At 64.3% G+C, this 113,370-nt stretch carries 115 protein-coding genes, 2 tRNA genes, 1 other RNA gene and 1 pseudogene (2 of these 119 only partly in view); 49 read left to right on the top strand and 70 right to left on the bottom strand.

Annotation, left to right across the window (positions count from 1 at the left end; all coding sequences use genetic code 11):
• The 4 genes from IEW81_RS02435 to IEW81_RS02450 all read right to left on the bottom strand — a co-directional run.
• On the bottom strand, window positions 1–2,253 hold the beginning of the coding sequence (locus IEW81_RS02435; protein WP_097060943.1) for an Ig-like domain-containing protein. It extends 3,651 nt beyond the left edge of the window; only the first 2,253 of its 5,904 coding nucleotides appear in the window; its start codon is at window positions 2,251–2,253; the stop codon falls past the left edge of the window.
• A 10-nt stretch (window positions 2,254–2,263) separates the two neighbouring features.
• Window positions 2,264–3,691, bottom strand: a complete 1,428-nt coding sequence (locus IEW81_RS02440) for a serine/threonine-protein kinase (protein ID WP_218840008.1) — start codon at window positions 3,689–3,691, stop codon at window positions 2,264–2,266.
• A gap of 123 nt (window positions 3,692–3,814) precedes the next feature.
• The gene (locus IEW81_RS02445) at window positions 3,815–4,531 is read right to left on the bottom strand and encodes a PP2C family protein-serine/threonine phosphatase (protein ID WP_229671203.1); all 717 of its coding nucleotides are present in this window, start codon (window positions 4,529–4,531) and stop codon (window positions 3,815–3,817) included.
• A 133-nt stretch (window positions 4,532–4,664) separates the two neighbouring features.
• Window positions 4,665–5,237, bottom strand: coding sequence for an FHA domain-containing protein (locus IEW81_RS02450; protein WP_097060659.1), 573 nt, complete (start codon window positions 5,235–5,237; stop codon window positions 4,665–4,667).
• Between the two features lie 148 nt (window positions 5,238–5,385).
• Here IEW81_RS02450 and IEW81_RS02455 point away from each other — a divergent pair, with 148 nt between their 5' ends.
• From IEW81_RS02455 to IEW81_RS02475, 5 genes are all read left to right on the top strand, one after another.
• A complete protein-coding gene (locus IEW81_RS02455; protein ID WP_097060658.1) occupies window positions 5,386–5,868 on the top strand; it encodes an Lrp/AsnC family transcriptional regulator in 483 nt (160 codons plus the stop codon).
• Window positions 5,869–5,873: 5 nt separating this feature from the next.
• On the top strand, window positions 5,874–7,310 hold the full coding sequence (locus IEW81_RS02460) for an aspartate aminotransferase family protein (RefSeq protein ID WP_097060657.1): 1,437 nt from the start codon (window positions 5,874–5,876) through the stop codon (window positions 7,308–7,310).
• Between the two features lie 13 nt (window positions 7,311–7,323).
• Entirely contained in the window at window positions 7,324–8,682 is a 1,359-nt protein-coding gene (locus IEW81_RS02465) for an NAD(P)/FAD-dependent oxidoreductase (RefSeq protein WP_097060656.1), read from the top strand.
• An 85-nt stretch (window positions 8,683–8,767) separates the two neighbouring features.
• On the top strand, window positions 8,768–9,325 hold the full coding sequence (locus tag IEW81_RS02470; protein ID WP_097060655.1) for a YceI family protein: 558 nt from the start codon (window positions 8,768–8,770) through the stop codon (window positions 9,323–9,325).
• 35 nt (window positions 9,326–9,360) lie between these two features.
• A complete protein-coding gene (locus tag IEW81_RS02475) occupies window positions 9,361–10,410 on the top strand; it encodes a hypothetical protein (RefSeq protein WP_229671204.1) in 1,050 nt (349 codons plus the stop codon).
• 7 nt (window positions 10,411–10,417) lie between these two features.
• Here the strand turns inward: IEW81_RS02475 and IEW81_RS02480 are convergent, their stop codons facing one another.
• Window positions 10,418–11,362, bottom strand: coding sequence for an aldo/keto reductase (locus IEW81_RS02480; protein ID WP_097060654.1), 945 nt, complete (start codon window positions 11,360–11,362; stop codon window positions 10,418–10,420).
• Window positions 11,363–11,456: 94 nt separating this feature from the next.
• On the opposite strand from IEW81_RS02480, the gene IEW81_RS02485 reads away from it, so the two are divergent.
• Window positions 11,457–11,993, top strand: coding sequence for a methylated-DNA--[protein]-cysteine S-methyltransferase (locus tag IEW81_RS02485; RefSeq protein WP_097060941.1), 537 nt, complete (start codon window positions 11,457–11,459; stop codon window positions 11,991–11,993).
• A complete protein-coding gene (locus IEW81_RS02490; RefSeq protein WP_282432088.1) occupies window positions 11,990–12,607 on the top strand; it encodes a DNA-3-methyladenine glycosylase I in 618 nt (205 codons plus the stop codon). The genes IEW81_RS02485 and IEW81_RS02490 overlap by 4 nt, the downstream gene beginning before the upstream one ends.
• A gap of 31 nt (window positions 12,608–12,638) precedes the next feature.
• On the opposite strand, the gene IEW81_RS02495 is transcribed toward IEW81_RS02490, so the two are convergent.
• The 13 genes from IEW81_RS02495 to IEW81_RS02555 all read right to left on the bottom strand — a co-directional run bounded on the left by IEW81_RS02495 (window position 12,639) and on the right by IEW81_RS02555 (window position 23,289).
• The gene (locus IEW81_RS02495; RefSeq protein WP_097060653.1) at window positions 12,639–13,376 is read right to left on the bottom strand and encodes a YaaA family protein; all 738 of its coding nucleotides are present in this window, start codon (window positions 13,374–13,376) and stop codon (window positions 12,639–12,641) included.
• Window positions 13,377–13,946, bottom strand: a complete 570-nt coding sequence (locus tag IEW81_RS02500) for a P-loop nucleotide/nucleoside kinase family protein (RefSeq protein WP_229671205.1) — start codon at window positions 13,944–13,946, stop codon at window positions 13,377–13,379.
• A complete protein-coding gene (locus tag IEW81_RS02505; RefSeq protein WP_097060651.1) occupies window positions 13,918–14,178 on the bottom strand; it encodes a F0F1 ATP synthase subunit epsilon in 261 nt (86 codons plus the stop codon). Before IEW81_RS02505 ends, IEW81_RS02500 begins: the two co-directional genes overlap by 29 nt.
• A gap of 2 nt (window positions 14,179–14,180) precedes the next feature.
• Window positions 14,181–15,659 (bottom strand): F0F1 ATP synthase subunit beta, encoded by a 1,479-nt coding sequence (atpD, locus tag IEW81_RS02510; protein WP_097060650.1) that lies wholly within the window; start codon window positions 15,657–15,659, stop codon window positions 14,181–14,183.
• 18 nt (window positions 15,660–15,677) lie between these two features.
• On the bottom strand, window positions 15,678–16,577 hold the full coding sequence (locus IEW81_RS02515) for a F0F1 ATP synthase subunit gamma (protein ID WP_097060649.1): 900 nt from the start codon (window positions 16,575–16,577) through the stop codon (window positions 15,678–15,680).
• A gap of 55 nt (window positions 16,578–16,632) precedes the next feature.
• Window positions 16,633–18,270, bottom strand: coding sequence for a F0F1 ATP synthase subunit alpha (gene atpA / locus IEW81_RS02520; RefSeq protein ID WP_097060648.1), 1,638 nt, complete (start codon window positions 18,268–18,270; stop codon window positions 16,633–16,635).
• A gap of 99 nt (window positions 18,271–18,369) precedes the next feature.
• Window positions 18,370–19,164 carry a F0F1 ATP synthase subunit delta gene (locus IEW81_RS02525; RefSeq protein ID WP_097060647.1) on the bottom strand — a complete coding sequence of 265 codons (795 nt, stop codon included), beginning with the start codon at window positions 19,162–19,164 and terminating at the stop codon, window positions 18,370–18,372.
• Window positions 19,164–19,724, bottom strand: a complete 561-nt coding sequence (locus IEW81_RS02530; RefSeq protein ID WP_097060646.1) for a F0F1 ATP synthase subunit B — start codon at window positions 19,722–19,724, stop codon at window positions 19,164–19,166. The genes IEW81_RS02525 and IEW81_RS02530 overlap by 1 nt, the downstream gene beginning before the upstream one ends.
• Window positions 19,725–19,751: 27 nt before the next feature.
• Window positions 19,752–19,979: an ATP synthase F0 subunit C gene (gene atpE / locus IEW81_RS02535; protein ID WP_505952474.1), complete on the bottom strand. Its 228-nt coding sequence runs from the start codon at window positions 19,977–19,979 to the stop codon at window positions 19,752–19,754.
• A gap of 54 nt (window positions 19,980–20,033) precedes the next feature.
• Window positions 20,034–20,855: a F0F1 ATP synthase subunit A gene (gene atpB / locus IEW81_RS02540; RefSeq protein WP_097060644.1), complete on the bottom strand. Its 822-nt coding sequence runs from the start codon at window positions 20,853–20,855 to the stop codon at window positions 20,034–20,036.
• A 99-nt stretch (window positions 20,856–20,954) separates the two neighbouring features.
• Window positions 20,955–21,407, bottom strand: a complete 453-nt coding sequence (locus tag IEW81_RS02545) for a Cg1360 family ATP-synthase-associated protein (protein ID WP_097060643.1) — start codon at window positions 21,405–21,407, stop codon at window positions 20,955–20,957.
• Window positions 21,404–22,636 (bottom strand): MraY family glycosyltransferase, encoded by a 1,233-nt coding sequence (locus IEW81_RS02550; protein WP_373285379.1) that lies wholly within the window; start codon window positions 22,634–22,636, stop codon window positions 21,404–21,406. The genes IEW81_RS02545 and IEW81_RS02550 overlap by 4 nt, the downstream gene beginning before the upstream one ends.
• Window positions 22,633–23,289, bottom strand: coding sequence for an L-threonylcarbamoyladenylate synthase (locus IEW81_RS02555; protein ID WP_097060641.1), 657 nt, complete (start codon window positions 23,287–23,289; stop codon window positions 22,633–22,635). Before IEW81_RS02555 ends, IEW81_RS02550 begins: the two co-directional genes overlap by 4 nt.
• Before the next feature lie 159 nt (window positions 23,290–23,448).
• On the opposite strand from IEW81_RS02555, the gene IEW81_RS02560 reads away from it, so the two are divergent.
• Entirely contained in the window at window positions 23,449–24,081 is a 633-nt protein-coding gene (locus tag IEW81_RS02560; RefSeq protein WP_097060640.1) for an HAD family hydrolase, read from the top strand.
• Window positions 24,082–24,084: 3 nt separating this feature from the next.
• Here the strand turns inward: IEW81_RS02560 and prmC are convergent, their stop codons facing one another.
• From prmC to argS, 9 genes are all read right to left on the bottom strand, one after another.
• Window positions 24,085–24,942 (bottom strand): peptide chain release factor N(5)-glutamine methyltransferase, encoded by an 858-nt coding sequence (gene prmC / locus IEW81_RS02565; protein WP_097060939.1) that lies wholly within the window; start codon window positions 24,940–24,942, stop codon window positions 24,085–24,087.
• Window positions 24,943–24,973: 31 nt separating this feature from the next.
• Entirely contained in the window at window positions 24,974–26,053 is a 1,080-nt protein-coding gene (gene prfA, locus IEW81_RS02570; RefSeq protein WP_097060639.1) for a peptide chain release factor 1, read from the bottom strand.
• 2 nt (window positions 26,054–26,055) lie between these two features.
• Window positions 26,056–28,203 carry a transcription termination factor Rho gene (rho, locus tag IEW81_RS02575; RefSeq protein ID WP_097060638.1) on the bottom strand — a complete coding sequence of 716 codons (2,148 nt, stop codon included), beginning with the start codon at window positions 28,201–28,203 and terminating at the stop codon, window positions 26,056–26,058.
• 123 nt (window positions 28,204–28,326) lie between these two features.
• A complete protein-coding gene (gene thrB / locus IEW81_RS02580; protein ID WP_097060637.1) occupies window positions 28,327–29,280 on the bottom strand; it encodes a homoserine kinase in 954 nt (317 codons plus the stop codon).
• Entirely contained in the window at window positions 29,277–30,359 is a 1,083-nt protein-coding gene (gene thrC / locus IEW81_RS02585) for a threonine synthase (protein ID WP_097060636.1), read from the bottom strand. Before thrC ends, thrB begins: the two co-directional genes overlap by 4 nt.
• A 3-nt stretch (window positions 30,360–30,362) precedes the next feature.
• Window positions 30,363–31,682, bottom strand: coding sequence for a homoserine dehydrogenase (locus tag IEW81_RS02590; protein ID WP_097060635.1), 1,320 nt, complete (start codon window positions 31,680–31,682; stop codon window positions 30,363–30,365).
• The gene (lysA, locus tag IEW81_RS02595; RefSeq protein ID WP_097060634.1) at window positions 31,679–33,091 is read right to left on the bottom strand and encodes a diaminopimelate decarboxylase; all 1,413 of its coding nucleotides are present in this window, start codon (window positions 33,089–33,091) and stop codon (window positions 31,679–31,681) included. The genes IEW81_RS02590 and lysA overlap by 4 nt, the downstream gene beginning before the upstream one ends.
• Before the next feature lie 93 nt (window positions 33,092–33,184).
• Complete coding sequence (locus IEW81_RS02600) at window positions 33,185–33,985, bottom strand: LmeA family phospholipid-binding protein (protein ID WP_179691834.1); 801 nt, start codon at window positions 33,983–33,985, stop codon at window positions 33,185–33,187.
• A 72-nt stretch (window positions 33,986–34,057) separates the two neighbouring features.
• The gene (gene argS, locus IEW81_RS02605; protein WP_097060938.1) at window positions 34,058–35,716 is read right to left on the bottom strand and encodes an arginine--tRNA ligase; all 1,659 of its coding nucleotides are present in this window, start codon (window positions 35,714–35,716) and stop codon (window positions 34,058–34,060) included.
• Window positions 35,717–35,749: 33 nt separating this feature from the next.
• Between argS and IEW81_RS02610 the strand changes: the two genes are divergently transcribed.
• The gene (locus IEW81_RS02610; protein ID WP_097060632.1) at window positions 35,750–36,355 is read left to right on the top strand and encodes an arginyl-tRNA synthetase; all 606 of its coding nucleotides are present in this window, start codon (window positions 35,750–35,752) and stop codon (window positions 36,353–36,355) included.
• A gap of 12 nt (window positions 36,356–36,367) precedes the next feature.
• Here IEW81_RS02610 and IEW81_RS02615 read toward each other — a convergent pair whose 3' ends face one another.
• Window positions 36,368–37,162, bottom strand: coding sequence for a transglutaminase-like domain-containing protein (locus tag IEW81_RS02615; protein WP_097060631.1), 795 nt, complete (start codon window positions 37,160–37,162; stop codon window positions 36,368–36,370).
• Window positions 37,163–37,252: 90 nt separating this feature from the next.
• Between IEW81_RS02615 and IEW81_RS02620 the strand changes: the two genes are divergently transcribed.
• Window positions 37,253–37,324, top strand: a tRNA-Arg gene (locus tag IEW81_RS02620).
• Between the two features lie 198 nt (window positions 37,325–37,522).
• Here the strand turns inward: IEW81_RS02620 and IEW81_RS02625 are convergent.
• The 4 genes from IEW81_RS02625 to IEW81_RS02640 all read right to left on the bottom strand — a co-directional run bounded on the left by IEW81_RS02625 (window position 37,523) and on the right by IEW81_RS02640 (window position 41,931).
• A complete protein-coding gene (locus tag IEW81_RS02625) occupies window positions 37,523–38,758 on the bottom strand; it encodes a GmrSD restriction endonuclease domain-containing protein (RefSeq protein ID WP_097060630.1) in 1,236 nt (411 codons plus the stop codon).
• Window positions 38,759–39,347: 589 nt separating this feature from the next.
• Entirely contained in the window at window positions 39,348–39,836 is a 489-nt protein-coding gene (locus IEW81_RS02630; protein WP_179691833.1) for a GNAT family N-acetyltransferase, read from the bottom strand.
• Window positions 39,837–39,916: 80 nt separating this feature from the next.
• On the bottom strand, window positions 39,917–41,587 hold the full coding sequence (locus IEW81_RS02635; RefSeq protein WP_097060628.1) for a SulP family inorganic anion transporter: 1,671 nt from the start codon (window positions 41,585–41,587) through the stop codon (window positions 39,917–39,919).
• Entirely contained in the window at window positions 41,584–41,931 is a 348-nt protein-coding gene (locus IEW81_RS02640; RefSeq protein ID WP_097060627.1) for an ArsR/SmtB family transcription factor, read from the bottom strand. The genes IEW81_RS02635 and IEW81_RS02640 overlap by 4 nt, the downstream gene beginning before the upstream one ends.
• A gap of 281 nt (window positions 41,932–42,212) precedes the next feature.
• Between IEW81_RS02640 and IEW81_RS02645 the strand changes: the two genes are divergently transcribed.
• From IEW81_RS02645 to IEW81_RS02675, 7 genes are all read left to right on the top strand, one after another.
• Window positions 42,213–42,941, top strand: a complete 729-nt coding sequence (locus tag IEW81_RS02645; protein ID WP_097060937.1) for a VIT1/CCC1 transporter family protein — start codon at window positions 42,213–42,215, stop codon at window positions 42,939–42,941.
• Between the two features lie 5 nt (window positions 42,942–42,946).
• Window positions 42,947–43,624, top strand: a complete 678-nt coding sequence (locus IEW81_RS02650) for a response regulator transcription factor (protein ID WP_097060626.1) — start codon at window positions 42,947–42,949, stop codon at window positions 43,622–43,624.
• Window positions 43,624–44,979, top strand: coding sequence for a sensor histidine kinase (locus IEW81_RS02655; RefSeq protein WP_097060625.1), 1,356 nt, complete (start codon window positions 43,624–43,626; stop codon window positions 44,977–44,979). Before IEW81_RS02650 ends, IEW81_RS02655 begins: the two co-directional genes overlap by 1 nt.
• A 64-nt stretch (window positions 44,980–45,043) precedes the next feature.
• Window positions 45,044–46,465, top strand: a complete 1,422-nt coding sequence (locus IEW81_RS02660; protein WP_097060624.1) for a ferredoxin reductase family protein — start codon at window positions 45,044–45,046, stop codon at window positions 46,463–46,465.
• A complete protein-coding gene (locus IEW81_RS02665) occupies window positions 46,462–46,956 on the top strand; it encodes an FMN-binding protein (protein ID WP_229671206.1) in 495 nt (164 codons plus the stop codon). Before IEW81_RS02660 ends, IEW81_RS02665 begins: the two co-directional genes overlap by 4 nt.
• A complete protein-coding gene (locus tag IEW81_RS02670; RefSeq protein ID WP_229671207.1) occupies window positions 46,956–47,687 on the top strand; it encodes an FAD:protein FMN transferase in 732 nt (243 codons plus the stop codon). The genes IEW81_RS02665 and IEW81_RS02670 overlap by 1 nt, the downstream gene beginning before the upstream one ends.
• 40 nt (window positions 47,688–47,727) lie before the next feature.
• Window positions 47,728–48,069 carry a cupin domain-containing protein gene (locus IEW81_RS02675; protein ID WP_097060623.1) on the top strand — a complete coding sequence of 114 codons (342 nt, stop codon included), beginning with the start codon at window positions 47,728–47,730 and terminating at the stop codon, window positions 48,067–48,069.
• Here IEW81_RS02675 and IEW81_RS02680 read toward each other — a convergent pair.
• Together IEW81_RS02680 and IEW81_RS02685 are read right to left on the bottom strand one after the other, a co-directional pair.
• Window positions 48,062–48,748, bottom strand: a complete 687-nt coding sequence (locus IEW81_RS02680; RefSeq protein WP_229671208.1) for an aquaporin — start codon at window positions 48,746–48,748, stop codon at window positions 48,062–48,064. The genes IEW81_RS02675 and IEW81_RS02680 overlap by 8 nt on opposite strands.
• A complete protein-coding gene (locus IEW81_RS02685; RefSeq protein ID WP_097060622.1) occupies window positions 48,745–49,095 on the bottom strand; it encodes an ArsR/SmtB family transcription factor in 351 nt (116 codons plus the stop codon). Before IEW81_RS02685 ends, IEW81_RS02680 begins: the two co-directional genes overlap by 4 nt.
• 232 nt (window positions 49,096–49,327) lie before the next feature.
• Between IEW81_RS02685 and IEW81_RS02690 the strand changes: the two genes are divergently transcribed.
• Window positions 49,328–49,519 carry a hypothetical protein gene (locus IEW81_RS02690; RefSeq protein ID WP_097060620.1) on the top strand — a complete coding sequence of 64 codons (192 nt, stop codon included), beginning with the start codon at window positions 49,328–49,330 and terminating at the stop codon, window positions 49,517–49,519.
• Window positions 49,520–49,536: 17 nt separating this feature from the next.
• Window positions 49,537–50,667 (top strand): glycerate kinase, encoded by a 1,131-nt coding sequence (locus IEW81_RS02695; RefSeq protein WP_097060619.1) that lies wholly within the window; start codon window positions 49,537–49,539, stop codon window positions 50,665–50,667.
• Here IEW81_RS02695 and IEW81_RS02700 read toward each other — a convergent pair.
• Window positions 50,653–52,080, bottom strand: coding sequence for an XRE family transcriptional regulator (locus IEW81_RS02700; protein ID WP_097060618.1), 1,428 nt, complete (start codon window positions 52,078–52,080; stop codon window positions 50,653–50,655). The two genes, IEW81_RS02695 and IEW81_RS02700, sit on opposite strands and share 15 nt — an antisense overlap.
• Before the next feature lie 112 nt (window positions 52,081–52,192).
• Here IEW81_RS02700 and IEW81_RS02705 point away from each other — a divergent pair, with 112 nt between their 5' ends.
• The 8 genes from IEW81_RS02705 (at window position 52,193) to IEW81_RS02740 (ending at window position 60,528) form a co-directional block, all read left to right on the top strand.
• Entirely contained in the window at window positions 52,193–54,019 is a 1,827-nt protein-coding gene (locus IEW81_RS02705) for a phosphoenolpyruvate carboxykinase (GTP) (protein ID WP_097060617.1), read from the top strand.
• Window positions 54,020–54,119: 100 nt separating this feature from the next.
• Window positions 54,120–54,689: an RNA polymerase sigma factor gene (locus tag IEW81_RS02710; RefSeq protein WP_097060933.1), complete on the top strand. Its 570-nt coding sequence runs from the start codon at window positions 54,120–54,122 to the stop codon at window positions 54,687–54,689.
• Entirely contained in the window at window positions 54,679–55,455 is a 777-nt protein-coding gene (locus IEW81_RS02715) for a hypothetical protein (RefSeq protein WP_097060616.1), read from the top strand. Before IEW81_RS02710 ends, IEW81_RS02715 begins: the two co-directional genes overlap by 11 nt.
• Before the next feature lie 361 nt (window positions 55,456–55,816).
• Window positions 55,817–56,554, top strand: a complete 738-nt coding sequence (locus IEW81_RS02720; RefSeq protein ID WP_097060615.1) for a PspA/IM30 family protein — start codon at window positions 55,817–55,819, stop codon at window positions 56,552–56,554.
• Between the two features lie 58 nt (window positions 56,555–56,612).
• The gene (locus IEW81_RS02725) at window positions 56,613–57,296 is read left to right on the top strand and encodes an NADPH-dependent F420 reductase (RefSeq protein WP_373285364.1); all 684 of its coding nucleotides are present in this window, start codon (window positions 56,613–56,615) and stop codon (window positions 57,294–57,296) included.
• 9 nt (window positions 57,297–57,305) lie between these two features.
• Entirely contained in the window at window positions 57,306–58,136 is an 831-nt protein-coding gene (locus IEW81_RS02730; protein WP_097060613.1) for an arginase family protein, read from the top strand.
• A gap of 49 nt (window positions 58,137–58,185) precedes the next feature.
• A complete protein-coding gene (locus IEW81_RS02735) occupies window positions 58,186–59,010 on the top strand; it encodes a crotonase/enoyl-CoA hydratase family protein (RefSeq protein ID WP_097060612.1) in 825 nt (274 codons plus the stop codon).
• 63 nt (window positions 59,011–59,073) lie between these two features.
• A complete protein-coding gene (locus IEW81_RS02740; protein WP_097060611.1) occupies window positions 59,074–60,528 on the top strand; it encodes a dihydrolipoyl dehydrogenase family protein in 1,455 nt (484 codons plus the stop codon).
• On the opposite strand, the gene IEW81_RS02745 is transcribed toward IEW81_RS02740, so the two are convergent.
• Window positions 60,501–61,739 (bottom strand): glycosyltransferase, encoded by a 1,239-nt coding sequence (locus IEW81_RS02745; protein ID WP_097060610.1) that lies wholly within the window; start codon window positions 61,737–61,739, stop codon window positions 60,501–60,503. The genes IEW81_RS02740 and IEW81_RS02745 overlap by 28 nt on opposite strands.
• 23 nt (window positions 61,740–61,762) lie before the next feature.
• Here IEW81_RS02745 and IEW81_RS02750 point away from each other — a divergent pair, with 23 nt between their 5' ends.
• Both IEW81_RS02750 and IEW81_RS02755 read left to right on the top strand, forming a co-directional pair.
• Window positions 61,763–62,206, top strand: a complete 444-nt coding sequence (locus IEW81_RS02750) for a hypothetical protein (protein WP_229671209.1) — start codon at window positions 61,763–61,765, stop codon at window positions 62,204–62,206.
• Window positions 62,203–63,015 (top strand): SDR family NAD(P)-dependent oxidoreductase, encoded by an 813-nt coding sequence (locus tag IEW81_RS02755; RefSeq protein ID WP_097060609.1) that lies wholly within the window; start codon window positions 62,203–62,205, stop codon window positions 63,013–63,015. Before IEW81_RS02750 ends, IEW81_RS02755 begins: the two co-directional genes overlap by 4 nt.
• Window positions 63,016–63,027: 12 nt before the next feature.
• On the opposite strand, the gene IEW81_RS02760 is transcribed toward IEW81_RS02755, so the two are convergent.
• Both IEW81_RS02760 and IEW81_RS02765 read right to left on the bottom strand, forming a co-directional pair.
• Entirely contained in the window at window positions 63,028–63,384 is a 357-nt protein-coding gene (locus tag IEW81_RS02760; RefSeq protein WP_097060608.1) for a siderophore-interacting protein, read from the bottom strand.
• Between the two features lie 68 nt (window positions 63,385–63,452).
• Complete coding sequence (locus IEW81_RS02765) at window positions 63,453–64,862, bottom strand: amidase (protein ID WP_097060607.1); 1,410 nt, start codon at window positions 64,860–64,862, stop codon at window positions 63,453–63,455.
• 112 nt (window positions 64,863–64,974) lie between these two features.
• On the opposite strand from IEW81_RS02765, the gene IEW81_RS02770 reads away from it, so the two are divergent.
• Window positions 64,975–65,301 (top strand): DMT family transporter, encoded by a 327-nt coding sequence (locus tag IEW81_RS02770; RefSeq protein ID WP_097060606.1) that lies wholly within the window; start codon window positions 64,975–64,977, stop codon window positions 65,299–65,301.
• A 149-nt stretch (window positions 65,302–65,450) separates the two neighbouring features.
• Here IEW81_RS02770 and IEW81_RS02775 read toward each other — a convergent pair whose 3' ends face one another.
• The 4 genes from IEW81_RS02775 to IEW81_RS02790 all read right to left on the bottom strand — a co-directional run bounded on the left by IEW81_RS02775 (window position 65,451) and on the right by IEW81_RS02790 (window position 68,151).
• Window positions 65,451–66,032 carry a GNAT family N-acetyltransferase gene (locus tag IEW81_RS02775; protein ID WP_097060605.1) on the bottom strand — a complete coding sequence of 194 codons (582 nt, stop codon included), beginning with the start codon at window positions 66,030–66,032 and terminating at the stop codon, window positions 65,451–65,453.
• A gap of 13 nt (window positions 66,033–66,045) precedes the next feature.
• On the bottom strand, window positions 66,046–66,720 hold the full coding sequence (locus IEW81_RS02780) for a uracil-DNA glycosylase (protein ID WP_097060931.1): 675 nt from the start codon (window positions 66,718–66,720) through the stop codon (window positions 66,046–66,048).
• Entirely contained in the window at window positions 66,720–67,211 is a 492-nt protein-coding gene (locus tag IEW81_RS02785; protein ID WP_097060604.1) for a phosphoribosyltransferase, read from the bottom strand. The genes IEW81_RS02780 and IEW81_RS02785 overlap by 1 nt, the downstream gene beginning before the upstream one ends.
• Before the next feature lie 130 nt (window positions 67,212–67,341).
• On the bottom strand, window positions 67,342–68,151 hold the full coding sequence (locus IEW81_RS02790; protein WP_097060603.1) for an SDR family NAD(P)-dependent oxidoreductase: 810 nt from the start codon (window positions 68,149–68,151) through the stop codon (window positions 67,342–67,344).
• 32 nt (window positions 68,152–68,183) lie between these two features.
• Between IEW81_RS02790 and IEW81_RS02795 the strand changes: the two genes are divergently transcribed.
• On the top strand, window positions 68,184–69,269 hold the full coding sequence (locus IEW81_RS02795) for an acyltransferase family protein (RefSeq protein ID WP_097060602.1): 1,086 nt from the start codon (window positions 68,184–68,186) through the stop codon (window positions 69,267–69,269).
• Here IEW81_RS02795 and IEW81_RS02800 read toward each other — a convergent pair whose 3' ends face one another.
• Together IEW81_RS02800 and IEW81_RS02805 are read right to left on the bottom strand one after the other, a co-directional pair.
• Entirely contained in the window at window positions 69,270–70,835 is a 1,566-nt protein-coding gene (locus IEW81_RS02800; RefSeq protein WP_097060601.1) for an MFS transporter, read from the bottom strand.
• Window positions 70,832–71,401, bottom strand: coding sequence for a PadR family transcriptional regulator (locus tag IEW81_RS02805; RefSeq protein ID WP_097060600.1), 570 nt, complete (start codon window positions 71,399–71,401; stop codon window positions 70,832–70,834). The genes IEW81_RS02800 and IEW81_RS02805 overlap by 4 nt, the downstream gene beginning before the upstream one ends.
• Before the next feature lie 52 nt (window positions 71,402–71,453).
• Between IEW81_RS02805 and IEW81_RS02810 the strand changes: the two genes are divergently transcribed.
• The 5 genes from IEW81_RS02810 (at window position 71,454) to IEW81_RS02830 (ending at window position 77,414) form a co-directional block, all read left to right on the top strand.
• Window positions 71,454–72,875 carry a bifunctional o-acetylhomoserine/o-acetylserine sulfhydrylase gene (locus IEW81_RS02810; protein WP_268236620.1) on the top strand — a complete coding sequence of 474 codons (1,422 nt, stop codon included), beginning with the start codon at window positions 71,454–71,456 and terminating at the stop codon, window positions 72,873–72,875.
• 130 nt (window positions 72,876–73,005) lie between these two features.
• Window positions 73,006–74,211 (top strand): homoserine O-acetyltransferase MetX, encoded by a 1,206-nt coding sequence (metX, locus tag IEW81_RS02815; RefSeq protein WP_097060598.1) that lies wholly within the window; start codon window positions 73,006–73,008, stop codon window positions 74,209–74,211.
• 103 nt (window positions 74,212–74,314) lie between these two features.
• Window positions 74,315–75,478 (top strand): sensor histidine kinase, encoded by a 1,164-nt coding sequence (locus tag IEW81_RS02820; RefSeq protein ID WP_097060597.1) that lies wholly within the window; start codon window positions 74,315–74,317, stop codon window positions 75,476–75,478.
• On the top strand, window positions 75,475–76,722 hold the full coding sequence (locus IEW81_RS02825) for a hypothetical protein (protein WP_097060596.1): 1,248 nt from the start codon (window positions 75,475–75,477) through the stop codon (window positions 76,720–76,722). Before IEW81_RS02820 ends, IEW81_RS02825 begins: the two co-directional genes overlap by 4 nt.
• Before the next feature lie 20 nt (window positions 76,723–76,742).
• Window positions 76,743–77,414: a response regulator transcription factor gene (locus tag IEW81_RS02830; RefSeq protein ID WP_097060595.1), complete on the top strand. Its 672-nt coding sequence runs from the start codon at window positions 76,743–76,745 to the stop codon at window positions 77,412–77,414.
• Between the two features lie 102 nt (window positions 77,415–77,516).
• On the opposite strand, the gene IEW81_RS02835 is transcribed toward IEW81_RS02830, so the two are convergent.
• The 3 genes from IEW81_RS02835 to IEW81_RS02845 form a co-directional block, all read right to left on the bottom strand.
• Window positions 77,517–78,785 carry an MFS transporter gene (locus IEW81_RS02835; RefSeq protein WP_097060594.1) on the bottom strand — a complete coding sequence of 423 codons (1,269 nt, stop codon included), beginning with the start codon at window positions 78,783–78,785 and terminating at the stop codon, window positions 77,517–77,519.
• A gap of 117 nt (window positions 78,786–78,902) precedes the next feature.
• Complete coding sequence (locus IEW81_RS02840; protein WP_097060593.1) at window positions 78,903–79,217, bottom strand: thiamine-binding protein; 315 nt, start codon at window positions 79,215–79,217, stop codon at window positions 78,903–78,905.
• Window positions 79,218–79,227: 10 nt separating this feature from the next.
• The gene (locus tag IEW81_RS02845) at window positions 79,228–80,517 is read right to left on the bottom strand and encodes a glycosyltransferase 87 family protein (protein ID WP_097060592.1); all 1,290 of its coding nucleotides are present in this window, start codon (window positions 80,515–80,517) and stop codon (window positions 79,228–79,230) included.
• 78 nt (window positions 80,518–80,595) lie between these two features.
• Here IEW81_RS02845 and IEW81_RS02850 point away from each other — a divergent pair, with 78 nt between their 5' ends.
• Window positions 80,596–81,333 carry an amino acid ABC transporter ATP-binding protein gene (locus tag IEW81_RS02850; protein ID WP_097060591.1) on the top strand — a complete coding sequence of 246 codons (738 nt, stop codon included), beginning with the start codon at window positions 80,596–80,598 and terminating at the stop codon, window positions 81,331–81,333.
• 4 nt (window positions 81,334–81,337) lie between these two features.
• On the opposite strand, the gene IEW81_RS02855 is transcribed toward IEW81_RS02850, so the two are convergent.
• On the bottom strand, window positions 81,338–82,150 hold the full coding sequence (locus IEW81_RS02855) for an ADP-dependent NAD(P)H-hydrate dehydratase (protein ID WP_097060590.1): 813 nt from the start codon (window positions 82,148–82,150) through the stop codon (window positions 81,338–81,340).
• 41 nt (window positions 82,151–82,191) lie between these two features.
• On the opposite strand from IEW81_RS02855, the gene IEW81_RS02860 reads away from it, so the two are divergent.
• A complete protein-coding gene (locus IEW81_RS02860; RefSeq protein WP_097060589.1) occupies window positions 82,192–82,809 on the top strand; it encodes an HAD-IA family hydrolase in 618 nt (205 codons plus the stop codon).
• Window positions 82,806–83,885, top strand: a complete 1,080-nt coding sequence (locus IEW81_RS02865) for an NADH:flavin oxidoreductase/NADH oxidase (protein ID WP_097060588.1) — start codon at window positions 82,806–82,808, stop codon at window positions 83,883–83,885. Before IEW81_RS02860 ends, IEW81_RS02865 begins: the two co-directional genes overlap by 4 nt.
• Here IEW81_RS02865 and IEW81_RS02870 read toward each other — a convergent pair.
• The 3 genes from IEW81_RS02870 to guaB1 all read right to left on the bottom strand — a co-directional run bounded on the left by IEW81_RS02870 (window position 83,882) and on the right by guaB1 (window position 87,850).
• On the bottom strand, window positions 83,882–84,916 hold the full coding sequence (locus IEW81_RS02870) for a hemolysin family protein (protein ID WP_097060587.1): 1,035 nt from the start codon (window positions 84,914–84,916) through the stop codon (window positions 83,882–83,884). The two genes, IEW81_RS02865 and IEW81_RS02870, sit on opposite strands and share 4 nt — an antisense overlap.
• The gene (locus tag IEW81_RS02875) at window positions 84,916–86,241 is read right to left on the bottom strand and encodes a hemolysin family protein (protein ID WP_097060586.1); all 1,326 of its coding nucleotides are present in this window, start codon (window positions 86,239–86,241) and stop codon (window positions 84,916–84,918) included. Before IEW81_RS02875 ends, IEW81_RS02870 begins: the two co-directional genes overlap by 1 nt.
• A 169-nt stretch (window positions 86,242–86,410) precedes the next feature.
• Window positions 86,411–87,850 (bottom strand): GMP reductase, encoded by a 1,440-nt coding sequence (guaB1, locus tag IEW81_RS02880; protein ID WP_097060585.1) that lies wholly within the window; start codon window positions 87,848–87,850, stop codon window positions 86,411–86,413.
• 132 nt (window positions 87,851–87,982) lie between these two features.
• On the opposite strand from guaB1, the gene IEW81_RS02885 reads away from it, so the two are divergent.
• The gene (locus tag IEW81_RS02885) at window positions 87,983–91,795 is read left to right on the top strand and encodes a multifunctional oxoglutarate decarboxylase/oxoglutarate dehydrogenase thiamine pyrophosphate-binding subunit/dihydrolipoyllysine-residue succinyltransferase subunit (RefSeq protein WP_097060584.1); all 3,813 of its coding nucleotides are present in this window, start codon (window positions 87,983–87,985) and stop codon (window positions 91,793–91,795) included.
• A gap of 123 nt (window positions 91,796–91,918) precedes the next feature.
• On the opposite strand, the gene IEW81_RS02890 is transcribed toward IEW81_RS02885, so the two are convergent.
• Both IEW81_RS02890 and IEW81_RS02895 read right to left on the bottom strand, forming a co-directional pair.
• Window positions 91,919–92,149 (bottom strand): anti-sigma factor, encoded by a 231-nt coding sequence (locus IEW81_RS02890; protein WP_097060583.1) that lies wholly within the window; start codon window positions 92,147–92,149, stop codon window positions 91,919–91,921.
• Entirely contained in the window at window positions 92,146–92,820 is a 675-nt protein-coding gene (locus IEW81_RS02895) for a sigma-70 family RNA polymerase sigma factor (protein WP_179691832.1), read from the bottom strand. Before IEW81_RS02895 ends, IEW81_RS02890 begins: the two co-directional genes overlap by 4 nt.
• 172 nt (window positions 92,821–92,992) lie before the next feature.
• Here IEW81_RS02895 and aroA point away from each other — a divergent pair, with 172 nt between their 5' ends.
• The 4 genes from aroA (at window position 92,993) to IEW81_RS02915 (ending at window position 96,853) form a co-directional block, all read left to right on the top strand.
• Entirely contained in the window at window positions 92,993–94,387 is a 1,395-nt protein-coding gene (gene aroA, locus IEW81_RS02900) for a 3-phosphoshikimate 1-carboxyvinyltransferase (protein ID WP_097060930.1), read from the top strand.
• A gap of 10 nt (window positions 94,388–94,397) precedes the next feature.
• Window positions 94,398–95,453 (top strand): ribosome small subunit-dependent GTPase A, encoded by a 1,056-nt coding sequence (rsgA, locus tag IEW81_RS02905; protein WP_097060581.1) that lies wholly within the window; start codon window positions 94,398–94,400, stop codon window positions 95,451–95,453.
• A 37-nt stretch (window positions 95,454–95,490) separates the two neighbouring features.
• Window positions 95,491–96,294 carry an inositol monophosphatase family protein gene (locus IEW81_RS02910; RefSeq protein WP_097060580.1) on the top strand — a complete coding sequence of 268 codons (804 nt, stop codon included), beginning with the start codon at window positions 95,491–95,493 and terminating at the stop codon, window positions 96,292–96,294.
• Between the two features lie 70 nt (window positions 96,295–96,364).
• Window positions 96,365–96,853: a septum formation family protein gene (locus IEW81_RS02915; protein ID WP_179691831.1), complete on the top strand. Its 489-nt coding sequence runs from the start codon at window positions 96,365–96,367 to the stop codon at window positions 96,851–96,853.
• Window positions 96,854–96,927: 74 nt separating this feature from the next.
• Here IEW81_RS02915 and ssrA read toward each other — a convergent pair.
• Window positions 96,928–97,318: a transfer-messenger RNA gene (ssrA, locus tag IEW81_RS02920) on the bottom strand.
• A 302-nt stretch (window positions 97,319–97,620) separates the two neighbouring features.
• Between ssrA and IEW81_RS02925 the strand changes: the two genes are divergently transcribed.
• Window positions 97,621–98,304, top strand: a complete 684-nt coding sequence (locus IEW81_RS02925) for an SIMPL domain-containing protein (protein ID WP_097060578.1) — start codon at window positions 97,621–97,623, stop codon at window positions 98,302–98,304.
• Between the two features lie 12 nt (window positions 98,305–98,316).
• Here IEW81_RS02925 and smpB read toward each other — a convergent pair whose 3' ends face one another.
• The 4 genes from smpB to prfB all read right to left on the bottom strand — a co-directional run bounded on the left by smpB (window position 98,317) and on the right by prfB (window position 101,738).
• Window positions 98,317–98,793 (bottom strand): SsrA-binding protein SmpB, encoded by a 477-nt coding sequence (smpB, locus tag IEW81_RS02930; protein ID WP_097060577.1) that lies wholly within the window; start codon window positions 98,791–98,793, stop codon window positions 98,317–98,319.
• 71 nt (window positions 98,794–98,864) lie between these two features.
• Entirely contained in the window at window positions 98,865–99,782 is a 918-nt protein-coding gene (ftsX, locus tag IEW81_RS02935; protein ID WP_097060576.1) for a permease-like cell division protein FtsX, read from the bottom strand.
• Window positions 99,779–100,528, bottom strand: a complete 750-nt coding sequence (gene ftsE / locus IEW81_RS02940) for a cell division ATP-binding protein FtsE (RefSeq protein WP_097060575.1) — start codon at window positions 100,526–100,528, stop codon at window positions 99,779–99,781. Before ftsE ends, ftsX begins: the two co-directional genes overlap by 4 nt.
• Before the next feature lie 100 nt (window positions 100,529–100,628).
• Window positions 100,629–101,738 (bottom strand): peptide chain release factor 2, encoded by a 1,110-nt coding sequence (gene prfB / locus IEW81_RS02945; protein WP_097060574.1) that lies wholly within the window; start codon window positions 101,736–101,738, stop codon window positions 100,629–100,631.
• Window positions 101,739–101,796: 58 nt separating this feature from the next.
• Here prfB and IEW81_RS02950 point away from each other — a divergent pair, with 58 nt between their 5' ends.
• The gene (locus IEW81_RS02950; RefSeq protein WP_097060573.1) at window positions 101,797–103,092 is read left to right on the top strand and encodes an MFS transporter; all 1,296 of its coding nucleotides are present in this window, start codon (window positions 101,797–101,799) and stop codon (window positions 103,090–103,092) included.
• On the opposite strand, the gene IEW81_RS02955 is transcribed toward IEW81_RS02950, so the two are convergent.
• The 4 genes and pseudogenes from IEW81_RS02955 to IEW81_RS14745 form a co-directional block, all read right to left on the bottom strand.
• Window positions 103,089–103,535 carry a pilus assembly protein TadG-related protein gene (locus IEW81_RS02955; protein ID WP_097060572.1) on the bottom strand — a complete coding sequence of 149 codons (447 nt, stop codon included), beginning with the start codon at window positions 103,533–103,535 and terminating at the stop codon, window positions 103,089–103,091. The genes IEW81_RS02950 and IEW81_RS02955 overlap by 4 nt on opposite strands.
• Window positions 103,532–104,017, bottom strand: a complete 486-nt coding sequence (locus IEW81_RS02960; protein WP_097060571.1) for a hypothetical protein — start codon at window positions 104,015–104,017, stop codon at window positions 103,532–103,534. Before IEW81_RS02960 ends, IEW81_RS02955 begins: the two co-directional genes overlap by 4 nt.
• Window positions 103,992–104,387 carry a TadE family protein gene (locus tag IEW81_RS02965; protein WP_097060570.1) on the bottom strand — a complete coding sequence of 132 codons (396 nt, stop codon included), beginning with the start codon at window positions 104,385–104,387 and terminating at the stop codon, window positions 103,992–103,994. The genes IEW81_RS02960 and IEW81_RS02965 overlap by 26 nt, the downstream gene beginning before the upstream one ends.
• Before the next feature lie 261 nt (window positions 104,388–104,648).
• A pseudogene (locus tag IEW81_RS14745) lies at window positions 104,649–104,789 on the bottom strand (type II secretion system F family protein); the annotation flags it as partial.
• Between the two features lie 465 nt (window positions 104,790–105,254).
• Between IEW81_RS14745 and IEW81_RS02975 the strand changes: the two are divergent.
• Window positions 105,255–105,605, top strand: coding sequence for a hypothetical protein (locus IEW81_RS02975; RefSeq protein ID WP_097060569.1), 351 nt, complete (start codon window positions 105,255–105,257; stop codon window positions 105,603–105,605).
• Between the two features lie 16 nt (window positions 105,606–105,621).
• Here IEW81_RS02975 and IEW81_RS02980 read toward each other — a convergent pair whose 3' ends face one another.
• The 5 genes from IEW81_RS02980 to IEW81_RS03000 form a co-directional block, all read right to left on the bottom strand.
• The gene (locus IEW81_RS02980; protein WP_179691829.1) at window positions 105,622–106,560 is read right to left on the bottom strand and encodes a type II secretion system F family protein; all 939 of its coding nucleotides are present in this window, start codon (window positions 106,558–106,560) and stop codon (window positions 105,622–105,624) included.
• The gene (locus IEW81_RS02985; protein WP_097060568.1) at window positions 106,557–107,417 is read right to left on the bottom strand and encodes a type II secretion system F family protein; all 861 of its coding nucleotides are present in this window, start codon (window positions 107,415–107,417) and stop codon (window positions 106,557–106,559) included. Before IEW81_RS02985 ends, IEW81_RS02980 begins: the two co-directional genes overlap by 4 nt.
• Complete coding sequence (locus IEW81_RS02990) at window positions 107,414–108,643, bottom strand: TadA family conjugal transfer-associated ATPase (RefSeq protein WP_097060567.1); 1,230 nt, start codon at window positions 108,641–108,643, stop codon at window positions 107,414–107,416. Before IEW81_RS02990 ends, IEW81_RS02985 begins: the two co-directional genes overlap by 4 nt.
• Before the next feature lie 66 nt (window positions 108,644–108,709).
• Window positions 108,710–109,297 carry a J domain-containing protein gene (locus IEW81_RS02995; protein ID WP_097060566.1) on the bottom strand — a complete coding sequence of 196 codons (588 nt, stop codon included), beginning with the start codon at window positions 109,295–109,297 and terminating at the stop codon, window positions 108,710–108,712.
• 42 nt (window positions 109,298–109,339) lie between these two features.
• Window positions 109,340–110,374 (bottom strand): TauD/TfdA family dioxygenase, encoded by a 1,035-nt coding sequence (locus tag IEW81_RS03000; RefSeq protein WP_097060565.1) that lies wholly within the window; start codon window positions 110,372–110,374, stop codon window positions 109,340–109,342.
• Window positions 110,375–110,458: 84 nt separating this feature from the next.
• Here IEW81_RS03000 and IEW81_RS03005 point away from each other — a divergent pair.
• Window positions 110,459–110,540: transfer RNA gene (locus IEW81_RS03005), tRNA-Leu, on the top strand.
• A gap of 45 nt (window positions 110,541–110,585) precedes the next feature.
• Here the strand turns inward: IEW81_RS03005 and IEW81_RS03010 are convergent.
• Window positions 110,586–111,599 carry an NADPH:quinone reductase gene (locus IEW81_RS03010; RefSeq protein ID WP_097060564.1) on the bottom strand — a complete coding sequence of 338 codons (1,014 nt, stop codon included), beginning with the start codon at window positions 111,597–111,599 and terminating at the stop codon, window positions 110,586–110,588.
• Between the two features lie 425 nt (window positions 111,600–112,024).
• On the opposite strand from IEW81_RS03010, the gene IEW81_RS03015 reads away from it, so the two are divergent.
• Entirely contained in the window at window positions 112,025–112,771 is a 747-nt protein-coding gene (locus IEW81_RS03015) for a DedA family protein (protein ID WP_097060563.1), read from the top strand.
• On the opposite strand, the gene IEW81_RS03020 is transcribed toward IEW81_RS03015, so the two are convergent.
• Window positions 112,768–113,310, bottom strand: coding sequence for a HEAT repeat domain-containing protein (locus tag IEW81_RS03020; RefSeq protein WP_229671210.1), 543 nt, complete (start codon window positions 113,308–113,310; stop codon window positions 112,768–112,770). The genes IEW81_RS03015 and IEW81_RS03020 overlap by 4 nt on opposite strands.
• 9 nt (window positions 113,311–113,319) lie before the next feature.
• On the bottom strand, window positions 113,320–113,370 hold the end of the coding sequence (locus IEW81_RS03025; RefSeq protein WP_097060561.1) for a metal-dependent transcriptional regulator. The gene runs 561 nt beyond the window's last position; 51 of the gene's 612 nt are visible here — the last part of the coding sequence; the start codon falls outside the window, past its right edge; its stop codon occupies window positions 113,320–113,322.

Below are 113,370 nucleotides of genomic sequence, written 5' to 3' on the forward strand. Positions count from 1 at the left end.
ATTGAATGACACCGGACCATTGTCGAGAGGTCGATCGAGGCTCACCCTGACCACTCGCTGGTCGAGGATCTCCGCACGCACACCCGAATTGCCCGGCAGGTTCATCAGGCCGGTCACCAGCAGCACGCCACCCGCGGGATCCACGTCGGTAGAGGCAACATCGATCCGTTCGCTCTGCAGGGTTCTCACAAACACGGTCTTCGGCACGGTGATGGGTCGGGTGTTTGCCTCCGGCGGCGATACGACGTCGACCCGCACGAGTCCCGTCACGGTCAGATTGCCGTCGGTGACGACGTACTCCAGGTAGTGGCTGCGCACCTGGCTGCTGGTAAAGCGGAAGGTTCCGGTCTCATAGCTGGGGGTGATGGTGACATCTGGTTTCGCCGGCACACTGCTGAGCCTCAGGATGCCTGAACCGCCGCGCACGTGATCGAGCGGGGAGATCGTCCTCTCCTCACCTGCCGATACCAATACGACAAACGGATCGGGGATGATGTCGACCTTGCCCGACGCCCTGATCGACACGGACAGTGTGCCGCTGCCTTCCGCAGAACCGTCGGAGACGAGCAGGGCGACGATTGCAAGGTCACCGCCCGAGCCAGCGTCAGAGTATGTCACTGTGCCGTTGGGCTTATAGGTCACAGCCGCTGGAGGCGCAACGCTGGCGTTGGTGAGGTAGAACGCGTCACCATCAGGATCGATCCAGTCGGCAAGCACCTGGGTCGTCACTCGGCCACCCTCGACGACGACCGTCTTCGTCGACCGCACCTGGGCAGGCGCAGAATTCTCCCCGGGAGTGCGCATCGTCACCACCACGGTTGCCGAGGCCGTGCCGCCTCTCCCATCCGTGATCGAGTACGGGAATGAGATCTGCCCGGTTGCCCCGGCGTTGAGGGTCAGCTGAATCTGCTGGCGTTCGTTGATCAGGTCTATCCGGCCGATCGATTCGTCGATGGGCGCAACGTCACCGACGACGAGCACATCACCGTTCGGATCGTAATCGTTGAGCAGGACCGGCAGCACGGTCGCCCTGCCCGGCCGCGCGCCGAAGGAATCGTCGATTGCTACCGGCGGTTCCTGGATCACCTCGACCTCCGGCTGAAGGGAGTCGTCGTTTTGCTGCTCCTGGGGTTGCTGGTCGTCGGTGGCGATGAGGTCGTCCCAGTTGTTGATCAGCTGGCCCGCGCGCTGCACGGCCCACGTACGCCCAGTTCGCCGATCATTGAGCACTGCGCTGTCTCCGTTGGTGACGAATGCGAGTTGGGCGTTCGCTGTCACAGCGTCGAGAGCGACCGTCGTGCCGTCGCCGCCGGCGTCGAGGCACCGTCGCCAGCTCGTGCCGTTGGTCCATGATGCGAACTCGCAGCCGTCGAGCACGAGCGGTCTCGCGGCGATACCCGACTGGCCGTCGGTAAGGTTCATCGCGGTCGCGCCACTGAGCGGGACACTGATGAGCCCGCCCGAGTATCCGACAAGCACCCTGTCACCGGCCGAGCTGGCCCACTGCACGGTCACCGAACTGGAATCTCCGACGAGAGCCGTGAGATCCACCGTCCTGCCATCCAGGTACAGCATGTTCGCGTCGAGGTCGAGAATGGCCCAACGACCGGCGACAGACGTCAGGACCACCGAGGCATCGGCTGCGGCCAGTCGGACCCGCTGGCTTGACTGCACCGCACCTGACTTGGCAGCATCCACCGAGTAGACCAGAGACGTTACCGGCGAGTAAGCGAACAGCAGTCCGTCGGGATCGACGCTGACCGCAGCCCCCTTGCCCAGGCTGAGGGTGGATTCCGACTCAGCGTCGAAGTTCCTGAAACTCTCGGTGGAGACGATCCACAACTCGCCGGTTCCCTCGGCGAAGACGATCACGTTGTCGCCAGCGAGATACACCTCGGGCTGATCCGGGGGCAGGGGGACGCTGTCGGTGACCAGGGAGGTCGCGGGGTCGACGATGTCGATCTTGATCTCGGAGCGGTCGAACAGCAGCACCGTGGTGCCGCGCTGCAGTACGTCGACATCATTCCCGGTGGTGGCCACGACGGTGTTCAGTTCGAGCACCTCGGGATTGGCCCGGCCGATGGCCTGCTGCTGGCTGTTCGCAACCCATACCGAACCGTCACCGAGATCGAGCCGTTGCGCCGAATAGCCTGTCGAGACGATCGCGATCGTCGCCACGAGCGCAGCGATCGCGACGCCACTGGTCACACTGATAGCGGTGGATGCGTGGGTGGCAAGCCATTTTCTCAGCATGACGGACTCATCATCCCGCGGTGTCTGCGCATTTTTCACCACTCGCCGGGCCGTCTTTGCCCTTGCGATTCACGGTGACCGTGATGCAGACCCGCTGCCCCGGCTCAGCGTCATACGTGAATTCGGGGCTGCGCTGGATGCTCGACTGCCCATCGTCCGTCACGATGCGGAAGGAGTCGGTGTCGTTGATCCCCGGGTCCTGCCAGCTGAAAGTGACCGTACCGTCGGCCACATTCGCCTGGATGTTGGCGACCACCGGCACATCATTCTGTCCGGTCGTCGTAAAGACCACGATAAGGGTGACGATGAGCGCCACGATCAGGGCAGCCCCCGCAACGCCGGCGCCGATCCAGCCTCTCCTGTTCCCGGTCTCCCCGGAACCGGAAGCGCCGGTGCTCTTCGCAACCGAAGACGAACCGCGACCGAAGGTATCGATGCCCGTGTACGGCGCGCTGGCGACTGCTCCCCGACGGCGACGGCGACGTTCCCCGACAGAGACAGTGGGCGTGACGCCCCCCCGGACCCGCGTGCGATCCTCGAGATCCGAGACGGTAGCGAGCGCCCAATCGTCGATGATGGTCTCGATCGCGGTCTGTGGCAGTCCCAGTTCGGACTCGATGGCCTGCAACTCATGGACGAGCTCGATCACCGAACCCTGTCGAGCTTCGGGCTTGCGGGACATGCCGCGGATGAGCGCTCGTTCGAGAGCCACTGGCACGTCATTGCGCCCGATCGATCGGGGCTTCGCACGGTTGATCCGGGAGATGAGATCGGTCGATTTGTTCGACTCCCCCGGCACTTCGAACGGTGACCTCCCCGCCAGGAGCGAGTAGATGGTGGCAGCGTATGCCCAGACTTCCGAGGGAATATTGCCAGCCGTCTCGTCCATCAGGACTTCGGGAGCCGACCACGGAATCGACATCCCCACGGCGTCGAAGTTTCCCGCCTCCCCGATCGTCGCAGCGATGCCGAAGTCTGAGAGAACCGGATTGCCGTACGCCGTGGTGAGGATGTTCGACGGCTTCACGTCGCGATGTAGCACACCGGCACGATGCGCCGTGTCGAGGGCGCTGCCGATCTTGACGGCGATCTTCAGCACCTCGGCCACGGGCAGTCGCTCTGTGCGGTAGCGCTGACTCAGTGACGACGAACAGAGCTCCATGACGAGATACGGCCTGCCGTCGGATGACACGCCCGCCTGGTAGACCGTGAGAATCGAGGGATGCGAGCTCAACTGCGCCATCAGGTTGGCTTCGGCCTGGAACATCTGCCTGATCTGGTCGTTGACCACCTCGCTGAGCATCACTTTGACCGCGACCTGGCGTCGCGGCATGTTCTGTTCGTAGAGGAATACGTCGGCAAAACCACCTGAACCCAACACGTGGATGTGTGAGAATCCGGGCAGGATCGGAGGCGAAGACGGCAGTCGGCGCGCCACGGTCACCTCCTGGATTCGGGTTGGATTCCCAATTGTAGGCAGGTCAATACGGCCATAGACCGCTATCGCCCCCGAACGGGGGGGCGTTGAAGCGCCCCCCATTCGGAGTGGCGCCCGAACGCGCTACCGACGGCGCAGTCGAGGTGCGGTGTCGTCCAAATCGACCAGGTCCGGAGCTTCGAGAACGTCGACGACCACAGCCGTGACGTTGTCCCGGCCGCCAGCCGCAAGGGCCGCGTCGACCAGGGCCCCCGCCGTCTCGCGAGGGCTCATCCCCGCAGCCAGATGCATCCGCAACCGGTCATCGCTGACCTCTTTTGTCAGGCCGTCAGAACAGATCAACAGCCTCAGGCCCGTGCGCAGGGGCAGCATCCAGAAATCGGGAAACGGTCGCGAAGTGAATCCGACAGCACGCGTGATGATGTTGCTGTCAGGGTGGTTCTCCGCCTCCTCCCGCGAGAGGGCGCCGGATTCGACCAGTTCCTGCACCACGGAATGATCGGTGGTGACCTGTGTCAGGTCGTTCGATTCAAACTTGTAGACGCGACTGTCTCCGATGTTGAAAACCGCGAAGTACGGGTCATCATCCTGGAGTGTCAGGACCGCCCCGGTGACAGTGGTGCCCGCCCCCAGCTCACTGTCGGTTGCGATCACCGTGATGTCTTCCGTTGCCAGCATGAGTGCCTGCTCGACGAGCTCGGGGTCGACGAACTCGCCACCGTCGATCTCGGCGAGGCGTGTAACGACCGCTTGACTCGCGAGATCTCCGGCGGAGTGTCCGCCCATCCCGTCGGCGACCGCGAAAAGCGGTACGCCGGCGACATAACTGTCTTCGTTCACCTGCCTACGGTGTCCGACATCGGTTGCAGAGGCCCACGCAAGTCGCACGACAGCCTCCGGCCGATCGGGTATGGACACAGCCATCCCAGCGTTGTTCGAGCCGATTTCGGTCACGGCTGCCTTTCTGAATCGATTAGCCGAGGCGCTGCATCGGAAGAATCTGGAGAATGTTCTCGTCCCCAATATCCACCAGCGCGCCCGGTGAGACGACCACCGACTCACCCTGGCGCAGTTTTCGGGGGATGCTTCCGGGCTGCATCACCACGGACCCGTTGGTCGAACGGAGATCGGTAACGATGACGGATGACCCCACCTGGCGCACTTCGACATGGGTTCCGGATACCTCGTGGCCCGGTGAAGAGACTCGCACGAGCCGAGGCAGCGCTCCAGTGGAGATTCGAGAAGTCTGGGGATCACGGCCCACCCTGGCCGGCTTGTCGAGCATCACGGGTTCCGCAAACTCGCCCACCCGGAAGCTGTAGATCCCCTGTGGCGGGCCTGCACTGTTCGAGGACAGGCCGAGCACGGCGTCTAAAGCGCCTCGTGACACCCGCTCGCGCTGGGGTTCGACGAGGTCGACGACGGGCCGTCGTGAGGTCATCACCGTGTCAGCCATCAGCTCGTCGGTAGCCTCAGGGGATGGCGCGGTCACACCAGAATCCGGCCGCGACGGCGCTGGTCGTGTGTCGTCGAATTCCTCGCCCATGCGCCTAACTTTATGGGCTGATTGGTGACGGCGCCCGCCGCTGCGTTCCTGGCCGTAGCCTCCATCCAGCTACCGATTTCGTTGAAAAATACCCGAAAGTGATTCGGAATCGCTTGTTTATGGGCCACCCCACTGACAGAATCGTCTCATGACATCATCGCCGCGCCATCCGGGATCGCGTCCGGTCCAACTCGACGAGGTGTCAAAAGGGATCATCGAACAGTTGCAGGCAGACGGGAGGCGCTCGTATGCCGAAATCGGCAAAGCCGTCGGGCTCAGCGAAGCTGCCGTGCGCCAGCGGGTCCAGAAGCTCACGGATTCGGGAGTGATGCAGGTAGTCGCCGTCACCGATCCCATGCAACTCGGCTTCTACAGGCAGGCCATGATCGGCGTCAGGGTCACCGGCGACACGACCGTGGTCGCCGAAAAGCTGAGCGCCCTCACCGCCGTCGACTATGTGGTGCTGACGGCGGGAAGCTTCGACATCCTCGCCGAGGTCGTCTGCGAGAACGATGACGACCTGATCAGCCTCCTCAACAAGCAGATCCGCTCCATCGATGGCGTGGCCTCCACCGAGACTTTCGTGTACCTGAAACTACAAAAACAGTTCTACAACTGGGGAACAAGGTAAAGCCGATGACTATCACGGAACCGATTCGGGCCACAGAATGGTCACGATCCTGGAACGATGCCGAGCTGCAGCAGAAGGCGAAAGATCACCTCTGGATGCATTTCACGCGCCAGTCGCTCATGGAGGACGGCCACGGCGTTCCGATCATCACCAAGGGTGAGGGTCACCATATCTGGGACTCGAACGGCCGGAAGTACATCGACGGGCTCAGCGGCCTGTTCGTCGTCAATGCCGGCCACGGTCGTAAGAGGCTGGCACAGGTCGCCGCACGGCAGGCCGAGGAGCTGGCCTTCTTCCCGCTCTGGTCATACGCACACCCGAGCGCCATCGAGCTGGCCGACCGGCTCGCCCACTACGCGCCGGGCGACCTGAATCGTGTCTTCTTCTCCACCGGTGGTGGTGAGGCGGTCGAGACCGCGTTCAAGCTCGCCAAGTATTACTGGAAGCTGCAGGGCCGCCCCACCAAGCACAAGGTCATCTCGCGAGCCGTTGCCTACCACGGCACGTCGCAGGGCGCCCTCGCGATCACCGGCATCCCCGCCATGAAAGAGATGTTCGAACCGGTCGTACCCGGGGGTTTCCGTGTACCGAATACGAACTTCTACCGCGCTGAGGAGATGGGCTTCGTCGCGTCAGCCGGCGCTACCGATGTCGAGGCCGAATTCGGTGTGTGGGCAGCGAACCGTATCGAAGAGATGATCCTGTTCGAAGGCCCCGAGACAGTGGCAGCGGTGTTCCTCGAACCCGTCCAGAATTCGGGCGGATGCTTCCCTCCGCCGCCCGGCTATTTCCAGCGTGTTCGCGAGATCTGTGACAAGTACGACGTGCTGCTGGTCAGCGACGAGGTCATCTGCGCGTTCGGGCGCATCGGACACATGTTCGCCTGCGACGAGTACGGATACGTCCCGGACATGATCACCTGCGCGAAGGGGATGACCAGCGGATATTCCCCCATCGGCGCCACGATCGTGTCCGACCGAATCTACGAGCCGTTCAAGCACGGTTCGACGGCGTTCTATCACGGTTATACCTTCGGTGGTCATCCGGTGTCATCGGCGGTTGCGATGGAGAACCTCGACATCTTCGAGGAGGAGAACCTCAACGCGCATGTGCGGGAGAACTCACCCATCTTCCGCAGGACGCTCGAGAAGCTGCTCGACCTGCCGATCGTGGGCAACGTGCGCGGAGCCGGATACTTCTTCGGCATCGAGCTCGTCAAAGACAAGGTCACCAAAGAGACCTTCGACGATGATGAGTCGGAACGGCTGCTCCGAGGATTCCTTTCCAGGGCCCTGTACGACGCGGGGCTGTACTGTCGCGCCGACGACAGGGGTGACCCCGTCATTCAGCTCGCTCCACCGCTCACGATCGGGCCCGCGGAATTCGATGAGATCGAGGCCATCCTGCGTTCCGTCCTGACCGAGGCATGGTCAAGACTCTGAACTCGACCGTCTCGTGACAGACTTCCGGCAGCTGAGCTTCTGGCACGATACGGTGCCGGATGATCTCACTCCCCGCACGGCGCTCGACGCGGATCTGGATGTCGACGTCGCGATCGTCGGCGGGGGCCTGACCGGGCTTTGGACGGCTTGGTACCTCCTCGAACGCGACCCGTCCCTCTCGATAGCGGTGCTCGAGAAGGAGATCGTCGGGTTCGGGGCCTCCGGGCGCAACGGCGGATGGTGCAGCGCACTGTTTCCCCGGTCGACGGTTTCCCTCGAACGGGCCCACGGCCGCGAGGCGGCCCTCGCGATGCGGCGGGCCATGATCGATACCGTCGACGAGGTCGGGCGGGTCGCGGCATCCATCGGGCTCGATATCGACTACCTGAAGGGTGGCACTGTCTCGTTCGCTCGCTCAGGAGTGCAGCTCGCTGCTGCCAAAGCCGAGGTGGCCGAAGCTGCGGTTTTCGGCGTCGACCAGGTCGAATTGTGGGCACAGGATCGGGTGAAGGCGGCCGGCGCCCTTGGAGCGAGCTTCGACCCCGCCTGCGCGCGACTGCACCCGGCGAAACTGGTGAGGGGTCTGGCGCGCGCCCTCGAATCCAGGGGTGTCGTCATCTACGAAAACACCGAGGTCACCGACTACGCATCCCGCTCGGTGCGAACGAGGCTCAGGACCGTGCAGTGCAAAGACGTGGTCGTGGCAACCGAAGGCTATGGAGCGACACTGCCCGCCACCCGGCGCCGCATGCTGCCCCTTTATTCGATGATGATCGCCACCGAGCCGCTGCCCGATTCCATCTGGGATGAGATCGGCCTCGACCACGGGCAGACCTTCACCGACTTCAGGCACCTTCTCGTCTACGGGCAGCGCACGGCTGACAACCGTTTCGCCTTCGGTGGGCGCGGCGCGAGATACCACTGGGGCAGCTCAATCCGATCAGAGTACGACCGCGTTCCTGCGGTGTTCGACCACCTGCGTCGCACGCTGGGTGATATGTTCCCCGCGATAGGGCAGGTTGCCGTCACCCATCGCTGGGGCGGTCCACTTGGCGTGTCTCGAGACTGGCATGCCACCGCGAGCTACGACGCAGCCCGGGGGCTGGCCTCGGCCGGCGGATATGTCGGTGACGGCCTGAGCACCACAAACCTGGCGGGTCGCACACTCGCCGACCTGATGACCGGCGCCGACACAGCACTCATCTCGCTTCCGTGGGTGAATCATCACTCGCCGTCCTGGGAACCGGAGCCATGGCGTTTCCTCGGCGCGAACGCTGGATTGATGGCCATGACAATCGCGGATGCCGAAGAGAAGTTGACGGGTCGTGCATCCATTGCAGCCAAGTTGATGAGGTCGTCGACGGGACATTGAGGCCCACCAGATCAACTCCTGAAAAAATGTGGACCGATCACTTTCTTTGGGAATACTTTCAGGGTTTATGCGATTGCATGTATTTATGACTACTTCACTTGAAACCCACCCCGGCTACGTCGCGGGCACCTGGAAGCTTGACCCGACCCATTCCGAGATCTCTTTCTCGGTAAAGCACCTCAAGATCAGCAAGGTGCGAGGCTCGTTCAAGACCTTCGATGCCACCATCGTCACCGCCGAGAACCCTGAAGACTCCACCATCGAGGCCACCGTCGAGATCGCCTCCGTCGACACCAACCAGAAGGATCGCGACGCACACCTCCGTACGAGCGACTTCTTCCTCGCCGACGAATTCCCCACCATGACCTTCGCCTCAAAGTCCGTCGAGGTTTCCGGCGACGAGTTCGCCATCACCGGTGACCTCACGCTGCGCGGTGTCACCAAGTCAGAGGTACTCAAGGGCGAATTCGGTGGCATCGTCACCGACGGCTATGGCCAGACCAAGGCTGGAGCCACCGCATCCACGGTTATCGACCGCCACGCCTACGGTGTCAGCTGGAACGCTGCCCTCGAAGCCGGTGGTTTCACCCTCGGTGACGACGTGACGATCACCTTCGAACTGCAGGTCGTACTGCAGCCGTAACCGGATCGTCACAGCGCCAAGATAGAGTCGCTGCCGTGACAGACTTCGAGCCCGCCCCGCTGCCCGAGCAGAAGGTGCGGGCTCGACCCGGTTTTGGACGCATCCTGCTCGCGTCCCTCGGTATCATCCTCGTCGTCGCACTCGGCGGCGCGGGAGCTTGGGTTCTCACCCACCAGCAGCGGGTGAGCGACCAGTTCGTCGTGTGGCAGTACGAACCGACCGCGACGATCGCCGCATACGCCGAGCGATCCACGATGACAGGTGAAGGCCGATTCCTGTTCTACGCGAGTCGCCCATCCATCGAGTCGACCGAGTCCTTCGACACCCACTGCGCCAGCGACATCGAAGATGTCGGGATTCTCGGATGCTACGTGCATGGCGACCGCAAGATCTTCCTGTTCAACGTGACCGACGACAGGCTGGACGGCCTCGAGGAGGTTGTTGCCGCCCATGAGATGCTCCACGCGGCATGGGATCGGATGTCAGACACCGACCACGCGGCCATCAGCCCCCTGCTGGAGGCCGAAGCTTCAGCTCGCGCCGGTGACCCTGCATTCGTCAAGACGATGGAGTACTACGCCAAGGCGGAGCCCGGAGAACGGCTCAACGAACTCCACTCCATCGTCGGTACGGAGTTCGCCGACATCAGCCCGGAACTCGAGTCGCACTATGCGACATTTTTTGGCGAGCGGCAGGCACTCGTGCAACTCCATCTCACCTCCGACGCAGTATTCACTGAGCGTCAGGTGGCCATCAGCAACATCGTCGACCAGACCACCACGCTCAAGTCGAGCATCGATGCTGACTACATCTCCTACAATTCGGGCTACGACTCGCTCAACGCCGACATCACCTCGTTCAACCTGCAAGCCGATGAAGGCGGATATTTCACCCAACGAGAGTTTGACGACAGGCGTGAAGAACTGGTCATCCGGCAGGCCGACCTCGACACGCTCTACACGTCCATCGCCGAGAGGGTCACACAATATGACGGGTTGGTCGCACAACTCGATGACCTCAACGCCGAAGTGACCGAGCTCAACCAGAGCATCAACATCCGACCACGTACCGAGGGTGACTCCTGACAGCCGGTCAGTCGAAGATGGCGGAGACCCGCGCGATCTCCTCTGATGACGGCTTCCATGCAGTCGACGCCGCAGCGTTCTGCCTCAGTTGCTCAGGCTTTGTCGTGCCAGCGATCACGCTGGAGAGTCCGGGTTGGGCGAGCAGCCATCCGAAGGTCGCCTCCAGCATCGTGATTCCCCGCGCATCGCAGAATGCCTCATAGGCCTCGAGCACATCCCACGGCGCATTCTCGGCTATGTGCGGTCGCTGGCGCATGATCCGGGAGTCGACAGGATGCTCGGTGCGGGTGAACTTTCCGGTGAGTAGCCCATTCTGAAGGGGGAAGTACGGCAGCAGGCCGAGATGATTCCGATTGATCGCCGGCAGCACGTCCGCTTCGATATTCCTCGCCAGAAGGCTGTATTCGTTCTGGGATGACACGAACCTGCCAGCCGCGGCCGCCGCGTCGATCTGGTCCGCGGAGAAGTTCGAATGACCGTAATGGATGACCCTGCCCTCGTCGACGAGTTCATCGAGGGCGGCGATCGTCTCCTCGATGGGGGTCTGTGGGTCTGGGGTGTGCATCTGGTACAAATCGACGCGATCGGTCTGCAAACGGCGCAGGGAGCCCTCCAGGGCCTCGCGGATGTAGGCACGCGAGCCTTTCGGTGCACCGGGCGCGATCCCCATGTCGACGCCGTCGTGTCCGAATTTCGTGCCGAGGAACACGCTGTCACGATGGCCGTGGAGCGCCACGCCCATGAGCGATTCGCTCACCCCGGGCGCTCCACCGTACATGTCGGCCGTATCGAACAGGGTGACGCCGAGAGTGATCGCTTCCGAGATGAGGGCATTCGTCCCCTTCTGGTCTTCGGTGGCAGTGCCGATCCTGCCGAAATTATTGCAACCGAGGCCGATCGTGGAGACCTGGGGGCCGCCGAGACCCAGCGGGCGGAATTCGATATCAACCATGCTCCTATCTTCCACCGCGCCGATGCCGTCGCGTTTCACCCCGATGTCCGAATTGCGCCAGAGCCGTGTCCGGCGCCCCGGCTACAGTCGTGTCATGACCACCGCACAGGGCCGCACCTCCCGCTCGTCGACACTCGTCGCCGTTCCAGCATTCCTCCGACGCACCGACTCCCCCCTCGGTCGCATCGAACTATTGAGCGACGGGCTTTGCGTGACGTCGCTCAGCATCGAATGCGCCGGGTCGCTGCCGTGGGGCGATCTTCCTGAGAACACCGCACCCGTTCTCGAGGTCGCCGTGACGCAACTCGGTGAGTACTTCGAGGGCAAGCGCACCGAATTCGATGTGCCGGTTGCTGTGGTCGGCACCGATTTCCAGAAGCAGGTATGGGCCGAGCTGTCGTTGCTGCCGTACGGGTCCGTAGTCTCATACGGATTCCTTGGCGGGGTCACCGGGCGGGCAACCGCAGGCAGGGCGGTCGGTGGAGCGGTTGGTGCGAATCCGGTCCCCATCATCGTGCCGTGCCACAGGGTGCTCGCCGCCAACGGTCGCATCACTGGCTTCAGTGCGGGAGAAGGCATCGCCACCAAGGCGTGGCTGCTCGATCATGAAGGCATAGAGCACCGCTCGTGACCGACTCGGGCGGCGCAGCGGTCGTCGGATCAGACGCTGGCGTGCTCGTGAGCGACGATGGCACAGCACGCTGTCGTTGGGTAGGTACCGACCTCGAATACCAGCGCTACCACGACGAGGAATGGGGCAGGCCGCTTCACGGCGACCTTCCTCTTTTCGAAAAGCTCAGCCTTGAAGCCTTCCAGGCAGGGTTGTCGTGGATCACGATCCTGCGCCGGCGACCGGGGTTACGCGACGCGTTCGATGGGTTCGATCCACAACGCGTGGCCAACTACGAGGCTGGTGACATCGAGCGGCTCATGGCCGACGAGCGCATCATCCGGAACAGGGCGAAAGTGCTCGCGACCATCAGCAACGCTCGACTTGCGCTCGACCTCATTACCGAGGCTCGCGGCTCTCTCGACGAACTGATGTGGAGCTTCGCGCCCGCGGCTCGCGCGGCGCGATTTACATCGATGACCGACATTCCCGCGATCACGCCCGAATCCACGGCCATGAGCACTGAACTGCGGCGACTCGGTTTCAAGTTTGTCGGCCCCACCACGATGTACGCACTCATGCAGTCATCCGGCATGGTCGACGACCATGTTGAGGCGTGCTGGCGGGCGCACTGAGTTCTTCGAACGCCATCCCGACATCGGGCAGTCAGATGACGAGATCCACGCCAGCTTCGGTGCGGTCCAGCCGGATGTCACGCCCGGCCGCCCACTCCAGCAGCGAGTCGACGCCAGCATGGGCAATCCCCGCCTCGACGAGGGCACGAGCGAACCGGCCCTTCCCCGCCTTGTTGAAGTGGCTCAGCGCTATGCGACGACCACGGGCATCCTCAGACACAACGCGAACAGCCACTGCCGACGATGGTGCGGGGCCCAGCGCGATGTATGAATTCGAACGGAGATCGATCACGAGGCAATCCGTCGCGACGAGGGCCGCCGTCACCGCCTCCCGCCAGTGCCTGCGCAATGACAACTCGGGCAACCTCGAGTCATGCGACAACCTGTACGCAGGGATGGGGTCGCTGCCCCGCACAAGGCCGAACAGAGCGGAATGGACCACCAGGTGCTCCCCCGCAAACTCGCGCGCGACACCATCGAGGCTTTCGACGTCGAGTGCGTCGTACAGTACCCCGGTATAGCGGTCGAGGGCCGGCATGACGGGAGAGGTCGACACCGTCCTATTGCGATCAATCTCGAATCGCTGGGTAGGACCGAGCGCCAGAGCCGCCATGGACCCGCTTACCGAACGAGACAGGCGACGCACATCGGCAACCACCTGCCTGCGTTGCACGCTGAGACTCGTGAAACTGAGCCCGGCGAGGTCGAGCGATGCGCCACGCACTCCACCGTCACGCTTGGTTTCAGACGGCGGAAGAAGAACGAGCACCTATGACTCGAGGAACGCCATGGCGCGGTCGATGTTGACACCGAGAGGTTCGACCGAGTCGAGGGTGATGCGCCCGACAGCCGCGCTGGCACCCGACCATTCCGCGTAATCTTCGAGGCTCTGCTCCACGGCATGCCAGGTGAGCTGCAGATGTGGCAGCTGCCGTTCGCGCTTTTCGATGCGCTCGCGGTGGATCTCGGGATCTGAGCACATCACCTCGATGAACTTCAACGGCTTACTGCGCCGCTGAGCCAGGTTGATCCATTGCTCTCGGGCAGGATTCACGGCATTGACCGCATCGACGATCACACTCCGCCCAGCCGCAAGCGTGGTTTCGGCATGCATCTCGGCCACGAGGTAGGCGGCGAGACCGGTGGGTTGGTCAGCGTCGATCCCGGCCTTCAGGATCGCAGACTCGATCGGATCGACGGAGATCACCGGGAGCCCCAGGCGGGAGCCCAGAACCTGCCCGATGGTGGACTTCCCGGAACCGGGAAGCCCAGCCATCACGATCAGCATGATGAAGGCCGGAACATGGTGATTAGACCAGTCCTGCGTTTCGCGCGACAACCGTCACGGTGTTGTTCTCGACCGAGAGAAACCCGTCGTCCGCCTGGGCGGTGATGACGTTGCCCTCGATAGTGGTCACACGCACCTCACCCTGAGCGAGGATCGCCAGCACGGGCTCGTGCCCCGGCAGGATACCGATCTCTCCCTCCGTGGTGCGCGCAATGATCTGCTTCGCCTTGCCCGACCACACCTCGTGGTCGGCAGCGACGACGCTGACCTTGAGTTCGGCCATTATCAGCCGTTCTCTTTCTGGATCTTCGCCCACTGCTCTTCGACGTCATTGATCGAACCCACGTTGAAGAACGCCTGCTCTGCAACGTGATCGAACTCGCCCTTGACGATCGCATCGAACGACTCGATGGTGTCTTTCAGCGGAACCGTCGAACCCTCGACGCCGGTGAATTTCTTCGCCATGTAGGTGTTCTGTGACAGGAACTGCTGAATGCGGCGTGCGCGCGATACGGTGATGCGGTCTTCCTCGGAGAGCTCGTCGACACCGAGGATCGCGATGATCTCCTGGAGTTCTTTGTTCTTCTGGAGGATGGCCTTGACGCTCGTAGCGACTCGGTAATGGTCGGCACCCAGGTAACGGGGGTCGAGGATGCGGCTGGTCGAGGTCAGCGGATCGACGGCCGGGTAGAGGCCCTTCGAGGCGATCTCGCGGCTGAGTTCGGTCGTTGCATCGAGGTGGGCGAAGGTGGTCGCCGGAGCCGGGTCGGTGTAGTCATCCGCGGGCACATAGATGGCCTGCAGTGACGTTATCGAGCGACCACGCGTCGAGGTGATGCGCTCCTGGAGCACACCCATCTCGTCGGCGAGGTTCGGCTGGTAACCCACGGCGGACGGCATACGACCGAGAAGGGTCGACACCTCCGAACCCGCCTGGGTGAAGCGGAAGATGTTGTCGATGAAGAGCAGCACGTCCTGGTTCTGCACATCGCGGAAGTATTCCGCCATGGTCAGCGCAGACAACGCCACGCGAAGTCGCGTTCCCGGCGGCTCATCCATCTGGCCGAAGACAAGGGCGGTCTTGTCGAAAACGCCGGCCTCATCCATCTCGGCGATGAGGTCGTTGCCCTCACGGGTACGCTCACCGACCCCGGCGAACACCGACACTCCACCGTGATCCTGGGCGACACGCTGGATCATCTCCTGGATCAGGACCGTCTTGCCGACGCCTGCACCACCGAAGAGTCCGATCTTTCCACCGAGCACATACGGCGTCAGGAGGTCGATGACCTTGATGCCGGTCTCGAAGAGTTCGGTCTTCGACTCGAGCTGGTCGAAGGGCGGTGGCTTGCGGTGGATCGGCCAGCGCTCGGTGATCTCGAACTTCTCGCCACCGATCGTGCCGTCAGGGTCAGCGTTGAGAACCTCACCGATGACGTTGAAGACCTTGCCCTTGGTGACGTCTCCGACGGGAACCGTGATCGGCTCGCCGGTGTCGCGCACCTCCTGGCCGCGGACGAGTCCATCGGTCGGGTTTAGGGCGATGGCGCGAACGAGGTCGTCACCGAGGTGCTGTGCGACCTCGAGCGTGATGACGTTTGAGCTATCGCCGATCGTGATCGTGGTCTTCAGGGCGTTGTAGATGCCCGGGATCGAGTCATGCGGAAACTCGATGTCGACGACCGGCCCGGTGACCCGGGCGATGCGACCGACGCCGGCCGGCTTCGGAGCGTCTGACGTGGTGTCAGGAGCTGTAATTGTCATGGCTTCTCTTTTCTCTCACTACTTGGCCGAGCTCAGGGCGTCTGCGCCGCCCACGATCTCGGAAATCTGCTGTGTGATCTCAGACTGGCGAGCGTTGTTCGCCAGCCGGGTGAAGTCTTTGATGAGCTTGTCTGCGTTGTCGCTGGCCGACTTCATGGCCTTCTGGCGTGCCGCATGCTCCGACGCCGCCGACTGCAGCATCGCGTTGAAGATGCGACTCTCGATGTAGACCGGGAGCAGGGCATCGAGCACTTTATCGACCTCAGGCTCGAACTCGTACAGCGGCAACAGCTCGGTGTTGTCTGCACTCTCGACGCCTTCGACGACCTCGAGTGGCAACAGGCGTACGACCTCGGGGACCTGCGTGACCATGCTGACGAAGCGGTTGAAGAGGATGTGGATCTCGTCCACTCCTCCCTCCGCAGTCGGCTGCACGAACTTCGCGACAAGAGCCTCGCCGATTTGCTGCGCTGTCTCGAACACGGGCTGGTCGGTGCCACCGATCCACTGGGCTTCGGATTCACGTTTGCGGAATGCGAAGTTAGCGACAGCCTTGCGGCCGACCAGGTAATACACGACCACTTTGCCTTCACCCTCGAGGCGGGTGCGAAGTTCGCCCATCTCGCGGATGATCTGCGAGCTGAACGCGCCGGCCAACCCTCGGTCCGACGTGAACAACACGACAGCTGCGCGAGTGGGGTTCTCGGCTTCGGTCGTGAGGATGTGGTCGACGTTCGAGAAGGTGGCGACCGCTGACACGGCGCGCGTCACAGCGCGTGAGTACGGCCCGGATGCTGCGACCCGCTGTTGCGCCTTTTGAATGCGCGAAGCGGAGATGAGCTCCATGGCCCGAGTGATCTTCTTGGTCGTCTGGGCAGACTTGATCTTCTGCCGGTAGACCCGAAGTTGCGCTCCCATGTGGTGTGTCCCTGGTTTCGTGTGTAAAGAGTGGCTGGGTGGCTATCGCCTGAAGTTAGCGCTTGCCCTTGACGATTTTTTCCTGGTTGATGTCTTCATCAGGCGTCTCGGCGAACTGCTCGGAACCCGGGCTGGAGAGCGACTTGCCATCGCCAGTCTGGAATTCGAGCTTGAACTTATCGACAGCTGCGTCGAGCGCCCCCACGGTCTCGTCGGAGAGCACGTTCGTCTCGCGAAGTGAGTCGAGCACCTTGGTGTTGCGCGCAAGATAGTCGTGAAGTTCACTTTCGAAGCGCAGCACATCTTCGACCGGCACCTCGTCGAGCTTGCCGTTCGTGCCGGCCCAGATCGAGACGACCTGCTTCTCGACGGGCATCGGCGAGTACTGCGGCTGGCGCAATAGTTCGGTCAACCGAGCACCGCGAGCAAGCTGGCGGCGGCTGGTGGCATCCAGGTCCGATGCGAACATCGCGAAGGCTTCGAGCGAGCGGTACTGGGCGAGCTCGAGCTTGAGTGTTCCAGAGACCTTCTTGATCGACTTGACCTGGGCGTCTCCACCCACTCGCGACACCGATATTCCCACATCAACCGCGGGGCGCTGGTTGGCGTTGAAGAGATCGGACTGGAGGAAGATCTGGCCATCGGTGATCGAGATCACGTTGGTCGGAATGTAGGCCGAGACGTCGTTCGCCTTGGTCTCGATGATCGGAAGACCGGTCATCGAACCGGCGCCCAACTCATCTGAAAGCTTGGCACAACGCTCGAGCAGTCGGGAGTGCAGGTAGAACACGTCACCGGGGTATGCCTCGCGTCCCGGCGGACGACGCAGCAGCAGCGATACGGCGCGGTACGCCTCTGCCTGCTTCGACAGGTCATCGAAGATGATCAGAACGTGCTTGCCGTCGTACATCCACTGCTGACCGATGGCCGAGCCAGTGTACGGGGCGAGGTACTTGAAACCGGCGGGGTCTGAGGCGGGAGCCGCGACGATGGTCGTGTACTCCATCGCTCCGGCGTCTTCGAGGGCGCCCTTGACCGCAGCGATCGTCGAACCCTTCTGGCCGATAGCGACGTAGATGCAGCGAACCTGCTTGTTCGTGTCGCCGGACTCCCAGTTCGCCTTCTGGTTGATGATCGTGTCGATCGCGATAGCAGTCTTGCCGGTCTGGCGGTCACCGATGATGAGCTGGCGCTGGCCGCGGCCGATCGGAATCATGGCGTCGATGGCCTTGATGCCGGTCTGCATGGGCTCGTGAACGCTCTTGCGCTGCATGACGCCGGGAGCCTGGAGCTCGAGCGCGCGACGCGTGTCTGAAGCGATCTCCCCGAGACCATCGATAGGCGCACCGAGCGGGTCGACTACACGGCCGAGGAATGCGTCCCCGACGGGGACGGACAGCACCTCTCCGGTGCGGCTGACCTCCATGCCCTCGACGATTCCGGTGAACTCACCGAGCACGACAACACCAATCTCGTCTTCGTCGAGGTTCTGGGCCAGGCCCAGAGTGCCGTCGGCGAAGGTGATGAGCTCGTTGGCCATCACGCCAGGCAGCCCCTCGACGTGAGCGATGCCGTCAGCAGCATCAATGACGTGACCGATCTCGGCCTTGGATGCTTTGCCGGGCTCGTACGCCTTGACGAAATCCTTGAGTGCGTCACGGATCTCGTCCGGGCTGATCGTGAGTTCTGCCATTGTGTCTTCCTGTTCAGTGGAAAAGTTTGGTGCCGGTGCCAGTTGTGGTGATGCCACCGACACGACACTGGTGAAGCTTTGGTGGTGTGCCCCAGAGGGCTAGGAGGCTAGTTTGAGTCTGAGTTCGTTAATGCGAGTGGAGACGCTGCCGTCGATGACGTCGTCGCCGACCTGCACGCGGATTCCGCCCACGATGCTCGGATCGACCACAAGATTGACCTCGAGATCGCGACCGTAGCTCTTCGAGAGCCCGACGCGGAGTCGATCCACCTGTGCAGCGCTGATGGGTGCGGCCGAGGTGATGGTCGCGACGGCCAGTCCCGCTTGATCGGCGACGATCGAGGCGGCCGTACGGATGAGACCGCCGATGCGACGGCCGCGAGGCTGCTGCACGAGGTGATTCAGGATGGCCAGGGACTGCTCGCTGGACTTGTCCTTCAGCAGCGCACCGACGAGCGCGGCTTTCGCCGAGTTCGAACCGAGCTTGCTGCCTACGGCGAGCTCAAGCTCCGCATCGGACGATACGGCTGCACCGAACGCGAAGAGCTCGCTCTCGATCGACAGGCCACTGGGCGCGGAACGGGCAACGGCACGAATACCGATCTCCTCGATTCCCGCGAGAAGCTGATCCTGAGTCGACCATCGTGAGGCGACGAGCCCTGAGAGCAGCGCCCGAGCCGGTGTTCCGAACGATGAGAAGAGGCTATCGATCACTGCCGTCTTCTCGGTGGCAGCAACCGACGGGTCCGCAAGCACCGAACGCAGCTGCGCTGAATCCCCGACGACGCGGCCCGCACTGAAAAGCTGCTGCCCTGCCTCGAGTGCGTCGGTGATGTCGAGCGAGCCGAGCGCCGTGCGGGCATCCGCCAGCGCCACCCTGGTTGCCGATCCCATTACAGGCCTGCCTTGGCCTTGTCGTCAGTTTCGAGCTCGGCGAGGAACTGGTCGACCAGGGTCGACGCTCGCTTGTCGTCACTGAGGCTCTGGCCGATGACGCCCGATGCGAGGTCGATCGCTAGCGATCCGACCTCGGCCCGCAGCGAAATGAGTGCACCCTGGCGCTCAGCCTCGATGGTCGCCTGCGCGTTCGAGGTGATGCGGGCAGCCTCGATGGCAGCCTGCTCCTTGAGTTCCGCGAGAATCCTCGTACCGTCAGCGCGAGCCTGATCGCGGATCTTCGCAGCCTCGGCACGACCCTCAGCGAGCTGATCCTTGTACTGGGATAGCGCCGCAGCGGCCTCGGCCTGGGCGATCTCGGCCTTCTTTATGCCACCCTCGATGGCCTCGGACCGGGCATCCAGCGTCTTCTTGACCGAAGGAAGGAACTTCCTCCAGAAAACGAACAGGATGATCGCGAAACAGACGGCCGACCAGATGATGTCGTACGACTCGGGCAGAAGCGGGTTAGGCGCTGCCTTGGTTTCCGCTACCGCAGTCAGGATTGCGCTAAGCATTCCTGCCTCCTCTATGACTGGTGATTGCTACGGGAACGGGATGAACGCGACGGCGATCGCGACGAACGCGAGAGCCTCGGTGAACGCAATGCCGAGGAACATGAGGCCGGTCAGGCGTCCCTGCAGTTCAGGCTGGCGCGCAACCGACTCGACGGTTTTTCCGACGACGATACCCACGCCGATGGCGGGGCCGATGGTCGCGATGCCGAAGGCGATCGGCGCGAGGTGGCCGTTGATCTCGGCGACGGTCGTGATGGGGTCCACGTGTGTTTCCTTTCAGGGGGGCGAACTGGCGAGTGCCAGGCTCGTTTAGTGATCTTCAGCCAGCGCGAGCTGGATGTAGGCGGCGGTGAGAAAAGCGAAGACGTATGCCTGAAGCACGGCGACGAGGATCTCGAAGATGGTGAAGATGAAACCGAATGCCAGGGTTCCGACGCCGAAGAGGGCGAAGAATCCGCCAGCGCTGAAGAAGAAGAACTGCGTGGCCGAGAAACAAAGCACCAGCAGCATGTGGCCGGCGATCATGTTCATCAGGAGTCGGAGGGCGAGCGTGACCGGCCGCAGGATGAAGGTCGACAGGAACTCGATCGGGGTCACGATCACATAGAGCGCGGCCGGGACGCCGGACGGGAACAGCGCCGATTTAAAGAACCCGCCGCCCGACTTCTTCACGCCTGCGTAAATGAAGGTGACGTATGCGACCAGTGCCAGCACGAGCGGGAGCCCGATCACCGACGTTCCGGTGAGGTTGATGCCCGGGACGATTCCAGTGACGTTCATTCCCAGCACGGTGATGAAGATCGCCGTGATGACCGGCAGGAAGCGAGCGCCTTCCTTTTTGCCGAGGTTTCCCTCGACGATGTTGGACTGCACGAAGCCGAGGATGGATTCGATGATCGACTGGCCTCGGCCGGGGATCATCTTCATGCGCCGGGTGCCGAGCCAGAAGACCAGGACGATGACCGCGACGACGAAGAAGCGAATCAGGATGACGCGGTTGATTTCAAACGGCGTGCCCTCGAAGAAGAGGACAGGCGGGAAGAAGTCTTCCAGCGTGGGTCCCTTGAACTCACCGTCGTCCGGACCGGCAGCGGCGACGAAGGGGAGAAGGGTGAGAGCGTGGTGTAACAGCGCTGGCTCCAGAATCGGGGCGTGAAAACACGCGGCGACGAAAGGTGGGGGGCGTTCTCTAAGACTCTACCAAGACTTCGACAGGGTGAAGAACACGAACTAGCCTTTTGCCCCCTCATCGGCGCTATCGGGAAGTGCAACAGCACCCACGTGTGGCACCCGTGCGCCCACGAATGCGACGACATCGACCGCAAGACTGCCGATGACGGCAGCGAGGATAGAAAAGAACATCACCAGGGGCTCGATGAAAGGCTGATCGCGCAGGATCACGAGAATCGCGATGAAGACCACGAATTTCAATAACCACACTCCGAGCACGATGCCGAAGAACAGGGTGCTCGACGGCTCATTGTGGGTGATCTTCGCGGCGAGCACGATGCTCAGTGCCGTGAATCCCATGAAGAGCGCCGTGAGGCCAGCACCCACAAGCGCGCTGATGAGTCCGGGATTGCCGGCGACGAGGTATCCCACCACCGAACCCACGATCGCGATGATCGCGGTCAGGATCGCCCCGTAGACGATCGCCCTGGCGAGAATTGTTGCTGTCTTCATACTGGAGATTCTTTCGGGTCGGGGGCCGATGCTGCTGCGTTGAGAAGGTCTTCGTCTGCTGCTTCATCCAGCGCGTCGAAGCGGGGGTCTGCGCCATCATCGCCCGCGGACTGGGCGCGCACCTCGAGCGCTTTGCGCTTGCTCAGGGGTGAGAGGGTGACGACCGTACAGATGATCAGGCCGACCACGATCAACAGCGTGGCGACGTACCAGGGCACGAAGCGATAAGCGAGCACACCGACTGAGACAACGAACGTCCAGGCGTAGAAGATCAGCACGGCGTGCAGGTGCGGGTGTCCCATATCGAGAAGTCGGTGATGCAGATGCTTCCGGTCAGCCGAGAACGGCGACTTGCCGGCGCGCAGTCGACGCACAATCGCGAGACCGAAATCGAGCAGCGGGATCACCAGCACTGCGAAGGGGAGCAGGATCGGAATGAACGCCGGCAACAACGACGCAGTGAACTGGTCTGGCTGATTCAGGACGTCTGGATCGACCTGGCCGGTGACAGAGATGGCCGATGCCGCCATCAGTAGACCGACGAGCAATGCGCCGGCATCGCCCATGAACAGCTTCGCCGGATGGAAATTCAGCGGCAGGAAGCCGATGCACGCGCCGATCAACACAGCTGAGATGAGGGAGGCGAGGTTGAAGTACTCGGTTTGGGCGCTCGACTGGAGCACATACGTATAGACGAAGAACACGCCGTTGGCGATCAGAGCGACGCCCGTGACCAGCCCATCCAGCCCATCGATGAAATTGATCGCGTTCATGACGAGCACGATCGCGAAGACCGTGATGATCAGGAGCACGTACGGTGACAGGATCGTGCGTCCGAAGATGGGAACGGTGATGATCTGGACCCCCTGCCAGGCGAGCAGGCCGGCCGCGATGAACTGCCCGGCCAGCTTCGTAACCCAGTCCAGATCCCAGATGTCGTCAGCAACCCCGATAAGCACGATGATCGATGCCGCACCCAACAGGCCGAGCACCTTGCCAGGCTCCGTGAAGACGATGCTGAAACTGTCGATCTGGGATGCCACGGCGAAGGCGATGAGCATCCCGAAGAACATCGCGACGCCACCCAGCCGTGGCGTCGGCCTGGTATGGACGTCACGGTCGCGGATCGTCGGATACAGGCGGTATTTCGTACTGAGCTTCCAGATTACGATTGCCAGCGCGTAGGTGACGACCGCCGCGACCCCCGTGACGATGAGATAGAAGACTATTCGCATCGATCGGCCCCCACGACAGCATGGATCCGCTCGGTCGAGATCGTACCTTCACGCACGATGCGCAGCTTGCCGTCGGGGAGCGAGAGTGACGTGGCATCTACGATCGTCGATGACACGGATCCACCTTCGCCGTCGTCGAGGAAGATGCTGACCGAATCCCCCAGCATGGCTTCGGCGCCCGCCGCGGTGGTCGCCGCGGGCTCACCCGTGAGGTTGGCACTCGACACCGCGAGCGGGCCGGTTTCTGACAGGAGTTCGAGCGCGATGCGGTTCGAGGGCATGCGCAGCGCGACTGTGCCCCTTGTCTCCCCGAGGTCCCATTGAAGCGACGTTTGTGCTGGAAGGATGATCGTCAGCGCGCCGGGCCAGAATGTCTCCACCAACAGGCGCACCTCGTCGGGAACGCTCTCGGCAAGCGCGTCGAGGGTAGGTATGCCCGGAATCAACACCGGCGGAGGGGACTGCCGCGTGCGCCCCTTCGCGTCGATCAGCTTTTGAACGGCGGCCGGGTTGAACGCGTCGGCAGCAAGACCGTAGACGGTGTCGGTGGGTATCACGACGAGCTCCCCGCGACTGATCGCGACCCGAGCGAGACGCATGCCGGTGAGGAGCTCGGCCTCAACCGAGCAATCGTAGATGGGTCCCATGTCGCGTCCATGCTACTCGTGGAAGCCCCGAAGCTCGCGAACGGTCGCGTCGCCAGGGCGTGAAAGACTGGATGATGCCGTGGATATCTACTTCTCTGATCCTGACCCCAGCTCCCAGTCGCTTCTCCCTGGCACCCGGGCGTTCGTGAGGTTGCACCGATGAACCTGCTGTTTATCTTCGACATGGACGACGTGCTCTACGACTACGACTGGCGCGTCCGGATGGCCGGAATGACCGAGCTCACCGGGTTGTCCCTCGCCGAGTTGCGCGAACGCTGGTGGCACGACGACGGCGAGTGGGCCGGTGAGGCAGGGCGGTTCGAGATGCCGGACGCTTACCTCAGCGCCTTCACCGAGTCGATCGGTGTCGATGTAGACGAGGACGAATGGGTGCGGGTGCGCGGTTCGGCGATGACCGTGCGGCCCGATGCCATCGCTGCGGTTCGCCGGGCATCCGAGCTCGGAACAATCACACTGCTGACCAACAACAACGCCCTCACCGCAAAGCATCTGCACACCCTCGCACCAGAGCTCGTCGAGCTATTCGGCGAACACCTGCTGACCTCAAGCCACTATCGGGCGCGCAAACCCCATCCCGTGGTCTTCGAACGAGTGCTGGCGGCGTACGACACCGCCGCGGCGAACGCGTTCTTCGCCGACGACATGCGCGAGAATGTCGACGGAGCCCGCTCCATCGGTATCACTGCCTACCATTACGGCTCGGCCTCGGGAATGCTCTCCGCGATCGAGGCCTTCGCCGAGGAGCGCGCCACTGGAGCAGGCCAGGGCTGAGTTCTAGCGCAGCGCAGTCGTCGCGCGATCACGACCGAGGAGGTCGCGGTGGTGGGCGATTGCCGTCCATCCGTCGTGTCTGAGCAGCGCCCCTATCTCCGCGGCCTGCAACTCGCCGTGCTCGAGGATGAGCGAGCCACCCCGGCGCAGCAGACGCAGAGCCGTCGCCGAGACCTGGCGAACGACATCCAGGCCATCGTGCCCCCCGTACAGCGCGATCTCGGGGTCGAACAGTCGCACCTCGGGATCGCGCGGGATGGCACCGAGCGGAATGTACGGCGGATTGGAGATGACGACATCGACACTGCCATCGAGGCTCGGGAGGGCGTGCGCGAGGTCGATGAAGACGGCGGTGGCGTTGGGCGCATCGACGGTGCGGAAGTTCTGCCGCGCCCAGACGAAAGCACGAGGCGACACCTCGACACCATAGACGCGGGCATGAGCAACCTCGGTGGCCATGGCCAGCGCGATCGCGCCACTGCCCATACCCAAATCGACGCCGACCGGTTCGGGTGAGGCCGTGGCCCGAAGCGCATCGATGGCGAACTGGGCCACGAATTCCGTCTCCGGCCTCGGAACAAAGACCCCGGGGCCGACGGCAAGTTCGAGCTGGCGGAACGCCGCCCTGCCGGTGATGTGCTGCAGGGGCTCCCTCGCGGCACGGCGTTTCACGAGTTGCTCGATCGTGGCGGAATCCTCAGCGGAGACGATCGTCCCGGTGACCGCCTTCGCCTGCACTCCCCCGCGGCTGAGGCCGAGCACGTGCCCGACGAGAAGTTCGGCGTCGACCGACGGATTCGTGATTCCGGCGCTTGATAGCGTGTCGATTGCCCGCTGGAGCAGTTCTGTCAGGGAGATCATGGTGTCGATGGGCTTTCCGACCCTGAGTGGATTACTCGTCGGCGCCGAGAGCATCGAGCCGCGATTCCTCATCCGCGATAATGCAGGACTGGATAACCGGCTCGAGCGCTCCGTTCATCACGGCATCGAGGTTGTACGCCTTGTAACCGGTGCGGTGATCGGCGATGCGGTTCTCGGGGAAATTGTAGGTGCGGATGCGCTCCGAACGGTCCATGGTGCGGATCTGGCTCTTGCGATAGACGGAAGCCTCGGCATCCGCCTCCTCCTGGTACCGAGCGAGGATGCGGGCGCGCAGCACACGCATGCCGGCCTCACGGTTCTGCAGCTGCGATTTCTCGTTCTGCATCGCCACGACGATCCCCGTCGGAAGATGGGTGATGCGCACAGCAGAGTCGGTCGTGTTGACCGACTGGCCACCGGGACCACTGGAGCGGTACACGTCGATCTTCAGGTCGTTCTGGCTGATCTCGACCTCCTCGGGCTCATCGACCTCGGGGAAGACGAGCACGCCGGCCGCGGACGTGTGAATGCGCCCCTGTGACTCGGTCGCGGGAACACGCTGAACGCGGTGAACGCCACCCTCGTACTTGAAGTGGGCCCAGATACCTTCTGCGGGGTCACTGGAATTACCCTTGAACGCGACCTGCACGTCTTTGATGCCACCGAGGTCGCTCGAGGTCTGCTCGATGATCTCGGTCTTCCACTTCTTCGACTCCGCGTAGTGCAGGTACATGCGCAACAGGTCACCAGCGAAGAGGGCGGATTCCGCACCGCCCTCGCCCATCTTGATCTCCATGATGACGTCTCGAGCGTCGTTGGGGTCGCGTGGGATCAGCAGGCGTCGCAGCTTCTCCTGTGCGACCTCGAGAAACTCCGTGAGACCCGGCAGCTCTGACGCGAACGACTCGTCTTCGGCAGCCATCTCGGTCGCAGCGGCCACATCATCCGTCAACTGCCGCCACTCGTGATAGGCAGCGATGATGCGCGCAAGCTCGGCGTAACGTCGGTTTACCTTCTTACTCCTGGCCGGATCTGAGTGCAGTTCAGGGTCAGCAAGCTGATTCTGAAGCTCATCATGTTCGGCCAGCAGCGTCTGCACTGACTCGAACATGTTTAGTCCTCTTTGGATCCGTTGGTGCCGGGCATCGACTTCTGCACCTGCATGAGGAACTCGACATTGGTCTGGGTCTCCTTCAGGCGACCCAGGACGATCTCGACGGCTTGCTGCTGGTCGAGGCCAGCGAGGGCGCGACGCAGCTGCCAGGTGACCTTGACCTCGTCGGCACCCATCAGCATCTCCTCGCGACGGGTTCCTGACGCGTTGACGTCGACCGCAGGGAAGATCCGCTTGTCGGCGAGCTGGCGCGACAGGCGCAGTTCCATGTTGCCGGTGCCCTTGAACTCCTCGAAGATGACCTCATCCATCTTGGAGCCGGTCTCGACGAGCGCGGTCGCGATGATGGTGAGCGATCCGCCCTCCTCGATGTTGCGGGCTGCACCGAAGAACCGCTTCGGCGGGTAGAGCGCAGACGAGTCGACGCCGCCGGAGAGGATGCGGCCCGAGGCCGGGGCTGTCAGGTTGTAGGCCCGGCCGAGGCGCGTGATCGAGTCGAGAAGCACGACCACGTCGTGACCGAGCTCGACCAGTCGCTTGGCACGCTCGATGGCGAGCTCGGCGACAGTGGTGTGGTCTTCAGCCGGACGGTCGAAGGTGGAGGCAATAACCTCACCCTTGACTGTGCGCTGCATCTCGGTGACCTCTTCCGGGCGCTCGTCGACGAGCACGACCATGAGGTGCACTTCGGGGTTGTTCTTGGCGATGGAGTTCGCGATCGCCTGCAGCACGAGGGTCTTGCCTGCCTTGGGCGGGGAGACGATCAGGCCGCGCTGGCCCTTACCGATCGGCGACAGGAGGTCGATGATGCGGGTCGAGAGCTTTCCGGGCTCGGTCTCGAGGCGCAGGCGCTCCTGCGGGTAGAGCGGCGTGAGCTTGCCGAATTCGACGCGATCGGCGGCCTCGTCGACGGGCAGTCCGTTGATCGAGTCGATGCGCACGATCGCGTTGTACTTCTGGCGGCCCTGGCTGTTGTCACCCTCGCGCGGCTGGCGGATGGCGCCGACAACGGCGTCACCCTTACGCAGGTTGTACTTCTTGACCTGGCCGAGCGAGACGTAGACGTCGTTGTTACCCGGCAGGTAGCCCGAGGTGCGCACGAAAGCATAGTTGTCGAGCACATCGAGGATGCCGGCGACCGGGATGAGCACGTCATCTTCGGTGATCTCGGGCTCGAAGTCGTCGCCGACCGGACCGCGCCCGCGCTTGCGGTCACGGTAGCGGCTGCGACCGTTGCCACCCTCGAGGTCGCCATCCTGAACCCGCTGGTTGTCGCGGTTCTGGTTGTTGCGGTTCTGGTCAGCCTGCTGGTTGTCGCGCTGCTGGTTGTCACGGTTCTGTCCAATGCCCTGCTGGCGACCGTTCTGTTGACGACCACCCTCCTGGCCGTTGTTCTGCTGGGCATTGTTCTGCTGGCCCTCGGGCTCACCGCCCTGCTTCCGGTCAATATTGCGGTCGGCGTTGCGGTCGGCGTTGCGGTCGGCGTTGCGGTTCCTGTTGCGGTTGCGCGAAGAACGGCTTGAGCCACCCTCCTGCTCGCCGTCGTTGGCGGTATCGGAGGCGGTGTCGTTAGCGGTGTCGTTGGCGGTGTCGGCCGACTCGCGTGCCGGAGCCTCGACTGCGACATCAGCCGGGGTGGGATCTTCGAGGCCGGACTCGGCCCCGGCTGCGTGTGAACTGGCACGCCGAGACGGGCGGCGGGCTGGCCGGGTGGCTGGCTCCTGCGGGTCAGTAGGGGCGGGCGCCTGCTCGTCATCCTGTGTAGCAGCGGTGGTCGCGTCGACGACGGGAGCTCCGGCGAGGACCGGGGCCGCAGCGATGGCCGCGGTGTCGGCGCTGGTGACGCGACGCGACGTGCGCTTGCGCGCGACCGGTGCGGCCTCCGGAGCGTCGGCTGCGACTGTCTCGACTGCGACTGTCTCGACTACTGGGGTCTCGACCGCTGCCGTCTCGACTGCTACCGGCTCGGCCGAAGCTGTCGCCGGAATCGGAGCGGCTGCTGCGCCGCCCTGTTTGTCGCTGATCGCGGCCACGAGGTCTCCCTTACGAAGCTTGGATGCGCCACTGATACCGAGCGAGCTGGCGAGAGCCTGCAGCTCGGGAAGTTTGAGTGCGCTCAGGTGTGAGCTTGAGTTGACGTTCGTCACTGGTGATGTCCTTTCCCCTGCCGAAAAGTTGCTAATCGCAGGAGAGCTGATCAGCCCGGGCTGTCTGCGCGGGTGCGCAGGAATCGGATGCCACGAGATGAGGGTGATGATGCAACCGGGAAGCTACTGCTGGGGCTTCACTTCTACCTGGTGCGCCTTCACTGTAGCACCTTTGAAATCGACGGCAGCCATGGTCGCGCGCCACGGGTTCTCGGCGTGTTCTGCGACGAGCACAGCGGCCGCAGCCCGATCTGACGGCTGGCTGGCGAGCACTAAAATCGACGGGCCCGCGCCTGACACCACCGCCGCGAACCTGTGATCACGCAGTGTGTGCACGAGCGAATTGGTCTCCGGCATGGCACTCGCACGGTAGTCCTGGTGCAGGCGGTCTTCGGTCGCTTCGAACAGGAGCTCGGGGCTCTGGGTGAGAGCAGCGATCAGCAGCGCCGACCTCGAGAGATTGAAGACGGCATCCTCGAAGGGGACGGATGCCGGCTGCAGGCTTCGCGCGACGGCCGTTGACACAGAGTGACCCGGCACGAACACGAGCGGGGATACGGCCCGGTGCACGAGGAGCTTTCTTGCGCGCGGCACGGAATCCGCCGTCCACGCAATGGTCAGGCCTCCGAACAGTGCTGGCGCGACGTTGTCTGGATGACCTTCGAGCTCTGTCGCGATCTCGAGCATCAGGTCGATGTCGAGCTCGGCGATGCCCTCGAGCAACCCCTTCGCGGCCATGACGCCGGATACGATCGCTGCGGCCGATGATCCGAGACCGCCCCCGTGCGGGATGACGTTGTTCGCGCTGAGGTGCAATCCGGGAACCGGCTGGCCGACGCGGGCGAAGGTGTACGCGATGGAACTGGCGACGAGGTTGGACTCGTCGGTCGGAACCTCGCCCTTGCCCACGCCGGTGACGTCGACCACGACGCCTCTCTCGTCGGTTGCTGTGACCACGAGCTCGTCGTAGATCGCGAGAGCGAGACCGAGAGTGTCGAAGCCTGGCCCGAGATTGGCCGACGTCGCCGGGACGCGAACGACCACCGATCGCCCGGCGACCGCTGAGCCGAGGGTCAAGCGCGTGCCTTCACCAGACCGAGCACGCTCGCGATCTCGTCGGCATCGACCGGCACGACAGTCGGAACGATCTCGTCGCCATCGGCTGTACGCAGGGCCCACTGTGGATCTTTCAGGCCGTGCCCCGTCACCGTCAGCACCACGGTGGATCCCTTCGGGATCATGCCGGCCTCTGAGCGTTCGAGAAGCCCGGCAACGCTGATGGCTGAGGCTGGCTCGACGAAAATCCCGACCTCGGCGGACAGGATGCGGTACGCCTCGAGGATCTTGTCGTCAGTGATGGAGCCGAAGTATCCGTCGCTGTTCTCGCGAGCGGCGAGGGCGAGCTCCCACGAGGCCGGGTTGCCGATGCGGATAGCGCTGGCGAGCGTCTCGGGGTTCTTGACGACGCGACCGAGCACGAGCGGTGCGCTGCCAGCGGCCTGGAATCCGAACATCCGAGGCAGCTTGGTGCTCGCCTTGCGCACGAGGTCTTCGGTGTATCCGCGGTGGTACGCGGTGTAGTTGCCCGCGTTACCGACAGGGACGATGTGGAAATCCGGAGCATCACCCAGCACCTCGATGACCTCGAAAGCCGCGGTCTTCTGGCCCTCGATGCGGTCGGGGTTGACCGAGTTGACAAGGTGGACCGGGTAGTTGTTCGCCAGTTCACGAGCCATCTCGAGGCAGTCGTCGAAGTTGCCCTGCACCTGGATGAGCTCCGCGCCATGGGCGATGGCCTGGGCGAGCTTACCGAGCGCGATCTTGCCCTCGGGTACGAGCACGGCGGCGGTGAGGCCGGCATGGGTGGCATAGGCCGCCGCGCTGGCGGAGGTGTTTCCGGTCGAGGCACAGATGACGGCTTTCGCGCCGTGCTCGGCCGCCTTGGATACGGCCATGGTCATGCCGCGGTCCTTGAACGAACCCGTCGGGTTTATTCCCTCGTATTTGACCCAGACCTTCGCGCCGGTGCGGTGCGACAGCGCGTCAGCCGGGATGAGCGGAGTTCCACCCTCACCGAGGGTGATGATCGGGGTCGCATCAGAGATGTCGAGGCGGTCGGCATACTCGCGGAGAACTCCGCGCCACTGGTGGGCCACTGATTACTGTCCTTCAACTCGTAGAACTGAGACAACACTCGACACCACGGGACTCGCGGCGAGCGCGGTTACCGTCGCGGCGAGAGATGACTCTGCGGCGCGATGGGTAACTATGACAAGGGTAGCGGTGGGACGGGCCTCATCCCCGCCGTCCCGCACCGACTGCGACACGGCTTCGACAGAAACGCCCCGATCGCTGAACTGCGTGGCGATGGCCGCGAGCACGCCAGGCTCGTCGACCACGGTCAGGGTGATCTGGTACTTCGTAGTCACGCTTGACATGGGAAGCACCGGCAGGTTGGCCTGGGTGGACTCCGCGACGCCTGGCCCGCCAGCAACGTGACGACGGGCGGCCGAGACGATGTCACCGAGCACCGCCGATGCGGTCTGGATGCCACCGGCCCCTGCACCGTAGAACATCAGGCTGCCCGCCGCCTCCGCTTCGACGAACACGGCGTTGTTGGCGCCGTGCACCGACGCGAGCGGATGGCTGAGCGGCACGAGGGCGGGATGCACACGGGCGGTCACTCCCTCGACTCCGGTGGCGGCATCCGTGATCCGCTCGCAGATGGCCAGCAGTTTGACTGCGTAGCCGGCCTTACGCGCGGAGACCACCTGCTCGAGCGTGACCGAGGTCATGCCCTCACGATGCACGGCCTCGAGCGGCACCGTCGTGTGGAAGGCGAGGCTTGCGAGAATCGCGGCCTTCTGTGCGGCGTCGAATCCCTCGATGTCGGCTGTCGGGTCTGCTTCTGCGTATCCGAGCCTCGTTGCTTCCGCGAGTGCGTTCTCCAGGGTGTCACCTTCGACATCCATGCGATCGAGGATGTAGTTGGTCGTGCCGTTCACGATCCCGAGGATGCGGCTCACCCGATCGCCGGCGAGGCTGTCGCGCAGCGGCCGGATGATCGGAATCGCGCCACCGACGGCTGCCTCGTAGTGCAGCTGGGCGCCAACCTGTTCGGCCGCCTCGAAGAGTTCGGGGCCATGCGTCGCCAGCAACGCCTTGTTCGCTGTGATGACGTCGGCTCCCGAGTTGAGAGCCTCCAGGATCAGGGTGCGCGCAGGCTCCAGTCCGCCGATGAGCTCGACGACGATGTCTGCCTGCAGGATCAGCGCCGACGCATCTGTCGTCAATAGTTCCCTGGGGATGTCTCCATCGCGCGGAGCATCGAGGTTGCGTACGACGACCCCGACGACCTCCAGCACAGCTCCGGCACGCGCAGCGAGTTCGTCACCGTGGGCGATCAGCAGGCTGGCGACCTGTGAGCCGACGCTGCCACCCCCGAGGACGGCGACCCGCAGCTTACGTTGTTCGATCACGACTGTGCTCCCTTGGCTGTGCTGACACGGATGCCCGCGTCCCTGCTGAGTAGGTCTTCCTCGGTCTCACCGCGCACGATGACTCGCGCGACCCCACCGCGCACGGCCACCACGGGAGGCCGACCGAGGTAGTTGTAGTTGCTGGCCATGGCCCAGCCGTATGCGCCGGTCGCTGGCACGCCCACCAGGTCACCGGGGGTCACGTCGCCCGGCAGGTAGTCGGCGTGCACGACGATGTCACCTGATTCGCAGTGCTTGCCCGCGATGCGCACGAGGCTGGGTTCTGCGGTCGATGACCGGTTGGCGAGCCGCACCGAATAGTCGGCGCGATACAGGGACGGACGGATGTTGTCGCTCATGCCCCCGTCGACGCTGACGTATCGGCGAACATCCGTGCCGTCCACCAGCACGTCCTTGATCGTCCCGACCGTGTAGAGCGTGGTCGTTGACGGCCCGATGATGGAGCGCCCCGGCTCGATCGCGACCACCGGAATGGGGATGCCCAACGTTGCAGCACCCTCCGAGACGATCTGCGCGAACCGGGCGGCGATCTCGGCGATGGGCAGCGGCGCGTCGACGCTCGTGTAGGCGATTCCGAAGCCACCGCCGAGGTTCAGTTCGGGAACCGGACCGCCAGCAAGAAGCTCGGCGTGCAGCGCGAAAAGTCGGCGTGCGGCCTCAGCGAATCCACTCGACTCGAAAATCTGCGAGCCGATGTGGGAGTGCAGGCCGAGGAATGTGAGCGAGGGTTCGGCGCGGATGAGGGCGACATGAGCCGCGGCATCCACGAGCGGAATTCCGAACTTCTGGTCCTCGCGGGCTGTCGCAAGGTATTCGTGGGTAGACGCGTGCACTCCGCTGTTGATGCGCAGGCGTACGGGCTGCACCACGCCGTGGCGAGTCGCAGCCTCCGCTATGCGCGAGATCTCGACCTCGCTGTCGATGACGATGGCACCGATTCCGATAGCCACCGCGCGGTCGATCTCGGCGAGAGACTTATTGTTGCCGTGCAGGCCCAAACGACGTGGCTCGACGCCTGCCGCGAGGGCGACGGCGAGTTCTCCCCCGCTGGCGACGTCGATGTTGAGCCCTGCCTCGTTCATCCACCTCGCCACCTCGATCGAGAGGAACGCCTTACCCGCGTAGTAGACCTTGACGGATCCGCCCACCCTGGCGAATTCGTCACTGAAGCACTGCCGGATCTCGACGGCCCGGCTGCGCGCGTCAAGCTCATCGACGACGTAGACGGGGGTTCCGAATTGGGCGGCGATGGTCGAGGCGGCGACCCCGGCGATGACGAGTTCGCCTGCGGCGTCGCGACTGCTGTTCTTCGACCACACCGCGGTGGCGAGTTCATTCGCGTCAGCCGGGACGGCGAGCCACGAGGGGGCAAGCGGATTGCTGGTCACTGAACCTCACGAAGAATCTTGGAGCGATCGGGCACTACCGCGTGGTGTCCCGCGGGCACTGAGCTTATCGGGGCAGAGCTTGAGGGCGGCTGTTTATGACGGAGGGCAGGTGCCCTGCTGGGAGAAACCCGCGCCCTCGAGAGCGACTCCATCACCATTGATCGACACGACGAGGTCGGTTCCGACGACCGTCACATCCTCGACGGTCAGCCCCCGGGGCAGGTAACTGGCGACGCACACCGTGCGGGAGCCGAGCAGGTTTCCGACGATGCCTGAAATTCCCGGGATCGCGCGCAGGTCGGCGACCGACACCTGTTGGTCGCCCAGCAGCACGGTCACCGGCTCGAAGCTGATGCCTCCGTCGGTCGCCGACGGCGCCAGGTCGACCGCGACCGGAATGTTGGTGAGCAGCACGTCGATATTGGTACCGATCCTGATGAACTTGTCGCGGAGTTCAATCGAGGTCAGGTCGACGCCGCTGAGATAACCGGACAGCTTCTGCACGTTGGCTTCGTCGATCGTCACCTCGATGCCCATCGTGCCGAGCGGCTTCGACGTGTCGATCGGAACCCCGGTGGCCGTGATCTCTGCCTCCCCCGTGACCTCGCCGAGAACGAAATCGGGAATGTGCACCCTCAGGTCGTCGAGGCTTCCGGCGGCGGCCTGGAGCAGGATGGAGCCGTCCCCGAGGTTCACATCGACCGCGGCGTTGGGGTCGAGTTTGAGCGCCGCAACGATCTTCTCCCTGATAAGCCCCGTGGCGTATTGCCGGGCGAGGGCATCGCCCACGAAGAACGCTACGAGCAGCAGGATGACGGTGATCACGAGGGCGATGAGTGCGCCCATCCACCACCGTCGCCTGCGCTTCGCCGGCTTGTCGGGCGGAACCTCCATCACACGAGTCTGCGAAGGCTCGAATTGTTCTGTGGGTTGTTCGTTCCGGGGCGCGATCGGCTCGGCCATCGGTTACATCCGTTCCGGTGCGCTGACACCGAGCAGGCCGAGGCCGTTGCGCAGTACCTGGCCGACAGCATCGTTCAGCCACAGCCTGGTGCGATGAAGGTCGGTGACCTCGTCATTGGAGAGTGGGGTGACGCGGCAGGCGTCATACCAGCGGTGGTAGGCACCGGCCAGCTCTTCGGTGTACCTCGCGATGCGATGCGGTTCGCGCAGTTCGGCGGCCTGGCGCACGACCCGCGGGAACTCGGCAAGCACACCGAGCAGGATGCTTTCCGTCTCGTGTGAGAGCAGGCCCGCGTCGAAAACGCCACGGTCGACACCGGATACCGCGGCGTTCCGGGCGACGGAGTTCGTGCGAGCATGCGCGTACTGCACGTAGAACACCGGGTTGTCATTGGTTTTGCGACCCCAGAGATCGAGATCGATGTCGACCTGCGAGTCGATGGAGCTGCGCACGAGGGCGTAGCGACCGGCATCCACCCCCACGGCCTCCACCAGATCTTCGAGGGTGACGACGGTGCCCGCGCGCTTCGACATGCGCATGGGCTCGCCGTCACGCACGAGGTTGACCATTTGGCCGATGAGGACCTCGAGGTTCACGAACGGCTCGTCGCCGAACGCTTTCGTCATGGCCATCAGCCGCTTGACGTAACCGTGGTGGTCGGCTCCGAGCATGATGATGTTGCGCTCGAAGCCGCGCTCGCGTTTGTTCAGGTAGTAGGCGAGGTCGCCCGAAATGTAGCCGGCTTCGCCGTCGCTCTTGATGACCACACGGTCTTTGTCGTCGTCGTAGTCGGTGGAGCGGAACCAGGTTGCGCCATCCGCCTCATAGATCGCCCCGAGGTCGCCCAGTCGGGTGATCGCCTTTTCGACGTCCCCGGATTCGTGCAGCTCGTTCTCGTGGAAGTACACGTCGAACTTGACGCCGAATTCGTGCAGTGACGCCTTGATGTCGCCGAACATGAGCTCGACGCCGACGGAACGGAACACCTCCTGCTGTTCATCGCGGGAGATCGTCTCGAGCGTGCCGGGATACAGCGCGATGACGCGTGCCGCGATGTCGGAGATGTATGCGCCGCCGTAGCCGTCCTCCGGCGCGGGCTCCCCCAGGAACGAGGCGAGCAGGCTGCGGGCGAACCTGTCGATCTGGGCGCCGTGGTCGTTGAAGTAGTACTCGCGGGTGACGAGGCCGCCCTGCGACTCGAAGATGCGCGCGAGGCTGTCGCCGACAGCGGCCCAGCGAACTCCCCCGATGTGGATCGGGCCGGTCGGGTTCGCCGAGACGAATTCGAGGTTGATGGTGACACCGCTGTACAGGTCACCGCGGCCGTAGGCGTCAGCCTGCTCGACGATGGTTCGGGCGAGCGCACCGGCGGCCGCGGCATCCAGGGTGATGTTGATAAAGCCGGGGCCGGCGACGTCGACCGACGCCACACCGGGCAGTTTTGCTGCTTCGACCGCGATCTCATCGGCTAGTTCTCGGGGGTTTGCACCGAGCGGCTTCGCCAGTTTCATGGCGATATTGGATGCCCAGTCGCCATGATCGCGGTTGCGCGGACGCTCGAGAAGCAGGTCGTCGATCGTGAGCTCACGGGTGCCCCCGCGGGAGGCCGAGATCGACGTCACTACGGTCAACAGGGCTGAAGAGAGATCGGCGGGGTTCACAAGGATCAAGTTTAGCTGGGGCACAATGGGGCCATGTCCGCCCGCCGCACGCTTCTGATCACCGCTCCCCTTCTCGCCGCAGTGCTGCTGCTCTCGGGCTGCGGCCCGGCTGCAGATCCGAAATCGACATCGAAGCCCACCGGCACACCCCGGCCAACAGCGAGTTCGAGCGCGACCCCGGCGGCAGACCCGAATGCCTCGAACGCACCGCAGGTCGAGACTGGGGAGCCTGTCGGCCTTTCGTGCAACGACGTCGTGACCCCCCAGCAGGTCTACGACTACAACCCCAACTTCGGGCTTGTCGACGGCTTCGTGCCAGAGAACGGTTCGCTCGCCGCCCAGGCCGTCGCGGCAAACGGGCTGGCCTGCCGGTGGATGAACCAGACCAGCGGTGCCACTATCGACGTGTCTGTCGCGCACCTCGACGCGCGCTCGAACGAGATCCGCAAAGAGTTTCTGGCGTCGAACAGTACGTCGGTGTCGAGCTTCGGGCCAGACGGCTACTTCGACCAGGGTGATGTGGGTTCTGCTGCGCAGGCGTTTCCCGGCGAATTCTGGGTGACCGCGGCATCCGTCGCCTTCTTCACAGCTGAGGATGCGGTCGCAATCATGGACAACGTGACCGCAGCCGCCGGCTAACCCTGGCCGCGATCAGCCAAGCTGCACCAGTTCGGTTCCGTCGTCTGTCGGCAGCTCGTCCACGATGGCCAGCACGCTCATATTGGTGAGCATGAGGTCGGCCCAGTGGTTGGTGAGGAACGCGGTATCGGCCGCGTCGCGGCCCGTCGAGATGCGCACCATGCTCTGGCGCGGGGCGAGGCGTGTGGCATCGACAACCCACCAGGCTCCATCGACATATGCTTCGGCGACAGCGTGGAAGTCCATGGGCGAGAGCCCCGGCGCGTAGACGGCGACCATCCTGGCTGGCACGTCGAGGGCCCGCAGCAGCGCGATCACGAGGTGGGCGTAGTCGCGACACACTCCGCGGCGGGCGAGCAGAGTCTGTTCTGCGCCGTCGGTCGGCAGGCTGGAGCCCGGGACATATCGCAGCTTGTTCCAGACCCAGAGGGTGACGGCATGCAGCAGGTCGTAGCCCTTGATGCCGAAGAATTCGGATCGCGCCGTGGGTGTGAGACTGTCCGACTCGCAGTAGCGGCTGGGGCGTAGGTACGTGACCAGGTCGAGGTCGACGGGGGTTGCTGCGTCCGAACGACCGGCGATGCCTGCCGAATAGTCGACGGTCATCTTGCCGGGCCCCGCGATGAAGGTATGCAGCCTGGTTCCCTGGTGGTCGGTCAGCTCGGTGGCGCGTTGCGGCTCACCGTCGAGCACGAAGCTGAGGACTTCAGACGTGACCGCTGAACCCTGGGCGGCCGCGATGCTGAACACCATGTTGGTGCTCCCCCGGAGGTCGAGTTCGAGGTGGGAGGTGACGGTTCTCAACATTCCCCGATACTCTCACGCCGTTCGGGCCCGACCTACGATCGGCGAACCGCGGCAGGCGATACCGCTGGTAGCCTTGACCTCGAACTCCTGGCCCCCATAGCTCAGGGGATAGAGCACTGCCCTCCGGAGGCAGGGGCCGCAGTTCGAATCTGCGTGGGGGCACTGTCGCAAAAAGTCCGTGACCAACATGGTCGAAGGCTTCTCGCCCACAAGGTTCCCCAGTGACAGGCCGTGGTGATGCCAATCCGAAGATCACCATCAATGAGGTAGTGACCCAGTCAGCACAGCGGATGCGATCGCTCGTCGGCTCGCGGCTGTGAGGCCCCATGAGTTTTGAAGCTGTTGTCGCGACGACAGAATCTAGTCATCGCAGGCCACACCATCACCGTCACGGTCGAGATTTTTTGAATAGCCCGGCTGTCCTGCGCCAATTGGTGCGGCTCCCGCTGCGCGTGCTTCCGAACAGTTCTTGTACGTCACGGTGGGTGGTGCTGGTGCTGGTGCTGGTGCCGGTGCAGGAGGCGGAGCAGGAGCAGGCACCACGACGACCGGCGCTGGAGCGAAAGAAGAAGTCAGCGCTAGAGCATCTGGGCAGCCGGTGAGCACCCGCACCATGGCGTCGTGTTCAGCTTGGGTTACCCATAAGCCGTAGGTTGCCTTCACTGATACCTGGCGGCTGACATAGTCACAGCGGAACGCCTTATTCGACGGCAACCAGGTCGCTGTGTCCCCGTCGCCCTTCTGGCTGTTGGAGCGACCGTCGACTGCCAGAAGATTCAATGGATCGTTCGCGAAAGAGATCCTTTGTGCGGAGGAGAGTTGCTGCGCACCGGTCTGCCACGCGTTCGACAGCGCCACAAGATGGTCAATTTGGATCAGGGCCGAAGTGGTGTTGCCGCGCAAGAAATTCAGATTCTGCCCGGTGTATGGCTCGAAAAACGATCCGTGCAGAACCGTGCACGTTCCTTCCTTGACACTCGTGAGCAGATCCCGGGCAAGGATGTCGTTGCGAGTGTCGCAGCCGTTACGGTCGACATCCAACCAGGCAGCGCCGAAATTCGCCGTCCTGTCATATCCGGTCTTCGGCGCCTTACCTTTGATCGCGACAGTCGCGAGGAGCGCGATCGCTGTGGTGTTTGTCACCGTACTGTCGGCGATCACCACCGCGGCACCATCCTGTGATGCGGTGACCGTCGCAGGGTCCCCCGGATCGTCCTCAGAGAATCTAACCGCAGGTGTGGGGGTCGCCGATGGGGTCGCGGTAGCGCTGGTGGCCGGTTTGACCGCTGACGCTTCATTGGCGGGCGGAGCGGCGACAGCACCCCCGACCATCGCGATCACGAGACTGGATCCGATCGTGATTCCAGCCAATTTTCTCGACGGAATTGACAGCCATGATGCGCGACCAGTGACAAGAGAATAGATACCAGTGACAAGGCCGACGAGGGCCAACATCATCAAAAATCCAGAAAATCCATTTGTCAAAAGACCAACAAAGACAAAAATCGCGGCAGTTGCAGCGGCGATCCAGTTCCGAAGTGTCGGCTTGAATTTCCACCTGGACGTGCTGGATGAAATGGATTTCGAATCAGTCATGGTTCCCCCGCAATTGCACTCGCGAACCTAAGGGCAGCGGCACCAAAGACGTGATGATTACTCGGAGCTTAGCGGTTGGCTCATCGACGAGTGTGCGTGTGCGTGTGTTTCACGGCCGCTCGAGAAGGTGCCGGAAAGATAGGGGTCAAACGATGGCAACATAAGCGTCGTGAATAACATCTGGGAGGCTGCCCCGCACGGGCCACCGCTGTGCAGGTATGAGGATGCCTGATCTCGTTGGAGGCACAGAGCCGTCGCCGGATTCTCCGTAATCGACGATTTTCCATAATCGGCATTGAGGTACGGCTTTTCTGTTGCCCGGGCAAGAAAACACCCGCAAGATCCCCATGATTCCGGGGGTTCCTGTGAGCATTACTGGGTCGATCACAGGCCAGAAAATTATCCACAGTTCAATCCACTTTTACCCATATTTCGCCCTCACTTGCCCACATAGTCATCTGACTCATATGAGTCACACATGACCATAAGTCCCCGTATTTGCCGATTTTTTGAGCTTGCGAAGGCGCCAATTGAAGCCTGAACGCCCTCCGGGGGGCAGGGCGGTAGTTCGAATCGTGCTCGGCGCTGTCTACCGAACCATTCGGATTTCATCACCGCTGTCGGCGTAGCCCGTCGGCTGTCGCATACCGTCGTGCGCGAACCCGTTCCGAATATAGAACGATCTCGCCCGCAAGTTGTCTTCGAGCACCCAGAGTGATGCCGGATCATCGCCAAGAACTTCGTCGAGAAGAGCCTGCCCAGCTCCAGAGCCCTGCAAGTGCGCCAGCAGATAGATGAACCGAAGCTGCCGACCATGAGGAGGCGGTCTGTCTGTGTTCCGTCCTGCACCGGCAAAGCCGATCAGCTCGCCTTCTGACTCGGCAACCACCGCATGGAAGTCGGGCGTCGGTTTGGCGCAAATCGATTCCCACTGCGTAAGGCGATCGACCCGCGCTTCCTCTCCCCAGGCGCTGGGCGGGAACCTGCCGGCGTAAACTTCCGCCCAGGTCCGGAGGTGGAGGTCAGCGATTGCTGCCGCTTCATTCGGGCGCGGAATGCGAATGAGGAAACCAGTCACACCATCACTCTGCAGGTGAGTTCGCCGGAGAGCAACGATTGTCAGCTTTTCGGGTCAGTCGGGTGCCGCAGACCCGAAAGTCAGTCACCGTCACTGGACGAGACGCGCTGGGTGGGTGTGGAGGCATCCCGCGCGACGTGGCTGCGGGCGTGCTCGACCGCCGCGGGTAGCGTCGTGAAGAGATGCTTCTGGTGGCGGAGCGATGCGATGACTCCGACCCTCGTCGCCACCGTGAGGTGCCCGGGCTGGATTCCCTTGATCAGCACTGTCACGCCACGGCGCTCGAGCGCGTGCACCATTTCGGTGATGACACGTGCGCCCGTGGCATCCAGCACCTGCAATTGCGACATGCGCAGGATGACGACCGTCACGTTGTGGACGCTCGTCACCCGTTCAAGCACGCGGTCAGCCGCGCCGAAGAATAGTGCTCCATCGAGTCGGAACAGGGCAATGTGCTCGTCGCCCGGCTGCGAGGGCGAGGCCAGCTCCTCCCGATGCACCCCACCAGAGCGGGCCAGGGCCCGCAGGGCGAAGAACGCGGCAACCGCGATGCCGATACCGACCGCCACGATGAGGTCGACCGAGACCGTCACGATCGCAGTGATGACGAACACGATCGCGTCCGAGCGGGTCGAACCGACGACGGCGCGCACCGTCGACAGCGAGATCATACGAAAGGCCGTGACCATGAGCACGCCAGAAAGCGCAGCGAGCGGCACCTGCGAGATCACCCCGGTCGCGAGATAGACGAGCGCCAGCAGAACAGCGGAGTGGGTGATCGCCGCCAGCCGTGTGCGCCCTCCCGAGCGGAGGTTGACCGCGGTCCTGGCGATGGCGCCGGTGGCGGGCATCCCGCCGAAGAAGCCGGATGCGACCGACGCGAGCCCCTGGCCGACGAGCTCACGATCAGCGTCGTACGGCCCGGTGTCGGAGATGGATGCCGCAACCCGTGCCGACAACAGCGACTCGATCGCGGCCAGGGCAGCCACCGTCAACGCTGGCGCGATCAGTTGCTGGAGCAGCGCGGCGTCGATATCCGGAAGTCCCGGAGCCGGCAGAGACGCTGGCAGTGCGCCGATCTCGGCAAGCGGAAGGCCCAGCAGCGACGCACCGACCGAGACGAGCACGATCGCGATGATCGACCCGGGCAACTGCTTGTGGATGCGCGGCGCGATCACCATGATCGCGGCGACGAGCACCACGACGGCCAGCGGCCACACGACGGTAGCCCGTGAGACCTGGCCGAACGACTGGACCGCTGCCACGAACGCGTTGCTGCTGGGGCCGGGCCGAGAACCGACGGCAGCGGGAACCTGCTGCAGGAAGATGATGACGGCGATGCCGAGCGTGAACCCCTCGATAACCGGCCACGGGATGTACGAGACCACCCGCCCGAGCTTCGCCGCCCCGGCGACCAGCACCACCACGCCCGCCATGACACTCACCACGGCAACGGCTCCAACGCCATGGGCAGCCACGATCGGACCGAGCACGACGACCATGGCACCGGTCGGCCCGGAGACCTGGATGTTGGAGCCGCCGAATACCGCAGCGACGAGGCCCGCGACGATGGCGGTGATCAGCCCGGCCTCCGCACCCGCCCCGGAACTGACCCCGAACGCGAGCGCCAGCGGGAGCGCCACGATCCCCACCGTGACCCCCGCCAGGAGGTCACCCCGCCACGTCCGTTTCACCGATCGATAGTCGGCCCAGCTGGGCAGCAGCGATGTGACGTAGCGGACTATTTTCATGAGGTGACGGTCGATTCGAGTTGTTGCCGGGTGGTCTGCAGGATCTCGATGAGCAGCGAACGCGACACGGCGAGGAGGTCTGCCACCTGCGGGTAGGCGAGGGTGTAGAACACCTGGCTTCCGCGTCGCTCTCCGACCACCAGATGATGGCGCCGTAGGACGGCCAGGTGCTGCGAGAGGTGGGACGGTTCCATCCCGGTGCCTGCGAGCAGCTCGGCGACCGAGATGCCCGGATGCATCGACAGCACTTCGAGCACTCGCACGCGCACCGGGTGTGCGAGCCCTTTGAAGAGGTTGGCCTTGACTTCGTTGAGGGGAAGCTGGGCGTCGCCGAATTGATCCATGACGCCACGGCTCCTTAAATTTTGCTGCGAGCATTTTATGATTCTGTGGACTCATCTGATGACTTTACATTTTTATCATATCGCTATATCGCGAGGAGAAGAGAACCGGCCTGCCACCAACCGGTAACCTCGACCACTCATCCTGCGCGTGTGACCTCCGTCACCCCGCTGCGTCGTGGTCTGGGCACCGTGTCGTGGTGTTCATCGGGCTCGGCTCCATGGTCGGCGGTCCCTGGGCTCCGCAAATTGCCCTCCCAGCCTCGCAGTGCTTTGCTGAACGCATGAGCCTTGACCGGAGCGGCGCCACGCACCCGAACGAACCGCATGGGGCGGGAATGGCGAGCAAGCTGAACTGGCTGAGAGCCGGGGTGCTCGGGGCCAACGACGGCATCGTGTCTGTCGCAGCGATCGTCGTCGGAGTCGCAGGAGCGACCTCGGTCGTCGCTCCCATTCTGACCGCGGGAATCGCCGGACTCGTGGGAGGGGCGATCTCGATGGCCCTCGGTGAATACGTGTCTGTCAGCAGCCAGCGGGACAGCCAGCACGCACTCATCGCCAAGGAGCGCGTCGAGCTCGCGGAGATGCCGGACGAAGAGTTGAGCGAACTCGCGGCAATCTACGAATCCAAGGGCCTGTCGCCGCGCACCGCCATGACTGTGGCCGAGGAATTGACTGCCCATGATGCACTGTCCGCCCACCTCGAAGCGGAGCTGGGAATCAACGAGGCCGACGTGGTCAGCCCGTGGCAGGCCGCCGGCACCTCGGCTCTCGCATTCTTCATCGGTGCGATGCTGCCACTGTTGGCCATCCTCCTGCCACCCGAGTCGATTCGAGTTCCGGTTACCTTTGCCGCTGTGCTCGTAGCCCTTGCCATTACCGGCGCCACCGGCGCCCGCATCGGTGGCAGCCATTGGCTGCGTCCAACCCTTCGTGTCGTGATCGGCGGCGCGATAGCGCTGGCCGCGACATTCCTCATCGGAACACTTCTCGGCACCACCGGCGTAGTCTGACGCTCATGGTGAAGATCCTCGTGGTGGAGGATGACGGCGCCATGGGGGCACTCGTCAAGCACGGGCTCGAAGAGGGCGGCTACGAGGTCACCCTCGTCACGAACGGTGTCGACGCCCTGATCGCCGTCGCCAACGATGAATTCTCGGCGGCCGCCATCGACGTCATGCTGCCAGAGATGTCGGGTTTCGAGATCTGCCGTCACCTGAGAAACCAGGGCAACACCATGCCGGTCATGCTGCTCACCGCCCGGGATGCCGTCGAAGATCGCGTGATCGGACTCGACTCGGGCGCCGACGACTACCTGACAAAACCTTTCTCCTTCGCCGAGTTCAGCGCCCGCATCCGAGCCCTGGTGAGACGCGACTCCGCCGCACCGAAATCCACCTTGAGAATCGGCGGCATCGCGCTGGATGCCGCGACCGTGCGGGCGACCGCAAACGGCTCCGCCCTGCCACTGAGCTCGAAAGAGTTCGCGATGCTCTGGACCCTCGGCGCTCACACCGGCGAGGCGCTCAGCCGACAGGAGATCCTGCAGGAGGTCTGGGGCACCACCCAGCACATCGATCCGACGATCGTCGACCAGTACGTGAGTTACCTCCGTCGCAAGCTCGAGCCGCTGGGCGCTGGAGTCTCCATCTCGACGGTGCGCGGAGTCGGTTATCGGCTGGTCGTGGCATCCTGATGCTGTCGCGGCTTTCCATTCGGTCCCGGATCACCCTCGGCAGTCTCGCGGTGGCGGTCGTGCTGCTGTTGGTCGCATTGCTCGTGGTGCGCACGCAGGTCTCGACGGTGCTCGCGAGCGCCGACGCGAGCCTCGCGCAGAGCGATCTCGAGTCCTTTGACAAAGACGTGACCGCCAATCCCGATGAGACGCTGGATGCTCCGGGCTCGGGCATCCTCGTTTACGTGAGGTCCCCCGGCGGAACCGTGGAGGCCAACACCCTTCCGCGCGACATCCTCGTCCCGATTCTCGGCCGGGACGCGACCGATGAGCAGTACATGACCACCGACGACGAGGGGCGCACCTTCGTCGTCGTCGGCCGGACCGTGCAAACCTCAGCGGGCACCTGGGCGATGTGGTCAGCGAGGAGCACGTCGTCGAATGAGCTGGCCCTGCGCGGGCTCGACGCGGTGCTGCTCGTGGGTGGCCTCCTTCTCCTCCTCGGTTTCGGTGCGGCGTCATGGCTGCTGGCCACGGCCGCGCTGCGGCCTGTGAGCGCGATGCGCCGGCAGGCCGAACAACTCGGAGAGGGCGCAACCGATGCCCAGCTTCCTGTCGGGCGTACACAGGACGAATTGTCCGAACTGGCCACCACCCTCAACCGGTTCCTATCCAGGGTGCAGGCATCGAGCGCCCGCGAGAAGCAGATGGTTTCCGACGCCGCACACGAACTGAGGACACCACTGGCCGTGCTCAAGACCCAGCTAGAACTCGCCCATAACGATTTCGGCGATGCGGACGCGCTCGCCCGCCAGGTGGGTGCTGCGGAGGTCTCGGTCGACCGGCTCGCATCCCTCGCCTCGAACCTGCTCGAGCTCAGCCGCATCGAATCCCACGAGGCTGCTGCGTCGACGTCGACGGCAGCGGTACTCACCGACGAGTTCATGGGCAGCGTGGACCGCGCCAGGATGCTCGCACTCGACAAGTCCGTCGCGGTGGATTTCACGCTCTCCCCCATCGACGATGGCGCTGAGTTCCGCATCGCCGCCCAGGCCTTCGGCCGCCTTGTTGACAACCTCTTCTCGAACGCCATTAATGCGGTGGATGATGCAGGCACCGTGCGAGCGACTCTCACCCAGAGCGAGAGGCGACTGCTGCTGACAGTGTCGGATGACGGCCCGGGAATGCCGGACGACTTCGTGCCCGTCGCCTTCGAACGCTTCACGCGACCCGATGCGTCGAGGGCAACGAGCACGGGAGGCAGTGGACTCGGGCTCGCACTCGTGCGTGCCCTTGCGAGGGAGGCTGGGGGCGAGGTGAGCGCCGAGAACACCCATCCGGGGCTCAGAATGAGCGTGTTCCTGCCGAAAATGTGAGGACTCACACCGCGAATCCCGGCGTTCATAGGCTGCGCATAGCTTGCGCGACCACAGTGATGACATGACCACTCAGGCGCAGGCTCGACCGGCGGGGCGCCGGAACATTCCGATGACGCCTCGTCGCGACCCGAGGCGGGAATACCAGCGACGTGCGCGACGTGCCGACCTGCTCGCGATCGCCCTGTGGGCATCGGGGGCCGCGGCCGCGGCGCTCTTCCTGGCGTCCGGTGGCGCCGGGCAGTTCACTTCACCCACCGCGGTCGTCACGAGCCTCGGGATCGTCGCTGGCCTGATCGGTACAGATTTCATCCTCGTCATGCTGGTGCTCGCCGCCCGCATCCCCCTGATCGACCGGACCATCGGGCACGACCGAGCCATCGCCGTGCATCGTTCGCTCGGCAAGCCTGCGCTCTACCTCCTGCTCGGCCACGGTGTGCTGCTTCTCACCGGCTACGGGATGAGCCAGGGATTCAACCCGATCGCGGAAATCGGTCCGATGCTCGCCCTGCCGGACATGCCGCTCGCCGTCATCGGCATGGGACTGATGATCACGGTCGTCGTGACCTCGCTCGTTGCGGTCCGGCGTAAGTTCAGCTACGAGGGCTGGCACCTCGTGCACCTGCTGAGCTATTTCGCGGTCGCATTCGCGCTCCCCCACCAGTTGAGCGTCGGCGGTGTGCTCTCCGAGGGCACCGTGCAGCGCATCTATTGGATCGCGCTCTACGTGGTCGCGTTCGGCGCCATCCTGACCTTCAGGTTCATCGAACCCGTCGTGTCGAGCGTCCGGCACCGGATCACGGTCGCCGGCGTGACGACGATCGCGCCGGGTGTGACATCCATCCACTTCTCTGGCCGTAACCTGCGTGACCTGGGAGCCGAAGGCGGGCAGTTCTTCATCTGGCGCTTCTGGACGGGTAAGACCTGGTGGCACTCCCACCCGATCTCACTCTCGGCGGTGCCGACCGGCTCGACGGCTCGCATCACCGTTCGCGACCTCGGTGCCGGCAGCGCTCGCATCAGCGCGGTGCGGCCCGGTACGAAGGTGTCGATCGAAGGGCCGTACGGACTGTTCTCGGATTCGGCGCGCACCTCACCGAAGCTGGCCATCATCGCAGCGGGAATAGGTGTCACGCCGATCCGCGCGCTGCTCGAGCACGCGCAGTTCGCCCCCGGTGACGCCACCATCCTGCTGCGCGCCAGCCGCCAGGACGAGACGTACCTGTGGGACGAGATTCGCGAACTGGCCGAGGCCAGGGGTGCGGCCTGTTACGTGATGGTGGGTCACAGGTCGAAGACCGGACCGAGCTGGATGTCCGACGTCGATGCTCGACGCGGCGTCACCCTCCAGACCATCTTCCCCGACCTCGCACAGTCAGACCTCTACCTCTGCGGCCCGACCGCCTGGCTCGACTCCATCGAGACCGAGGCTCGCGCAACCGGCATCCCCTCCCATCAGATCCACGCAGAAAGGTTTGACTGGTGAACACCCGCTCAACTCTCGGAAGCGTCTTCGCCTCGGTTGCCGTGCTCATCGTCGGCTGGCAGGCCGGTGGAGTTATGCTCGCCCCCCAGCCGACTACGACCACGTCGCCACAGACCAGCACCCCGAAGTCCGTCACCAGTCAACCGACCGGTACGACGACACAGGCGGCCGCACCTGCGCCGGCAGTCGCTGCGCCCGCAGCGACCAGCCCTGCAGACGGCACATACACCGGCGCTAGCGTGAGCACCCGCTTCGGGAACGTGCAGGTCGCTGTAACACTCACGGGTGACCGAATCACCGATGTCACGCCGCTTCTGCTCACGAATGCGGGCGCGCACTCGGTGCAGATCAGCAACCGTGCTGCGCCCATCGTGCATGACGAGGTAATCGCCTCCCAGTCGGCGAAGGTGTCGAACGTAGGCGGAGCCACGTACACGACTCACGCCTACCTTGCATCGGTGCAGTCGGCCCTCGACCAGGCCGGATTCTGATGCGACACGTGTTCGAGACGATGGGCACCGTCGCCTCGATCGAACTGCCGGAAACCGTCACCACCGAACTCGACACCGTGCGCGAGATCTTCACCGCAGCCGACCAACGATTCAGCCTCTACGCGCCGGAGTCCGAACTCAGTCGCATCGCCAGCGGCACCCTCACGCTGGCGAGGGCGAGCAGCGCCGTGCGCGAAAGTTACGAGCGGAGCATCCAGTGGCGCATCCACACTTCTGGCCTGTTCTCCCCGAACCGGCCAGACGGCGTCATCGACCTCAACGGCATCGTGAAAGCCGAAGCCATCGAGAGGGCGGGGGCGCATCTCGACAGCGTCGGGTGTCCGTCCTGGACGATCAACGTCGGTGGTGACATCCTCGTCCGCACCGATCGCGCCCCATGGGTCACCGGGATAGCCGACCCGTCCGATGATCGATCGCTCATCTGCTCGGTCGTGCTAGCCGGATCTCGGCGAGCCGTCGCCACCTCCGGATCGGCACAGCGTGGTGACCACATCTGGCGTGGTTGCGAGCTCGGCCCTACCCATTTTGTGCAGGTGAGTGTGATCGCTGACGACATCGTGACAGCCGACGTGCTCGCCACCGCCATCGTTGCTGGCGGCCAGGAAGCCCTCGACGACGTGACAGGCCGGTGGCCCATCGACGTGCTCGCCATCGACCGAGGCGGGGCGCTCATGGCGACTCCGGGGTTCCGTGAGGCGATAGCCGCCTGAGGCACTTTCCCACCGCGGGATCCGGGAGTAACATCCGCGTATGGATGACATGGATCCCACTATCTCCAACCCCGAGTTCTACAGAACCCTGTGGGAGAACGATGATGTTCGCGTGCTGGAGTACCTCGACGCGCCGGGTGACGAGACCACCGCCCACAGGCATCCGAACTCGGTGATGATCACCCTCACCGATTTCGATCGACAGCTGTCGATCGGGGGAACCACTCGCGATGTGACCCTCGCTGCGGGTGCAGCCGTCTGGTTGCCCACGCAGACCCACAGCGGTAGGAATACCGGCGCCACGGCGACCCACACGATCCTCATCGAGCTGAAGAACAGCACAGGGACGGGAGAACCGGGAGTGCTCGGGCCTGCTACTTAGCGTTGGGGATGATCCGACGATCCGGATAGAACCACCGCACCAGCGCGAATCCGAGGGCGCCACCGATCAGCTGTGCCGCGACAAATCCCGGTGCCGAGGATGGCGCGATTCCCGCGAACGTGTCACTGAACATGCGACCGATGGTGATGGCGGGGTTGGCGAAGCTCGTCGAACTCGTGAAGAAGTAGGCGGTTCCGATGTAAGCGCCGACTGCCGCCGCGGTGAGCCCCGACCTGCCGGTGCGCGCGAGCACGAAGATCACCATGATCAACCCCGCCGTGGCGACGATCTCCGACAGGAAGTGTGGTGGGGTGAGCCGCTCGGTGCTGCTGACGCTGACCGCAGCGTCGCCGAACAGGACGTTCGCGAGTATCGCACCGAGGATGCATCCGATCACCTGCGCTGGAATGTAGAACGCGGTGTCGCGCCACGACCGCAGCCCGCTGCCCGACTCGACGAGAGACACAACGGGATTGAAGTGGGCGCCACTGAGGGGTGCGAACAGCATGATGAGCACGGAAAGACCGAGCGCCGTCGCCACGGCGTTCTCCAGCAGTTGCAGCCCGGCGTCGGTCGGCGATAGCCGCTGGGCAGCTATTCCGGAGCCGACGACTATCGCTGCGAGCGCCGCGCTGCCGACAAGCTCGGCCGTAACGCGGCGGAGGAGCGCTGTTTTCACGGGGATGCGACAAGCCGCGAGATCGAGGCGAGTGCTCCGGGGATCAGGGTGAAATACGCCCAGGTGCCTCGTTTCGATCGCGTCAGGAACCCTGCATCCGTGAGCACCTTCAAGTGATGCGAGACGGTGGGCTGACCGATATCCAGCGGTTCGGTGAGGTCGCAAACGCAGGCCTCCTGGCCTTCGGATGCCGCGATGATCGACAACAGTCGCAGTCGCGCGGGGTCTGCGATCGCCTTGAGGGATCGCGCGAGATCGTCAGCTTGCGACTGGGTCATCGCGTCGCGAGTCAGCGGGGCACGGCATGCTCCCACGTCGACCACAGGCAGGAGGGTTCGCGCACTCATCCTGAGACTGTAGCAAATATTGACCATCGTCGATATTGACAGCCGTATTCATAACATCGATACCGATCGATGTTCCCGAAGGGACACCTCCTGACTTTCAACGACGTCAGCTCTCCCGCCCTGCGCGATCAACGACTCGGCCGACGCCGGGGCGGCCTGCTGCTCCTGGTCCAACCGTGGCATTGGGTTCACGGTAGCGTCGGAATCACGACGCGAGGACGGGAAGCGCTGCATGACCTACGACATGACTTACGACAAGTTCGACGACGAAAAGCGACACGACCGGCTCATCCTGGCAGCGAAGTCGAGCGGATCCGACGCGGCGCCGCGCATCACCACCGAGCAGAAAACGGATGGTGTCAGCCGCATCGATGCAGCTGACACTGCGGCAGTGCGCCCGGAGAATCCCGATAAGCAGCACTGAACAGGGAGAACTGAATCATGGATCTCACCGTCGTCATCGCTCCGGACTCCTTCAAGGGCTCCCTGCCAGCCGTCGCAGTGGCCGAGGCGATAGCCAAGGGCTGGCGAGCGGAGCGACCGCGCGACACTCTCGTGCTCTTCCCGCAGGCCGATGGCGGCGAAGGGACGCTCGACGCGATCGAGGCGAGCAGTCCCCTCGCCGTGCGGCATGCTGTCGTCGATGTCACCGGACCGGACGGCAGGCCAACGCCCGGCGAATGGCTCGAGCTCCCCGGTGGTATCGCCGTGGTTGAGCTCGCCCAGTCGAGTGGACTGCCGCTGATGGCCGCCCCGGATGCGCTGGGCGCCACCACCCGCGGGCTCGGCGAGGTCATCCGGGCGGCGCTCGGCGCTGGCGCGACAGCGCTCGTAATCGGCCTCGGCGGTTCGGCATCGACGGATGCGGCATCCGGCGCCCTCATGGCTCTCGGCCTGCGACTGCTCGACGGACGCGGCCAGCCGATCACCGACGGCGGCGGCGCACTCGCCACGATCGCCGGTATCGACCGGATGGGGCTTGTCCACCCCAGTGCAGTCACACTGCTCACGGATGTGGATGCACCCCTGCTCGGCAGGCTCGGCGCCGCCGCGGTCTTCGGGCCGCAGAAGGGAGCGACCCCGGCGCAGGTCGTCGAACTCGACGCGGCCCTGGCCCACTTCGCCGCCATGTTCGGCGGCGATCCGGATGCCCCGGGCGCCGGAGCAGCCGGCGGTGCCGGGTGGGGCTTTGCCACAGCCTGGGGCGCCACGATCGTCCCGGGCGCGGACTACGTGGCCGAGCTCGGCGGAGTGGGCGCGGTCATCCAGGCTGCAGACCTGCTTCTCACCGGGGAGGGTCGCTTCGACGCGCAATCGCTCGGGGGCAAAGTCGTGGGGCAGCTGATCCGCAGGGCTGTGCCGTGCGGTGTCCGGGTCGGGGTCATTGCAGGCCAGGTGGACATAGACATAGACATCGGGACCGGCACGGGCACGGGCACCGACACCGACATCGATGTGTGGACGACATCGCTCACCGAGCTGGCCGGTTCGATCGAGGCAGCCATGAAAGAACCCGCCCGCTGGCTGCGGATCGCGGGAGCGCAGGCCGCCCGCGAACTAGTCGGCGTGTGACTCGAGAAACTCGTAGAGCTCGCGGTCGTCCACTCCGGGAAATGTCCCCGCTGGCAGAGGCGACAACGTATGCGCATGGAGTTTGGCGCTCGACCACGCCTTGCCCGACCAGCGGTTGGTGAGCCGGGAATCCGGACGCCGGCAGCAGCTCTCGTCGGGGCAGGTCGAGGTCATCCGGTTGGTCGTCTCGCGACCGCGGAACCACTTCGAATGCGCGAACGGCACGCCGATCGAAATGGAGAACTCCCCGGAATCGGTGGTGCCGGTCTGTGTCGACTCGAAGAACGTGCCCTCCGGCGTGTCGGTGTACTGGTAGAACTCGGTCGTGCGATTCGTGCGTGTGAACGCGGTGCGGGCACTCCAGTTGCGACACACGAACTGGCCTTCGGTTGAGCCCGTGACGTCCACCGGCAGCCGCAGCGAATCGTTTTCGTAGGCTTTGGCGACCGCGCCATCATCACCGACCCGCAGGAAATGCACCTCGAGGTCGAGGTGCTTCGTTGCCAGGTTGGTGAAGCGCAACGCCGCCGCCTCGTGCGTGACACCGAAGGCATCGCGGAAATCTTCTACAGCGATATTGCGATCGGCTTTGGCCTCGCTGAGAAACTCGACGGATTGCCTCCGTGGCATCAGGACTGCCGCAGCAAAGTAGTTGATCTCGAGACGCTGCAGCAGGAAGTCTGCATAGGTGCTGGGCGTTTCGTGCCCGAGCACGCGGTGCCCCATCGCCTGCAGCGCCATCCCACGCAGCCCGTGCCCGCCGGGTATCGATGCCGGAGGCAGGTAGATGCGACCGTTCGCGAGATCGGTTACCGATCGCGCCGAATGCGGAAGGTCATGCACGTGCACGAGCTCGAAACCGAGCATCTCGGCGATCCTGGTGACCGATCGATGGGTCAGCGCCCCTGTCGTGTGACCCACCTCAGAAAGCAGTTTCTCGCTGACATCCTCGATCGCGGGCAGGTAGTTATCGACCGTGCGCATGTGCTGCCGAAGCTCCGTATTGGCTCGCCGAGCCTCCTCGGGAGTGGCAATGGCTTCGCGAGCACGCCGTGCGAGCTCCCGATGAAGCCCGACCAGCGCCTCGAGAGTCTCGTCGCTCGTCCCCTTGCTCGGGCGAATGCCCGGCAGCCCGAGCGACGCGTATACGCTGCCGTGTTGCGCTCGTTCGAGCTCGATCTCGAGGGCCGCACGTTTGCTCGGCGGCGCCTGGTCCAGGAGATCAGCGAGTTCCACGCCGACGACCGAGGCAATGGACGAGAGAAGCGTGAGTCGCGGCTCGCGACGACCATTCTCCATGAGCGACAGCTGGCTGCCGGCAATGCCCACCTTCTCCCCGAGCTGGTCGAGGGTCATCCGAGAATTCGTGCGGAAATATCGGATGCGCTGGCCGAGGGTCACAAGATCATTCACACAATCACCTTAGCGAAAGAATTGCTAATCTTTCACACAAATTTTGGCATCAAGGCCCAAAGAGTTGGTTCATAGTTGAAGAACACCACATTATTTAGCGGAAAGGCACACCATGAGCGTCGCCGAAATGGTCACCACCGAATCCACCGCCCCCGTTGGTGCTCCCGAGTCCGTTGTCGGCTGGGTCGCCAGCATCGCCGCACTCACCACGCCCGACCACATCGTCTGGTGCGACGGATCCAACGCCGAATTCGACGCTCTCACCCGCGCCATGGTCGCCACCGGCACCCTCACTAGGCTCAACGCCGAACACCGCCCGTACAGCTTCCTGGCCCGCAGCGACCCGCAGGATGTCGCTAGGGTCGAGTCACGCACGTTCATCTGCTCCGAAAGCCCGGAAGATACGGGACCCACGAATAACTGGTGCGATCCGGCGGAGATGCGCGCCACCCTCAGACCGCTCTTCAGCGGCAGCATGCGCGGCCGCACCATGTACGTGCTGCCGTTCTCGATGGGGCCGCTGCGTTCGCCACTGTCGCGCATGGGCGTGCAGGTCACCGACTCGCCCTATGTCGCCAGCAGCATGGGAATCATGACTCGAATGGGATCAGAGGCACTCTCGCTCATTGGAGACGCCACAGAATGGGTGCGCGCCATCCACAGCGTTGGAGCTCCGCTCGCACCGGGCCAGAGCGACGTGCCGTGGCCGTCGAACAAGGAGAAGTACATCTCTCACTTCCCTGAAACTCGTGAGATCTGGTCGTTCGGTTCGGCATACGGCGGAAACGCACTCCTCGCGAAGAAGTCATTTGCTCTCAGAATCGCGTCGGTGATGGCGCGCGACGAGGGCTGGCTCGCCGAGCACATGCTCATCATCAAGGTCACCAATCCTCGCGGACGCGCGTTCCATGTCGCCGCCGCGTTCCCGAGCGCCTGCGGCAAGACCAACCTCGCCATGCTCCAGTCGACCATTCCCGGATGGACGATCGAGACCATCGGTGACGACATCGCCTGGCTCGGCCGAGGTACCGACGGTCGCCTGCGCGCGATCAACCCCGAAGCCGGTTTCTTCGGTGTTGCTCCCGGCACGGGCAGGAACAGCAATCCGACCGCGATGGACACCATCTGGGGCAACACCATCTTCACCAACGTCGCACTGCGCGACGACGGTGATGTGTGGTGGGAGGGCATGAGCGACATCGCCCCCGCTCATCTCATCGATTGGGAAGGCAATGACTGGACGCCGGATTCCGGCCGCCCGGCTGCACACCCCAACTCGAGATTCACCGTCGCTGCCCGGCAGTGCCCGAGCATCTCGAATGACTGGGAAGACCCCCAGGGCGTCGTCATCGACGCGATAATCTTCGGCGGTCGCCGCGCGACCAACGTGCCGCTAGTGGTGGAGGCACGGGATTGGGAGCATGGCGTCTACCTGGGCGCCACGATCTCATCCGAGCGGACGGCGGCCGCCGAAGGCACCATCGGCGAACTGCGGCGCGACCCGTTCGCCATGATGCCGTTCGTCGGATACAACATGGCCGATCACTGGGCGCACTGGCTCAAGATCGGTGCCGGGCTGCGCAGCACCGGCAACGTCCCACGGATCTTCCAGGTGAACTGGTTCCGCAAGGGGGCGGACGGCTCCTTTTTGTGGCCCGGATTCGGTGAAAATTCGCGAGTGCTGGAATGGATCCTCGATCGCGTGGATGGCCAGGTCGCGGCGAAAGACAGCCCCATCGGCCTGCTTCCCACCGAGGGCGCACTCAACATCGACGGTCTCGATGTCACCAACAGCGACATGGCGGAACTTTTCGCGATCGACCAGGACCTGTGGCACGCCGAGGCGGATTCGACCGAGGAGTTCTTCGCAACCTTCGAGGGCCGCGTTCCCGCCGCCGTGGAGAGACAGCTTGCGATCCTGCGCGAAAAACTGGGCTGACCACAACGTTTTCCGCCGGTCGATCGTCTTAGTAGGTGTGACCACCACTACATTCGATTCGACTGCTCCTCTCGGGGCGGCATTCCCGGAGAGGCGAGACGTGGCAGCAGGATCCGTCGATGCTTCCGGTTGGGAAGCGGTCGTCACCAGGCTCGTGGCCCAGCGCGGCGACGCCCTGACCCGGTATGCGTACCTCGTCTCCGGCAGCCAGGATGACGCGTCAGACCTCGTGCAGGATGCGCTGGTCAAGACGTTCGGTCGTCTTCGCAACGGTTTCACGATCGCGAGCGCCGAGGCGTACGTGCGCCGCGTCATCCTGAACACCTACCTCGACGGAGGACGCAGGCGAAGCCTCTGGCGCAGGACAGCGCACCTCCAGGTCGCACGTGACGTCGCCGACGCTACCGATGCGGCCACCGATGCGGCCGTCGACCTTCGTCACCAGCTCATGCGACTCACCCCGCGCGAGCGAGCCTGCGTGGTACTGCGGTATTACGAAGACCTCACCGTGGCCGCCATCGCCGACGAATTACAGATCAGCCAGGGGGCGGTGAAGCGCTACCTGAGCGATGGACTCGCGAAGATGGCCGTCTCCCTGACCAGCGAAACCGAGCGCTCCCTTCGGGACGAATCGAAGACTATGACGACGGGGGCGCCCCATGCCCAGTGAACAGGACCTGCGTGACATGTTCGCGGCAGGCGATGGGCCGCGTAATTCGATAGACCCCGACCGCGTCATTGCCAGGAGTCGCGGACGCCGCCGGCCCTTGCAGGTTGCCGCGGGCGCTGTGGGTGCTCTCGCCGTCGTCGCGCTTGTCGCCGTAGTCGTGCAGACCGCCCCATTCTCGTTCCCCGCGATGATGACCTCGCAGGGTGCCTCCGACAGCGGGTCGACCACCGAGCAGGCTCCGTTGCCAGGTGATCTCGAATCGACGCTGAAGCGCGCTCCGGCTGACAGGCTCAACCTCTGCACCGGCACGCTCACCGAAGTGGCTGCCAGCTTTAACGGACTCCGGCTGGATGTCGCCTTCCCGGCCCAGGCCCCGGCCGGCGCAGATCCGGTGGACGGCACGGTGCGACTCACCAACACGAGCGCTACCCGAGTAACCGGTTCCACGGGCGCCACCCCCGCCATCACCCTGTCGCAGGATGGTGTCGTGCTGTGGCACAGCAACGGTCCCACGATCATGTCTCTCGCTATCGTGGACCTCGAGCCCGGGGCATCCATGGAGTACCGGGCATCGTTCACCCCGGTGCGATGCGAGGTGGACGACGACCTCGGGCCGTCATTCCGGGATGGATTGCCGGCTGTTCCCGCAGGGGTATACGACCTCTCTGCGGCTATCGACTTCACGGCCGACTCGTCGATGCTGCAGCCGGAGAGGCCGGAGCTCGACCTCGTGAGCGGCCCGCTGTCGCAGATCACCATCGGCTGACCAGCTCCACCACGAAAGAAGAACCGTCGGCACACCATTGTGTCGACGGTCCATTCGCCCCCGACTATAGCCGAAATCCTGGCTGCCGTGACACCATCATGGGGGTCATAACACCCGGCGCACCAGTCGACGAGGGCGCCCGGGTGTGAGTCTCGCGCAGGCAAGCTGATCAATGCTGCCACCTCCCCCAGGATCATCTACGCCGGGATTGCCTCCCCAGGATCACCTCCCCCGGGATCATCGCCACCGAGGCAGCAGCTACTGCAGCTCGAGTCGCAGCAGTGGTGGCCGCAGCAGCCGCGGCGGTAGATTCTGAACAGGCTTTCGCATGATCACTCCACCCTCACGAAAGGCACCCTGAATGGCTAAGCAAACAATCCTCGGTCGCGTCTCACAGCTTCTGAGAGCCAATGTCAACAACCTGATCGACCAGGCAGAAGACCCGCAGCTGATGCTTGACCAGCTCGTGCGCGACTTCACGAACAGCATCTCCGAAGCTGAGGGCGCCGTCGCCCAGACCATCGGCAACCTGCGCCTGATGGAGCAGGATCATGCTGAGGATGTCGCTGCCGCAGCCGACTGGGGCCGCAAGGCTCTCGCGGCCAGCAACAAGGCAGACGAACTGCGCTCGGCAGGCAACGCGGGTGATGCAGACAAGTTCGACAACCTCGCGAAGATCGCCCTGCAGCGCCAGGTCTCATCCGAGAACGAGGCACAACAGGCAGAGCCCACGATCGCTTCACAGACCACGACCGTCGACGCGCTGAAGAAAGGTCTCGACGGCATGCACGCCAAGCTGTCGCAGCTCATCGCCAAGCGAGACGAGCTCGTCGCCCGATCGAAGACCGCGGATGCCCAGAGCCAGGTGCTCGACGCAATCAAGTCGATCGACCTGATGGATCCCACCAGCGAACTGGGCCGCTTCGAAGACAAGATCCGCCGCGAGGAGGCAAAAGTCGCCGGGCAGCAGGAGCTCGCAGCATCCAGCCTCGATTCCCAGTTCGAAGGCCTCGAAGACCTCAGCACGCAGGTTGAAGTGGATGCCCGCCTCGCCGCCCTCAAGGCCGGCGGCGCCACACCTCAGGCGATCACGCCGTAACTGTGCGCGGAAGGGCGGTCGACCCCGATCGGCCGCCCTTCCGTATTGGCTGTTAGTAATGGCGCTCGTGGTGACATTGCGGCGTCGCAGTGGCTTAATGACAAGCATGACAACTATCGGATTCATCGGAGCAGGAAACATCGGCAGCCAGGTCGCCCGCAAGGCGATCGAGAGCGGATATGACGTGGTTCTCAGCAACTCACGTGGGCCCGAGACCCTCGCGGACCTGATCGAAGAACTCGGACCGCAGGCCCGTGCCGCCACTGCTGTGCAGGCCGCGGAGGCCGCAGACATCGCCGTGGTGACGGTGCCGCTTAAGAATTACCGGGAGGTCCCCGTCGACGAGCTTGCGGGAAAGATCGTGATCGACACGAACAACTACTACTTCGAGCGCGATGGGCATATCGAGTCGCTCGACAACAACGAGGAAACAGTCTCAGGGCTCCTCCAGAAGCACCTCCCCCAGAGCTACGTCGTCAAGGGTTTCAATCACATCATGTCGGCCGATATCACCACCGACGGTTCAGCGGCCGACGATCCCGACCGTCGTGCGCTGGCCATCGCCGGTGACGACGAGGATGCGAAGACCACGGTGACCGAGCTCTACGACAAGTTCGGCTTCGACGCCGTCGACGTGGGATCGCTGGACGAGAGCTGGCGCGTCGAGCGCGACCGGCCAGCATACGGACAGCGCCAGACCAAAGCCGAGCTGAAAGAGAACCTCGCGAAGGCAACGCGCTAAAGTTCTCGCATGCCTGCCACCTTCGTCGTCGTGCCCCAGTGGCAGGGTTCCGGATCATCCCGCGCCATGCGCCTCGTCGATGGCGCCGAGGCGATCCGCGGTGACCTGCCGATGTCGTCCACGGTGGTGGTCGACGTTCCACTCGAGGCCGGTGACGCCCAGGGCACCGGTGTCCACCGGCTCAGCTCGATCATGCTGGTACGCGACCGTCTCGCAAAGGTACTCCGCGAGACCACGGGAACCCCGATCACGATCGGTGGTGACTGCGGTGTCGAGCTTGCCGCGATCAGCCATGCCACACAGTCGCCGGATGTCGCGATCGTCTGGTTCGACGCGCATCCCGACCTGAATACCTCGGCGTCGAGCCCATCCGGAGCTTTCACCGGGATGGTACTTCGTACGCTCCTGGGTGAAGGCGTAGACCAACTGGTGCCCGCAGCCGCCGTCGATCCGAGCCGGGTCATCCTCGCCGGGGCCCGGTCGTTCGACCCCGCCGAAGACTCGTTCATCGCCGAGCACAACATCCGCTGCATCGAGTCCGACGATCTCGACACCGAGACGCTGGTTGCCGCCGTCGAAGCTACCGGCGCGACATCCGTCTACCTTCACATCGACCTCGATGTGATCGATTCCGCCGATTTCACGGGCCTCGGCTACCCGGAACCATTCGGTGTGACCGCGGCGACCCTCGTCGAGACCCTCAAGGGCCTGCTCGCGCGCTTCCCGCTCGCGGGCGCGGGGGTGACGGAATTCGCGCCCGCCTCCGTGGCGGCGGCGGCGGATGACATGCCCACGATCCTCAGGATCATCGGAGCGCTCAATTCGGCCACTCGCGCCTGACCCGGCGGCGGCTTTCCGTCGGCCATCGACCGGCCCGTAGTCTTGAAGCATGACCGCCAATGATGTCGAGACAGCCGCAATCCCCGAAGTCGCCACACCCAGGGTGACGGTGGAGCGCGACGGCCACGCGCTGCTCATCGGCCTGAACCGCCCGGAGAAACGCAACGCCGCCGACCTGCGCATGCTGCAGGAACTTGCGCTCGCCTATGGCCTGCTCTCGCGCGACCCTGAGCTGCGCGTGGGATTCGTCTTCGCCCACGGTGACCACTTCACCGGGGGTCTCGACCTCGCCGACGTTGCTCCGCGCATCGGCGCCGATGGGCTCGACTCGGTCCCAGAGGGCGGCATCAACCCGTGGCAGGTCTCTGGGGAGCAGATCACCAAACCGATCGTCATCGCCGTGCAGGGCACCTGCCTGACTCTCGGAATCGAGTTAATGCTCGCAAGCGACGTCGTTGTCGCGGCCGACAGTACGGTGTTCGGGCAGATCGAAGTCGCCCGCGGCATCCTTCCTTTCGGGGGTGCCACCATCAGGCTGCCGCGCACCGTCGGCTGGGGCAATGCCATGCGATGGATGCTCACCGGCGACACGTTCCCCGCCTCCGAGGCGCACCGCATCGGCCTCGTGCAGGAAGTCGTGCCCCACGGCGAGCAGTACGCTCGTGGCCTCGAGCTCGCCCAACGGATCGCCGCCCAGGCGCCGCTGGCCGTACAGGCCACACTGGCCAACGCTCGCGCCGCTGTGCGCGAGGGGGATGCCGTGGCCGAGGTCGCCCTGCAGCCCGAGCTCGTACGACTCACGCGGTCAGAGGATGCCCGCATCGGTATGGAGTCGTTCCTTTCGCGCACGCCCGCGAACTTCATCGGCCGTTAGCCCCAGCACTGGCCGAATTTCACGCAGAATGGTTGAGTAGTCCACCGAACCGAGGAGCCGACCGTGTCCCATACATCAGACAGCCATTTCGACGTCATCGTCATCGGAGCAGGAGCGGTTGCAGAGAACGTCGCCGACCGGATAGTGCAGGGCGGCCTGACCGCGGTCGTGGTCGAAAGTGAGCTCGTCGGCGGGGACTGCTCGTACTGGGCGTGCATGCCATCGAAGACGCTCATCCGCAGCGGCATGGCCCTCAGGGCCGCGAAAAGGCTCGGTGGAGCCGCGGAGGCGGTGACGGGCGAGCTGGATGTCGCTGCGGTTCTGGCCCGCCGCAACAGTTTCACCCACGACTGGGATGACCAGAGCCAGGTGGACTGGCTCGATGGCGTCGGTATCGCGCTCGTACGCGGCCACGGGCGCCTCACCGGCATCAGGGAGGTCACCGTCACCGCGAGCGACGACTCCACGACGGTTCTCACTGCCGAGTATGCGGTGGTCGTATGCACGGGTTCCGACCCCATGCTTCCCGATATCGAGGGTCTGAAGGATGCACAGCCGTGGACTCCGCGTGAGGCGACGAGCGCCCAGTCGGCACCGGCGAGCCTCGCGATCATCGGCGGCGGAGTCGTCGCCGTCGAGATGGCCACGGCGTACGTGAGCTTCGGCACCGAGGTGACGATCCTAGCGAGGAGCGGCCTGCTGCAGCGCCAGGAAGACTTTGCTGGCGACCTGGTGTCGACGAGCCTGCGGCAGCTCGGTGTCGACATCCGCAAGGCCTCCCCCACAGCGGTCGAGAAGACAGCGGCCGGGTTCGCGATCACCGTCGACGGCCAGGTGCTCGAGGTCGAGAAACTGCTCGTCGCGACCGGCAGGGTGCCACGGTCATCCGATATCGGCCTGGAGGTCGTCGGGTTGAAAGCCGGCGATTGGATCGAGGTGGACGACACCCTGAAAGCCGTCGGAAGCGACTGGCTGTATGCGGCCGGCGACGTGAACCACCGCGCGCTCCTGACCCACCAGGGCAAGTACCAGGCGCGCGCCACCGGCGATGTGATCGTCGCCAGGGCACTCGGCAAGCCTGTGGATGACGCGCCCTGGGGCACCCACGTCGCCACCGCCGACCACCAGGCCGTGCCGCAGGTCGCGTTCAGTGAACCCGAGGTGGCCTCCGTAGGGCTCACGTCGACCGCGGCGCGCGAGGCCGGGTTCGACGTGCGGGTCGTCGACTACGAGCTCGGATCCATCGCCGGCGCGAGCCTTCAGGCCGACGGCTACGAAGGCAGGGCCCGCATGGTCGTCGATGAGAAGCGCGGGGTGATCATCGGCGTGACCTTCGTGGGGCAGGACGTCAGCGAGCTCATCCAGGCCGCCACGATCGCCATCGTCGGCGAGGTGCCGATCGACCGGCTGTGGCACGCTGTTCCCGCGTATCCGACGATGAACGAGATCTGGCTGCGACTGCTCGAAACCTACGGTCGCCCGGGCGCCATTCAGCCTGGGCCCGCCACCTCGGCGTAGATTCCGAGCAGGCTCGCTGCCGCCGTCGCCCAGGTGAATCGCTCGGCGTGCGTGCGCGCCGTGAGGGACATGGCCGCCCTGCGATCGTGATCCTCGATCATGATCGCAATCTCCGTCGCCCAATGGCGCGGCTCACGCGTGCCGAGCAGCAGCCCGGAGACGCCCTCGCTGACCGCGTCGGTAAGGCCTCCCGTGCGAAACGCAATGACCGGTGTTCCTGAGGCCGCCGACTCCAGTGCCACCAGCCCGAACGTTTCGGAGAACGAGGGCATGATCGTCACGGCCGCGGCAGAGAGCAGGTCGGCTAGGGCGTCTCGCTGCAGGGCGCCGACGAACCTGACGTCGGATGCCACGCCGAGTTCCATCGCGAGCTGCACCAGTTCATCCGCGAAAGCTTCGTCACCGGGGGTGACCTCCCCCGCGACGACGAGCAGGGGCGTCCAGCCGCGGATGGCGCGCAGTTCGGAGAGTGCACGGATCGCCAGGTCGTGACCTTTGAGGCCCTGGACGCGCCCGGCGATCACCACGATCGGCTTGTCGGGGTCGAGGCCCAAAGCCAGCCGGATGGCTTCGCAACTGGATTCGGTGCGCGGGCTGAACAGGCCGAGATCGACACCGGGAGGCACGATCCAGGTGCGGTCTGCGGGGGCTCCTGCCAGGTCGATGAGTGCCGTGGCCTCGGCGGATGATGCCGCGATGATCGCATCCGCCTGGCTGGCGATGAACGTCTCGCTGCGGAGCCGCTGTTCGGGCTCAGGGGCAGCATCCGCCGCTGCCAGCGCATTTTTCATCGCCCCGATGGTGTGAAAGCTCTGCACCAGCGGCAGTCGAAGCTCGAGCGACACAGGCAACACGGCGATTCCGCTGAGCCAGTAGTGGGCGTGCATCAGGTCCCAGCCACCATCGCGGGCACGCGCGAGCCGCGCCACGGCCTCACCAAACTCGTCGGTGACCTGCGGCAGTCGTTCTTTGGGCAGCGGGCCTGCCGGTCCGGCGGCGAGTTCGTGCAGCGTGACACCCGGCAGCAGCCTGCGCGAGCTCGGTTCGTCGACGGCACGAGTCAGCAGGTCGACCTCGACATCCCGAATCGCCAGCTCTGCTGCTATTCCGAGGACCGCGACGTTCAACCCGCCGGCATCACCCGTGCCCGCCTGGGTGACCGGGGAGGTGTGCATGGAGATCATCGCTATGCGGTTGATGCCTGCGACCATGTTGCCACTGTATTCTGCGAATCATGGCGACCGATGGATCCCCCTCCGCTGATCGCCCAGGTCGCTATGCCGGGGGAATCGTCCGACGTGCCAGCAGGCTGGGCTGGCTGCGGGTCGTGCTGCTGCATCCTGTGATCGCCCGACCGGGGTTCTGGTTCGCAACGGCGTGCGGCTGGGCCTGGGGCGCGGTGCTGGGGCGGTTCAGGCTGCGACGCGCGGGACGGCTGGTGGTGGCATCCGGTTTGCCGAAATGGGCGTACGGTCAGGGAGGGACGACGATCGGCGCCGTGTATCTGACGACTGATAACGCGGGCCCGTCGGTGCTGGAGCATGAAGCCGTGCACGCCGCCCAGTGGAAGAAGTACGGCCTTGCATTCATCCCGCTCTACCTCGATGCGGGGCAGGATGCGAGGCACAACCGTTTCGAGATCGAGGCGGGACTGGCGAAGGGTGGGTACGGCCGATGACGAAGACTGTGGTGATCACCGGGGCGAGCTCGGGAATCGGAGCCAATGCGGCCGGCAGGCTTGCCGCGGAAGGCTGGGAGGTCGCCGTCGTGGGCCGCAATCCCGAGCGCACGCGAAAGGTCGCTGCCGCCATAGGAGGCACTCCGTTCCTTGCAGACTTCGACCGGCTGGGTGACGTGCGTGCGCTGGCCCGGAGGCTGCTCGAACGCTACGAGCGCATCGACGTGCTCGCGAACAACGCGGGAGGGCTCGTGCACCAACGGGGTCTCTCTGCCGACGGCTACGAGCGCACCATCCAGCACAACCACCTCGCACCATTCCTACTGACCAACCTGCTGATGCCGAAACTCGTGGCGTGCAACGCCCGCGTTATTGCCACGGCGAGCCTCGCCAACACCTTCGGTAGCCTGCGAATCGACGACCTGCAGTGGAAGAAGCGCCCGTGGCTCGGCGGCTGGCAGGCCTACGGCACCTCGAAGATTGCGACCATCCTGTTCACCCAGTCGCTCGCAACCCGAGGCCTCGACGCGTACAGCTTCCACCCCGGATTCGTGGCGACCGGTTTCGGCACCGACTCGCCGCTACTGAAGGTCGGCCGATTCGTGTCTGGCGGCAGCATGGGCATCTCGGCTGAACAGGGAGCGACCCCCCTCGTGCACCTCGCGACAGTGGACACGGTGGATGCCGCCAACGGCACCTATTTCGATGGCTTGAAGCCCGATGGCCGAACCCAGAAGAGCGTGAGAACGCCCGGCAGTGCAGAGGCGCTGTGGACCGCCAGCGCCCTTCTCGTCGGGCTCAAGCCGTAGCGAGAACTGCTGTCAGTTTGAGCTGAGCAGTCGGGCCTGGCCGTCGGCCGCGATCCAGGCGTAGACGGTGCTCTCACCGAAGGCACTCACCGGCAGCATCTCAGCGAGCCACGCGTCGATCGAGCGGCGCATCGCCTGGCCACGGTCGCGAACCAGCCAGCAGACGGCGAACCTGCCCGGCGCATCGATCGACTCGATGTCGCCCTCTGACTGCACCTCGATGAACACCTGTCCGCGAGATTTGGCCGGGAGCGTCGCGAGGATCAGCCTGATTGTGCCGAGCGCGTTCTCGTCGCCCGCAAGCAGCAGCCTGTCGGCGTCGCACGGGCTCCAGGCAATGCCGTCGGCGAAGGTCTCTGAAGTGGACATGTCCCATAAGTATAGGCTTGCCTTACCTAACTTTGGGCCCCTTGGGGGGATTCACAGCAGGGGCCGAATCACCACTGCGGCGGGTGCCGTTTCTGCCAGGCGATACGCCGTTCCAGTTGTGCGCCGATCGCCAACAACACGTCTTCCCGACCGGGCCTTCCGATGAGCTGCACACCCATCGGGAGGCCGGATTCCGTCATGCACAACGGCAGCGTGATCGCTGGCAGCCCGCTGACGTTCGCGAAACTCGTCCACGGCGTGTACTGCACCTGCTGGGTGAAATTCAGCTCGGGGTCATCCTGGCTGTACCAGCCGACCGGCCGCGGGGTCATGGCGAGGGAGGGCGTGAGGATCGCATCAAACGACGCGAATTGCCGGATGACGCTGCGCTCGAACAGCGCAAGCTCCTGCAGCGCGGTCGCCAGTTGCCGGGCATCCAGCTCACGGCCCCGGGCGACCAGCCAGCGCGTGAGCGGTTCGAGCAGCTGCAGTTGTTCTCCCTCCGCCGGGATGTTCGCCGCCCCCGCCTGCCAGATCGTGCGGAACGCGGGCGCATAGCTCGGGTCGCTCTCGAGAGCGACAGGCTCGATGCCGTGGCCGAGCGCGTCCAGTTCTCTGGTCGCCAGCTCGAGGGCGGCGACCGCCTCCGGCGACACCGTGATCTCGTAGGCGTCATCCCATGGGGAGGTGGTCATCACCCCGATCTGGTAGCGGCCCTCGCCGCGAACTGCAGCGTTCAGCAAGGCTCCGCCGTCCCACGAAGGTGGGCCCACCGACCACGGCGATGGTCCGGAGATGGCGTCGAGCAGCAGCGCGGCATCCGCGACAGTGCGAGCGAGTGGCCCGGCGGTGACGAGGCCGCCGAGCGAGAGGAATCCTGATCCGGTGGGCACACGGCCGCGCGAAGGCTTGAGCCCGACGAGACCGGTGGCTGCTGCCGGAATACGGATGGAGCCGCCCCCGTCCGAGCCCGGGGCGACCGGAAGCAGGCCGGCGGCCACCGCAACTGCCGCTCCCCCACTGCTGCCGCCTGCGCCGAGTGATTCGTCCCAGGGGGTGCGAGCCGGAGGACCGACCCGGGATTCCGTGTAGGCCGGCAGGCCGAACTCCGGCGCACTCGTCTTGCCGAGGCTGACCCCGCCCGCCTCGTCCAGCGCGTCCACGATGTCGTCAGAGACCTCGGGCACAAAATGCTCGGTGAGCCGGGATCCGAAGGTCGTGCGCACCCCCGCCCGCTGCCACAGGTCTTTGTCGCCCAGCGGCAGCCCCCAGAGCGCGGTGGACTTCGGCACGTGCTGCTCGACGAATCGTGCCCGCTCCAGCGCGGCATCCGGTGTCACCGTCGTAAACGCCCCAAGATCGTCGTCGAGCCGTTCGATGCGCTCGAGGTAATGTGTCGCCAGTTCGGTGGGCGAGACGTCACCGCGCCGCAGCCAGTCGAGTTGTTCCTGGGCGGTGAGGTGATGGAGTTCGAACACTTTCCGAGCCTACGCCGCGCTCCGCCTCGTGGTCGGTGCGGGCACCGAGCACGAGCCGAAGCTACGTCGCGTGAACGGCCATGGTTCATGGCTTGAGAATAGGCTTCGGCCCATGGGCTACCTCTTCCTGGCATTGGCGATCATCGGCGAGGTCATCGCCACCACATTCCTCAAGCTCACCTCGGGCGAAAAGCCTGTGATCTGGGCATACCCGATCGTCGTGATCGGGTATATCTTCGCGTTCGCGATGCTGTCGCAAACGCTCTCGAAGGGCGTGCCGCTGGGAATCGCGTATGCGATCTGGGCGGGAGTCGGCGTCGTACTTGTGGCCGTCATCAGCTGGGTGGTCTTCCACGAGGCCCTGACGTGGCAACAACTCGTCGGCATGGGCCTGATCGTCGGCGGAGTGGTGCTTCTCGAACTGGGCGGCAAACACTAGCGACTACGTACCCGACGAGACCATCACGATGAACGGGGGGCGCTATCCCCCTCCTCTTCCGGGCGTAGGGGGCGGTGCCGGATGAAGTGCCCGCACCCGCCTGACGGATTTCACCGCGCGGCGAGCGACCCCGAGCGTATACGCTGCCGCTACTTCCGCAGTGGAAGCCTCATCGTCACGGTGCCGAGCCAGCGGTCGAACTTGAACCCGACCCTGCCCATGTGGCCGACATCTTTGAAGCCGAGTCTCTCGTGCATCCTGATCGAAGCATCGGCGTTCCGGTCGGCGATGACAGCGATGATCTCCCTGACGCCGGCGGCCCGGGACCGGCTGATGAGCTCGACCATCATCGACCTACCCAGTCCTTTGCCCGTGGATGCCGGGCCCAGATAGATGTGGTTCTCGACGCTGACGCGGTACGCGGCCTTCGCCTTCCATGGGTAGACATAGGCGAAGCCGAGCAATTGCCCGCTCGGACTGACGGCGACGATGAACGGAAAGCCGCGCTGGGTCACATCGTCGAATTTCTTTCGAAGCACGGGGAAAATCCACGGCGACTCATCGAAGGTGATCGACGAGTTCAACACGTAGTGGTTGTAAATCTCGCGAATGCTCGGCAGATCCCCGAGTTCTGCCGTGCGTAACTCGAACGAGAATGGAGCCTCGGGAACCGGCACCGGCCGAAGGTGAGGCGGCAGCCGTCGACGCGGCTGGTATTCCTCTTCGAGCATGCACCGAGCCTAGTCAGCCAAGGGACCAGTCGACAGGTTTTGCACCCTGCTGTTGCAACAGGGTATTCGCACGGCTGAATGGCCTCGAGCCGAAGAAGCCGTTGCGAGCGGACAACGGGCTGGGGTGGGCGCTCACGATGGTCGGGGTAGTGCCGAGCAGCGGGCCAAGGCTGGCGGCATCCTTTCCCCACAGGATGGCGACGAGGGGGCCTCCCCGGTCGACCAAAGCGCGGATCGCGGTATCGGTCACCGCCTCCCACCCCCTGCGGCGATGCGACCCAGACGCCCCGGCCTGTACGGTCAGCACCCGATTGAGCAGCATCACCCCGTTGTCTGCCCACGAGCCGAGGTCCCCATGCGAGGCAACCTCGATACCGAGGTCGTCGTGCAGCTCGCGGTAGATGTTCTGCAGGCTTCGCGGAACCGGACGCACCGAACGGTCGACCGAGAACGACAGCCCGACGGCATGGCCGGGGGTGGGATACGGATCCTGTCCCACAATCAGCACCCGCACATCGGCGAGCGGTGCGACAAAAGCACGGAACACTCTCTCACCAACAGGCAGGTAGCGGCGATCGGCCGCGGTCTCGGCTCTCAGGAAGTCGCCGAGGGCGGCGATCTGGGGGGCTACCGGTTCGAGGGCGGTCGCCCATGCAGGGTCGACCAGTCCGGCGAGCGGCCCGGGCATCAGGCCGCCGCCTCCTCCGGGGTTACCGGTGGCAGCGCCGACCATGGGAAGTCGATCCAGCGATCTGTCATGCGCCAGGAGTAGGTGGGCTCGACCACCGTGCCGGGCTTCACGTAGAGGCAGACCGTTCGAACCTCGGCCCCGCCGAGCTCGAGCAGTTGACCGACCATCGCGAGGGTGCGGCCGGAGTCTGAGACGTCATCCACCAGGAGCACCTTCTTACCCATGATGGATGCCTCATCCAGCAGTGGAGGCATCATCACCGGTGCTGGCAGCCGGGTTCCGACTCCCGCGTAGAACTCGGCGTTGACCGCACCGCAGCTTTTGGTACCCAGGGCGTAGGCGATGCTGCCCGCCAGCAGCAGTCCGCCACGGGCGATGGCGACGACGATATCCGTCTCGAAACCACTGCGGACGACCTGCGCAGCGAGCTCCCGCGACGCGGTTCCGAAGTCGTTCCAGGTCAGGATCTCGCGCGCGTCATCAGCCATGTCATAACGGTAGTGGCACGGTCAGGCACTACGCCCCGTCAGAGTCCGCTTCCCAGGAAATCCGCACTGGAAGGCAGGCCGCGCGCGATCACTTTCGGGCTGATCGGCTGGCTCTCTCTCATCGAGATCGTCAGCGCGGCCTCAGCTCACCCCTGATCACCTTGTGCGGTGCGGCCTGGGCTACCGGCTTGATCGTCACCAGGTCGAGGTTCACATAGAACGGCAGCTCGAGCATGTGCACGATCGCGGCGGCAATATCTTCTGCGTACAGCGGGTTCGGAACGTCGTCATACACGGCATCGGCCTTCGCCTGGTCGCCGGCGAACCTGACCAGCGAGAACTCATCGGTGTGCACCATACCGGGGGCGATCTCGGTGACACGGATCGGCTCTCCTGCGAGCTCAAGCCTCAGCACGCCGACCATCGACGCGAGGGCGTGCTTGGCGGCGACGTATCCCCCACCTCCCTCATAGGCGATGTGACCGGCGATGGAGGTGACGGTGAGGATGTCGGCACTCGCGCCAGGCACCACGCCGGCTCGCAGCAGCGGCAGCAGGGCGCTCGTCACCCTCTTCACACCGACGACGTTCACATCGAACATCCGGATCCAGTCGTCGGCATCGCTCGACTCGACGCTGTCGAGCCCCAGGGCCCCGCCCGCGTTGTTGACGAGCGCATGGATAGGCCCGAGGGTCCTGAGGTAGTCGCGCAGGGCATCAACCTCGTCCTGCACGGTCACGTCCGCGACGAAGACGTCAGCGCCGGTCTCGGCGGCGAGCGCCTGCAGTCGGTCGGCACGGCGGGCCACCCCGACGACATCCCAGCCGTGCTGGCGGAGCAGCCTGACCGTGGCTGCACCGATGCCGGAGCTCGCTCCGGTGATGATGGCGCGTCTCGTCGTGGCGGTGGTGGATGCTGCGGAATCGGTCTCAGGAGTCATAGAACAAAAATAGCGCGGCTATTCTGGGGCGGGTGACGATCCCAGCACCTACTATCCCCGCGACGGGGACGAGAAAGCGCGTACCCCTGTGGGACAACGCACGATTCCTCGCCGTCACGCTTGTCGTCATCGGCCACAGCATCCAGCGGATGACCGGCGCCTCCGACAACGCCTACATCATCTACCTGCTGATCTACTCGTTCCACATGCCGGCCTTCGCCGTTATCAGCGGGTACTTCTCCAAGCCCGGGCCGCCGGACGGAACGCAGATGAAACGGGTGCTCACCGACATCCTGTTGCCGTATTTCATCATGGAGGCGATCTGGACGGTCGTGCAGTTCCTGGCGACCGGCAGCCAGGACTTCAACCCGACGAAAGCCAGCTGGACACTGTGGTTCCTGCTCGCGCTCGCGATCTTCAGGCTGGTGCTGCCCTATCTCGCGCTCATCCGCTTCCCACTCGCGTGGGCTGTCGTGTTGTCGATCGCCGTCGGGTACTGGAGCAACGTGGACAACACGTTCTCGCTGGCGCGCGCCCTCGGCATCCTCCCGTTCTTCGTGCTCGGGTGGCAGCTGAAGCGGTGGGGACTCATCGACCGGTGGAACGACGCGCCAGCCCGGGCGAGCCTCTGGATCCGCGGGGGCGCCGTCGCTGTGCTGGTTGTCTGGATCACCGTCATCATCGTGAACATCGAGCAATTCCGGATGATCTCATTGCAGCACTGGTTCTTCTACGACGCCTCGTATTCAGACATGGGGGCCGCGGTGTGGTGGGCGGGTGCGGCTCGACTCGGTTTTATCCTGCTCGCGACGATCCTCATCGCAGCGTTCATCGTGCTGGTGCCGCGACACAGTACTCCGCTCACCGTGTGGGGCCAGGCGACGATGTACATCTATCTGCTGCACACGTTCGTGCTCTACCCGATCAGGGAATCCAGCCTTCTGGCTGGTGAGAACCCGCCAGTCTGGCTGCTCCCTCTCATGATTCTCATGGGGATCGGGATCGCGCTCGCCCTGGGAACCCCGATCGTGCGCCGGGTCTTCAGGCCCCTCGTCGAGCCTCGAGCATCATGGCTGTTCATCGACAGGGATGGGCTGAAGGCGCCTCGCCAACCCTGATCAGTGCAACTGCACCCGCCTGGGAAGTGTGAACACGAGGGCCAGTGCCACGAGGGCAAAGCACGCGCTGACGAACATGGCGACCGTCGCCGCATCGGTGACGTGCGCAGCAAGCACCGTCTTCGAGATCGCATCGCCAGCGAGTTCCGGGGTCGAGTAGGTTCCTGCCTTCAGCGCTGCACCGACCTTCTGCCTGACCTCATCGGCAACCCCGCCGAGGTTCGCCACGGCGAAGAGCACGCTCGAGACGACGGCGATCCCGATCGCACTGCCGATGCGCTGCATGGTGCCGATGACACCGCTGGCGGCACCCGCCTCGGACTGGTCGACCGTGGCCACGATGAATCGGCTGTTCGGAGCGATGAAGAAGCCGTTTCCGAGGCCGGCGACAAGCATCGGACCAAGCAGCATCCAGTTGGTGAGATCGGCACCGGGCACTGTCAGGAAGAGGATCCAGAGCGACACGAGACCGAGGAACACCATGCCCGCGCCGAGCACGAGTACTCCCCTGCCGAGCTTCTGGGCGAGCCGATCGCTTTGCGATGCCGCGACAATGTTGCCGATGGCGAACGGGATGGTCACCAGTCCGGACTCGAGCGCCGTGTGGCCGAGTCCCGCCTGCCACAGCAGCGCGATCGTGAAGAAGATGCTTGTGAAGGCCGCGAAATAGACGAGCGCGAGAATCGTGCCACCCGTGAACGCGGCATGTGAGAACAGCCGCGGAGGTACCAGGGGCGAGATTCCGCGAGCCGCGAGCCTTCTCTCCCAGAGAGCGAAGAGCACGAGCAGCACTATTCCCGCGACGATCGAGAGATACGTCCAGAGAGGCCATCCCTCTTCCTGTCCCTGGATGAGCGGCACGAGGATCGCGACGAGTGAACCGGCGAGCAGCAGCAGCCCTACCCCGTCGAGCGACAACTTCACCCCCGGCGCCAGTTTCGGTAACACGATCGCGGCGGCCACCATGCCTGCAACTCCGATGGGCAGATTGACGAAGAAGATGTAACGCCACCCGCTCTGCTCGCCGAAGGCCTCGATGAGAAGCCCCCCGACGATCGGGCCGAGCGCAGACGACACCCCCAGCACCGCCCCGAGGATCGCGAACGCCTTGCCGCGCTTCGTCGGTGGGAAAAGCAGCTGGATGAAGGCCGTGACGGGCGGGAAGAAGATTCCGCCGCCGAGGCCCTGCAGCACCCTGGCGACGATGAGCTGCGTGGGATCCTGGGCGACTCCGGCAAACAGGCTCGCTGCCGTGAACAGTGCGAGCCCGGCGAAGAACACCCATTTATGACCGATGCTGTCGCCAATTCGACCTGCGGGGATGAGCACGAGACCGAAGGCGAGAGCGTAGCCCGAGATAATCCACGCCAGGGTCGCTTCGTCGGCATTGATGCTGTCGCGGATGGTCGGCAACGCGACATTCACGATCGTGGTGTCGAGCAATGACATGAAGAGCCCGACCATCAGCACGGCGAGCGAGGCCCATGCGCGCTTCTCGCTGACGCCCTCTGGCGGTGTCCACGGAGGTCGACCGGATGGTGGAGCAGTGCGGGTGTTGTCGGTCATGACGCTGTGCTCTTTCTCACGTTTTCGTCGAGGATGATCTCAGGCATAGCCGCGAGCAGTTCTTCGTGCCAGGCGATCTCGCCAGACAGACGGTGATGCTGGTGCCGCATCACGTGGCTCTCCATGAGAGTCAGGTACTGGCGGATGAGCGCGCCATGCTGCTCGGCGTACGTCCGACGGTTTTTCAACTCGGCCAGGCGTTCCCGCAGCGCCGCCACGAGCCCATCCATGTTGTCCGGGTCGTACCGGGCGATGGCCAGGTCTACCGGATCGTGGCGGTAGACGATGTGCTCAAGGCCATCGCGACGGAGTTCGGCGAGCATCGCGGTGCCGGTATGGGTGATCCCGTAGATCTGGCGCTCGGGGTAATTGCCTTCGCGCTCCGTGCGCCGCTCGACGATGAGTTCGTCTGCCGCGAGTCTCTTGATCGCCCCGTAGATCGCTCCCGGCCCGAAGTCAGTCCAGTTATCGATGCGCTCTTCTTCGGCAAGCAACCGGATGGCGTGACCGTGCATCTCGCCGCGCTCCGCAAGGGAACCGAGAATAAACAATCGAATTGACGACACGGTACTAGTCTCGCAGGAGTACTCTCGTTTTTTCAAGCCTGCATTACGAGTTATGTCTCGACTCCATTGCCGCGGCGCGAGCTCGTCCGTATGCTCGCTCTCGAGGTCGGGAATCCGATCGAGGCCCGACCGAGCGGCAAGAAAGAGATACCCGATGAGTGAATGGAAGTTCGAGACCAAGCAGGTTCATTCCGGGGCGCAGCCCGACCCCACGACGAACGCCCGCGCAACACCGATCTACAAGACGACCTCGTATGTGTTCAACAGCACCGAGCACGCGCAAAACCTATTTGCGCTGGCCGAGTTCGGCAACATCTACACCCGCCTGATGAACCCCACCACCGACGTGCTGGAGAAGCGGGTCGCGGCCCTCGAGGGCGGGACGGCAGCGCTTGCCGTGGCATCCGGATCATCGGCCGTCACCTACGCCGTGCTCAACATCGCGGGCGCCGGCGACCACATCGTGTCGTCGTCGTCGATCTATGGTGGCACCTACAACCTCTTCAAGTACACGCTCAGCAAGCTCGGCATCGAAGTGACCTTCATCGAAGATCAGGATGACGCCGCGGAGTGGGCAGCGGCCGTGCGCCCGAACACCAAGCTGTTCTTTGCCGAGACCATCGGAAACCCGAAGATCAACATCCTCGACATCGAGGGCGTCGCCGCCGTCGCTCACGAGCACAACCTCCCGCTGATCGTCGACAACACGATCGCGACGCCGTACCTGATCCGCCCGATCGAGTTCGGCGCGGACATCGTCATCCACTCCGCCACGAAGTTTCTCGGCGGACACGGGACCGTCATCGCCGGCGTCATTGTCGACGGCGGGAAGTTTCCCTGGGCAGCGAACGCCGACAAGTTCCCGGGCCTTACCGAACCAGACCCGAGCTACCACGGTGCGAGCTATACGGGCGTGCTCGGCGACGCGATCGCGTTCGTGATCAAGGCGCGGGTGACAATCCTTCGCGACACCGGAGCCGCTATCTCGCCAGACAGTTCGTTCGCCATCATCCAGGGAATCGAGACACTCAGCCTGCGCATCGAACGACACGTTCAGAATGCCCAGGAAATCGCGGAATGGCTGGAGAGCCACGAGGATGTCGCCTCGGTGAACTACTCGGGCCTGCCGTCGAGCCCGTGGTACGCCGCGGCGAATAAGTACGCCCCGCGCGGTGTCGGTGCCGTCATCTCATTCGAGCTCAAGGGCGGGGTCGATGCCGGCCGCGCCGTGGTCGAGAACGTCGAACTGTTCAGCCACCTCGCGAACATCGGCGACGTGCGTAGCCTGATCATCCACCCCGCCTCGACCACGCACTCGCAGCTCACCCCCGAGCAGCAGCTGACCGCCGGCGTCACCCCCGGTCTGATCAGGCTGTCTGTCGGAATCGAGAACGTCGACGATCTCAAGGCCGACCTGCAGCTTGGTTTCGGCGCGGCTCGCAGCATTGCCGCGGCCGCCAGCGCCTCGGTCTAGTCGGACCTGGCTGGTCGGGCGCGTCTGGTCGCAGCTGACTGGTCGCAGGCGCCTGATCGCACCCGAGAATGGGGCGCCGCCGTTGACACAAACGACGGCGTCCCGTTTTGTTCGCGATACTTGAGGAGACATGGACTGGCAAACCTCAGAAGACACGGTTCCCTCGGCCTTCATCACCGAAGCCAACGCGCGCTCAGTGGTGGGCAAACCGCCTGCGTCGGGTGCGTGGCGGGAGGGCGATCCGCCCGGTGCCCGGCGATTCCTGTCGATCGGTCCTACGGCACTGGAACGTGGTGGGGAACTGCCGTCCGTGCGCGTCGCCTTCGAGACGATCGGTACGCTCAATGCCGATTCGAGCAATGCGATCCTGATCTGTCATGCACTCACTGGAGATAGTCACGTCGTGGGGCTTCCTGGCCCGGGGCACGCTACCGGCGGCTGGTGGAACGACCTTGTCGGCCGGGGCAAGGCGATCGATACGGATCGATGGTTCGTCGTGGCCCCCAACATGCTTGGCGGCTGCCAGGGCACCACCGGCCCTGCGTCGTACTCCCCCGACGGGGCTGAGTGGGGACCTCGTTTCCCCTTCGTCACCATTCGCGACCAGGTGGATGTCCAGCTCGCGCTTACGAACGCCCTCGGCATCGACCGCTGGGCTGCGGTCATCGGCGGATCGATGGGCGGCATGCAGTCGCTCGAATGGGCGGCAAGCTATCCGGAGCGACTTGAACGGGTTGCGGTGCTGGCCGCGCCACCCCTGTCGAGCGCAGACCAGATCGCCCTCAACTCGCTGCAGATCGAGGCCGTACGGATCGATCCCGCATTTGCCGACGGCGAATACTACGAGGCCGCAGACGGGGACGGACCCCACCGCGGCCTCGCGCTCGCGCGGCGAATGGCCCTGCTCAACTACCGTTCGTCGAGCGAGCTCAACGACAGGTTCGAGCGCAGCGCGCAGAGCGAGGTCAGTCCGCTCGGTGACGGCGGGCGGTACGCCGTCGAGAGCTATCTCGACTTCCACGGAAACAAATTCACACGCCGGTTCGACGCCAACAGCTACCTCACGCTGCTCGCAGCGATGAACTCGCACGACGTCGGGCGCGGCAGGGGTGGCACGGTCGCTGCCCTGTCGAAGGTGACGATGCCAGCCCTCATCCTGGCCATCGACAGCGACAGGCTCTTCCCCGTGGCAGACCAGAATCAGATTGCGGCACACACTCCCGGCAACATCGACGCAACGGTTCCCCACGTGATCTCGTCGCAGTTCGGCCATGACGGATTCCTGATCGAAAACGCCCTTGTGGGCGCACAGATCGAGCGCTTACTCGGGACGTGAGTGCAGTACCCGCCGGGATTGGTTACCCGACCCCCCAATTCGACAATCACATTCGGAGCGCCACCCCCCTTTTAGGGCCACACTATGGAACTATGAGCGATATATGGACCTCATAGCCAAGGAGCGCGACCGCCTGCTCCACCGCACAGCCCGGGTCTTCGGCCTGAGCTTCACCATCGTCTCGCTCATCTGCCTGAGCCTGCCCGGTTCGGTCGACTTCACGACGCTGGCCATCTGCTTCCCGTTCTACGTCATCCTCGGCCTCCTGCAGTTCATGACCGGTCGCAGCCGCTCTCTGGGCTTGGTCGCAGGGGCCTATTTCACCGGCTTAATCATCATCATCCTTGCGACTGCACTGCCTCTCAACAGCCCCACCCCGTCCGCGATCTCTGCCGTCACCCAACTTGCCGGCGGATCTCTCGCGTCGACGGCGATAGTGCTGACCACGGATGCCGCCAGGCGGGTTGCCCTCGCCGCCGGTTTCATCGTCGTCAGCCTCGCGACGGCCCTCGTGACGCTGACCCTGCAGCCGATCTCGAGCACGCTGGGACTCATCGTGCTCGGGTGGACGCTTGCCGGGCTCATCGGCTTCTGGGTCAGCGCCGGGGTTCCGCAGGTCGCACGCAGGATCGCCAGCATCGGTCGAGCGCATCGCGCTGAGCGCCAGGCCAGCGAGACCGAGGCACAGCGCCGCCAGGGCGCCCGGCTGCTGCATGACACGGTTCTAGCCACGCTCACGCTGCTCGCGCATTCCGGGGTCGGGGTCGCGCCAGCGGCAATGCGACAGCAGTCTGCCGACGACGCGCGGTTGCTTCGCCAGCTCCGGCTCGGGGCGACGCCGAGCCCCCAGTCTTCGGGTAACTACAACCTGGAGAAGGTGGAAGAGACGGTGCTCGGCACCACTCTCGAATCGGTCAAGCAGCGATTCGGCCGAATGGGTCTGGAGGTGAGCTGGCACGGTACCGGGCAGGTGCTGCTGCCGAGCGAGGTGCTCGACGCGTTCCTTCTCGCGCTCGCTGAGTGTCTCGAGAACGTCCGTCGGCACTCGGGCGTGACCGAAGCCCATGTCACGATCACCGACGATGAGACCACCGTGCGGGCCATGATCACGGATGCCGGTGTCGGCTTCCTGCTCGATGATGTCGACTCGGCTCGGCTCGGCTTCAAGGAATCGGTCGTCGGCCGCCTCAAAGAGGTGGGCGGCCGAGCACGGTTGTTCTCCTCGCCGGGCTCGGGCACCACCGTGGTGCTGGAGGTTCCCCGATGACCTACTCACCGCCGGAAGAGAACACTCTCGGCACCATACTCGGCCGCGGAAAGCGGCGTGAGGCCGACGCCACCCGCCGCGTCATCCGCGCCGCCACTCCCCTGAGATCGAGTCTCGGGATCGGCTTTATCGGAGTCGGAGCGGTCATCGTCTCCGGGCTGCTCGCCGTCTGCGGGCTCATCTGGATGGTCGCACAGTGGAGCGACTATCCAAACCCGCTGATCGCCCTTGCCGCCTGGATCGTGCTGATCGTCGTGGGCGTCGCGACCGTGTTCGCCTCGCGATCGGTTGTCGGTGAACTTCCGCCCTGGATGTTCGCGCTCTTCCTGCTGGGGCTCGCCGTCACGATCGCCCTCGACTTCTCCGCGATCTGGCCGCTGAATGACATCGGCCAGAGCGCCACAGCCTCTGTCGCAGCGGGGGTCGCCCTGCTCGTGGTGGTGGTCGTGAGACCGGCCACTGACATCCTCGCATCGGCGGCCGCGATCGGCCTGGTCTTCGCTGTGGGCATCGTGCTGAACTCGACGATCTCCGCCGACACGATCGCGTCGCAGGTCACAACGCTCGCGCTCGCGGTAGCGCCTGCAATCATCGGTGTTGTGCTCGTCAGGGGTTTCCGCAGGCTGGTGCAGGTCGAACTCGACAGGGTGCTCGTGCAGAGCACAGTGTCCGCTCCCCGTTTCGCTGTCGGCATGATGGCGTCGGAGGAGCTCGCGCGACTCGACCTGGCGGCGGAAGAGCTGCTCGATTCCGTCTCGACGGGCCGCACTAAGCTGCCCCTCGATCCGAAGACCGCCTCGGTGGCGGCATCCCTCGCCACCGAGCTGAGGCTGCACCTCATCGAAGGTCGCCGGGAGACGTGGCTGTACCACGCGATCACCGAATCCGATCTCCTCGGAAAGGTCGTCACCCTCATCGACAAGGGCAGCCTCGCCGGGCTGCTCGATCCCCAGCAGCGAGACGGACTCCTGTCATCGGTGTGGCTGCTCATCAGCGACTCAGCCAAGAGCGCCACCCGCATGGTGCAGATCGCGGTCGGGCCGGTCACCGAATCGGTCGAAACGGGTTATGGTCGCAAGATCACGATTCCGATCATCCTCACCATCACGGGCATGGGCCGCAGCAAGGTCGACCCCGCCACATGGGAAGCGCTGCGCAAGATCGGCCAGTACAGTGACTCCACCCAGAATTCCAGCCTGCAGGTGCAAATCGCCTGCCTCGTCGACAACCCAGCAGACCAGTAATCGAAACAAGAGGACTCATCGTGACTGACCAGACCGACCGAATTCGCGTCGCACTCGTCGACGACCACAGGATGCTACTCGGCGCCCTTACCGAGTGGATCACCAATGCTGCCGACGACATCGACATGGTGGTCGCCGTTCCCACCTGGCCCGAGCTGATCACCCATCCCGAGTTCCCCGTCGATGTGGTGCTGCTTGACCTCGATCTCAAAGACAACATCCCGGTCTCGCTGAAGATCAACACGCTTCGCACCACGGGTGTGCGGGTCGTGCTGATGAGCACGTACTCCGAACCCAACGTCGTGCGTGAGGCCCTCGGGGCAGGTGCCCTCGGCTACCTCGTCAAGAGCGAAGACGCCGGCATGATCGTCGAGGCGATCCGTGCGGCATCCAAGGGTGAGTCGTTTGTCTCGGCTGAGCTCGACCTGGCGCTCAACTCCGGTGAGATCGGTGGATCCCCCAAGCTCAGCGCCCAGGAACGCAGGGTCATGGCGCTGTATGGCGGTGGTGAGCCGGTCAAGGCCGTAGCGTTCCAGCTGAGCATCTCGGAAGAGACCGCCAAGAGTTACCTCAAGCGCATCCGTGAGAAGTATCGCGTGGCCGGCTTCGATGTGGGCACCAAGGTCGCCCTGCGCAAGCGCGCGATCGAAGACGGGATCCTCGTCGAGGCAGACCTGCCCCGCCAGTTCTAGACGGGCCAGTTCTCGACGGGCCAGTTCTCGACGGGCCAGTTCCAGGCGCGCCAGTCTCAGGCAGGCCAGTCCCTGCTGGGGGGCGTTCCTGGCTCGTGTGTTCTACACTCGCGCGTCGTCGGCGGCGGGCTGCACCTCAAGGGAAGCTGACTCGACCTCCAGGTCGGAACTGCGGCGGGCTGGCCCGCGCTGCATGGCGACACTGACGAGCGCCAGCGCGACTCCCGGCGCGCAAAGCAGCAGTCCGACCCAGGCTGGCGACAGGTATCCGAGCCCGGCCGCAATCGTCACCCCACCCAACCAGGCGCCCAGGCTGTTGCCGATGTTCAGGGCCGAGTGGTTGATGGCCGCGGCGAGCGTCTGGCTGTCGCCCGCGACATCCATCAGCCTGGTCTGGATCGCCGGCGACAGTGCCGCTGCAGACCCACCCACCATGAACACGAAGATGAAGAGGCCGACGGGAGTCTGCCCGGTGAGTGCGAGGCCCGCCAGCGAGATCGCGAACAGCCCGAAGCAGACGAAGAGCGTGCCCATGATGCTGTGGTCGGCACCACGGCCGCCGAAGAAGTTGCCGATCGTCATTCCGAGCCCGGCGGCCACGAGAACAAATGGAACGAGGCTGACATCGAGGCCCGTCACATTCGTGGCGAGCGGGGACACGTAGGTGTAGACGGCGAAAAAGCCACCGAAGCCGAGCGAGCCGATCAGCAGGGCGAGCCAGACCTGGGGCCGCGTGAACGCCCGCAGTTCGCGCTTCATCGTCGCACTCGCATCGCCGAGCTGGAATGGCACCACCAGCATGACTGCAACGAACGTCAGGGCGAATACCGCGGCAACAACCAGGTATGCGATCCGCCAGCCAGCCTGCTGCCCCAGGAACGTGATCGCGGGAACGCCGATGACGTTGGCAATCGTCAGGCCCGACAGCACGAGCGCCACGCCGCGACCGCGCTTACCCGGCCCCATGAGGGAGGCTGCCACGAGGGCGGCGATACCGAAATAGGCACCGTGTGGAAGCGCCGTGATGAACCGGGCCGCGAGCACCGTTTCGAAGCTCGGCAGAAGCGCGGAGGCGATGGTGCCGAGGACGAAGACGCCGAGGCATGCCAGCAGCAGTTGCTTGCGCGGGAACCGGGCGGCGAGCGCCGCAATAGTCGGGGCACCGACGACGACCCCGAGGGCATAAGCCGAGATCAGCCAGCCGGCTTTCGCGTTCGCCAGCTCGTGGGACTGCGCCCACAGGCCGGGCAGAAGGTCTGCAGCCAGGTTCGGCAGCAGCCCCATCGCCACGAACTCGGTAAGACCGATGCCGAATCCCCCGAGTGCCAGCGCGAACAGCGCGAGCCGGGTGCGAGTGGTGCTGAGGGGCATGTCAGTGGGTGGTAAGCGGGTCACAAGAGAAGCCGATCGACGAGAGTCTGGTGGTGCGCTCACCGTCGAGCCCTGTTTCATCCTACGACCGAACGGCAAAAATCGAAACGATTCGACTCAGTCCAGGTTGGCGTCGGCGATGGCTCGTTCGAGCCTCTCGACCTTGCCCGTGATCTCACCGCTGTGCCCGGGCCGGATGTCGGCCTTCAGCACGAGGGAGACCCTCGTGCCGTATGCGCCGACAGCCTCGGTGGCACGACGGATCACGTCGAACACCTCGTCCCACTCCCCCTCGATGGTGGTGAACATCGAGTCGGTGCTGTTGGGCAGGCCGGAATTGCGCACCACCTGCACGGCAGCGGCGACAGCCGCGTGAACCGAATCACCCTCGCCGGATCCCCCGCTGGGCGCTACCGAAAAAGCTACGAGCATGATGAACCCTTCATGAGACGACCTTCGATTGTGGATGCTTCGATTGTGGATGCTGCGATTGTGGAAGGTCTGGATGTGGATCACCTGACTGTGGATGCCCCCACCTGACGAGCGCCGCCACAGCCCAACCCAGGAGCACGAATTCCAGGATGTTCCGTACGGTGAGAGCGACCAGCATCAGTGGCTGCAGCTCGATGAGTGAACCGTAGAGATACGGATAGATGACCTGGGTGAGCCCGGCGATCACGAGGGCCAGCACCGCGGGGGTGCGAAAAGATGCACCGTGGGTCACCAGCCCGAGCACGATCGGTACGGCGATCCAGCCGATGAACTGGGGCGAGCCGACTTTATTGACCGCGATGAGTGCCACCACCAGGGCAAGCGACAGCGAGGCCAGCACCTGGGCCGCCGGCGCTCCACCTCGCACCGCCCTGAAGCCGAGCACGAGGATAACGGCGACCACGACCACCAGCAGCGGAGTCATGACCGCGGCAGCGACATCTACCCCGGTTCCTGTCACTTGGTAGGTGATGATCTGCCGGTCGAAATACACACTGGCGCCGGGCTGGCCGGCGAACGCCGCCCAGAGCCAGAAGGTCGTGACCGGAGCCTCTACCTGGAGGCCCCTGCCGGTCTGCTCCGTGATGAAGCTGAACACCCGTGCGCCGCTGCCGAGAACCAGTGCGACGGTGATCACGATCGCCGAGACGACCACACCGGAGAACAGGATGCGGCCCCGGCTGCGCATGGTGACGATTGCCGCCGCGATGAGCACCGCAGGCCACACCTTCACCCAGGCCGCGATCGCGAGCACGGTTCCGGCCGCGCGTGGTCGTGTGGCGAGCAGAAGAGCCCCGATGATGCCGAGAGAGACGGTGATGGCGTCGATCCGGGCGAGCGCGATCGGCCCGAGAGCCACCAGAAATACCAGCCACCACCACGCCGCACGAATCCGCGCGCTGGTGACCGCGAAGGCGAAGGCGACGGCGTTGACGACGACGACCAGCGCGACCCACACGGCGACGTAGTGGGTCGTGCCGAAGACGGCCGCCACGAGCATCGGAACGATGGCGAGGATCGGATAGACCCAGGCCGTGTCGATACCGATGACGATCCCGGCATCGAGCGCCTGCTCGACCCACTGGCGATAGACCACTGAAACATCGTTCATCCCGTCGTGGCGCCCGTAGAGGCACACCCACGCGAGCCAGCCGTGCACCAGCGCGAAGGCCAGCCATGCGGCAGGACGACTGCCGAGGATCCGGTTGCCGACGCGGGGTCGTGGGGTCGCATCCATCATCGCGCAAGCGTATCCCGGTAACAAATCGACTCAGTTTCGCGCGCCCCATCGACGCTGCGAGCAGATCGGGGGCGTCGTGTGAGCGACACCGTGCTGCGGCTCGAGAACATCCACAAGTCCTTCGGCGACACCGAGGGGCTGTGTGGGATCGACCTCACGATCGACTCACACGAGGTACTTGCGCTCATCGGCGCCAGTGGGTCCGGCAAATCCACCCTCCTTCGCACGATCAACCTGCTCGAACAGGTCGACGACGGCCAGATCTGGCTGCGGGGCGTCGACATCAGCGACCCGGCCGTGAAGCCGGATGCCGTGCGCGCCAGAATCGGTGCCGTCTTCCAGAGCTACAACCTGTTTCCGCATCTCAGCGTGCTCGACAATGTGACGCTCTCCTCTCGCCATGTGCACAGGATGCCCGCCGCCGAGGCCGAAGCGCATGGGATGGAGCTGCTCGAGCGCGTCGGTCTGGCCGCGCAGGCGAAATCCTTCCCCGACCGCCTGTCTGGCGGCCAGCAGCAGCGTGTCGCCATCGTGCGGGCGATCGCCGCCAAGCCCGAATTGCTGCTGCTAGACGAGATCACGAGCGCACTCGACCCCGAGCTCGTGACAGAGGTGCTCGACCTCGTGCGCTCGCTTGCGGCCGACGGCACCACGATCGTGATGGCCACTCATGAGATGGCGTTCGCCCGGGATGTTGCAGACACCGTCGTCTTTCTCGACCACGGGGTGATCGCCGAGAGCGGCAGCCCCGCCGAGGTGTTCGGCAAGCCACGCGAGACACGCACGCGGGAGTTTCTCGCCCGCTTCCTCGACTGACCGCTCAGTCGCGCAGCAGCGCGGCTATCGTCGCGGGAACCGCAGCGGCAAGATCCAGGATCGTGAGCGGGCCGCCGCCGGATGCCCGTTCCGCCGCGAGACCGTGCAGCACCGCCGCGCTGGCTGCCAGTCGCGCAAGTTCGGCGGGGTCATCCTGAATCCGGGCCGAATGTGTCGCGACCAGGGAACCGAGGATTCCCGCGAGCGCATCCCCGGCACCCGCCGTGGCGAGCCAGCTGGGCGCCGACGCCGTGCTCAATGAGATTCCGGGGCCCGCGACGTACGTCGTGTGGCCTTTGAGCAGCACCGTCACACCGAGCTCATCTGCCGCCCGGCGCGCCCACACCGCGGGACCTGCTGCGATGTCGGCGAGATTGGCATCGAGAAGCCGCGCGAGCTCACGAAAATGCGGCGTCACGATGACGGGTCCGGCTGCACGGTCGTAGAGGTCGAGCGCTCCACCGTCGAGTACGACCGGAACCGGTTGTGCCAGTGCCTCCACCATCTGCGCGAGACTCTCGCGTTCGACGTGATCCATGCCAGAGCCCATCAGCCACGCCTGCACCCGGCCTTCGCTCGTGACCGCCTCCGGGCGGCGCTGCAGCACGAGCCCGGCGGCCCGTTCGGGGCCGAGATAGCGGACCATTCCCACTCCGGTGCGCAATGCAGCCTCCACCCCGATCACCGCCGCTCCCGGGTACATGGTCGAACCGGTGATCACGCCCAGCACGCCACGGGAGTACTTGTCGTCAGATTCCCGGGGCACCGCGATTCGCCCAACCGAATCGCGCGCGGTCCATGCCGTGTATGTACTCATGGGCCCACGTTAGTTCGAAAGAATGACGATAGTTTGGGGCAATGTCCATCAGCATCCCGAACCGTATCGTTGTCTTCGACTACGGCGAGGTGATCTCCCGGTCTCCGAGCAGGGAAGACACAGATCTTGTGCTCGCGATCTCCGGCTGCGACGCCGAACCGTTCTGGGCCGCATACTGGGCGAACCGTGACGGCCTCGACCAGGGCACCATCTCCATTCCCGAATACTGGGCTCGTGTCGCCGCAGATCTCGGGGTCACTTGGCGCGCGTCTCGAGTACACGAACTCTGGGTGGCCGACTTTCGCAGCTGGTGGAGCATCGAGCCGGGCACCGTCGACCTGATCGAGGAACTGCACGTCGGCGGTACCCGGCTGGCGATCCTCTCCAACGCAGGGTTCGACTTCTCCAGTGGATTCAGGCGCTCCCCCATGGGCAGTTTCTTCGAGCGCATCTTCGTCAGCGCCGAGATGGATGCGATCAAACCGGATCCGGCGATCTACTCCGAGGTCGCGCGCGAGCTCGGCATCCAGCTCAGCGAGATGATTTTCATCGACAACAAGTCGATCAACACGGATGCCGCGGCTGGGCTCGGGGTCACGACACACCATTTCACCGGTGTGGAACACCTGGACGCCTTCCTGCGTTCACTCCAGGCATGAGCACCCTCTTTTCTCCTCTCTCCCTTCGAAGCACCACCTTCCGCAACAGGCTCTGGGTGGCGCCGCTGTGCCAGTATTCGGTCGAGAAGCGCGATGGCGTACCGACGGACTGGCACCTCGTGCACCTCGGCTCATTCGCCCTCGGCGGGGCCGGCCTCGTGATGACCGAAGCCACGGCGGTCAACGCCGAGGGGCGCATCTCGCCCCAGGACACGGGCATCTGGAACGGCGAGCAGCGCGACGGCTGGAAGCCGATCACGAGCTTCATCAGGTCCCAGGGTGCCATCGCCGGAATGCAGCTCGCCCATGCCGGCCGTAAAGCATCGACCGCTCGCCAGTGGGACAACCATCGCGGCACCTGGTCGATCGACGATGGCGGATGGCCGACCGTCGCCCCGTCCGCGATCGCCTTCAAGGGCTACGACACCCCTCGCGCGCTCGACGCGGCCGAACTTCCCGGCATCGTGGCCGATTTTGCATCCGCCGCTGTCAACGCGATCGATGCTGGATTCCAGTTGCTCGAGATCCACGCGGCGCACGGCTACCTCGTGCACCAGTTCCTCTCGCCACTATCGAACCTGCGCACCGACGAGTACGGCGGCAGCCTCGAGAATCGCGCACGCCTGCTCGTGGAGATCGTGACGGCCGTCCGTGCCGCCGTGGGTGACGACGTGCCGATCCTGGTCCGATTCTCGGCGACAGACTGGACCGAGGGCGGCTGGGATGAGGAACAGACATCCGTCGCCACCGGCTGGGCCCGGGATGCCGGCGCAGACTTCTTCGACATCTCGACCGGCGGCCTCGTGAGCGGGGTTCGGATACCGCTCAGCCCGGGCTACCAGGTTCCATTCGCCGAGTTCGTCCACACCAATGCCGACGCACCGGTGAGCGCCGTCGGGCTCATCACGGAAGCCCGGCAGGCTAACGACATCATCGAGTCTGGGAAGGCCGATGCGGTGATGATGGGGCGCGAGATGATGCGTGACCCACACTTCGCGTGGCGCGCAGCCGCCGAACTCGGTGTCGAACTCGACTACTACCCGCCGCAGTACACGAGATCCCGCTACTCCCTCTAGCGGCGCCTCGTCGCGTCCTGCACCTCGCCGACGAGCTCCTCGATGATGTCTTCGAGGAAGAGCACGCCCTGGGTCGCTCCACTCTCGTCGAATGCTCGCGCCACGTGAACGCCTGACCTGCGCATCGTGGCGAGAGCGTCTTCGAGGTCGGTACCCCGATAGATGGAGATCAGCTGGCGGATTCGCTTCGGCGGCACCGGTTCAGCGAATTCCTCACTGTCGATGTCGATGACGTCCTTCAGATGCAGGTACCCGGTCGGCTCACCATCGTCGTCGACGAGGATGTAGCGCGAAAATCCATGCTTCGACACCGACTTCTCCACGTCGGCCGGGGTGGCCGCCTCGGAGAGCGTGATGATGGAAGCCATCGGGATCGCGATATCCTGCACCTTCTTCGAGGTGAATTCGAACGCCGCGTTGAGGGTGCCGCCCGAATCCGTCAGCACACCCTCCCTCGTCGACTGGGCGGCGATGTTGGCCACCTCGTCGAGCGTGAAGACGCTGTTCGCCTCGTTCTTGGGTTCGACCCCGAATAGCCGCAGGATGCCGTTCGCGGTCGCATTGAGCGCGACGATGATCGGGCGGAAGACCGTAGCGACGAACACGAGCGGTGTTGCCAGGATCAGCACGGCACGATCCGGTACGGAGAACGAGAGGTTCTTCGGCACCATCTCGCCGAGCACCACGTGCAGGAACGACACGATGAGCAGCGCGATGATGAAGGCGATCGTGCCGATCACTTCTTCGGGTAGTCCCGTGAGTGCGAGCGGGATCTCGAGCAGATGATGGATAGCGGGCTCTGAGACGTTCAGGATGAGCAGCGAGCACACGGTGATGCCGAGCTGGCAGGCGGCAAGCATGAGTGTGGCGTGCTCCATCGCCCACAGCGCGGTCTTCGCGGGACGGGATCCCGCATCCGCGAGGGGCTCGATCTGCGAGCGTCGCGCAGAAATGACGGCGAATTCCGCGCCGACGAAGAAGGCGTTCACGGCAAGAAGCACGAACAGCCAGACGATTCCCCATGCGTCCATCAGGAGTCACCCCGTCCGGTCGTTGCGGCATCGAGATCGGGGGCGGGCGTGTAGCGCACCCTGTCGATCCTGCGGCCATCAAGCCGTTCGATGCGGAAGATGCCTGCCGCGACTTCGATCGTGTCCCCCACCTTTGGCAGTCGCCCGAGTTCGCTCATCAACCAGCCGGCGACGGTCTCGTACGGCCCTTCCTCCGGCACCTGCACGGAGGTTCGTTCGAGCAGTTCGTCAGGCCGCAGGATCCCGGGGAACGTGAACCAGTCACGTGACCGCACGACGTCTGCCTTGGTGCGGTCGTGCTCGTCTGAAACCTCACCGACCAGCTCTTCGACGAGGTCTTCGAGGGTCGCAACCCCCGCGGTTCCGCCGTATTCGTCGAGCACGACAGCCATCTGGTAGCCGCGACCCCGCAATTCGGCGAGCAGCGTATCCAGCTTCATCGTCTCAGGAACCCTCAGCGCTTCGGTCTGCAGTGCAGACACCGGCACCTTCGATCGTTTCTTGCGGGGAACCGCGACGGCCTGCTTCACGTGAACGAAGCCGACGACGTCATCGATGCTGTCGTCGAGCACCGGAAACCGGGAGAATCCGGTGCGGCGAGTGAGGTCGATGACATCCTGCGCAGACTGTGTGCGATCGATGCTGGCAAGCCTCGGGCGGGGCGTCATGACATCCTGCGCGGTGTGATCGGCGAAGGCGAGGGTGCGAGCAAGCAGTGTCGCGGTGTCGCGGTCGAGGCTCCCCTCGCTCGCGGAACGACGCACGAGCGACGTGAGTTCTTCGGCGGTGCGTGCACCGGACAGTTCTTCCCTGGGTTCGACACCGAGAGAGCGCAGGATGGCGTTGGCCGAGTTGTTGAGAAGGCTCACAGCCGGTTTGAACACGGCGGTGAACACCACCTGGAACGGCACCACGATCTTGCCGGTGGCACGAGGAAGGGCGAGGGCGAAGTTCTTGGGAACGAGCTCACCGATGATCATCGACAGCAACGTGGCCACGGTGATGGCGACGATGGTCGATACGACAGGCACCACCGCTTCCGGCAGCAGGGTTGACAGCGGCGGTGTCAGAAAGGAGCTGAATGCGGGCTCGAGCGTGTAGCCCGCGAGCAGGGTCGTCAGGGTGATGCCGAGCTGTGCGCTCGAGAGGTGGGTCGACGTCTTCTTGAGCGCCGAGATCACCATGCCGAGTCCACGTTCGCCGCGAGATTCCCGAACCTCGAGATCTGACCTGTCGAGATTGACGAGAGCGAATTCGGAGGCGACGAAGAAGCCCGTGCCGATCGTCAGCAGGATGCCGATGCCGAGCAGGAGCAGGTCACTCATGAGTGCTGGCCGCCTGGGTGTTCACTGCCTGGGTGTTCACTGCCCGGGCGTTCACTGCCGGGGCGTTTTCGGCGTGCAGACCGGCGGGAGGGCGGCAACTGGGAGGGTCGTCCATTATCCGACCAAGTGTACCGGGGAACGCGTTGCCAGAACCGCGGCCCTCCCGTTGCTACCAGCTGACCGGCAGCGCCTTGCCCTCTTCGTATCCTGCAGCCGATTGCACACCGACCAGCGCCCGTTCGTGAAAATCAGACAGGTCGGTCGCCCCGGCGTAGGTCAGCGAGCTGCGCACGCCAGACGTGATCATGTCGAGCAGGTCCTCGAGCGACGGCCGCAGCGGGTCGAGGTAGATCTTCGAACTGGAGATGCCTTCGGCGAACAGGGTCTTCCGAGCCAGTTCGTAGGCATCGAGCCGGTCGAAACGCTCCCTGACCGCCTTAGTGGATGCCATGCCCCAGCTCTCCTTGTAAGCACGGCCGCTCTCATCCAGCGCCAGGGCGCCGGGCGCCTCGATGGTTCCGGCGAACCAGGATCCGATCATCACGGATGCAGCCCCCGCCGCAAGTGCGAGAGCGACATCCCTCGGATAGCGCACGCCCCCGTCGGCCCACACATGGGCTCCGAGTCGCGTAGCCTCGGTCGCGGTCTCGAGCACGGCGGAGAACTGCGGACGGCCGACAGCCGTCATCATGCGCGTGGTGCACATGGCTCCTGGCCCGACCCCCACCTTGACGATGGTCGCCCCTGCACCGACCAGGTCACGCACCGCGCTGGCAGAGACCACGTTGCCCGCCACGATCGGCAGGCCCAGGTCGAGGGCCGCAACAGCGGCGATCGCGCGCACCATGCCGTCCTGGTGACCGTGGGCCGTGTCGATGACGATGACATCGGCTCCGGCCTCGGCGAGCGCCCTCGCGGTTCCCGCGGGATCACCGTTGATTCCGACGGCGGCGGCAACCGATAGCCGACCGCGGGTGTCGAGCGCAGGCGTGTACAGCGTCGAGCGCAGGGCACTCGTGCGGCTGAGGGTTCCGACGACCTTCCCCTCGTGCATGACGGGTGCGAACTCGATGCCAGCGTCGACCATCAGGTCGAATGCGGCGCGAGGCCCGTCGATCTCGTCGAAGTCGATCGAGACCATCCTGTCACCGAGCAGGTCGCCGAGTGGTGCACTCGGAAGAGCATGAGCGAGCTGTTCGGCAGCGATCGCACCCAGAAACTGGCCGTGCTGGTCGTGGATGATGATGCCGTGTCCGACTGCAGGCATCAGCAGCGTGAGTGCCGTCGCGACGGTGTCGCTCGGTGCGAGGGTGACGGCAGCATCGAAACCTATCGGTTGCGCTTTCACCCACCGGATCGCGGCATCCATGTCCTGGTGATGCGTGTCCTGTGGCAGCACCCCAAGGCCACCACGCCTGGCGAGGGTGGCCGCCAGCCGAGGGCCCGTCACGGAGTTCATGTTCGCGGAGACGATCGGGATGCTCGCGGCGGTGCCATCCCGGGGAGCGAGAGAGACAGCGAGCCGACTGCCCACCGCAGACCTCGACGGCACAAGGAACACGTCGGAATACGTGAGGTCGTGGGTCGGCGTCGTTTCATAAAATCGCATGACCTCAACGCTAGACCCCACATAGACGGGTCAGCGGGCACACGGCAAAAGCGATTACCCTTGGTCCGGTGCGCTCCATGACGAGCAACCAGGATTACGACATCAAGTAGAAGTGAAAGTGGGCGGTCAGCCGTGTCAAGCCAAGTGACCGGAATCGCAGCAGAGGGTGACTCTTCAAGCGAATTCGGAGCCAACGAATGGCTCGTTGACGAGATGTACGAGCTTTACATGAAGGATAGGAACCTGGTCGACAAGACCTGGTGGCCGGTACTCGACAACTACCACAGCACAGTTACCTCGACCGCAACCGCAGACGCCGCAGGTTCATCGTCGGTGGGAGGCGAACCTCAGATCCCCGTCGCGGTCGCCGAAGAAGCACCGGCAGACACGGCCGGACCTGCACCCGAAAGTGCGCCGGCGGCTCCCTCTGCTCCCGCAGCAACGCTGGGCCCAAACCCACCCACTGGCAGCCAGCCCGTCGCTAAAACAACATCAGTGCAAGCGAAGCCGCAGCCGATCCCAGCCCAGGCGCCACCCGCTCCGGGTGCAGCAACCGCAGTTGCCCCTGAGCCCGAGCACACCGTTGCTGCGCTGAAGGGCGCGTCGAAGGCCCTGGCATCCAACATGGATTCCAGTCTCACCGTCCCCACGGCGACGAGCGTTCGTACCATTCCGGCGAAGCTCATGATCGACAACCGCATCGTCATCAACAACCACCTCAAGCGCACTCGCGGCGGCAAGGTCTCTTTCACCCACCTGATCGCCTGGGCGATCGTGCAGACGATCAAGGAATTCCCGAGCCAGAACGTCTACTACGACGAGCCTGACGGAAAGCCCTCGGTCGTCACGCCCGCCCACATCAACCTCGGCATCGCGATCGACATCCCGAAGTCGGATGGCACCCGCTCTCTCGTCGTGCCTGGCATCAAGCGCGCCGACACCATGGGATTCGGCGACTTCCTCGTCGCCTACGAGGATGTCGTCGCACGCGGTCGCGCGAACAAACTCACCGGCGCCGACTACGCCGGAAACACCATCTCACTGACGAACCCGGGTGGAATCGGTACCGAACATTCGGTTCCCCGACTCATGCGTGGCGCGGGGACGATTGTGGGTGCCGGGGCGCTCGAATACCCGGCGGAGTTCCAGGGCGCCAGCCCGAAAACCCTCGCGGAACTCGCCATCGGCAAGACCATCACCCTGACGAGCACCTATGATCATCGCGTCATCCAGGGTGCGGGATCCGGCGAATTCCTCAAGAAAATCCACGAGCGTCTTATCGGCGACCACTCGTTCTACGAAGGCATCTTCGCGGCGCTTCGCATTCCCTATGACCCCATCCACTGGGCTGCCGACATCAACGTCGACATCGCAGACAGCGTCGGCAAGGTCGCTCGCGTGCAGGAACTCATCAACTCTTTCCGCGTGCGCGGCCACCTGATGGCAGACACGGATCCACTGGAGTACCGCCAGCGCTCCCATCCCGACCTCGCCATCGCGAGCCATGGCCTCACCTTCTGGGATCTGGATCGCGAATTCGTGACCGGCGGTCTCGGTGGAAAGCGATCAGCGCTGCTGCGCGACATCCTGGGCATGATGCGTGATGCCTACTGCCGCACTGTCGGTGTCGAATACATGCACATCCAGGATCCCGAGCAGCGCCGCTGGATCCAGGAGCACATCGAGAAGCCATACTCCAAGCCCAGCCATGACGACCAGATGCGTATCCTGGGCAAGCTCAACGAGGCCGAAGCCTTCGAGACCTTCCTGCAGACCAAGTACGTCGGCCAGAAGCGATTCAGCCTCGAAGGCGGCGAGTCGACTATCGCACTCCTGGACGCGGTCATCCAGAAAGCCGCAGAGGAGAATCTCGAAGAGGTCGCCATCGGCATGGCCCACCGCGGTCGCCTGAGTGTGCTGACGAACATTGCGGGCAAGACCTACGGACAGATCTTCCGCGAGTTCGAGGGAACCCAGGATCCCCGCACCGTGCAGGGCTCCGGCGATGTGAAGTATCACCTCGGTACCGAGGGCACCTTCACGAGCGCATCCGGCAAGCAGATCCCGGTCTATCTCGCCGCCAACCCTTCCCACCTGGAGGCCGTGGACGGCGTGCTCGAGGGCATCGTCCGCGCCAAGCAGGATCGCCGCCCCGTCGCCTCGTACACGGTGCTTCCGATCATGGTCCACGGTGACGCCGCCATGTCAGGGCAGGGCATCGTGGTCGAGATCCTGCAGATGTCTCAGTTGCGTGCATACCGCACCGGCGGCACGATCCATGTGAACATCAACAACCAGGTCGGATTCACCACCCCGCCCTCCGAGGGTCACACCTCGACGTATTCGACCGACGTCGCGAAGACCATCCAGGCGCCGATCTTCCACGTCAACGGGGATGACCCCGAAGCGGTCGTGCGAGTGGCCGAACTCGCCTTCGCCTACCGCCAGCAGTTCCACCGCGATGTGGTGATCGACCTGGTCTGCTACCGCAGGCGCGGGCACAACGAGGGCGATGACCCATCGATGACCCAGCCGCTGATGTACAACCTGATCGAAGCCAAGCGTTCCGTGCGAACCCTCTACACGGAGGGGCTCGTCGGTCGCGGCGACATCACCCAGGAAGAGTACGAGGCGAGCCACCTCGACTTCCAGGATCGCCTCGAGCGTGCCTTCGCCGAGACGCACGCCGCCCAGACCGGCTCCATGCCGATCATCCGGGCGGATGGCACAGCTGTCGCCGACCTCGAAAAGCCGGAGTCACAGCGCGAGGAGGCCGCCGGCGAGCCGGCGACCACCGGAGTGGACGAGTCGGTGATCCGGCTGATCGGTGACGCGCACGCCAACCCGCCCGCCGGCTACACAGTCCACAACAAGCTGCAGGCGCTGCTCAAGAAGCGGTTCGACATGAGCCGCAATGGCTCCGTCGACTGGGCGATGGGCGAACTGTTCGCCCTCGGCTCGGTGCTGCTCGAGGGCACGCCCGTGCGCATGGTCGGCCAGGACACCCGCCGGGGAACCTTCGTGCAGCGCCACGCCGTGTTGCACGATCGGGAGAATGGCCAGGAATGGCTGCCCCTCGGCAATCTCGCTGACTCACAGGCGCGACTGTGGATCTACGACTCCCTGCTGAGCGAGTACGCGGCGCTGGGCTTCGAATACGGCTACTCGGTGGAACGGCCAGACGCGCTGGTTCTCTGGGAGGCGCAGTTCGGTGACTTTGCCAACGGTGCCCAGACCGTCATCGACGAGTTCATCGCGAGCGCCGAGCAGAAGTGGGGGCAGCGCTCCAGCGTCGTCATGCTGCTGCCGCACGGCTACGAGGGCCAGGGACCGGACCATTCGTCGGCGCGCATCGAGCGCTACCTCCAACTGTGCGCAGAGAACAACATGACCGTTGCACGGCCGTCGACTCCTGCGTCATATTTCCACCTGTTGCGCCGCCAGGCTTACATGCGCCCGCGGCGGCCACTCGTGGTCTTCACGCCAAAGGCGATGTTGCGACTGCGCGGCGCTACCAGCGAGATCAGCGACTTCACCCAGGGCCGTTTCGAGCCTGTGCTCGATGACAACAGGATCGCCGACAAGTCGTCCGTGAAGCGAGTCGTGCTCACCGCAGGCAAGATCTACTACGACATCATCGCCGAACTCAACAAGCGCGAAGACACATCGATCGCGGTTGTTCGGATGGAGCAGTTCTACCCGCTTCCCATCCAGGAGATCAATGCAGCGCTCGGCCAATACCCGAATGCCGACATCGTCTGGACGCAGGATGAACCGGAAAACCAGGGTGCCTGGCCATTCATCTGCCTCGAACTCGCGCGTTACCTGAAGGGTCGGACCATCAAGGTCGCCTCCCGCAGGGCATCCGCGTCGCCCGCAACAGGATCGTCGAAGCGCAGCGCCCAGGAGCAGGCCGACCTGATCGAGCGCGCTCTCGCGATCTGAGTGCCTGAACGACCTCAGATCACCAACGACCTAAAAACATCAACGACGTGACGCGAACTGCCGTTTACACCGCGGTGTAACAGCAGTTCGCGTCACGTCGTTGTCAGCGAAACCTGCTGGAGTCTAGGCGTTCGACAGTCGCGACCGCACGGCCTCGAGCAGTTCCTCGGGCGCTTGCTCCTGGCAGGCCTGGCGCACTTTGAGAGTCAACGCGAGACCCACGAGGTGCTCGCTCGAGCAGTCGTCGCAGTTCTTGATGTGCTCGGCGACGTCAGCATCATCCTGGATGCTCAGCTCACGATGAAGGTATTCCTCGAGTTCGGCTTTGGCTTTTGCGCAACCGCAATCGGTCATATCGTGCTCCTAGACATTTTCTGGTTCGTAGTTTTTGATGCGACGGGTGCAGCAGCGGTGATGCCCCGGTCGCGGGCATAGTCTGCGAGTGATTCGCGCAGCATCCGTCGACCGCGATGAAGGCGACTCATCACGGTTCCGACAGGGGTCTTCATGATGTCGGCGATCTCCTGGTAGGAGAAACCTTCTACATCGGCGAAGTAAACGGCAAGCCTGAAATCTTCGGGAATCGCCTGGAGTGCACTCTTGACCGCACTGTCTGGCAGGTGGTCGATGGCCTCGGCCTCGGCCGACCTCGTCGAAGTCGACTGTGTGACCGATTCCGCGCCGCCCATCTGCCAGTCTTCAAGGTCATCGATGGTGCCCTTATAGGGATTGCGCTGATTCTTGCGGTAGCTGTTGATGAAGGTGTTGGTCTGGATGCGGTACAGCCAGGCCTTCAGGTTCGTGCCCTGCTGGAACTGCCCGAACGCCTGGAACGCCTTCACGAACGTCTCCTGCACCAGGTCGGCGGCGTCGGAAGGATTGCGGGTCATCCGCATAGCAGCGCCATACAACTGGTTCATGAAGGGCAGCGCCTGCTCCTCGAAGAGGTCACGCTTGGCGGCCGCCTCGGTGGCTTCTGCGTCGGCGGTTTTCGCGGCATCGGTTATTGCGTCGTCGTTTGGCATCGGGACCAATTCTAGATCGCCGTGCTCTAACGTGCCCGGCCTTTCGGCCAGTGCGATTCCCATGTATGTCCACCTGCTTCCCGGATACGACGTTATTACTGTTGGAAACAACCTCGATTTGGCTCCCGCTATTCCGGGAATGCGCAAAGCCGTTGGCGATACTCTGGTGGGGATGGCGATTTCGAAGTTCTCCCAGCCCCAGTTCAACCCGTACGGTGACGACGCACCGGTGCCGGAAGACGAGGGCGGTGCGTGGCCAGCACCCCGTGCATCCGGCCCCCTGTCTGCAACGCTTCGGCTGCCGGGATCGAAGAGCCTGACCAACCGCGAACTGGTGCTGGCTGCCCTCGCCGACGGCCCGTCGCTGCTGCGCGCGCCGCTGCGTTCCCGCGACAGCGCACTGATGATCGGTGCGCTGCGATCCCTCGGAACCAGCATCGTCGAGGTTGCGGGAGACAGCGACTACGGGCCGGACCTCCTGGTCACCCCCGCCGAACTTGGCGGCGGTTTCGTCGACTGCGGCCTGGCGGGAACGGTCATGCGATTCATTCCGACGGTCGCAGCGCTCGCCCTCGGTCCCGTCGCCTTCGATGGCGATGCGGCCTCCTACCGTCGACCCATGCGCACCACGATCGACGCGTTGCGGGCTCTCGGTGTCGAGGTCAGCGACGACGGCCGTGGCACCCTGCCGTTCACGATCTTCGGAACAGGATCGGTGCAGGGCGGAGAGCTCGAGATCGACGCCTCGGCATCGAGCCAGTTCGTCTCGGGCCTGCTTCTCGCTGCCCCCCGATTCACCAGGGGCCTGACGTTGCGCCACGTCGGTGGGACCCTGCCCAGTCTCGCCCACATCGACATGACGATCGCCGCCCTCGCTGCGCGCGGAGTGACCATCGAGAACCCCGAGCCTGGCCTGTGGATCGTGCAGCCGTCTCCGATCTCGGCACTCGACGTCGACATCGAGCCCGACCTCTCCAACGCCGGACCGTTCCTGGCTGCTGCGCTCGTCGCCGGGGGCTCCGTGACGGTGACGGGCTGGCCGCAGCACACGACACAGGTCGGGGCCAGGATGGCGGACATCCTCGAATCGATGGGTGGAGAGGTCGCCTTCACACCGACCGGAGCGGGCCTGGGCAACCTGACGGTCACGGGCACCGGGGCCATCCACGGAATCACCCTCGACGAGTCGAGCGAACTCGCGCCCACCGTGGCTGCTGTCGCCGCCCTCGCGGACTCCGAGACGGTACTGACCGGCATAGCGCACCTGCGCGGCCACGAGACCGACCGGCTCGCAGCGCTCGCGACCGAGATCAACGCCCTCGGTGGCGACGTCACCGAGACCGACGACGGGCTCGTGATCCGTCCCGCCTCCCTGCAGGGGGGCACATGGCACAGCTACGAGGATCACCGGATGGCCACGGCCGGTGCCATCATCGGTCTCGCCATCGACGGGGTGAAGGTCGACGATATCGGCACCACCGCGAAGACCCTCCCCCAGTTCGCCGAACTCTGGACGGATGTGCTGCGCACCCCGCAGCAGCGCATCGAGACGATCGAGATCCTGTGAGCACCATTTCATGAGCTGGCTCACCGATGATGACGACGACGGCGAATACTCCGAATACGACGAGTCGTCTGCGAAAGTCAGGCCCAACCCCAAGGCCAATAAGCCTCGGAGCAAGAATCGACCCGACCACGCCGATGCGGTCAGCGGTCGGGTGTTCAGTGTCGATCGTGGGCGCTACGGAATGTGGGTCGCCGAGGGAACTCCCGAGGAGCGACAGCTTGTCGCGGCAAAGGCGCGAGAACTCGGCAAGAACCAGGACGGGAAGGTCTCCGTCGTCACGGGAGACTGGGTCGACCTCGTCGGCGACGTGACGGGCGATGAGGGAAGCCTCGCCCGTATCGTGCGTATTCAGCCCCGCAGCACGCTGCTGAGGCGCAGTGCAGACGACACCGACGCCGTCGAGCGGATTATCGTCGCCAACGCCGACCAGATGCTCATCGTCGTGGCCGCCGCAAATCCCGAGCCGAGGCCACGGCTGGTGGATCGCTATCTCGTCGCCGCCTTCGACGCCGGAATAACGCCCATCCTCTGCATCACCAAGACCGACCTCGCCGACCCGGCGATCTTCCTCGCGAACTTCGCCGGACTCGACCTGCTCGTCTTCGAGAGCCGGTCTGACGACTTTCCACTGGTCGATATCCGTGCTGTCCTGGAGGGCCACACAACGGTCGCCGTCGGACACTCCGGGGTAGGGAAATCCACTCTCGTGAATGCGCTGGTTCCCGACGCGAACCGCGCCGTCGGCCGGGTCAATGACGTGACCGGTCGTGGTCGCCACACCTCGTCGTCGACCATTTCGTATCGCATCGGCTCCGGCTGGATCGTCGACACTCCAGGAGTGCGGTCGTTCGGGCTCGGGCATGTCGATCCCGCCAACATCCTGAAGTCGTTCACCGACCTCGCCCTTCTCGCCGAAGAATGCCCAAGGGGGTGCACGCACCTGCCGGATGCGCCAGACTGCAACATCGTCGGGCGGGTAAACGCGGGTGACCTCGGGCAGATCGGATCACTGCGACTCGACTCGTTCCAACGGTTGATCACCACCCTCGGAAGCACAACACACTAGGCAACGGCGGCTCCAGGGCCGCCGATACGCTGGGTGCGTGACTACAGAGACCGAATACTCCCTAAGCGACGACCTCGCCCTCGCCCTCGCCCTCGCCGCGAACGCCGACCTGATCTCCCTCGACCGCTTCAGCGCCGTCGACCTCATCGTCACGACGAAACCCGATCGCACCCCGGTGACCGATGCCGACCAGGCCGTCGAGCGCAGCATCCGGCGCGGAATCGAAGCGGCGAGGCCGACCGACTCGATTCTCGGCGAGGAGTACGGGACAAAGGGCGACTCCCGCCGCCAGTGGATCATCGACCCCATCGACGGCACCGCCAATTTCATGCGTGGCATACCGATCTGGGGCACGCTGATCTCGCTCGCGATCGATGGCGTGCCGGTGGTCGGGGTCGTCAGCTCCCCCGCGCTCGGCAAGAGGTGGTGGGCCGCCACCGATCACGGCGCGTGGGCGCAGGCGGCCGGTGAAGACGCGCGCCGGATTCGGGTGAGCGCCGTGACCGAGCTGGCCGATGCATCCCTGAGCTACAACAGCATCACCGGCTGGGATGACGAAGGCCGGCTGGATGAGATTCTCGGACTCACGAGGGCGGTCTGGCGATCTCGGGCGATCGGTGAGATGTGGTCGTATATGTTGCTCGCCGAGGGCGCCATCGACGTCGTGACCGAGTTCGATCTCAAGCCGTACGACATGGCCGCGCTGATCCCCATCATCACCGAAGCCGGCGGTCGATTCACGTCGGTCGATGGCGCCGACGGCCCCTGGAACGGCAACGCCCTCGCCACTAACGGTCCGTTGCACGAACTCGTGCTCGCTCATCTGAGCAAGACTCCATAGCTTCGCTAGGCTTCGGAAAGACCCGGATGCATCCGGCACATCTCGTCACAGCACAATGAGGAACCCGACCATGGCACGCACTGCAACCATTCGCCCTCTCGCCGTTCTCACTATCGCCTTCGCGAGCGTGGCCCTCACCGGGTGCAGCCTGCTCGGCAACATCCCCCGGGAGGCTGAACCTAACGACGACGGGAGCACAACGACCGACGTCTTCACGGTCATCGTGGGCGACTGCCTCAACGATGGTGGCGCTGCTGGCGAAGTCAGCGAGGTCGCGGTCATCGATTGTGAAACCGAACATGACAGCGAAGCATTCAAGAGCGTCATCATGCCCGATGGGGACTTCCCCGGCGAGACCGCTGTAGACACCCAGGCGGTCAGCGAATGCACGAAGGCGTTCACGAGCTTCGTCGGGCTCGACTACGAGAGTTCATCGCTGGACTTCTCGTACTACTTCCCCACGGAAGAAAGCTGGGCTTTGAGTGACCGCGAGATCCTGTGTCTCATCGTCGACCCGAATGGGAAGACGACGGGCACGCTCGAAGCCGCGGCAAAGTAGCCAGGAGCACATCAAGAAGGGCGCCTCCTGGCGGGGGCGCCCTTCTCGGTTTCTCTGGCGCGATAGCGACCTCATGGTGGAGATGCGGGGAATTGAACCCCGGTCCACTGCTGTAATTCCACGTCTTCTACGGGTGTAGCTCGCTAAGCGTTCTACTCGGCCCTGACCCTTGCAACGAGCATCCAGGTCAACAGGCCCAGCCTCAGTTGAAGTCCCGCGTACCCCTGAGACTCAGGAACGCAGCAATCTCTCTAGATGACGCCAGAATCCGGGTAGAGAGCATTCCCGGCCTGACGGTTTCATTAGTTGCGGAGGAGACTACGCCGCGAGGGCGAGGTCTGCCTTGGCAGAAACAGTGCTATTGGAATTGGCACTTGTGTTTTGCGCGGATCGTTTACGAGATAACCGTGCGTCCTCGACCCGCTTCTCGCGGTTTTGCAGGCAATGTCGAAACCGATCATCCCCATGCTTCACTCGACTGATTTCGCAGTACTGAGCGGGTCACTATCGCGCTGTTGAATTGTCAAACCATCCCTTGGGACAGCCCTCTAGTATACGTCGAAATCCCCTCGAACGCTACGACTTTGACGTTGATCCATGCAGAAAAAGACAGCGCATCCCTCGACCGACTGCGTGCCCGCTGGCGGGAAGGGCAGGCGGGCGCATATCCACAACAGCCCCGTAATGCGATACAGCCGCCGAGGGGGTTCGGACCCGTTGAGCAGCCCATGGCTCCATATACGCTGTGACCAACCGAAGGAGCGATCGTGGCAGAGACGACCATTACCGTGCAGGGCGAGTTTTCGGCGTGGTATCCGGCAGAACGGGCAACCGTGGCCGCGTCTGTGCTCACGGATGGACCCGACCGGGACGACGTATTCACTCGGGCCGTCGAGTCGTCAGATGCCGTGCGCAACCTGATCGAGAGCATCCACGATAAGGCTGCAGGGCCCATCACCTGGTGGTCGTCTGATAGCGTGCGCGTCTGGAGCGAGCGCCCCTGGAACAGCCAGGGGAAACAGTTGAAGGCCGTGTTCCATGCCGCCGTGGATTTCAGCGCCAAGTTCAGCGACTTCGATGCCCTGGCTCGGTGGGTCGAATCAGCAGCCGGCATCGACGCGGTGACCGTCTCATCGATCGCCTGGAACCTCACCGACACGACCCGCACGAGCGCAACCGTCGAGGTGCGTTCCCGAGCGGTGAAGGATGCGGTCGCCAAGGCGACCGTCTTCGCCCAGAGCATCGGGCTCGGCTCGGTGACCGCGATAGCGCTGGCTGACCCCGGGATGCTCGGCGATCCCTCCGGCGGCGGCGGCGGCATGCGGCCCGTGTCCGCCCGCAGTGCGATGAGCTCGACGATGGTCGGCGGCCCCGGTGTGCCAGAACTCGCTCTCAAGCCCGAGGAGATCAGCGTCGCATCGATTGTGGATGCCCGCTTCATCGCCCGTTAGCGGAACAGCCGGCTATTCGTTGAGATTTTTGCGTGCTGACATGGCGCGATCAGCTTCGCGCTTATCGGTGCGCTCACGAAGGGTCTGGCGCTTGTCGTACTCGCGCTTTCCCCTGGCTATCGCGAGCTCCACCTTCGCGTTGCCGTCAGAGAAATAGATGGATAAGGGAACGAGGGTGTAGCCACCCTCTTTGACCTTGTTGTGGATCTTGAGGATCTGCTCCTTGTGCAGCAGCATCTTACGTTTGCGACGCACCGGGTGGTTGTTCCAGGAGCCGTGGTTGAACTCGGGAATGTGCACGGCATCGAGCCAGGCTTCGCCGCCGTCGATGTATCCATAACCGTCGACAAGGCTCGCCCGACCGGCCCGCAGCGACTTCACCTCGGTTCCTGTGAGCACCAGGCCTGCCTCATAGGTGTCTTCGATGGTGTAGTCGTGGCGCGCCTTGCGGTTGCTGGCAACCACCTTCTGGCCGCGATCCCTGGGCATTGGTCTCTCCTCATTCAGCGCTCATTTTCTGAGCAGCCCATCAGCTTAGCCCAAGCCGCCTGATGCTGCGATCAGACCTTGAGGTAGCGGCTGATCGCCACGCTCGCGGATGCTGCAGCAAGGGCCGCGCCGACCACGATCAGGATCGGCACCACCACCACCGCATCGCTGACGCCCACGAGTGTCGTCGTCGCTCCCAGCGTCTTCGACAGGTAGCCCTGCACGAAGAACTTCACAATCGCCAGGATCGCGGCACCCGCCATGAGCGAACCGATCAGCGACGCGAACACTCCCTCGAGAATGAACGGGGTCTGGATGAAGCGGTTCGATGCCCCGACGAGGCGCATGATCCCCAGCTCCCGTCGCCGGGAGAACGCGCTCAGCCTGATCGTCGTCGCAATGAGCAGCACCGCGGCGACGAGCATGAGCGCAGCGACACCGATGGCCGTGTATGACGCCGCATTCAGTATGGAAAAAATCTGGTCGAGTAGCCCGCGTTGGTCTTCGACCGCCTGTACTCCGGCAGATCCTGACAGGCTCTCGATCAGAACGTCGGCATTGGTCGGATCGACGAGGTTGACACGGAAGCTCTCATTCAGGTCACCGGGGGTGACGAATGCGGCGATGGGGTTGTCCGCGAACTGTTCCTGGAAGTTTGCGTACGCCTGGTCGTGCGTCTCGAACTCATACTTCTCGATGAAAGGCGCGAGCGTCGGCGAGTTCAGCTGCGCCTCGACGTTACCGATCTGCGCCTCGGTTGCCGCTGCCTGCGTGCAGTTGCCGGTGTTGTCGACGTCGGTGCACATGTAGACGGCGACCTGCGCGCGGTCGTACCAGTAGCCCTTCATCTGCCCGATCTGCATCTGGAGCAGGATCGCAGCACCGACGAAGGTCAGGGAGATGAAGGTCACCAGAATGACGGAGATCACCATCGAGACGTTGCGACGAAGCCCGCTGCCCGCTTCACCGAGGATCAGGCCAAGCCTCATTTCGAAACCTCCTGGGGGTCAGTCGTCCCAGCGAAGGCGCCGAAGCCCTGCACGGGAATGGCCTGCGTCTGATACCCGCCCTGGCGCTCGTCACGCACGATCTGGCCGCTGATCAACTCGATCACGCGGCGCTTCATCTGGTCGACGATGCCGGCATCGTGGGTGGCCATCAGCACAGTGGTGCCGCTGAGATTGATTCGCTCGAGCAGGGTCATGATGCCGGCGGATGTGGCGGGGTCGAGGTTTCCCGTCGGCTCATCCGCCAGCAGGATCGCCGGCTTGTTCACGACGGCACGGGCGATGGCGACGCGCTGCTGCTCACCACCGGAGAGTTCGTGGGGGAAGCGGTTCGACTTTCCGGCAAGCCCGACCATCTTCAGGGCATCCGGAACAGCTTCCTGGATGAAGCCACGGCTTTTGCCGATGACCTGCAGCGTGAACGCCACGTTGTCGAACACGGTCTTGTTCGGCAGCAGGCGGAAGTCCTGGAACACGACACCGAGGTTGCGACGGAAGTAGGGCACCTTGCGGTTGGTCAGCGAATTCAGGTGCTGGCCCAGCACGTGGATCTCGCCCTTCGTCGGCGTCTCCTCTTTGAGGATCAGCCGCAGGAAGCTGGACTTGCCTGACCCGGACGCGCCCACGAGGAAAACGAACTCCCCCTTGAGAACCTCGAGGCTCACCGTGTTGAGGGCGGGCCTGGTGGTGCCCGGATAGGCCTTGGAGACTGTGTCGAATCGAATCATTTCGGTGACAGCCTAGGTAAACCGCACCATTGCGACAGGAGCGACACTCACGGAGGCAGTTTTCACAGCTACCCACCGCGAGCAGGGCTCGCGTTCCCGCTCAGTCTTCGATAGCCCGCTTGCGCCACTTGATGCCAGCGTTGATGAACCCATCGAGATCACCATCGAAGACGTTCGAGGGGTTGTTGACCTCGAAATCAGTGCGGAGATCTTTGACCATCTGGTACGGGGCGAGCACATAGGAACGCATCTGGTCGCCCCAACTCGCGGTGATCACGCCGGCGAGCTCCTTCTTGGCCGCCGCCTCCTGCTCGCGCTGCATGATGAGCAGTCGAGACTGGAGCACACGCATGGCAGCGGCGCGGTTCTGGATCTGGCTCTTCTCGTTCTGCATCGAGACGACAAGACCAGTCGGAAGATGGGTGAGGCGCACGGCGGAGTCGGTGGTGTTGACCGACTGTCCGCCTGGGCCGCTCGACCGGAACACGTCGACACGGATGTCACCCTCGGGCACCTCGATAGCGCCAGCCTCCTCGATCAACGGAATGACTTCGACCGCGGCGAAGCTCGTCTGGCGCTTACCCGCCGAATTGAACGGGCTCATCCGCACGAGGCGGTGGGTGCCAGCCTCGACGCTGAGGGTGCCGAATGCGTAGGGCGCATCGATCTCGAATGAGGTGGATTTGATCCCGGCCTCTTCCGCGTAGCTCGTCTCCATGATGGTCACGGGATAGTTGTGCTGCTCGGCCCACCGCAGGTACATGCGCTGCAGCATCTCGGCAAAGTCCGCGGCGTCCACACCACCGGCACCGGCACGAATGGTGATAACCGCGGGGTGGGCATCCCATTCGCCGTTGAGCAGGGTCTGCACTTCCAGCTCGCCCAGCAGCTTCTGGATGCTCGCGAGCTCGGTACGAGCGTCGGCTGCTGCCGAGGCATCCTGCTCCTCGTTCGCCAGCTCGACCATGATCTCGAGGTCATCGAGTCGGCCCGCGATGGAGGTGATCTTCGCAAGCTCGGCCTGCCGGTGGCTCAGCGCGCTGGTGACTTTTTGCGCCTTGTCGGGGTCGTCCCACAGGTCGGGAACGCCGGCCTGCTCGCTGAGGTCGGCGATTTCTGCCTCGAGGCGCTCGACGCCGACCACCGAACGGATGTCAGCGAATGTGGAGCGCAGCGCCGCGAGGTCTTCCGAGATATCCAGTTCATCCATGTCGAGATCAAGCCTACCGGCGTGCTCCTGTTTGCCAGCCCGCGATAGCGTTGAACCGATGTCAACCTCTGAGCCGCCGTTCCGCTGGCGCTCGATCGCGCTGCCCGCTCTCCTGCCGACGCTGCTGTTCTCGATCGGCGAGGGCGCGATCATTCCGATCATCCCGATCGCAGCGAATAATCTTGGCGCGACACTGGCCATCGCGGGGCTCGTGGCCGGGATCCTGACCATCGGCGAGCTGTTCGGCAATATTCCGAGTGGATGGCTCATCGCGAGGGTCGGCGAGCGACCGGCGATGATCGGCGCGAGTGGCCTGTCTATCGTGGGCCTTGTCATCTGCGTCATCGCCCCGAACCCCGTGGCACTGGGATTCGGCGTGCTGCTGGTCGGGCTGGCCACCGCCGTATTCGCCCTCGCGCGCCACGCCTTCATGACGAGTTTCGTTCCGATCGCCTACCGCGCACGCGCGCTCTCGACGCTGGGTGGGACGTTCAGGCTGGGATACTTCATCGGTCCGTTCCTTACGGCCGTGACAATCAGCCTGACCGGCACGGCGAGTTCTGCATTCTGGATCCACATCGTGATGTGCCTGTCGGCTGCGATCCTGCTGATCACCCTGCCCGACCCGACCGCCACTTTCGGGTCGGTGCGCACCGTCCGGCTGGCCGGCCGCACCATGCGCGAGGGCGAGGCGCTCGCCGAGCAGGAGTCGGCCGGGCTCTTCCGCACCATCTACAACAGCCGCGATGTGCTCACCCGGCTGGGCCTCGGCGCGGCCCTGATCGGCGCGCTCCGGGCGAGCAGGCAGGTGGTTTTGCCACTGTGGGCGGTGAGCATCGGCATCAGCGAGCCGGATACGGCCATCATCATCGGCATCGCTGGTGCCGTCGACTTCGCGCTCTTCTACGCGAGCGGGCAGATCATGGATCGGTTCGGTCGCCTGTGGAGTGCGCTGCCCTCGATGATCGGGCTCGGCGTCGGGCACCTTGCACTGTCGTTGACGCACGATCTCGATTCGAACGTGAGCTGGTTCATCGGTGTCGCGATGTTTCTCTCCCTGGCAAACGGCATCGGCAGCGGCATCCTGATGACTCTCGGCGCTGACCTCGCAGACAAGTCGAATCCGGCGCCATTCCTCGGTGCGTGGCGCTTCACCGGCAATCTCGGTGGGGCGGGAGCACCCCTGATCATCGCGGGAGTCACCGCGGTGGCCTCCCTCTCGATTGCCGTCGCGACCCTGGGCGTGTTCGGGCTGCTGGGCGCGGGGGTCATCGCCCGATACCTGCCCCGCTTCTCCCCCCGCCCCGAGCGCGGCGGGGCAGGTCCGGAAAGCGCCGCGGGCCCGGCAGGCTAGTCGAAGACGGATCTGCCCACCGAGGTGACCTCGATGCGCAGCCCTTCGGGCACCAGCGGCGAGAGGAGGGGCGGATGCCACCACGACGACAGTGTGACAGTCGCGCTGCGGCCGTCGACCGTCTCGGAACGCTCGATCGTCAGCGCCTCGAATCCCGCGGCCGGTGTGGATTCGACGTAGGACTGCACCGCGGCCGCAACCTCGGCGTCAGTGAGTCTGGGACGCATTCCTGACTCGGTGAGCTCGACCGCCTCGAGCGTGAAAGCCTCCGCACCCACCAGCGCTGCGCCGTCGGCGAGGGTGAAGAGGCGCTTCCGTTCCAGGTAGAGCGAGGTCGCCGAGACCACCAGGAGGACCAGCACGAGGCAGAGGAAGCCGAAGAAGATGATGAGCGGGAGGGTGGAGCCTGACTCGTCGGTGAGCCTGGGCCGCAGCCGGATCATCCACCGCTCCAGAATCTGGAGACCTGCTGGGTCGAACTTGCCGAAAGGGGAACCGCTATCGGCAACTCTCCCATGAGCACGGGAGGTACCAGCGGGAGCCGAGCGGATAACCCGACTGTCACCGTGACGAACCCCCGGCGCGTGAGGCAATTCGATGGAACCGGCGCGCAGGTGATGACGATGGAGGCCGTATCCGGGTCTACACCGTGGTCGGCGAGGGCGAACTCGACAGCCGTGATGGCGCTGGCGTGCGCCGAGCCGACATCGTCCGACTGCACGAAGACCCTGGATGCCTGCCGCGCTGCACCCTCCACAGCGAGCGAACCCGCCTGGATTGACGACATCGCGAGCACGAGGTAGACCAATGGCACGAGAAGCACGAGACCGGCGGTGATGAACTCGAGGGAGGCAGACCCGCGGTCGTCGGTGCAGGGCCCGGTCCAGAACCCGGCGCGGTCAGTTGAGCGACTCGATTGCAGCATGACCAGACACCTCCAGCCCGTTGTCGAGCCCGATAAGCCCGATCAGGGGCAGCGGCGTCTGCACCGTGATCGTCAGTGCCGGATGCCCGAGGTAGCTTCCGGTTGATGCTGTGACATTTGTCGCGTAACCCGGCCCGAGGGCTGTGGTGATGAGGTCGACGGATCGCGCGATGCCGTCCGTGGCCGAATTGTCTGCGAGCGCTCCGAAGCGTGCGCCCTCTGCCGCGGCATCCACCACCGTATTGCGAATGAAGAGCACGAGACCGAGCTGGATAACGCTGAGAGTCAGGATGACCAGCAGCCCGTTCACCATGACGAATTCGGCCACGGCCGAGCCATCGTCGGCGGCCCATCCCCTGCCGCGGCTCATCGGCGTGGCTCAGAATCCGCTGACGCGGTCGATCGCCTGCTGGAAGACGGAGCTGAGGGCGGGGCCGGCGAGCCCCCAGATGATGATCACCAAGCCAGCAGTCATGAGTGTAATGAGCACCCAACCGGGGACGTCGCCGCGTTCCCCGGAACTTGTGTGTGCCAGGCGTCGCTGTCGGATCATTGCAGCCTCCGGGTAGTGATTATCACAGTGCACATCCTGCGCTGATCGTCGAGGAGGCGCTGAGCTTATCCACAGGCGTTACAGCCCGAGCTGCAGCACGAAGATGCCCGGGTAGATCGCGAACAGGATCGTCACCGGCAGAATCAGGAATACCAGCGGAAAGAGCATCGCGATCTCTTTCCTGCCCGCCGATTCGAGCAGATCGCGCTTGGCGGCGTCCCCCGACCGCCGCCGCCAATATCTGGACTGTCCGAAGCAGCGGCCTTTCTATGTGGACGCGCCGCGTCGTCTGGTTGACCCTCACGCCATTTCCACTCACTTCCATGAGCCCTGAGACCAAAGTTTCAGCACGAAGGCCGGCCGGCCGACGTGGCTGGATTTTTCAGCGAGTCGGATGGGCGTCGTGTGTTGTGGGCTTGTTTTGCGGGTATCCAGCGGTTCTCGGTAACGACGCCGTGAGTCCGCGGTGCGCGCGAGGAGGGAGGCGACGATAGTCAGCGCACGTGTGGAATCTGCTCGACGCTCACCGCCCCTCCCGGCGTGAGCAGCAGCGCGGCCAACGCTGATAGCCGCCGCCCGGTGGCGGAGGGTCCGCAACATCCTCGTGCACGACCGGTGGGTTCAGATCAGCCCATTGGATATGGACCGATTGACGCCCTGCGACCAATGCGTATAACTTGACGCATGATCATTGTCATGTGGCGCCGATGGGGACCCTTGGGACTCGTCTTTCTCGTGTTCGGATTCCTCGTCTGGGTTGGAGTTAGCGCGCTACTTCGACAGCAACTTCACACAACGTCCGTAACTGGCTGGTGGGATGTTGGCGCCCTCGTGTTCGGGTTCGGCATTGGCGCTATAGCCAACTGGTTTTTTGCGGTGATGGTCGTCGAACCAAAATTGGATCGCCCAAATGCTTTCCCGAAGGTCGCTTCTTCAACACTGTTCTTCTTGCCGCTGCGCCACTGGAGTCTTGCCATTGTTGCGGTCGGGGTCGTTTTCCTCATCCCAAACTTGATTGAGGTAATTTCTGGATAGCTTGCGCCAGAAGAGGTCAGAAGCCGAGCTGCAGCACGAAGATGCCCGGGTAGATCGCGAACAGGATCGTCACCGGCAGAATCAGGAACACCAGCGGAAAGAGCATCGCGATCTCCTTCTTGCCCGCCGATTCGAGCAGATCGCGCTTGGCGGCGTCCCGCGAATCCTGAGCCTGGGCCCTCAGCACTTCTGCGAGGGGCGTGCCTCGCTCGAGAGCGCCGACGAGCTGTTCGACACAGCGGGAGAAGGCCGGCAGTTCGAGGTCCGAGGCCACGGAGGTCAGGGTGTCCGCGAGCGGCAGCCCGGTGTTGACGGATGCCACTACCCCGGCCAATTCGCGAGACAACTCCCCCGCGCTGACCTTCGAGATTCGACGCAGGGCATCGAGGATCCCCTCCCCCGCCGAGAGGCTGAGCGTGAGGAATTCGAGCACCACCGGCAGCTCGCTCGACAGTCGTTCGAGCCGCTTCCTCGCGGCGCGCTGGAGCAGCTGGTCGCGACCGAACACCCCCGCAGCGAAGAACAGTGCGACGACCACGACCTGGATGGGCGGCGCTACGGGCTGCGTCTGTGCCGCGGTGATCGCCACCGCTATTCCCACGACGGCCCCACCGAGCCCCCACAGGAGTTGTTGCGAACGCAACGCCTCCACCGTCGTCAGTGAGCCGGATTGCCGGAGCCGCCTGGCGAGGATCTCCGACCCGCCGAGCGTGCTTTCCAGTGCAGCCCTGGCCCGGGATACGAGAGGTTCCACGAGCATCCCGAGCACGGGAAGCGGGCCGGGAGTGGCGGGCGCCAGCAACTCGCGGGCCTGCGGCGATATGTCGACCACGTAAGGGGCGACGCGGCGCGCGAGCCTCGGGCGACTCATCCTCGGCATCACGCTCGCCAGGCACCAGAGACCGAACCCCAGCCCGATGCCAGCCACCACCGCCCACGCGACGAGTTGCGTCACGCGAACCAGCGCCGTTCATCAGGAATCCGGCCGATGCCGATCATCAGCCGGTAGGCGAAGAACGAGACGACGAGACCCACCACGATGAGTGTCGCACCACCCGGCGAGTTGTAGGCGGCGGCTGCCTCGGGTCGGGTGGCCAGCAGCAACAGCACCACCCAGGGGGATGCGACGCCGAGCTTCGCGGCATTCATGACCCACGACTGCCTGGCCTCGACCTCGGAGCGGATCGCGCTTTCCTGGCGCAGGTACGAGCTGAGATTGCGCAGCACCGTCGTGAGTTCGCTGCCGCCCACCTCACGTGACATCCGAAGCGTCTCGAGGATGCGATCGGCGACAGGATCCGCCAGCCGCGCCTTCACTGCGTCGATGCACGATGCAAAATTTCCGGTGGCCCTGTATTCGCTTGCGAACATCGCGAACTGTGCTCGCGTCGCTGCCGGGCCGGTGCTCGCGAGAGTCATCACGCTGTCGGGAAGCGCCAGCCCTGATCGCACGGCAGACACCAGTTGGTCGACGACATCCGGCCAGACGACTCTCGTGAGCTTTCGCTGGGCGCGAGCTCGCCAGCCGACCAGCAGGAACGGGACCAGAAACGCGACCACGCCGGTCGCCCCGGCCAGCACCACCACTGAGAACACCGCGAACGCGATGGATGCCGACGCTGCGGCCAGCAACCCCGCCACCGTGAAAACAGTGGCAGGGCTGATGCGGGAAAGTCCGGCCTGCACCAGTCGCTCCCGTTGCCGCTGCATGAGCGCGGATGGCGTCGCCTTCCGCGCACCCCTCGGCCACAGCAGCGGCGATACGACGAGGAGGATTCCGGCCCCGAGCAGCAACCCCAGTGCCGCGCTCATCTCGAGCCTGCCAGAACCGACGCTGGATCGAATCCGGCTGAGGTGAACTTGACCGAGCGGCTCGGGTATCCGCCCGTTGGTTCGAGCCCGCCAGCGCCGATCGCGAAGATCGGGCTTGCCTCGATCACGCCGCACGTCACCTGCCCACTCGGCGCGACAATCTCCACCACCCGTCGTCGGCCGGTACGATCCAGCTCGCAATGCACGACGATGTCGATGCAGGATGCCACGGTCGGAATGACGAATGACGAATCGATGTTGCGCCCCGCCAGCAACGGCAGCGTCGACAGCTTGATGAGCGCGTCCCGGGCATTGTTCGCGTGGATGCTCGACATTCCCGGCAAGCCGCTGTTGAGCGCGATAAGGAGGTCGAGCGACTCCGCCTCGCGTACCTCGCCGACCACGAGCCGGTCTGGGCGCATCCTGAGCGATTCCTTGATCAGCCGACGCAGGCTTATTTCGCCGGTTCCTTCGAGGCTCGGCTGCCGGCATTGCATCGCTATCGAGTCGCGCCCGGTGACTGACAGTTCGAAGGTCTCCTCTACGGTGATGATGCGCTCTGCGGCGCGGGTGGCTGACAGCAGTGCGTTCAGCATCGTCGTCTTGCCGCTCTGCGTAGCGCCAGAGACAAGGATGTTCTGCCCGGACAGCACACACATCCGCAGGAATTCGGCCGCCTGGGCTGTGAGACTGCCGAGCGCCACGAGTCGTTGCAAATCCCGGATGCGCTGGCTGAACTTACGTACGTTGACCGCCCAGTGCTTGCGGGTGATATCGGGAATGACGACGTGAAGCCGCGAGCCGTCCGGCAGGGAGGCGTCAACGAACGGCGAGCTGAGGTCGACGCGGCGGCCAGAGCTCTGCAGCATCCGCTCGACGAGGTCGCGAACCTCGCTGTCAGTCAGCACGATGCTCGTGCGCTCCGGCACACCGTTTCGCGCGACGAAGATCGCATCCGGTGCGTTGATCCAGATCTCCTCGATCTCAGCGTCATCGAAGAATGGCTGCAGTGCCCCGAATCCGGTGAGGGTTGCCACCAGCAGCCTCGCGGCCTGCGCTTCATCCGGCAGGAGCGGGACTGAACCGCCGAGGGCCCGCTCGCTGTAGCGCCGAACCTCATCGTGCACGTACCGCGACGCGAGATCCGCATCGGTGCCGAGGTCGACACCGTCGCGACGCACACGCTCACGTACCTGTTCCGCGATCTGGGCCAGGGCGAAGGACATTCGCCGATCATCCGCGATCCGGAGTCGCAGCGTCTGCGGTTATCCACAGGTCGACGAAGAGCCTTGCTACACGTGTCCCAGGCGAGCGCGACGAACAGCGACCTCGCGGCCGATCGTTACGAGGCCGTAGACGGGTGGGATCAGCAGGAACAGCCCGAGCAGCGCCCCGAACGTGGTCGCCACGAGCGTGATGACCGCTGTGGCGGCCAGTGTGAGAAGGGCCGTCACGAGCCACGGCGTCCTGCCCGTCAGGGCGAATGCCACTAGCGCCACGAAGATGAGTCCATAGCGGGCGATGGGCTCCCCGACACCCCATGCAGGCGCGCCGGCGTAGATCGAGACGAAAATGGCGACGAGCGTCACCCCCGCCCATGTGCCCAGCAGGAGGCGGCTCCGCGGCCGCGGGATCGGGCCCGATACGGGCACGCCAGCGAACGGAATCGCCGCGGGAGAACTTGCACCGAGTCGGGACACGAGCACGTCATGTGCCTCGACTACCCCGATGAACTCGCGAGTCGCCTCACGCGAGCGCGTGGCATCGACGAATCGATCAGGATGTGTCGTGCGCGCGCGCCGACGGTAGGCGTTCTCGATGTCGGCGGCCGACGCATCCAGCGAGACGCCCAGTACCGCGGCGGCGTCTTCGGGGCTCATTTTCGAATCGTACCCCGGCCACAGTGTGACCGGGACACGAACCTAGCTGTGGACCGCGCCGACCGTGCGGCGGTCGCCGAGAAGCTGGGGCCAGAGGCGACGACGGTCGCGAACGACGAAGCCGCGGGCGATGAAGCGGTCTTTGCCGTCGAAGCGCGGGGTGTACATGGAACGCCCGTGCATCGCCCGGAGGTTGTCGAGCATCAAGAGGTCGCCGGCCTGCAGGTTGTGGCCGTCACGGTGCTCGAGGTAGACCTTCACGACCTTCTGCAGCAGCTCCTGCGCTGCGGCGGTGATGCCGTGCATGAGGTCCTGGTCGATGAGAACGTACGGATCGTCATCCGGTCCATTGAGGATCGCGAACGGCCCGCGGATGGCGTCAGGGTTCGGGATGTACGGCTGGAACGACTCGTCGATAGTGGTCGCCCAGAGCGGGCGGCGCAACATCGCGACCTCATCTTCAGACATCAACTCGGTGATCTTGCGGCCCGAGAACGCGTACGTATACGCCTCGGGGTCGCCGCGAAGCGCACCGAGAATGACGTAGTCGGGCTTGAAGGCCGAGAAGCACTGCTCGGTGTGAGCTTCGAGTTCGACCTTGGAACCCTGCGACTGCTGGGTGGTTGCGAGCTTCGGGTTGGGCACCATGTCCTGGATGAGGTGGCCGTTACCCTCGGCCTCGTACGCGACCATGCTGCCGAGGAGGTGCGCGAGAACCGCCATCTCCTTGGCGAATACCGTCTTCGCGCTGATGCCCGACGTGTTGTCGAGCGGGGTATCGATGAGATCAGGGTCGACGATCAATCCGCGAACCACGAGGATGCCCGTGTCGGAGCCCACGTCGGAGAAGTTCAGCAGCGCTGCTCGAACCTCTTCGGGGAGAGCGAATGATGCTGCAAGGGCCTGGCGTCCGAACTCATCCGGCTCAGTGTTCGCGTCAGCAGTGATCCTCATCGCTGCGGTGCGAACCGCTTCGGCGGTGGTGGTGTCGAGTGTGAAAAGGCTCGGCTGGAGCTCGTGAACGCTGATGTCGTTCTCCTTTATCGTGGATAGGCGCCGATCAAACGGCACCCTCACTAAATTACACCCTCGGCACCGTGAGTTAGGGTGCCCTCACGCGATCTGGGGGTATGGCGCGGCGGCGGTAGACTCAGCCAGCCAGCGGGAGTGGTGAAATTGGCAGACACGCAGGATTTAGGTTCCTGTGCTTTCGAGCGTGCGGGTTCAAGTCCCGCCTTCCGCACTAGTCAAAGACCGATTGCTGGAGCAACAGCGAGCGCTCGGGAGTTCACTCGGCGACGTCGATGAGCACCTTCCCGATGACGCCATCCTGAACGGCCTGATGCGCCGCCGCAGTCTTGGCGAGGGGGAACCGCACGAGCGGCAGGCCTGCCTTCTCCCCCACGGGGAGCACTCCCGCGATGAGCGCCTGCGTCACGTCTTCGACCGCGTTCGCCATGGCTTCGTCGCCCATCGTGTAGAGCAGCACGAACTGGTAGCGGATGTTCTTCGTCATGTTGGGCCGGACCTTGATCGACGCCGTGTCGCCACCGTCGTCGGCGTACATCGATACGACCGCCCGAGGCCCGGCGATTTCTGCATCGAGCTCGGCGTTCTGCACGATCGACACCTCGACGACGATGTCGACGCCCTGCGGGGCGATGGCGGTGATGGCGGCCGCGGCATCCTCGGTGCGGTAGTTCACGATGTGGTGAGCGCCCGCGGAGCGTGCGAGAGCTGCTTTTTCATCGCTGGAAATGGTGGTGACGACTGTCGCACCGGCCCAGCGTGCGAGCTGGATCGCCGCGTGACCGACAGCACCCGCGCCACCCGCGACGAGCACTACCCTGCCGTCGAGCGCACCCGGATGCAGACGCGCGGGGCCACCCTCGAGCACGGTAAGAGCGCGGTGTGCCGTCAGCGCGGGCACACCCATCGTGGCGCCGATATCGAAGCTTGTGGAGTTCGGCAGCTTCACGACGCGTTGAACCGGCAGGACCGTGAACTCCTGGGCCGTGCCGGTGGGGCGGTTGCGGGCTGACAGGTAAGTCCATACCCGGTCACCGACCACGAGCGTGGTCACGCCCTCTCCGACTGCGTCGACCGTGCCAGCGCCATCCTGGTTCGGCGTCACCTCGGGGAACTCCAGCGGTCCATTTGCGCGCGATTTCCAGTCGGTCGGGTTGACCCCGGAGACCGCAACGTGCACCCGCACTTCTCCAGGGCCGGGTTGCGGTATCTCACGCTCAACGAGCTGCAGGACGTCGGGCGAGCCGGACTGGGAGTAAATGATCGATCGCATACTGGTGGTCAACTCGGCAGGGCGCGCAATTCTTCCCCGAGCGTCACGGATCTGGGTAAGCATCCGGTCACCGTCCAACAATGCGCGCGTCTCTATCATTGTCGGGGCTCCCGATGAGCCGGCCCAGCCGATGGAATCAAGCCCTTCCAGCGCGGCTTCTGCTCGCGCGAGCCGGGCCACCGTCACTCAGCCCGCAGGATTCTCACGCGGTGTGAGCAGCAGGATCTGTGATGTTCTCTTTGACAAAAACTGTTCATCACACTGACAGTCTGTCGCTTCGACATGTCAGGGGTTGACGAACGAGAAGCCATCCAGATTGGGGGGTTCACCCCAGCTTCGCACCGTAGGGAGAAGAGTACTCTGGTTCAACACCCGACCGCCGCCGATTGGCGTTCACGGCAAGCGACGTCTTTGGAGTTCGTGCCTTGATTCATACCGCCCTCATTCCCTGGCTCGATCCGGCCAACCTGATCGAAGGTTTCGGCCCGTTCGCTCTCCTCGGCGTATGCATTATCGTCTTTGCGGAGACGGGCCTGCTGCTCGGATTCCTGCTCCCTGGTGACACCCTCCTGGTCATCACCGGGCTGCTGACCTTCACTGGCACGATGGTCGACGATCCGACAGGAATCAAGATTCACATCTGGTGGGTCTGCCTCGCCATCAGCGCGGCCGCATTCCTTGGCGGCGAGGTCGGCTACCTGATAGGCCACAAAGCCGGCCCCAGGATCTTCGAGAAGAAAGAGACCGGCCTCTTCAGTATCGAGAATGTGCGGCGTACGAACGGCTTCTTCGAACGGTTCGGCGGCCTTGCCGTGATCGTTGCGAGGTTCGTGCCGATCGTCCGGACCTTCGCCCCGGTGGCGGCAGGCGTCGGGCATATGAACTACAGAAAATATTCCTTCTACAACGCCATCGGCGCGGTGATTTGGGGCTCAGGGCTGACGTTGCTCGGTTTCCTGATTGGAAACATTCCGCCGGTGCGGGATTTCGTCATCAGCTACATAGACATAATCCTGCTCGCGGCCCTCGCCGTTGCGATCATCCCGACGATCTTCCACTACATCCAGTCGGTGCTCAAGGCACGTAGGCACAGTGCCACGGCGCCGAACGGCGCGCAGTCGGGCGAGCTCGTGCTCGACGACAACAAATTCGACCAGAAGCTGGCCGATTAGACCTGTTCGGGCGTTGCTGCGGCAGGCCTGCGCTTGCGGATCGCGTCGATCCCTTGCTGTGCTCCGCGGCGCACCTCGATCTCGGGGTCTTTCAACAGCGGCCGGATGACCTCGAGGTCGTCACCGATCGCACCCAGTGCCCGGGCGGCCGCCGCGCGAACCCGCGCCACCTCGTCAGTCAACAGCGCGCCGACCTCGACCTGCAGGGCCAGCCCCCGTGTTGCGGTGACCCTCGTCGCCATCTCACGAACGCGCCATGCCTGGTTCTGGAGTGCCGCAGTAACCCCGGCGATCGCGCTGTCGTTCCAGACGTACAGCAGCGCGCGGGTGCCCCACAACTCCGGCCAGTACAGCACGGGGGCACCGTCGAGGATGCCCTGGGCGTGCTCGCCGCCCACGACGAGGAGGAACTCTCCTCCCTCGTTGTTGCCTGCCAACAGCGACAGCGAACGCAACACGACAGTGTCGACGCCGAGCTGCCCAACGGCAGCGGCGATACGGGCTTCGATCGGAAGGTCTACGGGGGTCTCATCAGGCACCATGCAACCCTACGGGGCCGCGACCCAGATCGACGCGTGGGCATCTGCGGCCAGTGCCGC

Origin of the sequence: Salinibacterium xinjiangense (assembly GCF_014645015.1) — a bacterium.
Classification (GTDB): Bacteria; Actinomycetota; Actinomycetes; order Actinomycetales; family Microbacteriaceae; genus Rhodoglobus; species Rhodoglobus xinjiangensis.

Excerpts from the sequence above, each read along its gene's own strand:
- IEW81_RS02450 (WP_097060659.1), bottom strand. The coding sequence starts at position 5,237 with ATGGGCGAGGAATTCGACGACACACGACCAGCGCCGTCGCGGCCGGAT.
- IEW81_RS02455 (WP_097060658.1), top strand. The coding sequence starts at position 5,386 with ATGACATCATCGCCGCGCCATCCGGGATCGCGTCCGGTCCAACTCGAC.
- IEW81_RS02460 (WP_097060657.1), top strand. The coding sequence starts at position 5,874 with ATGACTATCACGGAACCGATTCGGGCCACAGAATGGTCACGATCCTGG.
- IEW81_RS02470 (WP_097060655.1), top strand. The coding sequence starts at position 8,768 with ATGACTACTTCACTTGAAACCCACCCCGGCTACGTCGCGGGCACCTGG.
- IEW81_RS02480 (WP_097060654.1), bottom strand. The coding sequence starts at position 11,362 with ATGGTTGATATCGAATTCCGCCCGCTGGGTCTCGGCGGCCCCCAGGTC.
- IEW81_RS02485 (WP_097060941.1), top strand. The coding sequence starts at position 11,457 with ATGACCACCGCACAGGGCCGCACCTCCCGCTCGTCGACACTCGTCGCC.
- IEW81_RS02505 (WP_097060651.1), bottom strand. The coding sequence starts at position 14,178 with ATGGCCGAACTCAAGGTCAGCGTCGTCGCTGCCGACCACGAGGTGTGG.
- atpD (WP_097060650.1), bottom strand. The coding sequence starts at position 15,659 with ATGACAATTACAGCTCCTGACACCACGTCAGACGCTCCGAAGCCGGCC.
- IEW81_RS02515 (WP_097060649.1), bottom strand. The coding sequence starts at position 16,577 with ATGGGAGCGCAACTTCGGGTCTACCGGCAGAAGATCAAGTCTGCCCAG.
- atpA (WP_097060648.1), bottom strand. The coding sequence starts at position 18,270 with ATGGCAGAACTCACGATCAGCCCGGACGAGATCCGTGACGCACTCAAG.
- IEW81_RS02525 (WP_097060647.1), bottom strand. The coding sequence starts at position 19,164 with ATGGGATCGGCAACCAGGGTGGCGCTGGCGGATGCCCGCACGGCGCTC.
- IEW81_RS02530 (WP_097060646.1), bottom strand. The coding sequence starts at position 19,724 with ATGCTTAGCGCAATCCTGACTGCGGTAGCGGAAACCAAGGCAGCGCCT.
- IEW81_RS02545 (WP_097060643.1), bottom strand. The coding sequence starts at position 21,407 with ATGAAGACAGCAACAATTCTCGCCAGGGCGATCGTCTACGGGGCGATC.
- IEW81_RS02555 (WP_097060641.1), bottom strand. The coding sequence starts at position 23,289 with ATGGGACCCATCTACGATTGCTCGGTTGAGGCCGAGCTCCTCACCGGC.
- IEW81_RS02560 (WP_097060640.1), top strand. The coding sequence starts at position 23,449 with ATGAACCTGCTGTTTATCTTCGACATGGACGACGTGCTCTACGACTAC.
- prmC (WP_097060939.1), bottom strand. The coding sequence starts at position 24,942 with ATGATCTCCCTGACAGAACTGCTCCAGCGGGCAATCGACACGCTATCA.
- prfA (WP_097060639.1), bottom strand. The coding sequence starts at position 26,053 with ATGTTCGAGTCAGTGCAGACGCTGCTGGCCGAACATGATGAGCTTCAG.
- IEW81_RS02600 (WP_179691834.1), bottom strand. The coding sequence starts at position 33,985 with ATGGAGGTTCCGCCCGACAAGCCGGCGAAGCGCAGGCGACGGTGGTGG.
- IEW81_RS02610 (WP_097060632.1), top strand. The coding sequence starts at position 35,750 with ATGTCCGCCCGCCGCACGCTTCTGATCACCGCTCCCCTTCTCGCCGCA.
- IEW81_RS02615 (WP_097060631.1), bottom strand. The coding sequence starts at position 37,162 with ATGTTGAGAACCGTCACCTCCCACCTCGAACTCGACCTCCGGGGGAGC.
- IEW81_RS02625 (WP_097060630.1), bottom strand. The coding sequence starts at position 38,758 with ATGACTGATTCGAAATCCATTTCATCCAGCACGTCCAGGTGGAAATTC.
- IEW81_RS02635 (WP_097060628.1), bottom strand. The coding sequence starts at position 41,587 with ATGAAAATAGTCCGCTACGTCACATCGCTGCTGCCCAGCTGGGCCGAC.
- IEW81_RS02640 (WP_097060627.1), bottom strand. The coding sequence starts at position 41,931 with ATGGATCAATTCGGCGACGCCCAGCTTCCCCTCAACGAAGTCAAGGCC.
- IEW81_RS02645 (WP_097060937.1), top strand. The coding sequence starts at position 42,213 with ATGAGCCTTGACCGGAGCGGCGCCACGCACCCGAACGAACCGCATGGG.
- IEW81_RS02650 (WP_097060626.1), top strand. The coding sequence starts at position 42,947 with ATGGTGAAGATCCTCGTGGTGGAGGATGACGGCGCCATGGGGGCACTC.
- IEW81_RS02655 (WP_097060625.1), top strand. The coding sequence starts at position 43,624 with ATGCTGTCGCGGCTTTCCATTCGGTCCCGGATCACCCTCGGCAGTCTC.
- IEW81_RS02660 (WP_097060624.1), top strand. The coding sequence starts at position 45,044 with ATGACCACTCAGGCGCAGGCTCGACCGGCGGGGCGCCGGAACATTCCG.
- IEW81_RS02670 (WP_229671207.1), top strand. The coding sequence starts at position 46,956 with ATGCGACACGTGTTCGAGACGATGGGCACCGTCGCCTCGATCGAACTG.
- IEW81_RS02675 (WP_097060623.1), top strand. The coding sequence starts at position 47,728 with ATGGATGACATGGATCCCACTATCTCCAACCCCGAGTTCTACAGAACC.
- IEW81_RS02685 (WP_097060622.1), bottom strand. The coding sequence starts at position 49,095 with ATGAGTGCGCGAACCCTCCTGCCTGTGGTCGACGTGGGAGCATGCCGT.
- IEW81_RS02690 (WP_097060620.1), top strand. The coding sequence starts at position 49,328 with ATGACCTACGACATGACTTACGACAAGTTCGACGACGAAAAGCGACAC.
- IEW81_RS02695 (WP_097060619.1), top strand. The coding sequence starts at position 49,537 with ATGGATCTCACCGTCGTCATCGCTCCGGACTCCTTCAAGGGCTCCCTG.
- IEW81_RS02705 (WP_097060617.1), top strand. The coding sequence starts at position 52,193 with ATGAGCGTCGCCGAAATGGTCACCACCGAATCCACCGCCCCCGTTGGT.
- IEW81_RS02715 (WP_097060616.1), top strand. The coding sequence starts at position 54,679 with ATGCCCAGTGAACAGGACCTGCGTGACATGTTCGCGGCAGGCGATGGG.
- IEW81_RS02720 (WP_097060615.1), top strand. The coding sequence starts at position 55,817 with ATGGCTAAGCAAACAATCCTCGGTCGCGTCTCACAGCTTCTGAGAGCC.
- IEW81_RS02725 (WP_373285364.1), top strand. The coding sequence starts at position 56,613 with ATGGCGCTCGTGGTGACATTGCGGCGTCGCAGTGGCTTAATGACAAGC.
- IEW81_RS02730 (WP_097060613.1), top strand. The coding sequence starts at position 57,306 with ATGCCTGCCACCTTCGTCGTCGTGCCCCAGTGGCAGGGTTCCGGATCA.
- IEW81_RS02735 (WP_097060612.1), top strand. The coding sequence starts at position 58,186 with ATGACCGCCAATGATGTCGAGACAGCCGCAATCCCCGAAGTCGCCACA.
- IEW81_RS02745 (WP_097060610.1), bottom strand. The coding sequence starts at position 61,739 with ATGGTCGCAGGCATCAACCGCATAGCGATGATCTCCATGCACACCTCC.
- IEW81_RS02750 (WP_229671209.1), top strand. The coding sequence starts at position 61,763 with ATGGCGACCGATGGATCCCCCTCCGCTGATCGCCCAGGTCGCTATGCC.
- IEW81_RS02755 (WP_097060609.1), top strand. The coding sequence starts at position 62,203 with ATGACGAAGACTGTGGTGATCACCGGGGCGAGCTCGGGAATCGGAGCC.
- IEW81_RS02760 (WP_097060608.1), bottom strand. The coding sequence starts at position 63,384 with ATGTCCACTTCAGAGACCTTCGCCGACGGCATTGCCTGGAGCCCGTGC.
- IEW81_RS02770 (WP_097060606.1), top strand. The coding sequence starts at position 64,975 with ATGGGCTACCTCTTCCTGGCATTGGCGATCATCGGCGAGGTCATCGCC.
- IEW81_RS02775 (WP_097060605.1), bottom strand. The coding sequence starts at position 66,032 with ATGCTCGAAGAGGAATACCAGCCGCGTCGACGGCTGCCGCCTCACCTT.
- IEW81_RS02780 (WP_097060931.1), bottom strand. The coding sequence starts at position 66,720 with ATGCCCGGGCCGCTCGCCGGACTGGTCGACCCTGCATGGGCGACCGCC.
- IEW81_RS02785 (WP_097060604.1), bottom strand. The coding sequence starts at position 67,211 with ATGGCTGATGACGCGCGCGAGATCCTGACCTGGAACGACTTCGGAACC.
- IEW81_RS02790 (WP_097060603.1), bottom strand. The coding sequence starts at position 68,151 with ATGACTCCTGAGACCGATTCCGCAGCATCCACCACCGCCACGACGAGA.
- IEW81_RS02800 (WP_097060601.1), bottom strand. The coding sequence starts at position 70,835 with ATGACCGACAACACCCGCACTGCTCCACCATCCGGTCGACCTCCGTGG.
- IEW81_RS02810 (WP_268236620.1), top strand. The coding sequence starts at position 71,454 with ATGTCTCGACTCCATTGCCGCGGCGCGAGCTCGTCCGTATGCTCGCTC.
- metX (WP_097060598.1), top strand. The coding sequence starts at position 73,006 with ATGGACTGGCAAACCTCAGAAGACACGGTTCCCTCGGCCTTCATCACC.
- IEW81_RS02820 (WP_097060597.1), top strand. The coding sequence starts at position 74,315 with ATGGACCTCATAGCCAAGGAGCGCGACCGCCTGCTCCACCGCACAGCC.
- IEW81_RS02825 (WP_097060596.1), top strand. The coding sequence starts at position 75,475 with ATGACCTACTCACCGCCGGAAGAGAACACTCTCGGCACCATACTCGGC.
- IEW81_RS02835 (WP_097060594.1), bottom strand. The coding sequence starts at position 78,785 with ATGCCCCTCAGCACCACTCGCACCCGGCTCGCGCTGTTCGCGCTGGCA.
- IEW81_RS02840 (WP_097060593.1), bottom strand. The coding sequence starts at position 79,217 with ATGCTCGTAGCTTTTTCGGTAGCGCCCAGCGGGGGATCCGGCGAGGGT.
- IEW81_RS02845 (WP_097060592.1), bottom strand. The coding sequence starts at position 80,517 with ATGATGGATGCGACCCCACGACCCCGCGTCGGCAACCGGATCCTCGGC.
- IEW81_RS02855 (WP_097060590.1), bottom strand. The coding sequence starts at position 82,150 with ATGAGTACATACACGGCATGGACCGCGCGCGATTCGGTTGGGCGAATC.
- IEW81_RS02860 (WP_097060589.1), top strand. The coding sequence starts at position 82,192 with ATGTCCATCAGCATCCCGAACCGTATCGTTGTCTTCGACTACGGCGAG.
- IEW81_RS02865 (WP_097060588.1), top strand. The coding sequence starts at position 82,806 with ATGAGCACCCTCTTTTCTCCTCTCTCCCTTCGAAGCACCACCTTCCGC.
- IEW81_RS02870 (WP_097060587.1), bottom strand. The coding sequence starts at position 84,916 with ATGGACGCATGGGGAATCGTCTGGCTGTTCGTGCTTCTTGCCGTGAAC.
- IEW81_RS02875 (WP_097060586.1), bottom strand. The coding sequence starts at position 86,241 with ATGAGTGACCTGCTCCTGCTCGGCATCGGCATCCTGCTGACGATCGGC.
- guaB1 (WP_097060585.1), bottom strand. The coding sequence starts at position 87,850 with ATGCGATTTTATGAAACGACGCCGACCCACGACCTCACGTATTCCGAC.
- IEW81_RS02890 (WP_097060583.1), bottom strand. The coding sequence starts at position 92,149 with ATGACCGATTGCGGTTGCGCAAAAGCCAAAGCCGAACTCGAGGAATAC.
- IEW81_RS02895 (WP_179691832.1), bottom strand. The coding sequence starts at position 92,820 with ATGCCAAACGACGACGCAATAACCGATGCCGCGAAAACCGCCGACGCA.
- aroA (WP_097060930.1), top strand. The coding sequence starts at position 92,993 with ATGGCGATTTCGAAGTTCTCCCAGCCCCAGTTCAACCCGTACGGTGAC.
- rsgA (WP_097060581.1), top strand. The coding sequence starts at position 94,398 with ATGAGCTGGCTCACCGATGATGACGACGACGGCGAATACTCCGAATAC.
- IEW81_RS02915 (WP_179691831.1), top strand. The coding sequence starts at position 96,365 with ATGGCACGCACTGCAACCATTCGCCCTCTCGCCGTTCTCACTATCGCC.
- smpB (WP_097060577.1), bottom strand. The coding sequence starts at position 98,793 with ATGCCCAGGGATCGCGGCCAGAAGGTGGTTGCCAGCAACCGCAAGGCG.
- ftsX (WP_097060576.1), bottom strand. The coding sequence starts at position 99,782 with ATGAGGCTTGGCCTGATCCTCGGTGAAGCGGGCAGCGGGCTTCGTCGC.
- ftsE (WP_097060575.1), bottom strand. The coding sequence starts at position 100,528 with ATGATTCGATTCGACACAGTCTCCAAGGCCTATCCGGGCACCACCAGG.
- prfB (WP_097060574.1), bottom strand. The coding sequence starts at position 101,738 with ATGGATGAACTGGATATCTCGGAAGACCTCGCGGCGCTGCGCTCCACA.
- IEW81_RS02950 (WP_097060573.1), top strand. The coding sequence starts at position 101,797 with ATGTCAACCTCTGAGCCGCCGTTCCGCTGGCGCTCGATCGCGCTGCCC.
- IEW81_RS02955 (WP_097060572.1), bottom strand. The coding sequence starts at position 103,535 with ATGATCCGGCTGCGGCCCAGGCTCACCGACGAGTCAGGCTCCACCCTC.
- IEW81_RS02960 (WP_097060571.1), bottom strand. The coding sequence starts at position 104,017 with ATGCTGCAATCGAGTCGCTCAACTGACCGCGCCGGGTTCTGGACCGGG.
- IEW81_RS02965 (WP_097060570.1), bottom strand. The coding sequence starts at position 104,387 with ATGAGCCGCGGCAGGGGATGGGCCGCCGACGATGGCTCGGCCGTGGCC.
- IEW81_RS02975 (WP_097060569.1), top strand. The coding sequence starts at position 105,255 with ATGATCATTGTCATGTGGCGCCGATGGGGACCCTTGGGACTCGTCTTT.
- IEW81_RS02985 (WP_097060568.1), bottom strand. The coding sequence starts at position 107,417 with ATGAGCGCGGCACTGGGGTTGCTGCTCGGGGCCGGAATCCTCCTCGTC.
- IEW81_RS02990 (WP_097060567.1), bottom strand. The coding sequence starts at position 108,643 with ATGTCCTTCGCCCTGGCCCAGATCGCGGAACAGGTACGTGAGCGTGTG.
- IEW81_RS02995 (WP_097060566.1), bottom strand. The coding sequence starts at position 109,297 with ATGAGCCCCGAAGACGCCGCCGCGGTACTGGGCGTCTCGCTGGATGCG.
- IEW81_RS03010 (WP_097060564.1), bottom strand. The coding sequence starts at position 111,599 with ATGCGATCGATCATTTACTCCCAGTCCGGCTCGCCCGACGTCCTGCAG.